Origin of the sequence: Microbacterium sp. 67-17 (genome assembly GCF_001898325.1) — a bacterium.
Lineage (GTDB): Bacteria > Actinomycetota > Actinomycetes > Actinomycetales > Microbacteriaceae > Microbacterium > Microbacterium schleiferi.
In genome coordinates, this window is the sequence record NZ_MKTR01000006.1 from 13,610 (window position 1) to 128,645 (window position 115,036).

107 protein-coding genes and 1 pseudogene (1 of these 108 only partly in view) are annotated in these 115,036 nt (G+C 66.4%); 72 read left to right on the plus strand and 36 right to left on the minus strand.

The genetic code is table 11. The features are described 5' to 3' along the window. Nucleotides 1–342: 342 nt before the first annotated feature. Entirely contained in the window at nt 343–4,425 is a 4,083-nt protein-coding gene (locus BGO47_RS01945) for a hypothetical protein (RefSeq protein ID WP_292707988.1), read from the plus strand. Nucleotides 4,426–4,641: 216 nt separating this feature from the next. On the opposite strand, the gene BGO47_RS01950 is transcribed toward BGO47_RS01945, so the two are convergent. Further along, a complete protein-coding gene (locus BGO47_RS01950) occupies nt 4,642–5,259 on the minus strand; it encodes a dihydrofolate reductase family protein (protein ID WP_292707991.1) in 618 nt (205 codons plus the stop codon). Nucleotides 5,260–5,467: 208 nt separating this feature from the next. On the opposite strand from BGO47_RS01950, the gene BGO47_RS01955 reads away from it, so the two are divergent. The 4 genes from BGO47_RS01955 to BGO47_RS01970 all read left to right on the plus strand — a co-directional run bounded on the left by BGO47_RS01955 (nt 5,468) and on the right by BGO47_RS01970 (nt 7,792). Continuing rightward, the gene (locus BGO47_RS01955) at nt 5,468–6,373 is read left to right on the plus strand and encodes a hypothetical protein (RefSeq protein ID WP_292707993.1); all 906 of its coding nucleotides are present in this window, start codon (nt 5,468–5,470) and stop codon (nt 6,371–6,373) included. Between the two features lie 278 nt (nt 6,374–6,651). After that, complete coding sequence (locus BGO47_RS01960; protein WP_292707996.1) at nt 6,652–7,224, plus strand: YdeI/OmpD-associated family protein; 573 nt, start codon at nt 6,652–6,654, stop codon at nt 7,222–7,224. 68 nt (nt 7,225–7,292) lie between these two features. Then, nucleotides 7,293–7,556: a ribbon-helix-helix protein, CopG family gene (locus BGO47_RS01965; protein WP_292707999.1), complete on the plus strand. Its 264-nt coding sequence runs from the start codon at nt 7,293–7,295 to the stop codon at nt 7,554–7,556. Then, the gene (locus tag BGO47_RS01970; protein WP_292708002.1) at nt 7,553–7,792 is read left to right on the plus strand and encodes a toxin; all 240 of its coding nucleotides are present in this window, start codon (nt 7,553–7,555) and stop codon (nt 7,790–7,792) included. Before BGO47_RS01965 ends, BGO47_RS01970 begins: the two co-directional genes overlap by 4 nt. Before the next feature lie 2 nt (nt 7,793–7,794). Here BGO47_RS01970 and BGO47_RS01975 read toward each other — a convergent pair whose 3' ends face one another. Next, nucleotides 7,795–8,481, minus strand: a complete 687-nt coding sequence (locus BGO47_RS01975) for a nuclear transport factor 2 family protein (protein WP_292708004.1) — start codon at nt 8,479–8,481, stop codon at nt 7,795–7,797. A gap of 145 nt (nt 8,482–8,626) precedes the next feature. On the opposite strand from BGO47_RS01975, the gene adhE reads away from it, so the two are divergent. After that, nucleotides 8,627–11,326, plus strand: a complete 2,700-nt coding sequence (gene adhE / locus BGO47_RS01980; protein WP_292708007.1) for a bifunctional acetaldehyde-CoA/alcohol dehydrogenase — start codon at nt 8,627–8,629, stop codon at nt 11,324–11,326. A gap of 84 nt (nt 11,327–11,410) precedes the next feature. Here adhE and BGO47_RS01985 read toward each other — a convergent pair whose 3' ends face one another. From BGO47_RS01985 to BGO47_RS01995, 3 genes are all read right to left on the minus strand, one after another. Further along, nucleotides 11,411–12,922: an arylsulfotransferase family protein gene (locus BGO47_RS01985; RefSeq protein WP_292708010.1), complete on the minus strand. Its 1,512-nt coding sequence runs from the start codon at nt 12,920–12,922 to the stop codon at nt 11,411–11,413. 75 nt (nt 12,923–12,997) lie between these two features. Continuing rightward, the gene (locus tag BGO47_RS01990; protein WP_292708013.1) at nt 12,998–13,669 is read right to left on the minus strand and encodes a GAP family protein; all 672 of its coding nucleotides are present in this window, start codon (nt 13,667–13,669) and stop codon (nt 12,998–13,000) included. A 38-nt stretch (nt 13,670–13,707) separates the two neighbouring features. Beyond that, nucleotides 13,708–14,616, minus strand: a complete 909-nt coding sequence (locus tag BGO47_RS01995; RefSeq protein ID WP_292708016.1) for a universal stress protein — start codon at nt 14,614–14,616, stop codon at nt 13,708–13,710. A gap of 115 nt (nt 14,617–14,731) precedes the next feature. Between BGO47_RS01995 and BGO47_RS02000 the strand changes: the two genes are divergently transcribed. Both BGO47_RS02000 and BGO47_RS02005 read left to right on the plus strand, forming a co-directional pair. Then, nucleotides 14,732–16,342: a GAF domain-containing sensor histidine kinase gene (locus BGO47_RS02000; protein WP_292708019.1), complete on the plus strand. Its 1,611-nt coding sequence runs from the start codon at nt 14,732–14,734 to the stop codon at nt 16,340–16,342. Next, nucleotides 16,339–16,968: a response regulator transcription factor gene (locus BGO47_RS02005; protein ID WP_292708022.1), complete on the plus strand. Its 630-nt coding sequence runs from the start codon at nt 16,339–16,341 to the stop codon at nt 16,966–16,968. The genes BGO47_RS02000 and BGO47_RS02005 overlap by 4 nt, the downstream gene beginning before the upstream one ends. 333 nt (nt 16,969–17,301) lie before the next feature. Here BGO47_RS02005 and BGO47_RS02010 read toward each other — a convergent pair whose 3' ends face one another. Then, nucleotides 17,302–18,915 carry an acyl-CoA dehydrogenase family protein gene (locus tag BGO47_RS02010; RefSeq protein ID WP_292708025.1) on the minus strand — a complete coding sequence of 538 codons (1,614 nt, stop codon included), beginning with the start codon at nt 18,913–18,915 and terminating at the stop codon, nt 17,302–17,304. Between the two features lie 103 nt (nt 18,916–19,018). Between BGO47_RS02010 and BGO47_RS02015 the strand changes: the two genes are divergently transcribed. From BGO47_RS02015 to BGO47_RS02030, 4 genes are read left to right on the plus strand one after another with little or no spacing between them, the layout of a single operon-like run. After that, nucleotides 19,019–19,798 (plus strand): glycosyltransferase family A protein, encoded by a 780-nt coding sequence (locus BGO47_RS02015; RefSeq protein WP_292708028.1) that lies wholly within the window; start codon nt 19,019–19,021, stop codon nt 19,796–19,798. An 11-nt stretch (nt 19,799–19,809) separates the two neighbouring features. Further along, nucleotides 19,810–20,295, plus strand: coding sequence for an A24 family peptidase (locus BGO47_RS02020; RefSeq protein ID WP_292708031.1), 486 nt, complete (start codon nt 19,810–19,812; stop codon nt 20,293–20,295). 43 nt (nt 20,296–20,338) lie between these two features. After that, nucleotides 20,339–21,574 carry a YihY/virulence factor BrkB family protein gene (locus tag BGO47_RS02025; RefSeq protein ID WP_292708032.1) on the plus strand — a complete coding sequence of 412 codons (1,236 nt, stop codon included), beginning with the start codon at nt 20,339–20,341 and terminating at the stop codon, nt 21,572–21,574. A 16-nt stretch (nt 21,575–21,590) separates the two neighbouring features. Beyond that, entirely contained in the window at nt 21,591–22,223 is a 633-nt protein-coding gene (locus BGO47_RS02030) for a CYTH domain-containing protein (RefSeq protein WP_292708035.1), read from the plus strand. Between the two features lie 15 nt (nt 22,224–22,238). On the opposite strand, the gene lpdA is transcribed toward BGO47_RS02030, so the two are convergent. Further along, complete coding sequence (gene lpdA / locus BGO47_RS02035) at nt 22,239–23,639, minus strand: dihydrolipoyl dehydrogenase (RefSeq protein ID WP_292708037.1); 1,401 nt, start codon at nt 23,637–23,639, stop codon at nt 22,239–22,241. A 155-nt stretch (nt 23,640–23,794) separates the two neighbouring features. On the opposite strand from lpdA, the gene BGO47_RS02040 reads away from it, so the two are divergent. The 3 genes from BGO47_RS02040 (at nt 23,795) to BGO47_RS02050 (ending at nt 25,602) form a co-directional block, all read left to right on the plus strand. After that, nucleotides 23,795–24,271 (plus strand): FHA domain-containing protein, encoded by a 477-nt coding sequence (locus BGO47_RS02040; RefSeq protein WP_292708340.1) that lies wholly within the window; start codon nt 23,795–23,797, stop codon nt 24,269–24,271. Further along, nucleotides 24,271–24,963 (plus strand): MerR family transcriptional regulator, encoded by a 693-nt coding sequence (locus BGO47_RS02045; RefSeq protein ID WP_292708039.1) that lies wholly within the window; start codon nt 24,271–24,273, stop codon nt 24,961–24,963. The genes BGO47_RS02040 and BGO47_RS02045 overlap by 1 nt, the downstream gene beginning before the upstream one ends. A 93-nt stretch (nt 24,964–25,056) precedes the next feature. Further along, entirely contained in the window at nt 25,057–25,602 is a 546-nt protein-coding gene (locus BGO47_RS02050; RefSeq protein ID WP_292708342.1) for a MerR family transcriptional regulator, read from the plus strand. A 158-nt stretch (nt 25,603–25,760) separates the two neighbouring features. On the opposite strand, the gene BGO47_RS02055 is transcribed toward BGO47_RS02050, so the two are convergent. Beyond that, nucleotides 25,761–26,570 (minus strand): ParA family protein, encoded by an 810-nt coding sequence (locus tag BGO47_RS02055; protein ID WP_228178571.1) that lies wholly within the window; start codon nt 26,568–26,570, stop codon nt 25,761–25,763. A gap of 71 nt (nt 26,571–26,641) precedes the next feature. On the opposite strand from BGO47_RS02055, the gene BGO47_RS02060 reads away from it, so the two are divergent. From BGO47_RS02060 to BGO47_RS02070, 3 genes are read left to right on the plus strand one after another with little or no spacing between them, the layout of a single operon-like run. Next, nucleotides 26,642–30,049: a pyruvate carboxylase gene (locus BGO47_RS02060; protein ID WP_292708046.1), complete on the plus strand. Its 3,408-nt coding sequence runs from the start codon at nt 26,642–26,644 to the stop codon at nt 30,047–30,049. A 46-nt stretch (nt 30,050–30,095) separates the two neighbouring features. Next, nucleotides 30,096–31,523, plus strand: coding sequence for a MinD/ParA family protein (locus BGO47_RS02065; RefSeq protein WP_292708048.1), 1,428 nt, complete (start codon nt 30,096–30,098; stop codon nt 31,521–31,523). A gap of 7 nt (nt 31,524–31,530) precedes the next feature. Then, nucleotides 31,531–32,022: a peptide deformylase gene (locus BGO47_RS02070; RefSeq protein WP_292708050.1), complete on the plus strand. Its 492-nt coding sequence runs from the start codon at nt 31,531–31,533 to the stop codon at nt 32,020–32,022. 22 nt (nt 32,023–32,044) lie between these two features. Here BGO47_RS02070 and BGO47_RS02075 read toward each other — a convergent pair whose 3' ends face one another. Next, nucleotides 32,045–33,871, minus strand: a complete 1,827-nt coding sequence (locus BGO47_RS02075; RefSeq protein WP_292708052.1) for an AMP-dependent synthetase/ligase — start codon at nt 33,869–33,871, stop codon at nt 32,045–32,047. A gap of 199 nt (nt 33,872–34,070) precedes the next feature. Here BGO47_RS02075 and BGO47_RS02080 point away from each other — a divergent pair, with 199 nt between their 5' ends. Further along, complete coding sequence (locus tag BGO47_RS02080) at nt 34,071–34,784, plus strand: lysophospholipid acyltransferase family protein (protein WP_292708344.1); 714 nt, start codon at nt 34,071–34,073, stop codon at nt 34,782–34,784. Nucleotides 34,785–34,788: 4 nt separating this feature from the next. Further along, on the plus strand, nt 34,789–36,126 hold the full coding sequence (locus tag BGO47_RS02085; RefSeq protein WP_292708055.1) for a class II 3-deoxy-7-phosphoheptulonate synthase: 1,338 nt from the start codon (nt 34,789–34,791) through the stop codon (nt 36,124–36,126). A 79-nt stretch (nt 36,127–36,205) separates the two neighbouring features. On the opposite strand, the gene pknB is transcribed toward BGO47_RS02085, so the two are convergent. Continuing rightward, complete coding sequence (gene pknB / locus BGO47_RS02090) at nt 36,206–38,140, minus strand: Stk1 family PASTA domain-containing Ser/Thr kinase (RefSeq protein ID WP_292708057.1); 1,935 nt, start codon at nt 38,138–38,140, stop codon at nt 36,206–36,208. A gap of 117 nt (nt 38,141–38,257) precedes the next feature. On the opposite strand from pknB, the gene BGO47_RS02095 reads away from it, so the two are divergent. Next, nucleotides 38,258–38,614 carry an Rv2175c family DNA-binding protein gene (locus BGO47_RS02095; protein ID WP_292708059.1) on the plus strand — a complete coding sequence of 119 codons (357 nt, stop codon included), beginning with the start codon at nt 38,258–38,260 and terminating at the stop codon, nt 38,612–38,614. Between the two features lie 22 nt (nt 38,615–38,636). Here BGO47_RS02095 and BGO47_RS02100 read toward each other — a convergent pair whose 3' ends face one another. Then, nucleotides 38,637–39,731, minus strand: coding sequence for a polyprenyl synthetase family protein (locus BGO47_RS02100; RefSeq protein ID WP_292708062.1), 1,095 nt, complete (start codon nt 39,729–39,731; stop codon nt 38,637–38,639). A gap of 66 nt (nt 39,732–39,797) precedes the next feature. Between BGO47_RS02100 and BGO47_RS02105 the strand changes: the two genes are divergently transcribed. From BGO47_RS02105 to BGO47_RS02150, 10 genes are all read left to right on the plus strand, one after another. Beyond that, nucleotides 39,798–40,163: a DUF3040 domain-containing protein gene (locus BGO47_RS02105; RefSeq protein ID WP_292708065.1), complete on the plus strand. Its 366-nt coding sequence runs from the start codon at nt 39,798–39,800 to the stop codon at nt 40,161–40,163. Between the two features lie 284 nt (nt 40,164–40,447). Then, nucleotides 40,448–40,879: a division/cell wall cluster transcriptional repressor MraZ gene (gene mraZ, locus BGO47_RS02110; RefSeq protein WP_292708068.1), complete on the plus strand. Its 432-nt coding sequence runs from the start codon at nt 40,448–40,450 to the stop codon at nt 40,877–40,879. 99 nt (nt 40,880–40,978) lie between these two features. Further along, nucleotides 40,979–41,932 (plus strand): 16S rRNA (cytosine(1402)-N(4))-methyltransferase RsmH, encoded by a 954-nt coding sequence (gene rsmH / locus BGO47_RS02115; RefSeq protein WP_292708346.1) that lies wholly within the window; start codon nt 40,979–40,981, stop codon nt 41,930–41,932. Next, nucleotides 41,929–42,516 (plus strand): hypothetical protein, encoded by a 588-nt coding sequence (locus tag BGO47_RS02120; protein WP_292708070.1) that lies wholly within the window; start codon nt 41,929–41,931, stop codon nt 42,514–42,516. The genes rsmH and BGO47_RS02120 overlap by 4 nt, the downstream gene beginning before the upstream one ends. Continuing rightward, nucleotides 42,513–44,297, plus strand: a complete 1,785-nt coding sequence (locus BGO47_RS02125; RefSeq protein ID WP_292708072.1) for a penicillin-binding protein 2 — start codon at nt 42,513–42,515, stop codon at nt 44,295–44,297. The genes BGO47_RS02120 and BGO47_RS02125 overlap by 4 nt, the downstream gene beginning before the upstream one ends. A gap of 23 nt (nt 44,298–44,320) precedes the next feature. Then, nucleotides 44,321–45,733 (plus strand): UDP-N-acetylmuramoyl-tripeptide--D-alanyl-D-alanine ligase, encoded by a 1,413-nt coding sequence (gene murF / locus BGO47_RS02130; protein WP_292708074.1) that lies wholly within the window; start codon nt 44,321–44,323, stop codon nt 45,731–45,733. Further along, on the plus strand, nt 45,730–46,839 hold the full coding sequence (gene mraY, locus BGO47_RS02135; RefSeq protein WP_292708077.1) for a phospho-N-acetylmuramoyl-pentapeptide-transferase: 1,110 nt from the start codon (nt 45,730–45,732) through the stop codon (nt 46,837–46,839). The genes murF and mraY overlap by 4 nt, the downstream gene beginning before the upstream one ends. Continuing rightward, on the plus strand, nt 46,836–48,386 hold the full coding sequence (gene murD / locus BGO47_RS02140) for a UDP-N-acetylmuramoyl-L-alanine--D-glutamate ligase (protein WP_292708080.1): 1,551 nt from the start codon (nt 46,836–46,838) through the stop codon (nt 48,384–48,386). The genes mraY and murD overlap by 4 nt, the downstream gene beginning before the upstream one ends. Beyond that, on the plus strand, nt 48,343–49,575 hold the full coding sequence (gene ftsW, locus BGO47_RS02145) for a putative lipid II flippase FtsW (RefSeq protein ID WP_292708083.1): 1,233 nt from the start codon (nt 48,343–48,345) through the stop codon (nt 49,573–49,575). The genes murD and ftsW overlap by 44 nt, the downstream gene beginning before the upstream one ends. Nucleotides 49,576–49,621: 46 nt before the next feature. Next, the gene (locus tag BGO47_RS02150) at nt 49,622–50,692 is read left to right on the plus strand and encodes a UDP-N-acetylglucosamine--N-acetylmuramyl-(pentapeptide) pyrophosphoryl-undecaprenol N-acetylglucosamine transferase (protein WP_292708087.1); all 1,071 of its coding nucleotides are present in this window, start codon (nt 49,622–49,624) and stop codon (nt 50,690–50,692) included. A 24-nt stretch (nt 50,693–50,716) separates the two neighbouring features. Here the strand turns inward: BGO47_RS02150 and BGO47_RS02155 are convergent, their stop codons facing one another. The 4 genes from BGO47_RS02155 to BGO47_RS02170 are packed head-to-tail and all read right to left on the minus strand — an operon-like array spanning nt 50,717 to nt 53,804. After that, on the minus strand, nt 50,717–51,094 hold the full coding sequence (locus BGO47_RS02155) for a GntR family transcriptional regulator (protein WP_292708090.1): 378 nt from the start codon (nt 51,092–51,094) through the stop codon (nt 50,717–50,719). Beyond that, nucleotides 51,091–52,053, minus strand: coding sequence for a hypothetical protein (locus BGO47_RS02160; RefSeq protein WP_292708093.1), 963 nt, complete (start codon nt 52,051–52,053; stop codon nt 51,091–51,093). The genes BGO47_RS02155 and BGO47_RS02160 overlap by 4 nt, the downstream gene beginning before the upstream one ends. A gap of 42 nt (nt 52,054–52,095) precedes the next feature. Further along, a complete protein-coding gene (locus tag BGO47_RS02165; protein ID WP_292708096.1) occupies nt 52,096–53,439 on the minus strand; it encodes a hypothetical protein in 1,344 nt (447 codons plus the stop codon). Continuing rightward, nucleotides 53,436–53,804: a helix-turn-helix transcriptional regulator gene (locus BGO47_RS02170; RefSeq protein WP_292708100.1), complete on the minus strand. Its 369-nt coding sequence runs from the start codon at nt 53,802–53,804 to the stop codon at nt 53,436–53,438. The genes BGO47_RS02165 and BGO47_RS02170 overlap by 4 nt, the downstream gene beginning before the upstream one ends. Before the next feature lie 105 nt (nt 53,805–53,909). Between BGO47_RS02170 and murC the strand changes: the two genes are divergently transcribed. The 9 genes and pseudogenes from murC to BGO47_RS02215 all read left to right on the plus strand — a co-directional run bounded on the left by murC (nt 53,910) and on the right by BGO47_RS02215 (nt 61,752). Further along, nucleotides 53,910–55,316 carry a UDP-N-acetylmuramate--L-alanine ligase gene (murC, locus tag BGO47_RS02175; RefSeq protein ID WP_292708103.1) on the plus strand — a complete coding sequence of 469 codons (1,407 nt, stop codon included), beginning with the start codon at nt 53,910–53,912 and terminating at the stop codon, nt 55,314–55,316. A 176-nt stretch (nt 55,317–55,492) separates the two neighbouring features. Next, nucleotides 55,493–56,461 carry an FtsQ-type POTRA domain-containing protein gene (locus BGO47_RS02180; protein WP_292708105.1) on the plus strand — a complete coding sequence of 323 codons (969 nt, stop codon included), beginning with the start codon at nt 55,493–55,495 and terminating at the stop codon, nt 56,459–56,461. Between the two features lie 180 nt (nt 56,462–56,641). Then, on the plus strand, nt 56,642–57,775 hold the full coding sequence (gene ftsZ / locus BGO47_RS02185; RefSeq protein WP_292708107.1) for a cell division protein FtsZ: 1,134 nt from the start codon (nt 56,642–56,644) through the stop codon (nt 57,773–57,775). 58 nt (nt 57,776–57,833) lie between these two features. Then, nucleotides 57,834–58,508, plus strand: coding sequence for a YggS family pyridoxal phosphate-dependent enzyme (locus tag BGO47_RS02190; protein ID WP_292708348.1), 675 nt, complete (start codon nt 57,834–57,836; stop codon nt 58,506–58,508). Nucleotides 58,509–58,539: 31 nt separating this feature from the next. After that, nucleotides 58,540–59,004, plus strand: a complete 465-nt coding sequence (sepF, locus tag BGO47_RS02195) for a cell division protein SepF (RefSeq protein ID WP_292708109.1) — start codon at nt 58,540–58,542, stop codon at nt 59,002–59,004. Nucleotides 59,005–59,007: 3 nt separating this feature from the next. Beyond that, nucleotides 59,008–59,307 carry a YggT family protein gene (locus BGO47_RS02200; RefSeq protein ID WP_292708111.1) on the plus strand — a complete coding sequence of 100 codons (300 nt, stop codon included), beginning with the start codon at nt 59,008–59,010 and terminating at the stop codon, nt 59,305–59,307. A 97-nt stretch (nt 59,308–59,404) separates the two neighbouring features. After that, nucleotides 59,405–59,992, plus strand: coding sequence for a DivIVA domain-containing protein (locus tag BGO47_RS02205; RefSeq protein WP_292708114.1), 588 nt, complete (start codon nt 59,405–59,407; stop codon nt 59,990–59,992). A gap of 8 nt (nt 59,993–60,000) precedes the next feature. Then, nucleotides 60,001–60,519 (plus strand): annotated as a pseudogene (lspA, locus tag BGO47_RS02210) (signal peptidase II); the annotation flags it as partial. A gap of 303 nt (nt 60,520–60,822) precedes the next feature. Further along, nucleotides 60,823–61,752 (plus strand): RluA family pseudouridine synthase, encoded by a 930-nt coding sequence (locus tag BGO47_RS02215; protein WP_292708350.1) that lies wholly within the window; start codon nt 60,823–60,825, stop codon nt 61,750–61,752. A 21-nt stretch (nt 61,753–61,773) separates the two neighbouring features. Here BGO47_RS02215 and BGO47_RS02220 read toward each other — a convergent pair whose 3' ends face one another. Together BGO47_RS02220 and BGO47_RS02225 are read right to left on the minus strand one after the other, a co-directional pair. Then, entirely contained in the window at nt 61,774–62,367 is a 594-nt protein-coding gene (locus tag BGO47_RS02220) for a vitamin K epoxide reductase family protein (protein WP_292708117.1), read from the minus strand. A 55-nt stretch (nt 62,368–62,422) separates the two neighbouring features. Further along, on the minus strand, nt 62,423–62,920 hold the full coding sequence (locus BGO47_RS02225) for an NUDIX domain-containing protein (protein WP_292708120.1): 498 nt from the start codon (nt 62,918–62,920) through the stop codon (nt 62,423–62,425). A gap of 67 nt (nt 62,921–62,987) precedes the next feature. Here BGO47_RS02225 and dnaE point away from each other — a divergent pair, with 67 nt between their 5' ends. The 8 genes from dnaE (at nt 62,988) to BGO47_RS02265 (ending at nt 73,351) form a co-directional block, all read left to right on the plus strand. Further along, nucleotides 62,988–66,506 (plus strand): DNA polymerase III subunit alpha, encoded by a 3,519-nt coding sequence (gene dnaE, locus BGO47_RS02230; RefSeq protein WP_292708123.1) that lies wholly within the window; start codon nt 62,988–62,990, stop codon nt 66,504–66,506. Between the two features lie 65 nt (nt 66,507–66,571). Beyond that, nucleotides 66,572–67,873: a histidinol dehydrogenase gene (gene hisD / locus BGO47_RS02235; RefSeq protein WP_292708126.1), complete on the plus strand. Its 1,302-nt coding sequence runs from the start codon at nt 66,572–66,574 to the stop codon at nt 67,871–67,873. Nucleotides 67,874–67,885: 12 nt separating this feature from the next. Further along, complete coding sequence (gene nrdR / locus BGO47_RS02240) at nt 67,886–68,359, plus strand: transcriptional regulator NrdR (RefSeq protein WP_292708129.1); 474 nt, start codon at nt 67,886–67,888, stop codon at nt 68,357–68,359. Nucleotides 68,360–68,361: 2 nt separating this feature from the next. Further along, nucleotides 68,362–69,390 carry a quinone-dependent dihydroorotate dehydrogenase gene (locus tag BGO47_RS02245; protein ID WP_292708132.1) on the plus strand — a complete coding sequence of 343 codons (1,029 nt, stop codon included), beginning with the start codon at nt 68,362–68,364 and terminating at the stop codon, nt 69,388–69,390. 153 nt (nt 69,391–69,543) lie between these two features. Next, entirely contained in the window at nt 69,544–70,524 is a 981-nt protein-coding gene (locus BGO47_RS02250) for a TauD/TfdA family dioxygenase (RefSeq protein WP_292708135.1), read from the plus strand. Between the two features lie 81 nt (nt 70,525–70,605). Then, entirely contained in the window at nt 70,606–71,625 is a 1,020-nt protein-coding gene (locus BGO47_RS02255; RefSeq protein ID WP_292708138.1) for a sugar-transfer associated ATP-grasp domain-containing protein, read from the plus strand. Next, nucleotides 71,622–72,323 (plus strand): alanine racemase C-terminal domain-containing protein, encoded by a 702-nt coding sequence (locus tag BGO47_RS02260; RefSeq protein WP_292708140.1) that lies wholly within the window; start codon nt 71,622–71,624, stop codon nt 72,321–72,323. Before BGO47_RS02255 ends, BGO47_RS02260 begins: the two co-directional genes overlap by 4 nt. Further along, complete coding sequence (locus BGO47_RS02265) at nt 72,320–73,351, plus strand: alanine racemase (RefSeq protein WP_292708143.1); 1,032 nt, start codon at nt 72,320–72,322, stop codon at nt 73,349–73,351. The genes BGO47_RS02260 and BGO47_RS02265 overlap by 4 nt, the downstream gene beginning before the upstream one ends. 157 nt (nt 73,352–73,508) lie before the next feature. Here BGO47_RS02265 and BGO47_RS02270 read toward each other — a convergent pair whose 3' ends face one another. After that, nucleotides 73,509–74,072: a DUF3043 domain-containing protein gene (locus BGO47_RS02270; protein WP_292708146.1), complete on the minus strand. Its 564-nt coding sequence runs from the start codon at nt 74,070–74,072 to the stop codon at nt 73,509–73,511. A gap of 46 nt (nt 74,073–74,118) precedes the next feature. On the opposite strand from BGO47_RS02270, the gene BGO47_RS02275 reads away from it, so the two are divergent. The 5 genes from BGO47_RS02275 (at nt 74,119) to BGO47_RS02295 (ending at nt 79,200) form a co-directional block, all read left to right on the plus strand. Further along, entirely contained in the window at nt 74,119–75,513 is a 1,395-nt protein-coding gene (locus BGO47_RS02275) for a dipeptidase (RefSeq protein WP_292708149.1), read from the plus strand. An 85-nt stretch (nt 75,514–75,598) separates the two neighbouring features. After that, a complete protein-coding gene (gene erpA, locus BGO47_RS02280; protein ID WP_228178613.1) occupies nt 75,599–75,964 on the plus strand; it encodes an iron-sulfur cluster insertion protein ErpA in 366 nt (121 codons plus the stop codon). A 138-nt stretch (nt 75,965–76,102) separates the two neighbouring features. Next, on the plus strand, nt 76,103–77,014 hold the full coding sequence (gene coxB / locus BGO47_RS02285; protein ID WP_228178614.1) for a cytochrome c oxidase subunit II: 912 nt from the start codon (nt 76,103–76,105) through the stop codon (nt 77,012–77,014). Then, a complete protein-coding gene (gene ctaD, locus BGO47_RS02290) occupies nt 77,014–78,780 on the plus strand; it encodes a cytochrome c oxidase subunit I (protein ID WP_292708157.1) in 1,767 nt (588 codons plus the stop codon). Before coxB ends, ctaD begins: the two co-directional genes overlap by 1 nt. Nucleotides 78,781–78,783: 3 nt before the next feature. Further along, the gene (locus BGO47_RS02295; RefSeq protein WP_228178616.1) at nt 78,784–79,200 is read left to right on the plus strand and encodes a cytochrome c oxidase subunit 4; all 417 of its coding nucleotides are present in this window, start codon (nt 78,784–78,786) and stop codon (nt 79,198–79,200) included. A 67-nt stretch (nt 79,201–79,267) separates the two neighbouring features. Here the strand turns inward: BGO47_RS02295 and BGO47_RS02300 are convergent, their stop codons facing one another. From BGO47_RS02300 to BGO47_RS02325, 6 genes are all read right to left on the minus strand, one after another. After that, nucleotides 79,268–80,182 (minus strand): DMT family transporter, encoded by a 915-nt coding sequence (locus BGO47_RS02300; RefSeq protein ID WP_228178617.1) that lies wholly within the window; start codon nt 80,180–80,182, stop codon nt 79,268–79,270. Between the two features lie 57 nt (nt 80,183–80,239). Further along, nucleotides 80,240–80,644, minus strand: a complete 405-nt coding sequence (locus BGO47_RS02305) for a rhodanese-like domain-containing protein (RefSeq protein ID WP_228178618.1) — start codon at nt 80,642–80,644, stop codon at nt 80,240–80,242. A 163-nt stretch (nt 80,645–80,807) separates the two neighbouring features. Beyond that, entirely contained in the window at nt 80,808–82,682 is a 1,875-nt protein-coding gene (locus tag BGO47_RS02310; protein ID WP_292708162.1) for a cytochrome bc complex cytochrome b subunit, read from the minus strand. Beyond that, nucleotides 82,679–83,758 (minus strand): Rieske 2Fe-2S domain-containing protein, encoded by a 1,080-nt coding sequence (locus BGO47_RS02315; RefSeq protein ID WP_228178620.1) that lies wholly within the window; start codon nt 83,756–83,758, stop codon nt 82,679–82,681. Before BGO47_RS02315 ends, BGO47_RS02310 begins: the two co-directional genes overlap by 4 nt. Before the next feature lie 41 nt (nt 83,759–83,799). After that, nucleotides 83,800–84,603: a cytochrome c gene (locus BGO47_RS02320; RefSeq protein WP_292708164.1), complete on the minus strand. Its 804-nt coding sequence runs from the start codon at nt 84,601–84,603 to the stop codon at nt 83,800–83,802. A gap of 24 nt (nt 84,604–84,627) precedes the next feature. Further along, the gene (locus tag BGO47_RS02325) at nt 84,628–85,272 is read right to left on the minus strand and encodes a heme-copper oxidase subunit III (RefSeq protein WP_228178622.1); all 645 of its coding nucleotides are present in this window, start codon (nt 85,270–85,272) and stop codon (nt 84,628–84,630) included. A gap of 103 nt (nt 85,273–85,375) precedes the next feature. Here BGO47_RS02325 and trpD point away from each other — a divergent pair, with 103 nt between their 5' ends. From trpD to BGO47_RS02345, 4 genes are all read left to right on the plus strand, one after another. Continuing rightward, nucleotides 85,376–86,437 (plus strand): anthranilate phosphoribosyltransferase, encoded by a 1,062-nt coding sequence (gene trpD / locus BGO47_RS02330; protein WP_292708166.1) that lies wholly within the window; start codon nt 85,376–85,378, stop codon nt 86,435–86,437. Nucleotides 86,438–86,576: 139 nt separating this feature from the next. Further along, entirely contained in the window at nt 86,577–87,071 is a 495-nt protein-coding gene (locus BGO47_RS02335; RefSeq protein WP_292708168.1) for an aromatic ring-opening dioxygenase LigA, read from the plus strand. Nucleotides 87,072–87,233: 162 nt separating this feature from the next. Beyond that, the gene (locus BGO47_RS02340; RefSeq protein WP_292708352.1) at nt 87,234–88,226 is read left to right on the plus strand and encodes a PHP domain-containing protein; all 993 of its coding nucleotides are present in this window, start codon (nt 87,234–87,236) and stop codon (nt 88,224–88,226) included. A 246-nt stretch (nt 88,227–88,472) separates the two neighbouring features. Beyond that, nucleotides 88,473–89,768, plus strand: coding sequence for an MFS transporter (locus tag BGO47_RS02345; RefSeq protein ID WP_292708170.1), 1,296 nt, complete (start codon nt 88,473–88,475; stop codon nt 89,766–89,768). On the opposite strand, the gene BGO47_RS02350 is transcribed toward BGO47_RS02345, so the two are convergent. The 3 genes from BGO47_RS02350 to BGO47_RS02360 are packed head-to-tail and all read right to left on the minus strand — an operon-like array spanning nt 89,740 to nt 92,064. Next, a complete protein-coding gene (locus tag BGO47_RS02350) occupies nt 89,740–90,666 on the minus strand; it encodes a 5'-3' exonuclease (RefSeq protein ID WP_292708172.1) in 927 nt (308 codons plus the stop codon). The genes BGO47_RS02345 and BGO47_RS02350 overlap by 29 nt on opposite strands. A gap of 52 nt (nt 90,667–90,718) precedes the next feature. After that, nucleotides 90,719–91,525 carry a hypothetical protein gene (locus tag BGO47_RS02355; protein ID WP_292708174.1) on the minus strand — a complete coding sequence of 269 codons (807 nt, stop codon included), beginning with the start codon at nt 91,523–91,525 and terminating at the stop codon, nt 90,719–90,721. Then, nucleotides 91,516–92,064 carry a hypothetical protein gene (locus BGO47_RS02360; protein ID WP_292708176.1) on the minus strand — a complete coding sequence of 183 codons (549 nt, stop codon included), beginning with the start codon at nt 92,062–92,064 and terminating at the stop codon, nt 91,516–91,518. Before BGO47_RS02360 ends, BGO47_RS02355 begins: the two co-directional genes overlap by 10 nt. A 135-nt stretch (nt 92,065–92,199) precedes the next feature. Here BGO47_RS02360 and BGO47_RS02365 point away from each other — a divergent pair, with 135 nt between their 5' ends. After that, nucleotides 92,200–92,877, plus strand: coding sequence for a response regulator transcription factor (locus BGO47_RS02365; protein WP_292708178.1), 678 nt, complete (start codon nt 92,200–92,202; stop codon nt 92,875–92,877). Continuing rightward, the gene (locus BGO47_RS02370) at nt 92,874–93,860 is read left to right on the plus strand and encodes a HAMP domain-containing sensor histidine kinase (RefSeq protein WP_292708180.1); all 987 of its coding nucleotides are present in this window, start codon (nt 92,874–92,876) and stop codon (nt 93,858–93,860) included. The genes BGO47_RS02365 and BGO47_RS02370 overlap by 4 nt, the downstream gene beginning before the upstream one ends. On the opposite strand, the gene BGO47_RS02375 is transcribed toward BGO47_RS02370, so the two are convergent. The 3 genes from BGO47_RS02375 to BGO47_RS02385 are packed head-to-tail and all read right to left on the minus strand — an operon-like array spanning nt 93,832 to nt 96,676. Next, entirely contained in the window at nt 93,832–94,644 is an 813-nt protein-coding gene (locus BGO47_RS02375; protein ID WP_292708182.1) for an FAD:protein FMN transferase, read from the minus strand. The two genes, BGO47_RS02370 and BGO47_RS02375, sit on opposite strands and share 29 nt — an antisense overlap. After that, nucleotides 94,641–95,180 carry an FMN-binding protein gene (locus BGO47_RS02380; RefSeq protein ID WP_292708184.1) on the minus strand — a complete coding sequence of 180 codons (540 nt, stop codon included), beginning with the start codon at nt 95,178–95,180 and terminating at the stop codon, nt 94,641–94,643. The genes BGO47_RS02375 and BGO47_RS02380 overlap by 4 nt, the downstream gene beginning before the upstream one ends. A 23-nt stretch (nt 95,181–95,203) precedes the next feature. Then, on the minus strand, nt 95,204–96,676 hold the full coding sequence (locus BGO47_RS02385) for a ferredoxin reductase family protein (RefSeq protein WP_292708186.1): 1,473 nt from the start codon (nt 96,674–96,676) through the stop codon (nt 95,204–95,206). A 75-nt stretch (nt 96,677–96,751) separates the two neighbouring features. Between BGO47_RS02385 and BGO47_RS02390 the strand changes: the two genes are divergently transcribed. Next, a complete protein-coding gene (locus BGO47_RS02390) occupies nt 96,752–97,186 on the plus strand; it encodes a YchJ family metal-binding protein (RefSeq protein WP_292708187.1) in 435 nt (144 codons plus the stop codon). Between the two features lie 31 nt (nt 97,187–97,217). On the opposite strand, the gene BGO47_RS02395 is transcribed toward BGO47_RS02390, so the two are convergent. The 3 genes from BGO47_RS02395 to BGO47_RS02405 all read right to left on the minus strand — a co-directional run bounded on the left by BGO47_RS02395 (nt 97,218) and on the right by BGO47_RS02405 (nt 100,881). Beyond that, nucleotides 97,218–97,793: a carbonic anhydrase gene (locus tag BGO47_RS02395; RefSeq protein WP_292708188.1), complete on the minus strand. Its 576-nt coding sequence runs from the start codon at nt 97,791–97,793 to the stop codon at nt 97,218–97,220. A gap of 101 nt (nt 97,794–97,894) precedes the next feature. After that, nucleotides 97,895–99,712, minus strand: a complete 1,818-nt coding sequence (locus BGO47_RS02400; RefSeq protein ID WP_292708190.1) for a pyruvate kinase — start codon at nt 99,710–99,712, stop codon at nt 97,895–97,897. Nucleotides 99,713–99,795: 83 nt separating this feature from the next. After that, on the minus strand, nt 99,796–100,881 hold the full coding sequence (locus tag BGO47_RS02405) for an AAA family ATPase (protein WP_292708192.1): 1,086 nt from the start codon (nt 100,879–100,881) through the stop codon (nt 99,796–99,798). 117 nt (nt 100,882–100,998) lie between these two features. Here BGO47_RS02405 and BGO47_RS02410 point away from each other — a divergent pair, with 117 nt between their 5' ends. From BGO47_RS02410 to BGO47_RS02425, 4 genes are all read left to right on the plus strand, one after another. After that, nucleotides 100,999–101,370 (plus strand): hypothetical protein, encoded by a 372-nt coding sequence (locus BGO47_RS02410; protein ID WP_292708193.1) that lies wholly within the window; start codon nt 100,999–101,001, stop codon nt 101,368–101,370. A 41-nt stretch (nt 101,371–101,411) separates the two neighbouring features. Further along, nucleotides 101,412–102,461, plus strand: a complete 1,050-nt coding sequence (locus tag BGO47_RS02415) for a zinc-dependent alcohol dehydrogenase family protein (protein WP_292708195.1) — start codon at nt 101,412–101,414, stop codon at nt 102,459–102,461. 78 nt (nt 102,462–102,539) lie between these two features. Then, nucleotides 102,540–103,460, plus strand: coding sequence for a helix-turn-helix transcriptional regulator (locus tag BGO47_RS02420; protein WP_292708197.1), 921 nt, complete (start codon nt 102,540–102,542; stop codon nt 103,458–103,460). 235 nt (nt 103,461–103,695) lie between these two features. After that, nucleotides 103,696–104,193, plus strand: coding sequence for a DUF427 domain-containing protein (locus tag BGO47_RS02425; protein ID WP_292708198.1), 498 nt, complete (start codon nt 103,696–103,698; stop codon nt 104,191–104,193). 41 nt (nt 104,194–104,234) lie between these two features. On the opposite strand, the gene BGO47_RS02430 is transcribed toward BGO47_RS02425, so the two are convergent. After that, nucleotides 104,235–104,882: an LON peptidase substrate-binding domain-containing protein gene (locus tag BGO47_RS02430; protein WP_292708199.1), complete on the minus strand. Its 648-nt coding sequence runs from the start codon at nt 104,880–104,882 to the stop codon at nt 104,235–104,237. 53 nt (nt 104,883–104,935) lie between these two features. On the opposite strand from BGO47_RS02430, the gene BGO47_RS02435 reads away from it, so the two are divergent. Then, nucleotides 104,936–106,072 (plus strand): VanZ family protein, encoded by a 1,137-nt coding sequence (locus tag BGO47_RS02435; RefSeq protein ID WP_292708200.1) that lies wholly within the window; start codon nt 104,936–104,938, stop codon nt 106,070–106,072. Here BGO47_RS02435 and BGO47_RS02440 read toward each other — a convergent pair. Then, nucleotides 106,014–106,469, minus strand: coding sequence for a DUF3054 domain-containing protein (locus tag BGO47_RS02440; RefSeq protein ID WP_292708202.1), 456 nt, complete (start codon nt 106,467–106,469; stop codon nt 106,014–106,016). The genes BGO47_RS02435 and BGO47_RS02440 overlap by 59 nt on opposite strands. 48 nt (nt 106,470–106,517) lie before the next feature. Between BGO47_RS02440 and BGO47_RS02445 the strand changes: the two genes are divergently transcribed. Next, the gene (locus BGO47_RS02445) at nt 106,518–107,435 is read left to right on the plus strand and encodes a rhodanese-related sulfurtransferase (protein ID WP_292708204.1); all 918 of its coding nucleotides are present in this window, start codon (nt 106,518–106,520) and stop codon (nt 107,433–107,435) included. A gap of 14 nt (nt 107,436–107,449) precedes the next feature. On the opposite strand, the gene BGO47_RS02450 is transcribed toward BGO47_RS02445, so the two are convergent. Continuing rightward, entirely contained in the window at nt 107,450–108,463 is a 1,014-nt protein-coding gene (locus BGO47_RS02450; protein ID WP_292708206.1) for a LacI family DNA-binding transcriptional regulator, read from the minus strand. A 184-nt stretch (nt 108,464–108,647) separates the two neighbouring features. Between BGO47_RS02450 and BGO47_RS02455 the strand changes: the two genes are divergently transcribed. The 6 genes from BGO47_RS02455 to BGO47_RS02480 all read left to right on the plus strand — a co-directional run. Continuing rightward, nucleotides 108,648–109,895 carry an extracellular solute-binding protein gene (locus tag BGO47_RS02455; protein ID WP_292708208.1) on the plus strand — a complete coding sequence of 416 codons (1,248 nt, stop codon included), beginning with the start codon at nt 108,648–108,650 and terminating at the stop codon, nt 109,893–109,895. A 3-nt stretch (nt 109,896–109,898) separates the two neighbouring features. Further along, nucleotides 109,899–111,026, plus strand: a complete 1,128-nt coding sequence (locus BGO47_RS02460; RefSeq protein WP_292708210.1) for a sugar ABC transporter permease — start codon at nt 109,899–109,901, stop codon at nt 111,024–111,026. Nucleotides 111,027–111,070: 44 nt separating this feature from the next. Continuing rightward, nucleotides 111,071–111,940: a carbohydrate ABC transporter permease gene (locus BGO47_RS02465; protein ID WP_292708354.1), complete on the plus strand. Its 870-nt coding sequence runs from the start codon at nt 111,071–111,073 to the stop codon at nt 111,938–111,940. Beyond that, nucleotides 111,937–113,892, plus strand: a complete 1,956-nt coding sequence (locus BGO47_RS02470) for a glycogen debranching N-terminal domain-containing protein (protein ID WP_292708212.1) — start codon at nt 111,937–111,939, stop codon at nt 113,890–113,892. Before BGO47_RS02465 ends, BGO47_RS02470 begins: the two co-directional genes overlap by 4 nt. Before the next feature lie 89 nt (nt 113,893–113,981). Further along, nucleotides 113,982–114,185 (plus strand): cold-shock protein, encoded by a 204-nt coding sequence (locus tag BGO47_RS02475; protein ID WP_292708214.1) that lies wholly within the window; start codon nt 113,982–113,984, stop codon nt 114,183–114,185. 271 nt (nt 114,186–114,456) lie between these two features. Further along, nucleotides 114,457–115,036: the 5' portion of an acyl-CoA desaturase gene (locus BGO47_RS02480; RefSeq protein WP_331791148.1), read on the plus strand. It continues 515 nt past the right edge of the window; 580 of the gene's 1,095 nt are visible here — the first part of the coding sequence; its start codon is at nt 114,457–114,459; its stop codon lies off the right edge, out of view.

Sequence of the window (115,036 nt, forward strand, 5' to 3'; positions counted from 1 at the left end):
GAGTGAACTAATCGGGGAGCGCGTTTACAAGCCCGCGGAGTAGCTCTACAAGCTGCCTATCTGGTGGGAGGAGGATTTCCCTCCCGTTTCGTTTCGCGTAGCGCTCACGCAATAGTGCTTGTTCGAACTCCACGAGTAGCATGCGAGGCGTCTTCGCGTCGGTCATGTTCACAACGCTATCTAGCGTCCATCCGAGGCCTCATCGTTGCCGCCCGCACCTCGATGGAAGGCGTGTATCACAACTGCAACGGCACCAACGGTGGTCGACCACCTGGCAGAGACTCGAGCGAGTCCTTGTGTTGCGCTATGTCGAGGGGGACTGCTGTGCCGTAGCTTGATGCCGTGCTTGCCGTAGATCGTTTTGTTTCGCCTCGTGGATACGCATACCCGGAGGACTTCGCTCCGGAGAACGACGCCGGATATGCGATCCCACTCGCCGACCTTGCAGGACGTCGCGCAAGCCTTGTGCTCGGCGAACCAGGGGCAGGAAAGACCACGGCCCTTCGGAATCTTGCCGACGTGCTCACACGGGGCACGGACGCTGTGCGCCTCCTGGACCTGCGAGACTGCTACTCGGAAGCGTCCCTCGAGTCCGCGTTCGACCGCGTCGAGGAGACGAACACCGAGGAGGGCCGGTCGCGCATTCTCTTGCTCGATAGCGTCGACGAGACTCGGGTTCTGATCAGAACCTTTGTAAGGTTTCTTGAGCGCCGGCTCGGCGCGCTCATGCAAAACGGTTGGCGCATCATCGCTGCCTGTCGAACCGCCGAGTCGGTCCGAGCGCTAGACGAACTCTTTGAGGAGCTAGACCCGGGAGCGGTCCATGTGCTCCTCCCGCTGCAGCGTGCCAACGTTGTCTCGATCGCCGATTCGCTCGGGGTGGACAGCGAAGAATTCCTGCGCGAGGTCGGCCGGCATCGCCTCCAGTCTCTGGCGGCAACGCCCTTGACGCTCAGTCTGCTGTTCACGATCTTCCGAGCGGACGGTCGGTTTCCCGACTCAAGGGGACGCGTGTTCGAGAGAGCGATTTCCCTGATGTCCGGCGAGGACGCGGTTGACCGGTATACGCCAATCCCGCACGAAGAAGCCTTCCCCATCCGGCAACGCGCCGCCGTTGAGCGACTCGCCGCCTTTTCAACGTTCAGCGAGGTCGGATCCTTCGCCTTATTCAATGTTGGGGAGCCATCGGTCGGATTACAAACGGAACGCCTGCTTGGCACAGAGCGTGTCGAGGGAACCCGGCTTGAACTCACGAACCATGATCTGCAGAGTGCGCTGCGCACTTCCCTCTTTGCAACAACGGGCTTCAACGAGAGACAGTTCTCCCATCGTCAGCTGAAGGACTTTCTCGCGGCAAACCATATCCATCGAGCGGGACTGTCTCATTCGGCGCTGAGATCAGTCCTTACTGTCGCGGAAACCATGGCCATTCCACCGCAGATGGCAGATGTTGCGACTTGGCTGGTGGCGCAGCAGCCTGATGACTTCAAGTGGCTGCTGGATGCGGATCCGCTGACTCTGGTTAGGAACCGCATCACGGATGACTTACCTCACCTCGCGCGTGACATGGTGGGCCGTCTCCTGGAGCGTGCCGAAGAGGTCGACCGAGCACTCGCTTGGAGGGACGAGCTGTCCGGTCTTCGTTACCCAGAGATGGCAGCGGACTTCGAGCAGTACCTGGCAGGCCCAGAAACGACGCAGGTTGTCGCGCTACGCATACTGCGAGACTCGTATGTGCCTGGACTCGAGAAGACCCTTCTGGCGCTTCTAGAAGATTGCAGCACCGCACTTCGAGTGCGGGAGCGAGTCGCTGAGGTAGTGCGAACGCACCGGGTCGCTGTTGTCCTCAGTCGCGTCAATTTGCGGGACCCGGAGCTCTTCGCTGGAGACGACCACCAGGAACTGCGAGGTTCGCTTCTGGCTGCACTTTGGCCAGACTTCATCACCCCAAAAGAGTTGGTCGGCGCACTGGTCGAACCGCGCGAGCACTTTGTGGGGTCCTACTACCTGTTTCTCTCGCAACTCTCACAGAACGTGAGCCTAGATCTGGCAAGCGTCTTGCTTGATTGGTGGGCCTCATCCTTAGACCGCAGGTCGGAGACCGACGATGGATTCGACGACGAATTCAACGCGCTTGGGGGGACGATCGATGCGGCAGTCACGTGCGCGCTGTCTGCAGAGGATCTTCCGGCAGACGCTATGGTCGCCGTGGCGCGGGTCGTCGCGTACCGGCTCGGCCGCGGTCGCGACAGGCTTCCATTCTCGAGGTCGGAAGTCGTCCCGACCGCGCTGCGGGATCTGGTAACGAGACTCGTCGCGCTTGAAGAAGGGGATCTTCCCCTCTGGTTCGTTGTTCTGAGTGCGCGCGACGCTGATAACGAGCCACTCGTATCCAGCTCTGATCTGCCATGGCTGAAGGAGCGCGCAATGGAAGCCCCAGCTCAGGAACTGGATGCATGGATGAACCTCCTCGACCGGCTGCTGGACCCAACGAACGATCTAGACATGGCATGGGCGTGGGGCCAGCAGGAGACTCCGTTATGGGCGCGGCTGCGCCGCTACTTCGACCCCATTGACCTCGGTTCGGACGTAGCCACACACGCTCGAGCGATCTGGGAGATGAATCACAGGAGCGCACCGGATGTACACTCGCGAGCGATGTCGCCCGAAGAGTACGTCTCGACGGTCCGACGAATAATGCTCGACGTCCAAAATGAACCGACCAGGTTCTGGCTATTGGCGCGTTGGCTCGATGTAGACCTCGAATTGAGCCGGTACGTGCACGACCCGGGTCCCGACCTGCTGTCAACCGAGAACATCGCACTGTTCAGCGACCGAGAGCGGACTCTTATCCTCGACCTCGCCCGAGACTACATTGGCGCGCTCACTACTCCCGAACGACCGTTCCCAATGCGGCTGAAACGCAACACAATCTACTTCGGTATCCAAGCTGCGTATCGGGCGCTACATACGCTTTACCTTCATCGCTCGACAGATCTGAAATCTGTCTCCGAGGTCCAATGGGACATTGCGAATATTGCCTTGCTCGAAGCACAGCTGGGCCCCGGTGAAGCCGACGCGAGACGGGTCCGTCGAGGACTGCTCACTTTGTCTGATTCAACCTCGCCAGGCAATCTTGCGCGCGCCATCGATGCGTTCCTTGCTCGGATCGCACGTGGGACATCTCACGCTGGAACGATAGCCGACCTCGACGGGTTCGTCCGCCCAGCTCAATTCATGGCGCTTCGTAGAGCGATCCGAGCTGGAGGCAGCGATCGATCTTCGCTGATCGACCTCTACCTACACGTCGATACCGACGGTGCCACAGCGTGGGTTCGCAAGATTGTCCTTGATAGCCCGGACGAACAAGAAATCGCAGCAACTCTGAGTGCACTGACAGCATTCGATGCTGAGTTGGGTTACGACCTGCTCGAAGCTTTCTGTACGAATCGACCGGAACTTGCGAGCCCGATCTTGCTCAAGATTGCGCAGCACGAGCGGTTTGCCAGCGAGCGCATTCGCCAGGTCGACCCGGCAAAGAGAGTTGCCATCTACGTTCGGTTGGCCACGCTCTTCCCGCCCGAGACAGAGTCGTTTGAGCCCGGAGTGCACGCCGTGACGCCACGGGAGGATCTCGCCCGATGGAGATCTGAGCTCCTTCGCAGCGTCGCCGCGGGCGGAACACGAGAGGGGCTCCTCGCACTTCTTGCTGCCAATGAACGTATCTCGACCGTTGAGCTCGATTATGCGCTCGTTGCGGCACGGGAAGCGTTTCGAGTGAACGGCTGGAGCCCGCTGTCCATCGAGGAGTACTCGACTCTCATCGGAAAAGGACCCGCGAGGCTTGCTCGAACCAGCGATGACGTACTGCAGATTGTCTTGGATGCTCTCGATGAAGTGCAAGGCTGGTTGCGTGGGGAAACTCCTCAAGCATTCGCACTCTGGAACACGGGGGTGGGCTTCAGTAACCCGAAGGACGAGAACCAGATCAGCGACTGGTATTGCCACTCTCTCCGTTTGCTGCTGGGCAGTGGTCTGATCATCAATCGTGAGGTCGAGGTGTCCAACGCCGCAGGCAGGGGGGTGGGAAGCCGCCAGGATCTGCGAGTTGAGGTACGCGATTTGAACACTGGCGAACATTTGGTCGTGGTTGTCGAGGTGAAGGGTATTTGGAACCGGGGCGTTCGCAGCAACCTCGTGACACAGCTCGCTGGTGAATACCTGACCTCCGGCGCGCAGACACACGGCATCTACCTAGTCGTCGACTTTGACTCGAACCAGATGACGAACGAGAAGAACATCAGCCAGTCCGATCGAAACCGGCGCGGGCTCAGAGCCCACCTCGAATCACAAGCCGCGGCCCTGCCCGACGGTCTCAGAGTCCGAGCGGTCGTCCACGACGCCAGCCTCCCCGTACGCCGGTAGACGGCGCAACCGTTGAGCCCAGCTACCGTGAGCGTGTCGCTTTCTGGGACCGTCGCGAGCGTCTCACTCCGTTGTTTCCGCACCGGTTGCTGATGGCGGGCACGCGATCGATGTAGAGGATTGAGTCGACGAGCCCCGGTCGGGGTGGGGCATCTCGTCGCAATCGGACGCCCTCGCCAGCGATGGGCACTATCGTCGAGCCAATCTGCAGTCCATTCATGGTGCCGACGGGTCCGCGTCCGCAAATGGATCCGGGGTATGCTGAACCGCATAGCGGTGCATCGTCACGCCGCCTGTGTAGCTCGCCTGCTCAAGCAGCTTCAGCCGCACCGGCGCACTCACCTCATCGAACAGCGGGCGTCCCGACCCGAGGATGACCGGATGCGTGAAGAGCAGCACCTCATCGAGCAGCCCGGCCGCGAGTAGCTGCGTCGCGACATCCGCCCCGCCCACACCAATGTCACCGCTCGAGCTGGCGCGCATCTCACCGAGGCGCTCGATGGCGTCGTCCCCGCCGAACACCGTCGTGTTGTACGGCGCCTCGGTGCGTGAGCGCGAGACGAGGATCTTCGGCTTGTCGGTCCAGATGTGGCCGTAGTCGCGGTACACCTGCGGGAACTCGGTGTTCTCGCGCGCGGCGGGCCAGAAGTTCTCCATCGTCTCGAAGACCTTGCGGCCCTGCACCATCATCGTGAGCGCCTTGGCGCGCGCGTTGAACTCCTCGTGCAGTTCGTCGCCGATGCTCATCCAGTCGCCGCCGCCCTGCTCGTCGTGCGCGTGCTCGATGAACAGATCGAGCGAGACGTTCATCCAATACACAAAGCGTGCGGGCATGCATCCTCCTCGTCGCGGCGGTGCGCACAGTCCATCACGCGGGGCGGTGTCGGTGCGAGGGGGTAGTTTTCGAGGATGGTCGCCCACAACGACAAGCCCGTGCTGCACGTCGACTCCGTCGAGGAGTGGGAGCGGTGGCTGGATGCCGACCCCAGCCCGTCTCTTCGCTGTCCAAACCGCGTGGCACGCCGGCCATAAGCTCGGCTCCATGACCCCACTGGAGCATGAGGACATTCTGGCTTCGCTACAACAGACCCTGGGAACGGAGTCTCTGTTTCGGACTCTCAGCAACTTCGACGCCGTGGCATCGTTGGGAACTGGCACGATCATTTTCGATTCGGACAGGAACGCGGATGACGAGCTATCCCGAGACTTGCAGGCGGTAGCGCTCGCCAGGACGCTCGGTTTGCAGAGCATTGATCGGGCTCGCAAGCGGTTCCCGGAGGTCGAGGGCGTGGGGGATCCTGGCCGAACCGCCTACGTCCGCGCCTACTTGGACGCGATGGCGCACATCAATCAATGCAGGGCCGCGCTCAAGACAAACCCAGACGCGGAGCTCACGCTCGGAATGTACGCTGGCTCGGTCGCAATGGAGCGTCTGGTGCACACCATGTTCTCAGCACACCTGCTATATCAGTTGCGGCTACGAATCGAGGCCGATGCGGTTGCAAGGTTGGCGCTTGAGCAAATCGCCTGGTCGGTTGCCGTTGCTGGATGCAACTCGCGCGACGAGATTGATCTGAAGCAGCCTCAGAGATCTATCTCTGCGCTCAAGCGGCTTGTGGAGAATCCCCACCCTGGTCGGCTCTACAGCTATCTCAGCGGTGCCGCCCATGCCGGCATAGCGCGCCATCATACGATTTTCGATGTCGACGACAAGGGCCGCGGAGTGATTCGGCATGGCGTGACGGACTGGGCTGGCTCCGCTCAGATCATGATGATGCTCGCCGATTTGTGGGTCATAGCCTACGAGTCGGTGCAACGAAGCCATCTGTCGCGCACCGTCTCAACCGTGAGTGAGGCACCCTTTGGGGCCGACCCGCAGCGTCCTTTCCTAGCGGAGATAGAACGCGTCACCGATATGGTCAGAAATTTGGAGGCGGGCGGAGACTGACCCCGGTCAAAGCGGTCGCCGTCTTGAGTCAGCAGCGATCGGCCGAGTAGTCGACAACACCCGCGCCCGAGGCCGAGGTGCTCAGCTTGCCCGGCCTTCCAGCCGCTACGCCAAGCCGATCACTAGTCCAAAGCCCGGGGTGTGGTTGCAGTGTGACGGTCGGGGCTTGAGATGGCCCTCAAAGCCAGGAGGGCCTTGGCCATGTATCCTCCTCGTCGCGGCGGTGCGCCCAGTCCACCACGCCGGACGGTGTCAGTGCGAGGGGGTAGCTTTCGAGCATGGTCGCCCACAACGACAAGCCCGCGCTGCAGGTCGACACCGTCGAAGAGTGGGAGCAGTGGCTGGATGCCGATCCCAGCCCCGACGGCGTGCGACTGCGCCTGCGCAAGACGGCCACGCGCAAGCCGGGCATCACCTACGCCGAGGCGCTCGATGTCGCGCTGTGCTTCGGCTGGATCGACGGGCAGAAGCAGTCATTGGATGCCGACTACTTTCTCCAGGCCTTCACTCCGCGCCGGCCGCGCAGCCTCTGGTCGAAGGTCAACATCGCGCATGTCACGCGCCTGATCGACGAAGGACGGATGCGGCCCGCGGGCCAGCTCGAGATCGACCGCGCGAAAGCCGACGGTCGGTGGGATGCGGCCTACCGGCAGAGTGATGGCGATATCCCGGCCGAGTTGCAGGCGGTGCTGGATGCCGACCCGAAGCTCGCCGCCGCCTTTGCCGCTCAGTCAGCGCAGATCCGCTTCGCGATGTCGTTCCGCGTCGGCAACCTCAAGCGTCCCGAGTCTCGCGCCGCCCGCGTCGCCGAGTACGTCCGGATGCTCGAACAGGGGGAGACGCTCCACTGACTCAGAAAATCCGGACTCACACCGGGATTTCCGTCACCAAGCTGGGTTTTTCGTATTACGATACGTCCATGAGTAGCGGTGAGACCATCAACGGCGCACCCGTCACTGAGGAGCAGATCGCAGCTTGGGCGGCGGAGGCCGACGCGGGTTACGACGTGGACGCGCTCAAGCGCCGGGGCCGCGGACGTCCCGGTCGCGGATCGGAACCCGCGCAGGTGGTCGCTCTCCGGCTCACTACCGATGAGCTCGCCGCGCTCGACGCTCGCGCCGCCCGCGAGAACAAGTCGCGATCGGAACTGATCCGCGAAGCGATCGCCGCATACGCCGCGTGAAGATTCACGGTGCTGCGCTCAGGCACGGGATCGAACCCGACGATATCCGCCAAGCGGCTTCCTGGCCGCTGTGGGTCGAGGACCTCGACGACGACTCTCCTGCTCGCCAATTGCGGCTCGGCTTCGATACGCAGGGGAGACTGCTCGAGACCGTGGTTCTCGTCTTCGACAGCGGCAATGAACTCGTCATCCATGCGATGAAGGCTCGGCCGCAGATGCTCGACCTGCTGCCCTGAGCTCAGTGCTCGCCGTCGTGGGCGTCGTTGAAGGCATCCCGAATCGGGAAGGTGTCGTAGACGATGTGCAGTCGCTCGATCATGCCGTGCTGGTCGAGTTCGGCGACGTCGACGACCGTGAAGGGCGCGGGTTGCCCGGTCGAGAGGATCCAGCCGAAGTCGAACCAGAAGCTCACCACCGTGCGGCCCTCGGTCGATCCGGTCGTGGTGGTCCGCAGCGTCAGCCGTGAACTGGCGGTGTCGGCGAACAGCACGGGGTAGAACTCCGCCGCGGGCATCGTGCCATACAGGGGAGACTCGACCATCCCGCCGGGCGCAAAGAGGGCAACCACGCGATCGGCATCGGCGGCTTCGAGACTGGCGAGATACTCGTGGACCAGTCGGTCGACATCCGTCTGTGACGTCGATTCGGACGTGGATGCCTCGCGCCGCGTGCCCGCGATAGACCAGCCCGCAAGAAAGGCGACGGCGATGAGCCCGATCCCCAGGATGACCCATCCGATGATGCTGGTGCGCGAGACGAATGCGCTGCCGTCAAAGGGGACGAATGCGTCGCCGCTGAGCGGTTGATACGCGAACCAGCCGAACGTGGCGGGCTGAAGCTGCCCCACGGCCAACACGATGGCGCCGACCGCGATCACGACGGCAGCGATCACCCATGTCACGAGCCATTTGGTCTTTGACTGCATGGCTCGACACTACCGACCGGGGGATGCCCGAAGCTTGCGCCCGCAAGACGGGGACCATAGTCCCTGTATGTGGTCTGACCACAGTGTCAGGATGTGCGTAGGGCAAAGGTGCGGACACCGGGTCCGCGCAGCTGAGGAGGATCCCATGTCCACCACCATTGACGCACTCGTCGGGCGGGCCCAAGAAGCCCTCGCCGAGTACGCGTCGTTCACGCAAGAGCAGATCGACCACATCGTGCGCAAAGCGTCGGTGGCGGCCCTCCACCACCACGGAGAACTCGCCGTGCTCGCCGTCGAAGAGACCGGTCGTGGCCTGTTCGAAGACAAGGCCGTGAAGAACATGTTCGCGTGTGAGCACGTCACGCACTCGATCATCAAGCAGCGCACCGTCGGCGTCATCTCTCACGACGAGATCACCGGCATCACCGAGATCGCCGACCCGGTCGGTGTCGTCGCGGGCATCACGCCGGTGACCAACCCGACCTCCACCGCGATCTTCAAGTCCCTCATCGCGCTGAAGACCCGCAACCCCATCGTCTTCGCCTTCCACCCGTCAGCTCAGAACTGTTCGGTCGCGGCGGCCAAGATCGTTCGGGATGCCGCAGTCGCGGCCGGTGCTCCGAAGAACTGCATCCAGTGGATCGCCGAGCCCTCACTCGAGGCGTCCGGCGAGCTCATGAACCACCCCGGTGTCGCGCTGATCCTCGCGACCGGTGGCAACGCGATGGTTCGTGCCGCCTACTCCTGCGGCAAGCCCGCCCTGGGTGTCGGCGCCGGAAACGTCCCCGCCTTCATTGAACGCTCCGCCAAGGTCGGCCGCGCCGTCAACGACGTCGTGCTGTCCAAGGCATTCGACAACGGCATGGTGTGTGCGTCCGAGCAGGCCGTCATCCTCGACGAGCCGATCGCGACCGAGGCGCTTGCGGAGTTCACCCGCCTGCACGCCTACATGGTCAACGCCGACGAGAAGCGCAAGCTCGAAGAGTTCATCTTCGGCGTCCACGCCAACGCCAAGAACTGCGGCGAGGCCAAGCTCAACGCCAAGGTCGTCGGCCAGTCTCCGGTGTGGATCGCCGAACAGGCCGGCTTCACGGTGCCCGAAGACACCTCGGTGATCCTTGCCGAGTGCGCCGTCGTCGGACCCGAGGAGCCGCTGACCCGCGAAAAGCTGGCCCCCGTGCTGGCGGTGCTCCGCGCCAAGAACGCCGAAGAAGGCATCTCTCTTTCTGAGCAGATGGTCAACTTCGACGGCCTCGGCCACTCCGGCGCGATCCACAGCAACGACCAGAGCGTCATCGACGAGTTCGCCAAGCGCGTCCGTGCCGTCCGCATCATCGAGAACGCCCCCTCGGCCCTCGGTGGCATCGGCGACATCTACAACTCGTTCATGCCGTCCCTGACCCTCGGTTGCGGTTCCTACGGACGCAACTCCGTCTCCAACAACGTCTCGGCGGTGAACCTCGTGAACGTCAAGCGTGTCGGTCGTCGCAACAACAACCTGCAGTGGTTCAAGGTTCCGGCCAAGACCTACTTCGAGCCGAACGCGATCCGCTACCTCATCGACATGAAGAACGTCGAGCGGGTCACGATCGTCACCGACCCGACGATGACCAACCTCGGTTTCGTCGACAAGGTCATCGATGTGCTGAACCGTCGCCGCAACCGCGTGCACCTGCAGATCATCGACCGCGTCCAGCCCGAGCCGAAGCTCTCGAGCGTCGTCGCGGGAGCCGCCGAGATGCGGGAGTTCAACCCCGACACGATCATCGCGCTCGGTGGCGGTTCCCCGATGGATGCCGCCAAGGTCATGTGGCTGCTCTACGAGAACCCCGACGTGCAGTTCTCTGACATGCGCGAGAAGTTCTTCGACGTTCGCAAGCGCGCGTTCAAGTTCCCCGACCTCGGCAAGAAGGCCCAGCTCGTCTGCGTCCCGACCACCTCGGGCACCGGTTCCGAGATGACGCCGTTCGCCGTGATCACGGATGACGAGACGGGCATGAAGTACCCGCTCGCCGACTACGCGCTGACCCCGTCGGTTGCGATCATCGACCCGGTCCTGACGTCGGCTCTGCCGGCCAAGGTCGTGGCGGATGCCGGATTCGACGCCCTCACCCACGCCACCGAGGCGTACGTGTCGGTCTACGCGAACGACTACACCGACGGCCTGGCGCTGCACGCCATCAAGCTGATCTTCGAGAACATCGAACGCAGCGCGAAGGCACGTCCCGGCAGCACGGACCCCGCCGACATCCAGGCGCGCGAGAAGATGCACAACGCGGCATCCATCGCCGGTATGGCTTTCGGTAACGCGTTCCTCGGGATCGTGCACGCGATGGCTCACGTCACCGGATCGAAGTTCCACCTGATCCACGGACGCACCAACGCGATCTACCTGCCCCACGTCATCCGTTACAACGGACGCATCCCCACGAAGCTGACCAGCTGGCCCAAGTACGAGCGCTACATCGCTCCCGAACGGTTCCAGCAGATCGCTCAGCACCTGGGCCTGAAGGCCGCGACCCCCGAAGAGGGCGTCGAGTCCTACGCCCGGGCCGTGGAGAAGCTGCGTGACCTCGTCGGCATCGAGCGCTCCTTCCAGGCGCAGGGTGTCGCAGAAGAGGCCTTCATCGGCCGCCTCGACGAGCTCGCGATGGCCGCCTACGAAGACCAGTGCGCACCGGCCAACCCCCGGATGCCCATGCTTGCCGACATGAAAACACTCATGGAGGCGGCGTACTACGGAACCTCGTTCGACGAGGTCCGTGCCCACCGCGGAGAGGTTGCGGTTGCGGGAGAAACTCCGGCAGAGGCCCCCGCAGCCCCGCTCGCCAAGCGCGGCGCGTAGTACGCAACACACCGAAGCCCCGCCGGGTCGCGTTTCCCGGCGGGGCTTCGGCGTGCCCTGGGCCAAACGCCAGTGGTGGCGGCCTCAGCCCATCGGCTCGGGCGCGGCGATCTGGGCGGCGCCGCCGCCGATGACGTCGCCCGCGGCATCCATCGCACGTACCCCGACGTAGGCGCCGAGCGTCGTACCCCCGGGAATCGGGAGCTCTGTTTCGAACCCGTCTCGCGCCGCGCGGGTGATCTCGACAGCGGATGCCTCGTCCGGCCCTGTCACGAGTTGCCACGACGCGACCCCCGTTGCGCCATTCCACGAGGCGAACACGCTCGCCGACGGACCGTCTTCGACCTGCTGCGCATCCGGGGGAGTGGCGGGCGTCGCCGACCAGGGCATCACGTAGGCCCGGTAGCTCGTCCCGGCGGTGAAGGTTGCCTCGTACAGCAGGGTGCCGTCGCGATCGAACTCCGAGTAGAACGGCCGCGACCCCCACCCGACCACGAGGTTGCCACCGGCAAGCTCCTGCAGGTTTCCCTGGGTTGCCGCCAACCGCTCCTGCTCGGGCGCGTACTGCGTCACCAGCGATGCCGTCATCGCTTCCTCATCGACGTCCAGCCGCAGCCCGCGAGACCACCCGGCGTCATCCTCGGACTGATTGTCGAACAGCGTGATCGTGCCATCGGCGCGGCGCTGCGCGTCATGCTGCCACGCGAAGCGGGCATCCTCATCGACCGTGAAGTCGCTGCCCTGCCCACCCAGGCGCCAGTCGACGGATGCCGTCGAGCGGTCCAGCCGGTAGACCGTGCTCGTGTTCCGCGCCGACACGAGGAAACCGTCGTCACCGTCCTGCGACACGGCGTTCAGGTGGATGTAGTCGTACGGCTCGGCGCGGGTGCCCTGCCCCTCGTCAAGCGCCTGCCTGGACTCCGTGACCGGAACCTCATCGAGCGATGACCACCCGAACACGACCTCGCCGGTCGCGATATCGACTTCCTGCACGTGACCTTCGAGCACATAGCCATCAGAGGGGCCGCCGATCTCGGTCAGATCCGCGGGGGCTGTCACGTACGCGAGAAGCAGCATCGTGCCCTGGTCGGTGATCGTCGTCTCGTGCATGTCGGCGTCGCCTGCTCCGATCGGCTCCCCGGTCGAGACGCGCGTGATCTCCGTGTACGTGTCATCGAGGATGACGACCTCGCCGCGCCCATGGAACCCCGACTGGCCCACCCAGTACGTCAGCACCGGCTCGCCCTGGTACTCCTGCACACGCAGGTCGAACGCCGCGTCGTCACCGGTGTTGGCAACCCACACGGGCTCGCCCTCGCCATCCACGATCAGCGCGCCCTGCATCGCCGAACCGCGATCACGGTCTTTGGGACCGAGGAACGCATACATGCCGTCGCGGCCGAGCGTCGCGCCGGTCTCGGATGTCGTGACCGCAACGACCGGAGGGGTGAGATCGGGCCGGCTCACGAATGTCCAGGGCTCGGCTGCCGCGACCTCGTCCTCGCCGGTCTCGTCGGCGCTCGTCTGTGCAGCACAGCCGCCGAGGGCGAGCATGGTCGCGAGGCCTGCAACGACGAACGATCTGCGACGCACCATGCGGGGAGTGTGTCACGGAATCAAGCCGTGGCGTCCCCGGCTGAGAAGGTTCTCACGCAGCCGAGGGAACCCGCCTCAGAGCAGATTGGCGATGCCGATAATCACCAGGAGCGCACCGATCAGCGCCACCGAAAGGTTGAGAACGAGGGATGAGTTTGCCACCAGCCAGTCGCTGAAGCGCTCAAGCCGTGGCCGCACCGAGTGGCTGCCGATGACGTAGGCCAAGACCAGAGCAGCGACAGTCGAGATGGCAACGGCCGTGAAGATCAGCACCGTGAGGCTGCTGCCGGCAATGCTCAGCGATGCGGAGCCGATGGCAAGGCCCGCGGCCAGCGCGATGGCAAGGTTCTTGGGCCTGACGTTCATCGCGAGTCCGAACGCGAACGCCCGGCGCGGCCCGATATGGTCCATCGCCTTCGTCCACGAGGGCGGGCTGGTCGGCGCAGGGCGCCGCCGGGCGGCTATCGTGCGCCAGATGCCCACGACAACCAGAAGCACTCCGAGCGTCAGCTCGACGATGTGCGCCCAGGGGGGCATCCGATCGGTCGTCGACGGGGGAATGAGGCGCGCCCCGAGCGAGAACAGCGTGACAAGCACGAGCACTCCCGCCGACCACCCTGCGAGATAGCCGACACCGGCAGGGATGGGGTTGGGAGAGAGCAGAAGCAGCACGACCGCGAGGATCGGGAAGACACTCAACGCCGCCGCAATGCCCAGGGGCACGATGTACCACAGCACCGAATCCACGCTTCGACTCTAGAGCCGCGCGAGGCGTGCTCGTGTCGTCAGGGAACGATGAGCACCGGCGCGTTGAGGTTCATGAGCACGTCGTGCACCACGGTCGAGATGTTCGGGGGCTCTTCGCTCTGCCCGCGCCCGATCACGAGCATGGCGGCGTCGGTGGATGCCGTCAGCAGCGCCGGCGCGATGTTGTCGGCGACGACCCGGGAACTCAGGTCCAGGTGCGGGATGTCGATGAGGGCGTGCGCGCTGGCGCGAGCGACCACATCCCGAGCAGCCGACGCACGGTACTCCCCGTTACTCGACGACTCCTCGTGAGGAACCGGAGGCCGCGCGTGGATGAGGACCAACTGCTGATCGGTGCGCGCAGCTTCGCGAGCCGCCTGCATCAGTGCGGCATCCGAGGCCGGCGACCCGCTGACCCCGACCACGACACCGTGCCGACCCTCGAACGGCAGATTCGGGACGACGAGAACCGCCGAGCGCGCGGCAGCGACGACATAGACGGATGCCGCGCCGAACGCGCGCCCCCGCAGAAACCCCGTGCGGTGCGAGCCGACGACGAGAAGGTCGTGCGGGCGAGCAGCGCCCGACAGCACGCTGGGCGCGCGGCCGTGCACGAGTTCGGTTTGCACGTGGGCGACACCCGCGTCCACCGCGCGGCGACGCGACGCATCCAGCACATGGATGCCGCGGCGCTGCGCATCAGCCATATAGTCGGCGCCCGCGACGCCCCATGTGTCGTCGACGACATGGACGAGCAGCAGCTCGGTGCCGTGATCGGCCGCGTAGGCAATCGCCCACGCCAGCGCGCCGGTGCTCGGACCAGACCCGTCGACCCCGACGACCAGCCGATCGTAGGGCGATACCCGCCAGATCGCGTCGTCAGCCGGAGCGCTCAACGAGCTTCCATCCGACAGGCCCACGCGCGAGTCGTGGAGTGTGTTTCGCATCCGTCTGCCCCTCCTGTCTCTCCCAGCATCCGGCGCCCGGAGATTCCCGCACAGGGTCGAAGGTCCCGCGATAGGATCCTCGCGAGAGAGCCGAGGGACGAGAACGGGGCACCGGGTGGCTGATATCGAGGCACGGCTTCGCAGTCTTCTGACGGCGAACGCTGCTGTCGTGAGCCAGCTGGAGCTGTCGGGGGTGTTGCGTCGCATCGTCGAATCGGCCGTCGAACTGGTCGGCGCGAAGTACGGCGCACTCGGCGTGATCGGCCCCGACGGGATGCTCGAGGAGTTCATCCATGTGGGGTTGACTGCCGAGACCGCTGAGGCGATCGGCCCCCCGCCGCGCGGCCGTGGCGTACTCGGAGCCCTCATTCACGATCCTCACGCGATCCGACTGGAGCACATCGGTCACGACCCCCGCTCGGTCGGCTTCCCGCGAAACCACCCGAGAATGGACAGCTTTGTCGGGGTGCCCATCCGCATCCGTGGGGAGGTGTTCGGAAACCTCTATCTCACCGAGCACCCCGACGGCGCGTTCACCGAAGAAGACACCGAACTGCTCGAGGCGCTCGCCGCCACCGCGGGTATCGCGATCGACAACGCGCGCCTGTACGAAGACTCGGTGCGTCGCGAACGGTGGGCCGCCGCTGCAGCCGAGATGAGCGCCGCCATGTTCTCGGACGAGACCGGCAGACCGCTGCAGCTTCTGGCAGACAAGGTCCTGCAACTCACGGATGCCGCAACCGTCGTGGTGATCTCGTCGATCAGCGACACCATGATGTGCGTCGAGGTCGCTCGCGGCGAGCACGCCGATGAACTCACCGGATCCGTTCATGCGCAAGCGGGCACCCTCTCGGGACGCGTCTTCGACAGCTGGCAGCCGCTGCAGGCCAGCGGTGACACCGTCGAGCTCGGCGACGAACTCGTGGCGTGGGGTCCGACGGTGGTCGTGCCGATGCTCGGCGCAGACGGCGTTCCCATGGTGCTCACCGTCGGGCGGCCCGTCGGCGCTCCCCGGTTCACAGACAAGGATGTCGACCTTGCCGCAGACCTCGCGGCCCAAGCCACGATCGCGCTCGAGCTCGCGCGCGGCAGGTCCGACCGGCAGGCGCTTGCCCTCATGGACGAGCGCGGCCGTATCGCCCGCGACCTGCACGATCACGTCATCCAGCGCTTGTTCGGCGCAGGGCTCTCGCTGCAGGCCGTCGCCGGCAGGGTCGGCGACGCGGCGGCGCGCACCGAGCTGCTCGAGCAGGTCGACGCCCTGGATGCCGCGATCACCGAGATCCGCACCGTCATCTTCGCCCTGCGCCAACCCCGCGCGTCATCCGGATCGGTCAGGCACCGCATTGTGGACGTCATCAGCGAAGTCGCGCCGTCGTTCTCGGAGTCTCCGCGGCTCGTCTTCCAGGGACCGCTGGATCTGCGCACACCGCCGGATGTCGCCGAGGATGTCGTCGCGGTCGTTCGCGAAGGGGTCAGCAACGTCGCCCGTCACGCTCAGGCGACGGAGACGTCGGTGCGCGTCGGGATCGCCGATGAGATGTTGGTCGTCGAAATCCTCGATGACGGCGTCGGCGTGCCGGAATCGCCGACACGCCGCAGCGGGGTCGGTAACCTTGAGGATCGCGCCGCGCGCTGGAACGGAGAGTTCGCTCTCACCGGACGCGATGGCGGCGGCACCCGCCTGCGGTGGGCGGTGCCTTTGGCCCAGGGAGAGACCACATGATCCGTGTCTTCGTGCTCGATGACCACGAAATCGTCCGTCGAGGGGTCGTTGACCTCATCGACGCCGAGCGCGACATGGAAGTGATCGGCGAGGCATCCACCGCCCGCCAGGCTCTCGGGCGCATCGCGGCCACCATGCCCGATGTCGCAGTCCTCGACATGCGGCTTCCCGATGGCAGCGGTATCGACGTGTGCCGCGAGATCCGCTCCCAGCATCCGAGCGTCACGTGCCTCATCCTTACCGCCTACGACGATGACGAAGCCGCCTACTCGGCGGTGCTGGCCGGCGCTGCCGGCTACGTCCTGAAAGACATCAAGGCCAACGGTCTTCTTGACGGCATCCGTGCTGTCGCCGCGGGCAAGAACCTGCTCTCATCGGCTGCCGCCACGCGCGTGCGTGAACAGGCACGCGAGACCCGGTCGAGCACACCCGGCGTCGACCTGACCGACCGCGAACGTCAGGTGCTCGAGCTGATCGCCGAGGGTCTCACCAACCGTCAGATCGGGGAGCGCCTCGACCTCATGGAAAAGACGGTCAAAAACTACGTGACCGGTCTACTGCGCAAGCTCGGCATGGAGCGGCGTACTCAGGCCGCCGTCTACGCCACCTCGCTGCGGACCCAGTAACCGCAGTTCGTGCGCTGAAACAATGAGGCCGTCGCGGCGCCCGGTGACGAGTCGGGCGCCGCGACGGCATACGTGAGGGAGGCTCGCAGATCGACGGCGGGCCCGCTGCACCAGGTTTGGGTTATCCGCCGGATACCTTTCCTCACGTGCGTCGCCGAACATCGTCCAGCGACGAAACCTGTCATCCTCGGCGGGGCTTCGGACGACTTTTGTGGTCTGACATCAGAGTGCCGTACCGAACACCTCCGTCCATAGGGTCTTTGGTCCCGCTCCCACGAGGGACCCATCACAATCCCGCGACGGGATGCCGAGCCCTCTCAGGCCCGACAGACCTCAGGCGCGAGCAGCGATGGCTGCCGCGTCAGTGCCGGGCGGCAGGATGCCGTACAGGTGCCCATCGCCGCCGAGTCGGGAACCGATGAACGCGTCGGTGACCGGCGCGGGCGCTGTGCGCACGAGCAACGATCCCTGGAGCGCCAGGGCGAGTGCCGTCACCAGTTCCCGAGCGCGCGCCTCGCGAGCGTCGTCGCGGACGAGGTCACTGATGAGCTCGCGCGTCTTTCGTACGTGCGCGTCCAGGCGCCTGTCCGCACCGCCTGACCGCGCGAGCTCGGCGTCGAGGGCCTCGAAGCTCTGCGGATCGCGCGAGAGCGCGCGCAGCACATCGAGCGCGATGACGTTGCCCGAGCCTTCCCAGATCGCCATGACGGGCTGTTCGCGGTACCGCATCCCGAGCGGGAATGCCTCGGTGTACCCGTTGCCGCCGAGGCATTCCATGGCCTCGTACGCGTGACCGGGGCCACGCTTGCAGATCCAGTACTTCGCCACGGCGGTGGCCAGGCGACGGAACGCTACCTCCTCGGCGCCGGCGTCGTCGTCGTACGCGCGGGCCAGCCGCAGCGAGGTCGCGGTTGCAGCCTCGGTTTCGAGCTGCAGATCCGCGATCACCTGCGTCATCAGGGGCTGATCGATCAGGCGCGCTCCGAAGGCGGCACGATGCCGCACATGCCAGGCAGCTTCGGCGGTCGCCTGCCGCATGCCTGCGGTCGACCCCAGCACGCTGTCGAGCCGCGTGCGCGTCACCATCTCGATGATCGTGCGCACCCCGCGACCTTCGTCGCCGACCAGGTGCGCCCATGCGCCCTCGTACTCGACTTCGCTCGAGGCGTTCGCGTGGTTTCCCACCTTCTCTTTCAAACGACGGATGCGGATCTCATTGCGCGACCCGTCGGGCAGCAGCCGGGGCAGAAGGAAGCACGACAGGCCGCCCGGAGCTTGCGCGAGCACGAGGAAGGCATCCGACATCGGAGCTGAGCAGAACCACTTGTGTCCGGTGAGGTCGTACTCGTCGCCGCCGATCGGCCTCGCGACCGTCGTGCCCGCGCGCACGTCCGAACCGCCCTGCTTCTCGGTCATCGCCATCCCGAACAGCGCGCTGCGCTTGCCCGGCACGAGGTCGGGTTCATAGTCGGTGCTCAGCAGCCGCGGCATCCACTCGCGCGCGAGTTCGTCGTGCTGTGCGATCACCGGCACCGCCGCATGGGTCATCGAGATGGGGCATGCGTGGCCCGGCTCCACCTGCGCGTAGAGAATGAAGGCGGCGGCCCGCGCGACGGATGCCCCGGGTCCCGGCCGTCGGAACGCGCCAGTGTGGGCGCCGTCGGCCACCGCTGCGCCGATGATGCGGTGATAGGCCGGGTCGTACTCGACCTCGTCGAGCTGGCGGCCGTAGCGATCGTGGGTGTGTAGCACCGGCTCGAAACGGTTGGCGCGCACCGCGTCGCGCTGGAAGGCGGCGGAACCGACCCGGCGTCCGATCGCGTGTAGACGGTCCGCGGCACCCGCACCGCCGTAGGCCTCGACGCCGTCACGCAGGGCGATGTTCGCTTCGTAATCGTCGAGCCCGGTGCGCTCGGGCGCCTGGTTCGTGACCTCGTGCGTTTTCATCCGACTCCCTCGTCCGTAGCTCCACGGTAAGCCCGCGGGCGCGCGAGTGGTTCCCGGATGCGGCGCTCCCGGCATCCGGGAACCCCGCCGATAGGGTGAGGGGGTGACATCGGCTCTGCGCATCTCGGTCGTGATCCCGTGTCGCAATGATGCCGCCTTCCTGCGCGAATGCCTGCTTGCGCTGCAGAACCAGGAGCGCCCGGCTGACCGCATCATCGTGGTCGACAACGGCAGCACCGACGAGTCAGCCGCCGTCGCCCGGGATGCCGGGGTCGAGCTGATCGACGAGCCGCTCGTGGGAATCTGGCCCGCCGCAGCTCGCGGGTACGACGCGGCGCTTCATGGGAGCGATATCATCGCGCGCCTGGATGCCGATTCGCGGCCGCATCCGGATTGGCTGGCCCGCATCGAATCGGCGTTCACGAGCGACGAAGCGCTGGGCGTCCTCACCGGCGGCGCCGAGTTCTACGGCGCAGGCAGGATCATCAGCTATCTCGGCGAGCACTGGTACATCGGCGGCGGCAGGGTCTGGGTGAACCTGTGGCTCGGGATCCCGCTGGTGTTCGGCTCGAACTTCGCGATGCGCGCCGCGATCTGGAAACGGGCCCGCACGGTGGTCCACCGCGAGAACTCGCGTATCCACGACGACCTTGATCTCACGATCCACCTGCGCGAGAGCGACGGGGTGCGCTGGGACCGATCGCTGACGATGCCCGTCTCTGCCCGGCCCTTGACCTCGGTACGTGGCCTCGCACGCCGTGTCGGGCGCGTCGTCCCGACATTCGCCGCCAGCTGGCCGGCGGGCGCTCCCTGGCGCCGCCGCGAAGCCGGCTATCCACAGGAAGACGAGGACGGCGAAAACCGAGGGGTCGCGGTCACCTAGGCTCAGGCCCCATGTCGCCGATCTCGACCACGCTCACGGTCGCAGCCTTCGCGGCGTTCGCGGTGATCGGAGCGGCCCTCGCGATCATCGACATCCGCAGCCACCGTCTCCCGAATCGTCTCGTCGCGCTCGCCGGCGCCTCGGGTCTGGTGCTGCTGGCCGGTGCTGCGGTGACCGGCGGCGGCATCGACGCGCTCCTGCGGTCGCTGCTTGCGGCGCTGGCTCTCTTCGCCGCGTACCTCGCGCTCCGAATGTTCTCGGCCGGGGGCGTCGGCGGCGGTGATATCAAGCTCGCGGCCGTGATCGGGCTGTACCTGGGATGGCTGGGGTGGGGGAGTGTGCTGGTAGGGACACTGGCCGGGTTCGTGCTCGGTGGTCTGTGCGCGGCCGCGATGCTCCTCATTCGGCGTGCGAAGCGCCGCACCGCCATCCCGTTCGGACCGTGGATGATCGCTGGCGCCTGGGTGGCCATCACGCTGACCGTGTCAAGCCCCTGACCCGTCACGGCTCGACGGCGAGCTTCGCGGCTAGCCTGGATTCATGCCGGCCGCCCTGAAAACGTTCGTCGCCGCGGTTACGAGATGGGCGCTGTCGTTGCGCATCGTCCGCACCATGTTGCTCTACGGAGAGCGGCGGGGACCCGTCCTGGCTGACAGCGTCACCTACCGGGCGCTGTTCTCGATCTTCGCGGCCGCGCTCATCGGTTTCTGGTTCGCGGGCAGGTGGCTTGCCGACAATCCGGAGGCGTGGGATGCGCTTGTCGAGGCTGTCGACACCGTGATCCCTGGCCTCATCGGCGAAGGCGGGGTGATCAGCCTTGACACGCTCGAGTCCGGACTCACGATCGCCGGCGTCGTTGGATTTGTCGGACTCGTGCTCGCATCCCTGGGCGCTATCGGGACGTTGCGTGCGGCGCTGCACGTCCTCGGTGGGACGGTCTTCGACGACGGCTTCTTCCTGTGGGTTCAGCTCAGGAACCTCGCGATGGCCCTCGGGGTCGGACTTGCTCTGGTCGTGACCGCGGCAGTGACCTACTTCGGTACCGCCGGGGTGTCGATCGTCGCCGGGTGGCTGGGATTTTCCCCGGGAGCCGTGCTGGTGGGCGTGCTGACGCGCGCCGTCGTCATCGTCGCTGTCTTCATCCTGGATGCGGCATTGATCGCCGCGATCTTCCTCGTGCTCGGCGGCATCCGTCCGCCGGCGCGCGCGCTCTGGGCGGGCTCGCTCCTCGGCGCTCTGGGGCTCACCGTGCTGCAACAGCTTTCGGGCCTGTTCGTGCAGGGGGCCTCGAGCAATCCACTGCTCAGCGCGTCGGTGTCCCTGATCGCGCTGCTGCTGTGGCTGAACTTCTCGGCACAGGTCATCCTCATCGCCTGTACGTACATTGTCGTGGCGGCCGAGGAGTCGCAGGGAGTGGTGCCGACGGCGCCTCCGGTTACCTTCGCGCAACGCCGCCTCCGCCGCGCGCAAGCCGGATCTCGGGCTGCGACCGCCGAGCTTCTGGAGGCACGCGCCGCCGCCATCGCCGAGGCAGAGGACCTCGGGGATTATGCTCGGGGCATGGCCATTGCACGACTTCACGGAGGCCCGCTCGACGGGCAGGTCCTGCCCCTGGAATCCCCGGATGCAGACACGATGATTGTTCCTTACGGCGAGGGTCAGGTCGTGTACGAGCGACGCGGTGCTCTTGAGCACACGGGCGATCACGACGGACCGACGGAGGGTGAGTTCTTCTTCGTCGAGTCCACCGAAGACATCGCGCCCTCCGACGACTGAACCAGCACTCGCATCGATGGAGCCATCGCAGTCCCTCGAGGTTGAGATCACGTTCGATGTGGACGCCGACATCGACGTCCCCGACTGGACTCAGGTTCCGCTGGTCGTCAGTGTCGCCGAGCCGGAAGTCCGAGAACTTGATGCCGTCTACTACGACACCGCGGACTATATCCTCGGCAGAGCTGGCTACGCGCTCCGGCGCCGAGAAGGTGGGCCGGATGCGGGCTGGCACCTGAAAGGGCCTCGCCAGGGCCCCGGCCGGATGGAGACGGGCTGGCCGCTCGACATCGGTGGTGACGCGGCATCCGTGCCCGGCGTGCCCCCGCAGGTCGCCGCGCACATCGCCGATCTGACCACGCATGCACTGGTCGTGATCGCCCGCATTCGCAACACGCGCACCGCGTATGCGTTGCTGGATGCCGACGGTGGCATCCTCGCCGAGATGGTCGACGACCGGGTGCGCACGCGGGATGAGCAGCGGGGGATCGAACAGGCGTGGCGCGAGTGGGAGATCGAACTCGGACCAGCAGCTCCCGGCGATGCCGACGCACGCACCTCGTTCTTCGACGCGGTCACTGTCGCTGCATACGCCGCGGGCGCGCGCGAGGCCTCGAGTGACTCGAAGCTCGCACGCGCCCTGGGCGTGTGAGGCCTGACCCGCGGGTCAGATGTTGATCATGTGGCCGGCCAGGCCGTGGAAGGCCTCCTGCACGGCCTCCGACAGCGTCGGGTGCGTGTGGACGTTCCGCGCCGCCTCGAGAGCGGTGAGATCCCACTTCTGAGCCAAGGTGAGCTCGGGCAGAAGCTCCGAGACATCCGGGCCGATCATGTGGGCGCCGAGCAGTTCGAGGTGCTCGCCGTCGGCGATGACCTTCACGAAGCCGACAGCTTCGCCCAGGCCGTTCGCCTTGCCGTTGGCGCTGAAGGGGAACTTCGCGACCTTCACGTCGTAGCCGGCATCCCGCGCCTGCGCTTCGGTGAGGCCGAAGCTCGCGACCTGCGGCGAGCAGAAGGTGGCGCGCGGCATCATCCGGTAGTCACCGAGCGGCATGGTCTCGGCCTTGCCGATCGTCTCGGCGGCGACAACGCCCTGGGCCTCAGCGACGTGGGCCAGCTGCAGCTTGGCCGTGACGTCCCCGATCGCGTAGATGTGCGGCACGCTGGTGCGCATGTAGTCGTCGATGTCGATCGCGCCGCGCTCGGTGAGCTTCACACCGGTCTTCTCGAGCCCGAAGCCCTCGACCCGCGGTGCGAATCCGATCGACATGAGTACCTTGTCGGCGTCGATAGACCCCTGAGCGCCGTCGTTGTTGCCGGTGTAGGCAACCGTGACCCGGTCACCGTGGTCGGTGACGCTCTCGACCTTGGTCGAGGTCAGGATCTCGATGCCGTACTTCTTGTACTGACGTGCGATCTCCTTCGAGACCTCGACATCCTCGTTGGGAAGTGCGCGGTCGAGGAACTCGATGATCGTGACCTTGACGCCGTAGTTCGACAGCACGTACGCGAACTCCATGCCGATGGCGCCGGCCCCGACGATCACGATTGAGGTCGGTAGCTCACGCGTCAGGATCTGCTCTTCGTACGTCACGACGTTCTCGCTCAGGCTCACGCCCGGGAGCAGGCGTACCGTGGAACCGGTAGCGATGATCGCGTTGTCGAAGGTGACGGTCTCGGTGCCGCCCTCGGAGGTCTTGACCTCGATCGTGTGGTCGTCAATGAACGAGCCACGGCCGTCGTACTCCGTGATCTTGTTCTTCTTCATCAGGTAGTGGATGCCCTTGACGTGGCCTGACGCCACCTCACGGCTGCGGTCCCAGGCGACACCGAAGTCGAAGTGTACGTCGCCGGAAATGCCGAACAGATCGGCCTTCGCGTGGAACGTGTGGGCGAGATCGGCGTTGCGCAGCAGCGCCTTCGAGGGGATGCATCCCACGTTCAGACACACCCCACCCCAGTACTTCTCTTCGATAACCGCTGTGGACAGGCCCAGCTGAGCGCTGCGAACGGCCGCGACATAGCCGCCGGGGCCGGCACCAAGGATGACGACGTCGTAGTGAGGCATGATCCCAGCCTATCCCTCGGAACCACCCCGATGGCGCCGCCGTCCGCGGGTGAGAGTGAGGGCGATCCACTCGACATCCGCCCACCAAATCCGACTATCCTGGGGAGCCTGAGGAGGCACCCGTGGAACACAATGCGCCCGCTGAACCCGACGAGATCCGTCGTGCCTCCGGCGACCCCGGAGCTGCGGTTCCGGGTGGTCGAGGGACGGATACGACGGCTTCGTTCGGACACGATTCCGACCTGTCTTTCGTGCCGTTCGGCAGTGAACTGACCGAGATCGAGCTCGAGGCTATCGACGCGCTGCCCTCGGGATCGGCGCTCATGATCGTCCGATCGGGCCCCACCGCCGGTGCCCGCTACCTGCTGGATGCCGACGTGACGACCATCGGCCGCCACCCCGAGGCGGATATTTTCTTCGATGACGTAACGGTCTCGCGACGTCACGCCGAGATCACCCGCTCCGGTACGACCTTCGAGCTGGTCGATCAGCGCTCGCTTAACGGCACATACGTCAACGGCGAGCGCGTGGATCGTGCTGTCTTGACGAACGGCTCGGAAGCGCGCGTGGGCAAGTTCCGGTTGAACTTCTTCGTCTCGCCGGCCGACCTCGAGCCCCCGGCGGATCAGTGATGGCGGGCGTTCCCGCCCGTGATCGCGCCTCGTCCCCGGGGCTTTTGAGCATCGGTCAAGTTCTCGCGCGCCTTTCTCCCGAGTTTCCCGGGCTGAGTTCGAGCAAGCTGCGTTTCCTCGAGGTGCAGGGAATCGTCACTCCGACCCGCACCGAGTCGGGATACCGCAAGTTCGCTCCCGCGGATGTCGAGCGGCTGCGGCTTGCTCTCACGCTGCAGCGCGATCACTATCTGCCGCTGCACGTCATCCGGGCGTACCTCGATGATGTGGATGCCGGTCGTGACCCCATCACCCCGATCCCCGCGCCGCCGACCTCCATCGTTGCTGCCCCGCGGCGTTACCGGCGCGACGAGTTGCTCTCTGCCGCCGGAGCAGCGCCGCAACTCCTCAATGACGCGATCAGCACCGGCATCATCACCGCCGCGGAGCACTACGCCGAGCAGACAGTGGCTCTGCTTCGGTGCCTCGTGGCCCTCGATCGTCACGGCATCGAGCCGCGTCACATCCGTACTCTCCGCCAGAGCGCCGAGCGTGACGCAGCCCTCGTCGAATCTGCGGTTGCGCCCCTTGCACGCCGAACCGACGCGACCTCGCGAGGCAGAGCCGAGGAACTCGCGCCCGAACTCGCGCGTCGCCTGGAAGAAGTACGCTCGATTTTCCTGCGCTCAGCCCTCGAGCGATTCCTCTCGTAGTGCGACACGCCGAGACGCGACGGCCGGATGTCGTTGCCCGAGCCTCTCGGCTGATCTAGCGTTGACATGTCCGATCGAACTGGGGAGGTTGCCATGACGGCACGCGAGGCGGAATCGACGCCCAGCCTGACGGCAGACCTCTTGTTCACCGACGGCCTTCCGGCCCTCGATGACGAGGTGGGCTACCGCGGAGCCGTCGCTGCGCGAGCTGCGGGAATCACGTATCGGCAGCTGGACTACTGGGCTCGCACGGAACTCGTCGAGCCGACAGTGCGGGGAGCATCCGGTTCCGGGTCGCAGCGTCTCTACGGCTTCCGCGACATCCTCGTGCTCAAGCTCGTCAAGCGCCTGCTCGACACCGGCATATCGCTGCAGCAGATCCGCACCGCCGTCGAGCAGCTGCGCGCGGCCGGCATCCGTGATCTTGCCGGCACCACGCTTATGAGCGATGGCGCCTCGGTCTACCTGTGCACGTCGAACGATGAGGTCATCGACCTTGTCAGCCGCGGCCAGGGCGTGTTCGGCATCGCCGTCGGCAAGGTGTGGCGTGAGGTCGAGTCGACGCTCGTCGAGTTCGACCCGCAGGCACCGGATGTCGTCGACGAGCTTTCTGCCCGGCGCGCCGCACGCTCAGCCTGAGCGACCGTTCGCCGACGTCCCGGCCTTTGCCGCTGCATCCGCTCTGCCATTCGCGAGACTGCAACGTGCCCGCGAGACTGCGCGCTTCGGACGCACTCTGGCGGGAACGTTGCAGTTTCGTTGAGAGCGGTCTCCGCCGGAGCAGTGCTTCGGTGTGATCAGGAAGCGGCGGCGTCGGGGGAGGGAATCCGACCCGTGCGCATGACGCGGTCCAGGATGGCGTCGAAATCCGCTGCAAGCTCTTGCGCCGAGTCGCCGGGCCAGATGTGGAGCGGCTTTGCCGCACCCTGAGCCTGCTGCAGCGACGTGCGCTCGGGAAGCTGGGGCGAGAGCACAAGCGGGCCGAACATCTCACGCAGTTCCTTGATGCGGAACTGGTGCTCGATCGATTGCGGGCGTACCCGGTTCACGACGATGCCGAGCGGCTGAAGACGGGGGGAGAGGCCGCGGCGGATCTCCTCGATCGCGCGCAGTGCCCGGTCGGCTGCCGCAACCGAGAACAGACCCGGTTCGGTGATGACGATCACGCGGTCGCTCGCCGCCCACGCCGTGCGCGTGAGCGCATTCAGCGAGGGTGCGCAGTCGATGAGGACGAGGTCGTAATCGGCCTCGATCGTCGCGAGCGCCTCCTCGAGCTTCCACACGTCGCGCACACTCGGGTGCGGGCCGTCGAAGTTGATCGCCGAGGGCGACCCGATCATGACGTCGATCGTGCCGGGGTGGACCTTCGCCCAGCCGCTGGCGGTGATCGCCTGACGGACGACCTTCTCTTTCGGGTTGGCGAGAACGTCGGCGACGTTGAGCTTGCCGGCTACCTGGATGTCCATGCCCGTGGAGACATCCGACTGCGGGTCGAGATCCACCACGAGGGTGCGGACACCGCGGGCGAAGGCGGCGGAGGCAAGCCCCAGCGTGACAGTGGTCTTGCCGACACCACCCTTGAGCGAGCTCACCGACAGTACGTGCACGAGGCTCTACGTTACCGTCCCCTAGGCTGGGTGCACACTCAGGCAAGCCCCGTCACAAACAGCGAGGTGTGATGTTTCGCAAGATCCTGGTAGCAAACCGCGGCGAGATTGCGATCCGAGCATTCCGAGCAGCGTTCGAACTCGGAGCCCGCACCGTGGCGGTCTATCCGTACGAGGATCGCTATTCGCTGCACCGGCTCAAGGCCGATGAGGCTTACCAGATCGGTGAGCCGGGGCATCCGGTGCGCGCCTACCTGGATGTCGACGAGATCATCCGTGTCGCCCGAGAGAGCGGCGCCGACGCGATCTATCCCGGCTACGGTTTTCTCTCCGAAAACCCGGAGCTCGCCGAGAAAGCAGCGGCCGCCGGCATCACCTTCATCGGGCCTACCGCCGCCGTCCTCGAGATGGCCGGCAACAAGGTCACCGCGAAGCAGCATGCTGTGAGCGCCGGGGTGCCGGTGCTGCGGTCGACGGATGCCTCAGACGACGTCGATGCGCTCGTGGCGCAGTCGGCCGAGATCGGCTTCCCGATCTTCGTGAAGGCCGTCGCCGGCGGGGGTGGGCGCGGGATGCGTCGCGTCGAGACACCGGAGGAGCTGCCGCCAGCTCTTGCCGAGGCAATGCGTGAGGCTGGCAGCGCGTTCGGTGACTCGCGGGTGTTCCTCGAGCAGGCAGTGCAGCGCCCGCGGCACGTCGAGGTGCAGATCCTCGCCGACAGTGCGGGTCACACGGTCCATCTGTTCGAGCGCGACTGCTCGGTGCAGCGGCGCCACCAGAAGGTGATCGAGATCGCGCCGGCGCCGAACCTCGACCCGACGATCCGCGACGACCTGCACCGTTACGCCGTCGCCTTTGCCGAATCGATCGGTTACGAGAACGCGGGCACCGTCGAGTTCCTCCTCGAAACCGCGGGCCCCCGCACCGGCGAGGTCGTCTTCATCGAGATGAACCCCCGCATCCAGGTGGAGCACACCGTCACCGAAGAGGTGACGGATGTCGATCTCGTGCAGTCGCAGATGCTCATCGCCTCGGGGGTGAGCCTGGAGGAACTGGGACTGCGCCAGGAGAACATCCGGCTTCGGGGCGCCGCACTGCAGTGCCGCATCACGACCGAGGATCCGACGCAGGGCTTCCGCCCGGACACCGGCAAGATCACGACCTACCGGTCGCCGGGCGGTGCCGGCATCCGTCTTGACGGTGGCACGACCGCGGCAGGGTCCCAGATCAGCCCGCACTTCGACTCGATGCTCGCCAAGCTCACCTGCCGCGGACGTGACTTCGGCGCGGCGGTGCTGCGGGCCCGGCGTGCCCTCGCCGAGTTCCGCATCCGGGGCGTCTCGACCAACATCCCGTTCCTGCAGGCTGTGCTCGAAGACCCGGCGTTTCTGGTCGGAGACCTCTCGACGGCGTTCATCGATGAGCGGCCCGAGCTGCTACGCGGGCGCGAGTCCAAGGACCGCGGCTCGAAGATGCTGAACTGGCTCGTTGACGTCACCGTCAACAGTCCCAACGGCGAAAACCCGGTGACCGTCACCCCCGCGCTCAAGCTCCCCGCGGTCGACCTGACCCAGGAGCCGCCCGCCGGCTCGCGCCAGCGACTGCTCGAGCTGGGCCCCGAGCGGTTTGCCCGCGCGCTGCGCGAACAAACGCCGCTCGCCGTCACCGAGACGACCTTCCGCGATGCCCACCAGTCGCTGCTTGCCACGCGGGTGCGCACGAAGGACCTCGTCGCCGTAGCGCCCTACGTCGCCCGCCTCACGCCCGGGCTGTTCTCGGTCGAAGCGTGGGGCGGCGCCACCTACGACGTGGCGCTGCGCTTTCTCGGCGAGGACCCGTGGGAACGCCTGGATCGCCTTCGCGAGGCCCTGCCGAACGTCGCGATCCAGATGCTGCTGCGCGGGCGCAACACGGTGGGCTACACGCCGTACCCGACCGAGGTCACCGACGCCTTCGTCGCCGAGGCAGCCGCCAGCGGTGTCGACATCTTCCGTATCTTCGACGCGCTCAACGACGTCTCGCAGATGCGTCCCGCGATCGACAGTGTGCTGGCCACCGGCACGGCTGTCGCTGAAGTCGCCATGTGTTACACCGGCGATCTGCTGAGCCCCACCGAGGACCTCTACACCCTCGACTACTACCTGCGGCTCGCCGATCAGATCGTCGCCTCCGGTGCTCATATCCTCGCGATCAAAGACATGGCCGGGCTGTTGCGGCCTGCTGCGGCATCCCGGCTCGTCACGGCGCTGCGCGACCGCTTCGACCTGCCCGTCCATGTCCACACGCACGACACCGCCGGTGGGCAGCTCGCGACGCTGCTGGCGGCATCGGCTGCAGGTGCGGATGCCGTCGATGCCGCAGCCGCACCGATGGCGGGAACCACGAGCCAGCCGTCCCTGTCGGCGCTCGTGGCTGCCCTTGCCAACACCGACCGGGACACCGGAATCGACCTGGCGGCGGCATCCGATCTGGAACCGTACTGGGAGGCCGTGCGGCACCTGTACCGCCCGTTCGAGTCCGGTCTTCCGGGCCCGACCGGCCGGGTCTATCGGCACGAGATCCCTGGCGGGCAGCTCTCGAACCTGCGCCAGCAGGCGATCGCGCTGGGACTTGCCGAGGACTTCGAACTCATCGAAGACCTGTACGCAGCAGCCAACGACATCCTGGGGCGCGTTCCCAAGGTGACCCCGTCGTCGAAGGTGGTCGGCGATCTGGCGCTTCACCTCGCCGCCGTCAAGGCCGACCCCGCCGACTTCGCGGCGAACCCCGAACGCTACGACATCCCGGACTCGGTCGTCGGCTTCATGGCCGGTGAACTTGGGGATCTTCCGGGTGGCTGGCCCGAGCCGTTCCGCTCGAAGGTGCTGCAGGGGCGTGAGCACCACGTCGGATCGGCGTCGCTGGGCGCCGAGGATGCCGAGAAGCTCGCCGGGTCATCCACCGAGCGCCGCACGACACTCAATCGGCTGCTGTTCCCGGCGCCGACCAAGGAGTTCGAGCGCATTCGCGACACGTTCGGCGATCTCAGCGTGCTCGACACCGTCGACTATCTCTACGGGCTCGAGCACGGGGCAGAACACGTCGTCGAGATCGAGCGCGGCGTGCAGCTGTTCGTGGGGCTGGAAGCGATCGGTGAGGCCGACGAGAAGGGCATGCGAACGGTCATGACCACGCTCAACGGCCAGCTTCGCCCCGTCTTCGTGCGCGACCGCAGCATCGCGGTCGAGGCCCGTCAGGCCGAGAAAGCCGACACCTCGAAGCCCGGCCAGGTTGCTGCACCGTTCGCGGGTGTCGTGACCCTGAAGATCGCCGAGGGCGACCGGGTTTCCGCGGGTCAGCCGGTGGCGTCGATCGAGGCGATGAAGATGGAGGCAGCCATCACTTCGCCGGTCGACGGCGTCGTCGAACGCGTCGTGATCGGGTCGCCGCAGCAGGTCGACGCTGGGGATCTTTTGCTCGTCGTGCGACCCGCCGGATAGCCTGAGGGGTGGCGCATCGCCGCCACAACGACGGCAGGGAGAGCACGTGGCAGATCGATCGGACCCGGAACGGGCGGAGACCGAAGAGCACGGCATCCTCGACGAGGAGCGCGTCGACACCTCCGGAATCTTCCTCGGCGGGTCGACCGCGCAGGTCGATGTGACCCTTCCGGTGCCCGCAGATGACGACGACGCCATCGACGAGGACTTCGACGAGACGGCGGGGCAGGGGCGCATCGCGGCAGCCCTCGGCACCGCCGTCCACACCGACACAGCGGAAGCCGAGATCATCGACGACGTCGAGGAAACCGCGGCGGAGCAGACCGATACCGACACCCACGACGCAGGTATCGAGGATGCCGTGGAGGACGCACTGGAGGACGCCGTGGCAGCCCACGAATCCGAGCCCGCAGCCCCCACCAACCGGATCGCCGTTCCCGTGGCTCAGCCCGTTCGCGCGGTGGAGCAGTCGCCGGTGGCCTTCGATGTGACGCTCGCCTCGAAGCGGCTGGGCGAACTGGAGGTCAGTCGGGAGGGGGCAGATGTGCTCACCGCCGACCGGCTTCTGGATCCGCACCACGTCGCGAAGGTCGAACCCGAAGGATTCTGGCAGAGCGTGTTGTACCGGGCATCGGGCTCTTTGATCAACGTCGGCGACAGCAAGAAGGCCCGTGAGCGCAAGGAACTGACTCGGCGCATCGCTGCGCCGCTGCCGGGCGGCGCACGCTTCGTGCCCGTCCTCAGCCGCAAGGGCGGAGTCGGCAAGACCACCGTGACGACGCTTCTCGGGATGGCGCTCGCTGATGCACGCGACGACCGCGTCGTGGCTGTGGATGCGAACCCCGACCGCGGCACGCTCGCTGAGCGCATCGCCCGCACCAGCGGCAAGACGATCCGCGATCTGGTGCGCATCAAGGACGAGGTCGTCGGTTACAACGACCTTTCGACGATCGTCGCGCGCGACGAGACGCGCCTTGACGTCCTCGCCTCGGATGCCGACCCGCGCGTCTCGGAGGCTTTCGGTGACGACGACTACCGCGCCGCTGCCGAGGTGGCCGCGCACTACTACTCGGTCGTGCTCACCGACACCGGAACCGGCATCGTCCACTCCGTGATGTCAGCAACCCTCGAACGTGCCGACTCGCTGGTGGTGGTTGCAGGTCTCAGCATCGACGAGGCGCGCCTGGCGTCCGAGACTCTGACATGGCTCGAGACCAACGGTTACGGCGATCGCGTGCGTAACGCCGTCGTCGTGCTCAACACGACGCGACCCGGTTCGCCGCTCGTGCGGGCCGACGAGGTCGAGGCCCACTTCCGCACGCGCGTTCGCTCCGTCATCCGCATGCCGTACGACTCCCACATCGCGTCGGGAGCCGCGATCGGCTTCCACGAGATCCACCCGGCGACCCGGGAAGCTGCCCGTCAGCTGGCCGCAGCGGTCGTTGAGTCGCTGCGCGTTCCGGCGACGGTCTGAGGCTCGTATGGCAGTTCGTCCCATCCGGGTGTTCGGTGACCCCGTTCTGAAGTCCCCGAGCGCCCCGATCGAGCAGATCGACGAGGGCACCAAGGCTCTGGTCGTCGACCTGCTCGACACTGTCGCCCTGCCGGGGCGCGCGGGTGTGGCCGCCCCCCAGATCGGCGTGGGCGTGCGGGCGTTCAGCTACAACGTGGACGGCGAGATCGGGTATGTCCTGAATCCCGTGCTCGTCTCGGTGTCGGGGGAGCCCGAGTTCGTGGGTGAGGGATGCCTTTCGGTGCCGGGCCTGTGGCACGACACGCTGCGCTATCCGCACGCTGTCGTTCACGGCATCGATCTCGATGGCAATCCCGTGGTGCTCAAGGGTGAGGGACTCATGGCTCAGGCGCTGCAGCACGAGACCGATCACCTCGACGGGACGCTCTACCTCGACCGGCTGGACCCCGCGCGTCGCAAGCAAGCGATGCGCGAGGTCCGCGAGTCGGACTGGTTCTAGTCCCGCCAGAGGGTGGTGTCGGTCAGGACAGCGACAGGTTCGAGGTCGAGACCGGCACCGAGTACAGCTCCTCGATGTGGTCGCCGAAGTCGGCCATGATCACATTGCGCTTGATGCTCATCTTCGGAGTAAGGTGACCGCTTGCCTCGGTCCACTCCGTGGGCAGGATGACGAACTTGCGGATCGACTCGGCGCGGGAGACGAACGCGTTGGCGCGGTCGATGGCCTTCTGCACCTCGGCGCGGACCGCGTCGTTGGTTGCCGCTTCCTCGAGAGAGATGTCGCCCGGGAGTCCGTTGTTGGACAGCCACGTCGGCAGCATCTCGGGGTCGAGGGTCACCAGGGCCGAGATGAACGGCTTCTGGTCGCCGACCACGACCACCTGCCCGACGATCGGGTTCGCCCGAATCGGATCTTCCAGCGCTGCCGGAGCCACATTCTTGCCGCCTGCCGTGACGATGATCTCCTTCTTGCGGCCGGTGATTCGCAGGAAGCCGTCCTTGTCGAAGGCCCCGATGTCACCGGTCTTGAACCACTCGCCGTCGAATGCAGCAGCTGTCGCCTCGGGGTTGCGCCAGTACTCCTGGAAGACGTTGATGCCCCGCACCTCGATCTCGCCGTCGTCAGCGGTTCGCACGCCCACACCGGGGAGCACCGGACCGACAGTTCCGATCCGGGACTTTCCGGGTAGGTTCACCGTCGCGGGGGCCGTGGTCTCGGTCAAGCCGTAGCCCTCGAGGATGTCGACGCCGAGGCTGTGGAAGAAGTGGCCGAGGCGCTCACCCAGCGGCGCGGAACCCGACACCGCGTACTCGACGCGGCCGCCCATCGCTTCACGGAGCTTGGAGTAGACGAGCTTGTCGAAGAGGCGGAACTTCAGGCCCATCATGAACGGGACCTTGCGTCCTTCCTGCACGTACTTGGAGTGCTCGATCGCGGTGTGCGCTGCGGAGCGGAAGATCTTTCCCTTACCGCCTGCCTCGGCCTTCTGCTCCGCGGAGTTGTAGACCTTCTCGAACACGCGAGGCACCGCCAGCAGGTAGCTGGGCTTGAACGATCCGAGCGCCGGAAGCAGCTGCTTCGTGTCGGGCTGGTGGCCGGTCTTGACGCCCGCGTGGACATTCAGCATGGAGATGAACCGCGCGAAAATGTGCGCCGTCGTGATGAACAGGAGTGTGGACGCGCCAGGCTTGGCGACGACCTCCTTCAGCGCCTCAGCCGAGTTGCGAGAAAGCTCGACGAAGTTGCTGTGGGTCAGCACACAGCCCTTGGGGCGTCCGGTCGAGCCCGACGTGTAGATCAGCGTCGCGATGTCGGCGCCCACGGCAAGCGACCGGCGTCGCTCGATCTCGTCATCCGTGACGGTCTTGCCCTGCTCGACGAGAGCGTCGAGGTCGCCCTTGTGCATCGCCCACGTCGATCGCACGGTGGGCAGCTCAGCGAGCGCCTCCTGCAGACGGGCCTCGTGGTCGGCGGACTCGCAGATGCAGGCAACGGCGCCCGAATCCGAGAGGTTCCACGCGATCTGCGTCGGGGAGCTGGTCTCGTAGATCGGGACCATGACGGCGCCCGCGAAGAAGATCGCGAAGTCCACCAGGGTCCACTCGTACGTCGTGCGGGCGATGAAGCCCACCTTGTCGCCGGGCTCGATGCCACCGGCAACCAGACCTTTCGCGAGTGCGACCACCTGGTTCAGGAAGTCGGATGCGGTGATGTCTCGCCATCCGCTGCCGTCGGGAACGGCGAACAGCGCCAATTGCGGCGTCTTCTTCACCCGCTCCACGAGCAGATCGGTGACGTTGGCCTGCGGATCGGGGGCCACGACCGCGGGGGTATCGAACTGAACCACGGCAACTCCTTCGGTACCGGTGAAAAGCGGATCGGTTGACCGCCAATGCTACCGGATGAGACTCGATCTCAGGTCGGATGACACCACGTTCCACCCCGGATCCTGCCGGTTCATTCCCGGGTCACCATGGTCTCGGGACGAGAGTAGGGCGTGACTAGACTTCAGTGGCGTCGGCGACGGGGAAAGGAGCGTGCGAGCGGTGTTCTACTGGCTCATGAAGTACGTGGTCATCGGCCCCATCGTCAAGGCGATCTTCCGCCCCTGGATCGTGGGTCGTCGCAACATCCCCAAGACAGGGGCCGCGATCCTCGCGAGCAACCACCTCTCATTCGCGGACTCGATCTTCCTTCCGCTGATGATCGACCGGCCCGTCACCTTTCTCGCCAAGAGTGACTACTTCACCGGCAAGGGCATCAAAGGCTGGGCGACCCGGGTCTTCTTCAAAGCAACCGGACAGTTGCCGATCGACCGCTCCGGCGGGAAGGCATCCGAGGCATCCCTCAATACGGGACTTCAGGTCCTCGGCAGGGGAGACCTTCTCGGAATCTATCCGGAGGGCACCCGCAGCCCCGACGGGCAGCTCTATAGGGGACGGACCGGAATCGCCCGGATGGCGCTCGAAGCGCGCGTACCGGTCGTACCGTGCGTCATGGTCGACACTGACACGATGATGCCGATCGGCCAGCGGGTCCCGAACGTCGTCCGCGTCGGCGTCGTCATCGGTGAGCCCCTCGATTTCTCCCGCTTCCACGGGATGGAGGGGGATCGCTACATCCTCCGTTCCATCACCGACGAGATCATGGTTGCGTTGCAGCGTCTGGGGGAGCAGAAGTACGACGATGTGTACGCATCGACGGTCAAGGACCGTGCTTTGCCGACGCGGTCTGAGCAGGTTCTCGCCCCGATAGACTGAGCGGATGCTCCTCAAGACCGACCCGCTCGACCACTGGCGCACGCTCCCCATCAAGCAGCAGCCGTCGTGGTATGCGCCGGAGGCCGCTGCCGAGGTGTCGGCTGAACTCGCGACGCTTCCGCCGCTGGTCTTCGCCGGCGAGGTCGACATCCTTCGCGAGAAGCTCGGCCGTGCCGCCGCGGGTCAGGCATTCCTGCTGCAAGGCGGTGACTGCGCCGAGACCTTCGCCGGTGCGACCGCCGAACAGATCCGCAATCGCATCAAGACCGTGCTGCAGATGGCAGTCGTCCTGACCTATGGCGCATCGATGCCGGTCGTCAAGATGGGACGCATGGCCGGGCAGTTCGCAAAGCCCCGCTCGTCCGACACCGAGACTCGCGGTGAGGTGACACTTCCCGCGTACCGCGGTGACATCGTCAACGGCTACGACTTCACCGAGGCGTCGCGGCGAGCAGACCCCGCACGGATGCTGAAGGCGTACCACACGTCGGCATCGACGCTGAACCTCATTCGCGCGTTCACGCAGGGTGGGTTCGCCGACCTTCGCGAGGTGCACAGCTGGAACAAGGGCTTCGCGCAGAACCCCGCGAACCAGCGCTACGAACGCCTGGCAACCGAGATCGACCGCGCCATCAAGTTCATGGAAGCTGCCGGCGCCGACTTCGACGAGCTGCGACGCGTCGAGTTCTACACCGGCCACGAGGGCCTGCTCATGGACTACGAGCGCCCCATGACCCGGATCGACTCCCGCACCGGAACGCCGTACAACACATCGAGCCACTTCCTGTGGATCGGGGAGCGTACCCGCGAGCTCGACGGCGCGCACGTCGATTACTTCTCGCGCATCCGCAACCCCATCGGGGTCAAGCTCGGCCCCACCACGACGCCCGAGACCGCGCTGGCACTGATCGACAAGCTCGATCCGGAGCGCGAGCCCGGTCGCTTGACCTTCATCACTCGCATGGGTGCCGGCAAGATCCGCGATGCTCTTCCGCCGCTGCTGGAGGCCATCAAGGCATCCGGTGCGACACCCCTGTGGGTCACCGATCCCATGCACGGCAACGGCATCACGTCGCAGACGGGCTACAAGACCCGCCGCTTCGATGACGTGGTCGACGAGGTGCGCGGCTTCTTCGAGGCTCACCGTGCCGTCGGGACGCACCCGGGAGGCATCCATGTCGAACTGACCGGGGATGATGTCACCGAGTGCCTCGGTGGCTCCGAGATGATCGACGAAGCGGGCCTTGCCACGCGCTACGAGTCACTGTGCGACCCGCGACTGAACCACATGCAGTCGCTCGAGTTGGCCTTCCTCGTGGCCGAGGAACTCGAGAAGCGCTAAGGAACGCGAGAAGCGCCAAAGCGCGCTCGGACGTCCCTGCGGCGTCAGTAGCTCCTAGGGAGGTCAGGGGAGCGTGACCCTAGAGCGACGCCGCGATCCGGATCGACACCTCAGTGCCCTTCGGGGCCTGTTTGTCGGACTTCGGTGACTGTGACTCGACCTTTGTGAACGCGTCGGGGAACTCATCCCACCGCTCGTCGTACGACACCGTGAATCCCGCGGCCTCGATCGCCCGCTTGGCGGCATCCCGCGTCATGCCGACCACGTCGGGGATGGGGAAGACCGGTCGACCCTTCGAGACGATGAGTGTGACGGTGTCGCTGGGTCGCCATGATCCACCGTCGGGGTGGGGCGCAATGCCGATGACGCGTCCCTCCTGGATCGTCTCGCTGTACTCTTCCTGCGAGTCGGCGGCCACCGACAGGCCGACGTCTGAGAGCGCCGCCGTTGCCTCGGTGATGCTCATGCCGCTCACGTCGGGAACGGGGCCCAGCGAGATGGTCAGCGTGACGGTATCGCCCTCGAAGACGGTGCATCCGTTCGTGCAGTCCTGCGGGTCTCCGCCCAGGCGTGGGGTGACAGAAAGCGCGACAACCGTCCCAGCCGTGGCGTCGGTGAACACCTCGGCGTCTGGTTCGGTGATGATCAGCTGATAGCCGGACAGCATGGTGCGGGCATCCGAGGCGGGCTGGCCCACGACCGAGGGAAGGTCATGCCGAGCTGGTCCGAGCGACACGATCACTCGCACTGTCGACTCCTTGTCGACGCGGTCGCCGGCCGGGGGATCGGTACGGATGACCATACCCTCGTCGACCTCGAGACTGTTCTCGCCTGCCTGCTCGGGAACGAGGTTCTGGGCTTGTATCGCCGCAGCCGCGGCCTCGTAGTCCAGTCCCGCGACGGCGGGCACGGAAACCTGGGATCCGGGCCCCGACCCGAACCACCACCCGATTCCCGCGGCGAGGGCAGCCACAAGGATGACGACGGTGACGATCCAGGCTGTGCGCGCACCCTGACGGTTCGCGGATCGCCGCAGGCGTGCCGCGTTGTCGACCTCGGCATGCACAGTCGTCGCACCGGTGGTAGCGGGAAGGACCTTGGTCAGCTCGCTGGGATCGTCGCGATCGATCATCCCGGAGGTTGCTGCCGTGACGACCTGCGGTGAGATGCCGAGGCTGCGCTCGATCTCCCGTAGCCGCTGCAGCATCTCCATCGCGTCGGCGGGGCGATCGTCGGGCTTCTTCTCGGTCGACCACAGCACCAACTCGTCGAGTTGCTCGGGAACTCCCGGGTTCTTCACGCTCGGCCGAGGAACCGAATCGGTCGCATGCTGGAACGCGATCTGCATCGGTTGTTCACCGCGATACGGCTGCTCGCCCGTGAGCATCTCGTAGAGCATGATCCCGAGGCTGTAGATGTCGCTGCGGGCATCCGCGGTTCCCCGGGTCACCAGCTCAGGGGCAAGGTAGGCGATCGTGCCCATCAACTGCGCGCCGGTCGCGGTGTTCGCGCTCGTCGCGCGCGCCAGACCGAAGTCCCCGATCTTGATGCGGCCGTCTTCTGCCAGCAGGACGTTCTCGGGCTTGACGTCGCGATGGATGATGGCGGCACGGTGCGCCGCGGCAAGACCGGAGAGCACGGCATCCATGATCGAAATCGTCTGCGGCACTGTCAGCCGCTTCTCCTCCCGCAGCAGCTCGCGCAGCGTGATGCCCGGCAGGTACTCCATCACGAGATACGCGATCTCACCATCGCTGCCCTGATCGAACACGTTCACGACGTGCGGGTCTGCGAGCCGCGCGGCGGCCCGGGCTTCTTGGATGAACCGGCTCTGGAAGACGGTGTCATCGCTCAAGTGCCCGTGCATGACCTTGAGCGCGACGCGGCGCTCAAGGCGCAGGTCGGTCGCGACGTAGACAGTAGCCATGCCGCCACGAGCGATCCGGGCGCGCACCCGGTATCGGCCGTCGACGAGACGGCCGATCAGCGGATCGGTTTGCGCGCTGGTGCTCACGCACCGAGTCTACGGAGCCCGAGCCGCCCGGCCTGGGAGCGGCTCACAGAAGCGGATGAGCAGTATCGGGCGCCGATCGGTCGGCGCAGCGGTCGGGACGCGGCTCGTGGTGAGATCATGGCTGTCGTGACCACCCCATCTCCTGCAATCGAAACCGCCTGGCTCACGATGCCCGACCTCGTCGAGGTTCTCGGCGAACCGCTCGGCCGCGTGCGTCGGCTTCTGGACGAGTCGCAACTGATCGGATCCAAGCGCCATGGCGCCTTCGCGGTGCCCGCCGTGTTCATCATGGACGGCCATCCGCTGCCGTCGCTGCGCGGCACGATCATCGTGCTCCACGACGCCGGGTTCAGCGACGACGAAGCGATCGACTGGATGCTCGCGCCCGAGGAATCGATCGGCGTGGCACCCATCGAGGCGCTGCGGGCAGGACGCAAGAGCGAGGTGCGGCGGGTAGCCCAGACGCTCGCCTAGGCGTCAGGCCGAGGCTCCGCGCTCAGGTCGTGCGCACCGTCGCTGCGCGGGCAAGCTCCCGTAGCTCGCTCACGGAGCGGTTACCCAGCGGTGCGCCCGACAATGCGCGTTCGGCCGTACGGGTGTAGTCGAGGATGAGGTCTTCGACCCGCTCCAGCGCTCCGGTTTCTCGGATCGTCTGCTGCATCGCCGCGATCTGGTCGGGTTCGAGAGCCGGATCGCCGAGCATCTCATCGAACAGACGCCGCGATCCGGGTGCGAGCCCTTCGCGCGTGTAGGCGACCAGGACGGTCCGCTTGCCCTCGCGCAGGTCATCACCGGATGGTTTGCCTGTCGATTCGGCGTCGCCGAAGACACCCAGGACGTCATCGCGCAGTTGGAAGGCCATCCCGACCGGGTGCCCGAACGCGACGAGGGCGGCCTGCTGTGCTGCGTCAGCTCCGGCTATCGCCGCGCCGATCACCAGGGGCTGCTGGATGCTGTACCTCGCTGACTTCAGCGATGCGACTCGCAGCGCGCGTTCGGCGTGGCGATCGTCGGCATCCGTCACGTACGCCGACTCCTCTGCGACGTCCAGGAACTGCCCGATCGTCACCTCGCGTCGCATCAGCGCGAACTCCCGGCGACCGGCAGCTGCGGCTGTCGGAGTTGCCAGGGCAAGGCCCTCCTCGAGGAGGTCGTCGCTCCACGCGACCAGAAGGTCGCCGAGCAAGATCGCGCCCGAACGGCCGAATCGAACAGGATCGCCGACCCAGCCGCGCTCGCGGTGGGCGGCTTCGAGCGCGCGGTGGGATGCCGGGCGGCCACGTCGCGTGTCGGAGTTGTCGACGATGTCGTCGTGCACGAGAGCCGCTGCGTGGAAAACCTCCAGCGCCGCCGCGACGGCCAGCACGTCTTCGGTCGGTTCCAGGTCGGAGCCAGAGTGCTCCCGAACCGCACGCCATCCGGCAAAGCAGAACCGCGCGCGCAGCCGCTTTCCGCCGCGAAGGGACTCGGCGGCAGCGCCGTAGAGGAGGACCGCCTCATCACCGAAGAGCTCAGCCTCGGCCTCCCGTGCTGCCAAGAAGTCCTCGACTCGCTGAGAAACTGCCGCGACGGGATCACTACCTACTGACACGGGCCTAGCCTAGTAATCGACGGCGCGCGTAGAATCGTGCCACCGATCCAGCCCGAGGGGGATCTCATGCCACTCTCCGAACAGGAGCAGCGTCTGCTCGACGAGATGGAGCGCCATCTCATGCGCAACGACGCCGATGTCGTTTCGGCGTCCAGCGGCGGTGGTCTCTCGTATCGCAATGTCGTGTACGGCACGATCCTCGTCCTCGCGGGCATCGGTGCCCTCATCGTCGGTGTCGCAATGCAGCTGATTGTCGTCGGTGTTCTCGGATTCCTTGCGATGATCGCCGGCGTCATCGTCGCCGTCACGCCCGCCAAGCGCGTGGGCCCAGAGCCCGAGCGCGCTGACCAGCGTCCCGCCACGACCCGCACGAGCGCCAGCTTCATGGACCGCATGAACGAGCGATGGGACCGCCGCCAGGAAGGCCGTTGATCGGCTGGCGCTGAGCCCTCCACTGCGCTCCACCGCCTGACTCCACACCGCTCCACCGCCCTCTGACGGGCCATCGAACGCCGACCTGCGGGTCGGCGTTTCGTCGTTAACCGCGCAGTTTCGGCATCCGCGCGGCCCCGCCGTCCGAGGCCCGACTCAGCCTCCTTTCGCGCGCCCGGACGCGCTCGGGGAGCGTCATGGCGTGAATGTGGTGACAAAGTGGAGGGAAGTGGAGTAAAGTGGCGTGCAACCTGGAGGGGCCGGACGAAGGGGGGTGACGCGGGATGTTGCTGGGGACTCACACTCCGAAGCTCGACGACAAAGGACGCGTCATCTTGCCGTCCAAGTTCCGCGACGATCTCGGCGCCGGCATCGTCGTGACACGCGGCCAGGAACGCTGCCTCTACGTCTTCTCGGCCGAAGAGTTCGAGCGCGTGCACGAGCGCATCCGCGAAGCACCCTTGACGAACAAGCAAGCGCGCGACTTTCTGCGCATGTTCCTCTCGGGCGCGAGCGCTGAGACCCCCGACAGCCAGAACCGCATCACCATCCCGCCTCCGCTGCGCGCCTACGCCGGTCTCGAGCGCGAGCTCGTCGTCACGGGTGTGGGAGCTCACGCCGAGATCTGGGATGCCCAGGCTTGGAACGACTACCTCGAAGGAAACGAAGCCGCCTACTCGGAAATGGAGCAGGAGGTGATCCCTGGCCTGTTCTGACCCTCGGTTGTGATGCCCATCTGCGGGGCCCTGACGCACTTCCCCGGCGCCAGGTCTTCAGCGGATGGGGATCAGAGCCCAGTGGTCCGGCCCGACATCATGGACCTGCGCGACATCCACACCCCCGTCCTGCTCGAGCGCTGCATCGAGTTGCTCGCTCCCGCGCTCGGCGGCCAGAGCCCGGTCGTGGTCGATGCCACCCTCGGCATGGGCGGCCACACCGAGGCGCTCCTGGAGCGCTTCCCCGCGCTCACGGTGATCGGGCTCGACCGCGACACCGACGCCCTGCGCATTGCCTCGGAGCGGCTCGCGCGGTTCGGTGACCGGCTGCGTCCGGTGCACACCGTGTACGACGGAATCGCCGGCGCGATCGAACGCTCCGGCTTCACCCGCGTGGACGGCATCCTGTTCGACCTCGGTGTCTCGTCGCTGCAGCTGGATGTCGCGGACCGCGGATTCGCCTACGCCCAGGACGCGCCGCTGGACATGCGGATGGACCAGTCCGGGGGAGTGACAGCCGCAACCGTGCTCGCGACTTACGGCGAAGGCGACCTGCGCCGGATCTTCGAGCGGTACGGCGAAGAGAAACTCGCTGGGCGTTACGCCCGCGCCATCATCCACGCGCGCGGCGAGCAGCCCATCGAGCGGTCGGGTCAGCTCGTCGACATCCTGCAGAACGCGACTCCCGCGGCGCTGAAGAACGCCGGTCACCCCGCCAAGCGTGTGTTCCAGGCGCTGCGCATCGAGGTGAATGCGGAGCTAGCGGCGCTCGAGACCGCGCTGCCCGCCGCACTGGACGCGCTGGCGGTCGGTGGGCGCCTCGTTGTCATGTCGTATCAGTCCCTCGAGGATCGCCTGGTCAAGCGCGTGCTCGCCCAGGCGGTGCGCTCGACCGCGCCCGCGGGACTGCCCGTGGAGCTCCCCGAACATGCCCCGCAGTTCCGGCTCATCGTCAAGGGCGCCGAGATGGCCTCGGACGACGAGAAGCTTCGTAACCCCCGTGCCACCCCAGTGCGCCTGCGCGCGGCCGAACGAGTGAAGGATGCCGCATGAGCGCGGATCTGCTGGCAGCCCTCGATGAGTTCGCCCCCAGTACGCGGCCGACCGATACCCGTGCGCCGCGCCTTCGCCCGGTCGAGCAGGCCACAGCGCGACGCCGTCCGCGTCTTGCTTACGGCATCGTCGCGGTCCTCGGAGCTGCGGCGATCGTCGCCGCGCAAATGGTCGTGTCGATTCTGACCACGCAGGATACCTACGCGATCTCGACCCTGACGGCGCAGCAGCGACAGCTCACCTGGGACCGGCAGATCCTTTACGACGAAGTGGCAGGTCTCAGCTCGCCGCAGTACCTCGCGGCAAACGCGTCGGCCCTCGGTATGGTCATCAGCGAAGCGCCCACCTTCCTCCGTCTGTCAGACGGAGCCCTGGTCGGAGCCTCGCAAGCCGCGGGCTGGCAGTCATCCATCGACGCTGTTGGAAGGGGAGCAGTGGCAAACGCCCTCATCACCCAGACGCCGCTGGTGACCGACCCCGCCGCGACCATCGAGGGGACTCCTGTCGAGGTCACGGATGAGACCGGGCAGTCGGTCATTCCGCCAGCACTCACCGACGGCCTACCGACCCCCACGACGCGATGACCGGACGCAGCACCCGCAGCCCTCGGCGTCGCACCGTCGTCGCCATGTTCGTCGTTCTGGCAGTCATCGGCGCGTTCGTCATCCGTCTTGTCGACATCCAGGTCGTCAACGCCAACGATCACATCGAGCAGTCTCTCGAGCTCGGGCTGTCGGGTTCGCAGAAGACCTACGGAACCCGCGGCACCATCGTCGACGAGAACGGTGCGACCCTGGCCGGCAGCATCGTGCTCTACGACGCACAGCTGGACCCGAAGCTCGTGGGGGCCATTGACCGCGAGATCGACGGTGAGCAGGTGAAGGTTCCGTGGGAGACGATCTCGGCTGAGATCGGCGCCGTGACGGGCCAGACTGCGGAAGAGATCCAGGCAATCGTCGCCGCGGCACTCGCTGAGAATCCGGAGAGCCGGTACGCGATGCTCACGCGCGGTCTCACGACAGCGCAGTACCGGGAACTCGCGGACATGAAGATCCCGTACCTCGCGTTTGTGGCGCATCCTGCTCGCACGTACCCCGATGGCGCGGTCGCGGGTAACCTGGTCGGCTTCGTCGGGTCGGACGGCACACCGCTGGCGGGACTCGAGGTCTCCCAGGACGGATGTCTCGCCTCGACCGACGGCGAGGTCAGCTATCAGCGCGGCGGCGACGGTGTCATCATCCCGGGGACGATGACCGAGAAGCCCGCCGTCGACGGCGGGACGCTGCAGCTGACGATCAACCGTGATCTCAACTGGTACCTGCAGCAGCTGATCGCCGAGCAGACGCAGAACACGGGGGCCAAGGCTGGTTCGATCTTCGTCGTCGAGGTCAAGACGGGGGCGATCCGTGCAGCAGCCGAGTACCCGACCGTCGATCCGAACGCTCCGACTGCCGTTGACGAATCCGATCGAGCGAGCCGCATCTTCCGCAACACCTTCGAACCCGGCTCCACGTTCAAGGCGCTCTCGGCGGCGATGCTCGTCGATTCCGGTACCGCCAACCCGTTCTCGGTCGTTCACGTGCCCTTCCGGCAGACCTTCGACAACGGTGCGAGCGTGAGAGACGATCTGCAGCACCCCGACTACGACTACACCCTCAATGGTGTGCTCGTGAACTCCTCGAACGTCGGTATCTCCACGTTCGCCGGAATGATGAGCGACCAGGCTCGCTACGACTACCTCACGAAGTTCGGAATCGGTCAGGGGACGGACGTCGACTTCCTCGGCGAGGCGAACGGCCTCGTTCGTGACCCGAGTCAGTGGGACAACCAGACGAAGTACAACACCTCCTACGGTCAGGGCCTGACGACGACCGTGCCCGAGCTCGCGAACGCGTATCAGGCGATCGCGAACGGTGGGCTGAAGCTGCCGTTGCGACTGGTCGAGTCCTGCACGGCTGCCGACGGCACGGTCACGGCCCCCGACAATGGCGAGCCGACGCAGGTGATCAGTCCTGAGGCGGCCCGCCAGGTCACCGACATGCTCGAGAACGTCGCCACGAAAGGCTCGGTCTCCGAGAAGGTCGGCATCGCCGGATACCGGCTCGCGCTCAAGACCGGAACGGCAGAGAAGGTCGATCCCGGCGCCGGGACCTACAAGGTCGGTTCCTACTTCACGACGATTGCGGGTTTTGCGCCGGCCGACGATCCCCAGTACGTCGTCGTGGTGACGCTCGACGAGCCGACCACGGTAAAGTCGTCTAGTGCCAACGCTCCGGCGTTCCGTGAGGCGATGACCCAGGTGCTCAAGACCTACCGGATCATGCCTTCGAACTCCGCCTCACCCGATCTTCCGACCTTCGGCTGATCCCGACGGCACGCATCCCGCGCATGATCAGTCTGACTCTGTCCCGAATCGCCGATGTCCTCGGCGGAAACCTCGTCCTTCGCGGCGCCGACTCCGCTGACACGGTGGTTTCGGGCACCGTCGACACCGACTCTCGGCTCATCGGACCCGGCGACATCTTCGTCGCCAAACCCGGCGAGCACGCTGACGGTCACGACTTCGTTCCCGCCGCGATCGAGCGGGGAGCGGTGCTCGCTATCGTCGAGCGTCCGCTGGATGCCGCGATCACGCAGATTGTCGTGCCCGGCGCGGTCCACGCTCTGGCAGATCTCGCCCGGTTCGTCGTCGGCGAGGTACGCGATCGCGGCGCTCTGCAGATTGTCGGAATCACCGGATCGAACGGCAAGACGACGACGAAGAACATGGTGGCGCGCATCCTCGAGGCCGAGGACGAAACCGTCGCGCCACAGGCATCCTTCAACAACGAGGTCGGCGCTCCCCTGACGATGCTGCGCATCACTGAGCGCACCCGCTACCTCGTCAGCGAGTTCGGGGCGAGCGCCCCGGGAGAGATCGCGCGTCTTGCCGGCCTCGTGCACCCCGACATCGGGGTCGTCCTCATGGTCGGTATGGCGCACGCCGGCGGGTTCGGCGGTATCGAGTCGACCTTCGTCGAGAAGTCGCAGTTGATCCACGCCGTCCGGCCCGGGGGCGTCGCGATTCTGAACGCCGATGATCCGCGCGTTGCCGCAATGGCTGGGATCGCCGCCGAGCGCGGCGCGAGCGTGCGCTGGTTCGGGCGCTCCTCGGCAGCGGAGGTCCGTGCCGAGGACGTGGAGGTCACGCCCGAAGGGACGCGATTGCGTGCTGTCGTCGACGGTGAGGAGTTCCCCGTCGTGCTCCGCGTGCTCGGCGAGCACCACGTCATGAACGCGCTGGCCGCGATCGCTACCGCGACAAGCCTCGGCATCAGTGCCGAAGCCTGCATCGAGCGGCTCGAAGCGATGGAGTTGGCAGAGCGGTGGCGGATGCAGCCGATGGGCTCGGACCGCGTACGCATCATCAACGACGCCTACAACGCAAGCCCCGACTCGATGGCCGCAGCGCTTCGCACTCTCGCGCAGATCACAGGACCGGACCAGCGCACCGTCGCGGTGCTCGGCGCCATGAGTGAACTCGGTGAGTACGCGGGGGAGGAGCACGACCGGGTCGGCCTGCTCGCGGTGCGGCTACGCATCCAACGGATCGTCGTCATCGGCTCCGCCGCACGACGGCTCTACCTCTCAGCCATCAGCGAGGGGTCGTGGGATGGTGAGGCGGTCTTCTTCGAGACAGCCGACGAAGCGTACGACTACCTGATGACCGAGCTGCGTGACGGCGACCGGGTGCTGGTGAAATCCTCCAATTCCGCGGGCCTGCGGCACCTCGGCGACCGTCTGGGAGAATCCTTCTCGTGAGATCCCTGTTGATGGCGTCGGCGATCGCCCTGTCGTTCTCGCTCTTTCTCACACCGGTGTTCCTGCGCCTGTTCCGCCGGTGGGGCTGGGGTCAGGTCATCCGCACCCCCGAGGCCGGCAACAACCCTCAGCACGGTTTCAAGCGGGGCACCCCCACGATGGGTGGCGTCATCTTCGTGGGCGGGACCACGATTGCGTACCTGATCGGCACGTACGCGGGCGGAAACCCGCCGACGATCTCGGGCTTCCTCGTGCTCTGGATGATGGTCGGCTTCGCCCTGGTCGGCTTCATCGACGACTACATGAAGTTGCGTAGCCAGCGAAGCCTCGGCCTCTCGGGGTGGCGCAAGATCGTCGGTCAGGTCGTCGTCATCGTGCCGTGGGCGATCGTGGCTCTGCAGTTTCCGGATGCCCAGGGTCAGACTCCCGCCACGGCGTACGTTTCGGTCTTCCGTGACATCTCCGTGCTGAACTTCCTGGCGTTGCCGGTTGCGATCGGCATCCTGCTCTACATCGGCTGGATCAGCTTCATCGGCGTCGCCTGGTCCAACAGCACGAACGTCACCGACGGCCTCGACGGACTTGCCACCGGTGTCGGTGTGTTCACGGTCGGCGCCATGAGCCTTACGACGTTCTGGCAGTTCCAGCAGCGTTGCGTCGGCGAGGACCTCGTCGCCGCCTACCAGCAGGCGTGCTACCAGACGAGGGATCCGCTCGACCTCACGATCATCGCGGCGACCTTCGCTGCGTCGCTCGTCGGATTCCTGTGGTGGAACGCGCCCAAGGCCCAGGTCTTCATGGGCGATGTCGGATCCATGGCGATCGGTGGCGTCATCGCTGCGGTCTCGATCCTCTCTCACACCGAGATCCTCACCGTCCTCACCGCCGGGGCGTTCATCATCGGACCGGGGTCGGTCATCTTGCAGCGGGTGTACTTCAAACTCACCCGCGGCAAGCGCCTCTTCCTCATGAGCCCCTTCCACCACCATCTCGAGATGCGCGGGTGGTCGGAGACCAACATCGTCATCCGGATGTGGATCATCGCCGCGGGCCTGGCCGTCACCGGTGTGGGCTTCTTCTATGTCGAATGGCTCGCGCGCACATGACCGGAGAATCCTCCCGCCTCGATGGGCTGACCAGCTGGCACGCCGACTGGCGCGGTCTGCGGGTTGCCGTCCTCGGTTTGTCTGTCACCGGCTTCTCGGTAGCCGATACCCTTGCGGAGCTCGGCGCTGACGTCCTCGTTCTCACCGAATCGGCTGACCCCGCGTACGAGCGCCTGCTGCCTGTGATCGGGGTCCGGTCATGGATCGGGTCGCTCAGCACGCCTCCCGCCGAGCTCGTGGACTTTGTTCCCGAGGTCGTCATCGCCTCGCCCGGCTTCAGCCCGACGCATCCGCTCGTGCCCTGGACGCTCGAGAGCGGCATCCCGCTGTGGGGCGACATCGAGCTCGCGTGGCGTGTGCGTGACAAGGTCGTCCGCCCCGGCGGCGCTCCCGCCGACTGGGTGCTGATCACCGGTACCAACGGAAAGACCACAACCACCGGCCTTGCCGCCACGATGATGGTGGCCGGGGGACTCCGGGCAGTTCCGTGCGGGAACATCGGCACGCCGATCCTGGATGCCGTCCGCGATCCGTCGGGCTTCGATGTGCTGGTCGTGGAGCTCTCCAGCCACCAGCTCTGGTATCTCAGCCTGCAGTCCTCGCCGGACCCGGTGTCGCCCCACGCGGCAGTGTGCCTGAACCTCGCCGATGATCACCTCGAGTGGCACGGGTCCTTCGAGGCGTACCGCGACGCAAAGGCGCAGGTGTACGACCACACCCGCGTCGCCTGCATCTACAACAAGGCCGATCTCGCGACACGCGAGATGGTCGAACAAGCCGACGTCATCGAGGGAGCGCGCGCCATCGGTTTCGACCTGGGCGTTCCTGGCCCGAGCGACCTCGGCGTCGTCGACGGGATCGTCGTCGACCGCGCGTTCCTGGCCGAGCGGCGCACCAGCGCCCTCGAACTCACGACGATCGACGAGCTGCGGGAACTCGGCCTCGCTGCGCCCCACGTCGTTGCCAACATCCTCGCCGCAAGCGCGCTTGCCCGCTCGCTCGACGTACCGCCGGAGGCGATCGCCAACGCCCTTCGTGAGTTCCGCCTCGACCCCCATCGGATGGAGATCGTCGCGACCGCCGCCGGTGTCACGTGGGTGGATGACTCGAAGGCGACGAACCCGCACGCCGCGGCATCCTCGCTTGCCGCCTACCCCGGTGCCGTGTGGATCGTCGGGGGCCTTCTGAAGGGTGTCGACATCACCACGCTCGTCTCGACCCGGGGTCGCCTGGCAAAGGCGGCGATCGTGATCGGTGACCAGCGTGATGCCGTTCGGACGGCGTTCGAGCGACACGCGCCCGACGTTCCGCTGCACGAGGTCATTGCCGATGAGACTGGGGACGTCATGGCGCAGGTCGTGGACCTGGCGATCGGACTCGTGGCCGAGGGGGATGTCGTCCTCCTCGCACCGGCTGCGGCATCCTTCGACCAGTTCGCCTCCTACGCAGACCGCGGTGAGAAGTTCGCTGCGGCGGTAAGGCACCGAGTGGGAAGGGGCGAGCATGGCGACACCGACGCCGATCCGTCCGCTTCCGCCGGAGCCTGACGAGCCGACACCTAAGCGCGGGCTCGCCGCCCGCGTCTCCCTCGGGTCGCTCTTTCGCCCGGTCGCCGGTGAGTTCCTGCTCATCTCGTCCAGCGCCGTTCTGCTGACGATCTTCGGCCTCGTGATGGTGCTCTCGGCCACCAGCGCGACGGCGACTGCCGCAGGTCAGGCACCGTACGACGCCGTCATCAAGCAGGCGGTGTTCGCCGCGATCGGCCTGCCGCTCATGTTCATCGCGAGTCGGCTGCCGGTGAGCTTCTGGAAGCGGATCGCGTGGCCGGCCCTCATCGTCACGACCGCCTTCCAACTCCTCGTGTTCACGCCCCTTGGCGTTGAGGACGGCGGAAACCGCAACTGGATCCTTATCGCTGGGATTCAGGCGCAACCCTCGGAGTTCCTGAAGCTCGCGCTGGCGCTGTGGCTCGGGTTCATCCTGTTCCGGAAGCGCACGCTGCTGGGGGACTGGCGGCACGTGTTCATTCCGGTGGTCCCGGTAGCCGCCGCCGTGATCGCGACGGTCCTGGCGGGCCACGATCTCGGGACAGCGATGGTGCTGTTCCTCCTCTCGCTCGGCGCACTGTTCTTCTCGGGCGTGAAGCTGCGGGTTTTCGTCATCCCGCTGCTGCTGGCAGTCGTCGCAGTCGCGGCGCTGGCTGTGACGAGCCCGAACCGCATGGAGCGCATCCTCAGCGTCTTCAACACCGACTGCACAGCCGATTACCTCAGCACCTGCTACCAGCCGCTGCACGGTATCTGGGGGCTCGCGGGCGGGGGCATCTTCGGCCTGGGCCTTGGGAACTCGAAAGAGAAGTACGAGTGGCTGCCGGCGGCATCCAGCGACTACATCTTCGCCATCGTCGGTGAAGAACTCGGCCTCATCGGCGCGATCGTCGTGCTCGGGCTGTTCGCGATCTACGCGATCGGCGCCTTCCACATCGTCCGCAAGACCGACGACACCTTCGTGCGGATCGTTGCCGGCGCCATCACGGTGTGGATCGTCGGTCAGGCGCTGATCAACATCGGCGTCGTGCTGCGGCTGTTCCCGCCGCTCGGCGTTCCCTTACCGTTCATGTCGCAGGGCGGCACGTCGTTGGTGTCGGTGCTCATTGCCACGGGTGTGCTGCTTGCCTTCGCCCGGACGATTCCGGTGACGGCGCGCCCGGCGCCCCGGGCCGCAGCTCGCCGCTGAGGTCCGCTGCCCGCGGCCCTGCGTTGAGGCGAGATAGGGTCGGACGGTGACGACCTACCTGCTGGCCGGTGGCGGGACCGCCGGGCACGTGAACCCTTTGCTGGCCGTTGCCGACGGTCTCCGCGCGCGCGATGCTGATGCCGACGTGCGTGTCCTCGGAACCGCAGAGGGGCTGGAATCTCGGCTGGTGCCGCAGCGGGGCTACGAGCTGCTGATCGTCGACAAGGTCCCGTTCCCGCGGCGTCCCGATCGTGCCGCAGCCGCGTTTCCGGGCCGGTTCCGGCGTGCGGTCGCTCAGGTGCGGCAGCACATTGCGGAGCACGCGGTAGACGTCATCGTCGGGTTCGGCGGTTACGCATCGGCCCCCGCGTACGTCGCTGCCCGGGGCGCCGGCATCCCGTTCGTCGTCCATGAGGCCAATGCGCGGCCCGGTTTGGCGAACAGACTCGGCGCGCGGCGGGCCGCCGGTGTCGGCGTGGCCTTCGAAGGAACGCCCCTCCCGCGCGCACGCCTGGTCGGGATGCCCCTGCGCCGCGAGATCGAGGATCTCGATCGGTCTGCCCTGCGCGCAGAGGGTGCCGCGCACTTCGGACTCGACCCCGGCCGTCCGACGCTCCTGGTCTTCGGCGGCTCCCTCGGAGCGCTGCGGCTGAACACGGCCTTCGCGGGTGCGTGGCGTGAGGTGCTGGATGCCGGCTGGCAGTTGCTCCACGTCACCGGTGAACGCTCTGACCTCGAGGATCCGGGGGAGCCCGGCTACGCCCTGCGCCGCTACGTCGACCGGATGGACCTTGCCTTCGCTGCGTGCGACTTCATCGTGTCGCGCTCGGGCGCTGCCACGGTGAGTGAAATCAGCGCTCTGGGTATCCCTGCCGTCTACGTGCCGTACGCCGTCGGTAACGGTGAGCAGGCGCTGAACGCCGCCTCGGCGGTCGCGCACGGGGCTGCAATCCTGATCCCGGATGCCGAATTCACCCCGGATGCCGTCCCGGGCCGCATCCTGCCCCTGCTGACGGATGCCGACGAGCGGTCGCGGATGGCCGAGAACGCGGCGGAGATCGGCATCCGCACCGGCACCGAGAACCTCATCGCGATGATCGACGAGGCCCTCGCCTGACTATCGCCGCGCACGGTTGCTGCCTCAGACGGGGAGCTCGTCGGGTTCGGTAGTCTTCAGCGCCGCGATGACAGCTGCGAGGGCCTGGTCGGTGTCCACGCGCAGGCCGCGAACCTGCTCGGCGAACGCGGCGGCAGCGCGCTGAACCTGGCCGAGCGCGGCGTTCTCATCAACGGACACGAACGTGCCGTGGCGGCCGCGCGTCTCGATGAGGCCAGTGGTCTCGAGCTCCCGATACGCCCGCGCCACGGTGCCCGGTGCAAGGCCCAGGTCACCTGCGAGCCGACGCACCGTCGGGAGCCGCGACCCCGGCGGCAGCTCGCCGCTCGCTATCGCCGCAACGTACTGTGTGCGCAGCTGTTCGAACGGCGGTGTGGGTGAGGTGGGGTCGATGATGATCATGCGCCATCTCCCTGGGCGAGCGCGACGGACAGGCCCGTCGAGCGCTGATCCTGCGGTCGGAGTGCGGCGGGGTAACGCGATGCCGCCATCTTGCCGAGGCCGAAGGAGTAGGTCACCTGAGCCGCGCAGATCAGGAGCGGAGTCCAGGTACTCATGAGCGTCGACAGCTCGGGTGGTCTGACGGCTATCGGCGTCAGGGTGAGCGTTGCCGCAGCCATCCCGAGGGGCAGTGCCGCGGCCATCGTTGCCGCGCTCCGGAGAGTCCACAGCGTATCGGCGCGGAACAGGTCATTCCACGCCAGCTGAAGGTCATCGCTGGCAAGCTGCGGCTTTGCCAGGACGATCCGCTCCATGACTCGCGTCACGACGAACACGCTCACGGCGAAGACGAGAAAACCGCCGCACCACAGCACAGTGTCGGTCGCGATGCGGTCCGGCGCTGCGATCCGCCACGCGAGCACCGCTGCCACTGTCGCCGCTGCAGCAATCAGAGCGACGGGGGCCAGCACGCGGCGCCAGGGCTGCAGATAGTCCCGTGTCGCGAGTTGCCGCGAGTGTGCGACACGGGGGATGTCCGTCCTCGGTTGCCGCAGCTGCTCGCGCACGGTCTCGATCACCGAGGAGACTGTCAGTACCCCGATCATGATCGAGAGCGTGATCAGCCACAGGAACAGTGGTGAACCACCCCACGAGGCGCCCCAGAGCACAAAAGGGCTCCACACCAAGAGCGCGATCAGGACGCCCCACATCGATGCGCGGCCACGGCGGCTGAGCCGCTCGCGCACCCGCGCGTGGTTCTCCTCAGTGCCGAACGGGAGCTTGGAGGACTGGGCGTATCTCGCTGCTTGCCCTGCACTCAGCTCGGGTCGCCGACTGATGATGAGGTAGACGATCGGGATGAGGGTGAGCGCGCACAGGATCGCCACGCTGAACCAGATCATGTCGAACTCGAAAGGCATGTCTCTTTTGTATCAACATTGTCACAATGTGTCGATACATTTTCATGACAGGTTCAGGCGAGCTCGACCTGCATTCGCGGCGGCGTCGGTGCCCTCACGCATGAACACCACCACGATCGCGACGATCGGCGTCAGGATCCCGAGAACAGCGGCAAGGATTTGCCCGATGATCGGTAACGACACCGCAACGATGAGGCTGATGGCTACGGCGAGAGATCGGTTTCGCCACGTCGAGGCCCACACGAGCCAGACGATCGCTGCCGCCGGAAGAAGCCAGACCACGGCGCCGATCGGGCGAGGGTTGCCAGACGGAAGCATTGTTCCCCATCCGGTCACGACGAGCACAAGGGTGAGTGCACCCAGCGTCGCAGCCCCCCACACTGCCCGCTGCTGCCTCGCGGTCCGCCGCGGAGCGCGAAGGGCGAGAGCGAGGACGACGAGGATGCCGCACCCGGCCGCGGCGCGCATGCCGACGATCATCGCCTCGGTGCTGTCAAGGGTCGTGTACAGCGACCCCGACACCGCGAAGGCGATCGCCAGGAGCGACGTGACGCTGGCGGCAACAGCGAGCGCCCGCGCTGCGCGGCGCCGTCCGCCGACGTCCGCGTCGCGCTCGCCCGTCGAGGCCGGCGCACTGGTGGGCTCGCGGTGGTCGGGCCAGGCGAGCGCGACGATCACGACCGCGGCCCCGGAGAGGAGGAGTGTCGTGATCGGTGACATGAGCATGACGGCCACGAGGGGAAGCGACAACGCAGCACCCATCATGCTCGTGACGACGATCAGTACCCGCATCCCACGGCGACGCGGGAGCCGGTCGCTGACCGCGACGACCACCGCACAGGCGGCTGCTGCCGATCCGATCGCAAGGAAGGCGGGAAACAGCGCCGCGAAGAGAGAGCGTGGGTCGCCGGCGTCGGCCTCATCAAACCCGACGCTCCAGGACGCGAAGGCGAGTGCGGCGCCGGTCGCTGCGATCATCGCGATGCCGAGCGCGAACAGCGTGCGTGTCGGATCGAGATGGAGGCGGTGCCGCGCGCAGGCGAGAGCGACTGTCCACCACAAAGCCGGAACCAGGCCGACCTGAACTGCGAGGTTCGCTGTGAGCAGCGAGGGGACCGCGTAGGTGAACCCGAACTGGCTTGCCGTTGCGACGAGCGCCGACAAGACCAGGGCAGCAACGCCGGCAACGCGCGCGGTGGTTGCGTCGAGGCGGGTGCCCAGGCCCGCCAGCGCTGCCGCCACGCGCTCACCGCGCGATGGCGCGCGCAGACCGGCCGCGTCGGCGGCATCCATCGCGGTGCCCACGAACGCTGCCGCGTTCTCGGCGCGCCACCAGCGCGGGTACCAGCGCACGAGGCGCTCGAAGCGGTCTGTGTCGAGTCTCATGCCAGAGCGCTCCGCGGATGAGCGGGGCGCGCTCTCGCGCCTCCGCCCGCTGGAGCGTCGAGCGCCCTGCGTGCGGCGGCGACCCGCTGCTCGAGCTGGGCGGTCTCGCTCTCGAGACGAGCCCGACCCTGGGGTGTGAGGCGAAAGTAGCGGCGAGCCCGGCCATCCACGATCTCTTCCCCCGATTCCGCCACGGCGCCGCTGGCAGTCAGTCGATCGAGGGTCGCATAGAGGGTCGCTGTCTTGAGTGAGGCCGTACCCTGCGAAGCCTCGGACACACCTCGAAGGATGCCGTAGCCGTGCTGCGGACCGCTCGCGAGCGCCGTCAGGATCCAGAAGGCAGTGTCAGGTCGGGAGGTGCTCATGTCAGCGAGCATATTCTCGATGGAGGAATATGCCAAGTACCGCGACCGAGCCGCACAGCGCGCCGAGGGAGATCCACAGCGGGTCCGACCTAGGATTGTCGGGTCATGATCAGACCCGACCTCAGCCTCCCGATTCCCGAGTCCATCGAGGCAGCGCATTTCATCGGTATCGGCGGCTCGGGGATGTCGGGTCTTGCGGGAATGTTCCTGGATCGCGGCATCCGGGTCTCGGGCTCGGACCGCGCCGACAGTGCGGCGCTCCAGGCCCTCGCTGCCCGCGGAGCCCGCGTCCACGTCGGCCACGATGCCGCGCACCTGCAGGATGCCGACACCGTCATCCACACCGGGGCAATCTGGCCTGAGAACCCTGAGTTCGTCACGGCGAAGGAACGCGGGCTGCCCGTCATCCATCGCTCGCAGGCGCTCTACTGGCTGATCGGCCGCCGGCCGCTGGTCTCTGTCGCGGGTGCGCACGGTAAGACCACCTCGACAGGGATGATCGTCACGGCGTTGCGTGCGCTGGGTGCCGATCCGAGCTTCGTCAACGGGGGAGTCATCGCCGATCTCGGCGTCTCCAGCGGCACCGGTGCTGACGATCTGTTCGTCATCGAAGCCGATGAGTCCGACGGCACGTTCCTGCTCTACGACACCGCGATCGCGCTCATCACGAACATCGACCCCGACCACCTGGATCACTGGGGGAGTCGGGAGGCCTTCGATGCCGCGTTCGCGAGCTTTGCGAACAAGGCGCGCGAAGCCGTTGTGCTCTCATCGGATGATGAGGGTGCGCGTCGCATCCTTCCCCACCTCACCCACCCGCGGGTCGTCACCTTCGGTAAGGCCGAGGATGCCGACGTGCGCGTGCACGTTATCCGTACCGACGGACCGGTGTCGTTCGAGCTGACCCATGACGGGCAGACGGTCTCGGGCGCGCTGGCGATTCCCGGAGAGCACAACGCGGTAAACGCGGCGGGAGCCGTGGCTGCGCTCCTGACCCTCGGGCATGACTTCTCCGCCGCCGTGAAGGCCGTCGAGAGCTTCGGCGGAACGGTGCGCCGCTTCGAACTCCACGGGATCGAGCGCGGCGTGAGCGTCTACGACGACTACGCCCATCATCCGACCGAGGTCGCTGCGGCCCTCGCTGCAGCCCGCACTGTCGTCGGTGATGGACGCATCATTGCGCTGCACCAGCCCCACACCTATTCGCGAACGCAACAGATGGCCGCGGAGTTCGCCGAGGTGCTCGAGACCTACGCGGATCACACCGTGGTGCTCGATGTGTACGGCGCGCGAGAGGACCCGATCCCGGGAGTGACCGGCGAACTCGTGTCGAGTCGGTTCACGGATGCCGATCGCGTCCATTTCGAACCGGATTGGGCTACTGCGGCTGCCTACACGGCCTCGGTAGCGCGGGATGGGGACTACATCATCACGCTCGGCTGCGGCAACGTCTACCTCATCATTCCCGATGTGCTCGCCGCGCTCGGCCGGCAGGGCGCACCGGCGGAGTAGCCGTGCGCCGGCCGACCCCGCTCCCGCCCTCCGGGCCCCCATCGGGCGCTGACGACAATGCCTCCTCGCCCCCGCAATCCGGCACGCGGGGGAGGCGCCGCAACTCGCTCGATGCAGATGTACCTGCCGGCGCTGAGCTTGCGGGTGAACCGGTATCCGTTCCTGTCGAGAGCGCTGTGACGGAGCCGATCGACCTCCGGGGAGTCGCCGGTCCCGCACCGATCTGGCCCCCTGCATCGGATGCCGACACCGGCATCCTGGCCTCGGGCGCAGCATCCGTCTCGCCCGGTCTGCCTGCAGGGGGTGCCGGAGATGGAGCGCCCGGAGCTGCCGAGCCGCTCCCCGGAGAGTCGGACGCGACGGAAGCGGCCGGGCCCGAAGCGGTTGGTATGCGCGACGTGTGGCGGGCTGCGCGCGCTCGGCGGCGTGCACTCAAGTCCGAGGTGCGGCGATTCACCGTCCGCGCTCGTCGGCGACGTGCCATCTGGCTGGGCTCCATCGCTGCTGTCGTGCTTGTCGCCCTGGGCAGTGTCGCCGCGGCGTACAGCCCCCTCTTCGCCGTCGAGACGATCACGGTAGCGGGGGCTCAGCAACTGGATGCCGCGGCAGTGTCCGACGCGCTCTCGTCGCAGCTCGGTACCCCCTTGCCGCTCGTGGACGAGAGTGCCATCAAGGCGGCGCTGGTCGCGTTCCCGCTCGTCGAGTCCTACACTGTCGAAGCTCGGCCGCCGCATGATCTGGTCGTGCGGGTCGTTGAACGCACCCCGATCGGGGTGATCGCGTCGCCCGCCGGGTACACCCTCGTGGATGCCGCAGGCGTCGCGCTCTCGACCACACAGACCCCGGCGCCCGGACGGCCTATGCTGCAGGTCACGGGTGGAACGGCATCCGAGGCCTTCGCAGCAGTCGGCCACGTGCTGCGATCGCTGCCCGACACGATCATGTCTCAGGTGACGGAGGCCTCGGCAACGACACCGAACGACGTGACGCTCACCCTCGGCGGAACCGGCACCCAGATCGTCTGGGGCAACACTGACGAATCCTCGAACAAGGCGGTCGCGCTGGCCGCGGCGATGACGTCGCGCCCGCCCGACACGGTGTCGCGCTACGACGTCTCGTCGCCGTCAGCGGTCGTCATCCAGTGATCTGCTGATCTCGCTGGCCCGAGCGGGCGCACGAACGAACGGGATGTGCGACACGCCCCCGCAAGCGCGCGGAATCGGGCGAGTCGACGCTTAGCTTCGTGTCTAGGAAATACATACCCAGCAATACTTTATACCTCCAGTTGAGGTTGAAGGTTGCAGGACACGAGCACAGGAGTCGGCATGAGCCAGAACCAGAACTACCTTGCAGTCATCAAGGTGGTCGGCGTCGGTGGCGGAGGCGTCAACGCCGTGAACCGGATGATCGAGCTCGGCCTGCGCGGGGTCGAGTTCATCGCCGTCAACACTGACGCTCAGGCACTGCTGATGAGCGATGCCGACGTCAAACTCGACGTCGGACGTGAACTCACCCGAGGGCTGGGAGCCGGCGCCGACCCCGAGGTGGGTCGCCGTGCCGCCGAGGACCACACCGAAGAGATCGAGGAGGCGCTCCGCGGCGCCGACATGGTCTTCGTCACCGCCGGTGAAGGTGGCGGAACCGGCACGGGCGGTGCGCCTGTCGTCGCCAAGATCGCGAAGTCGATCGGCGCGCTCACGATCGGTGTCGTCACCAAGCCCTTCTCGTTCGAGGGCCGCCGCCGCCAGAGCCAGGCCGAGTCGGGCGTGTCGCGGCTGAAGGAAGAGGTCGACACCCTCATCGTGGTGCCCAACGACCGTCTGCTCGAGATCAGCGACCGTGGCATCTCGATGATCGAAGCTTTCGCCACCGCTGACCAGGTGCTGCTGGCCGGTGTCCAGGGCATCACCGACCTCATCACGACACCTGGGCTCATCAACCTGGACTTCGCCGACGTCAAATCGGTCATGCAGGGCGCGGGCTCGGCCCTCATGGGAATCGGCTCGGCGCGCGGTGCAGACCGCGCGATCAAGGCCGCAGAGCTTGCCGTCGAGTCGCCGCTGCTCGAGGCATCCATCGAGGGTGCGCACGGCGTGCTGCTGTCGATCCAGGGCGGCTCCAATCTCGGCATCTTCGAGATCAACGACGCCGCCCAGCTCGTCAAAGAAGCTGCCCACCCCGAGGCCAACATCATCTTCGGTACCGTGATCGATGACACACTCGGCGACGAGGTGCGCGTCACGGTGATCGCCGCCGGGTTCGACGGTGGCGAGCCGCTGACGCGGCCGGATGCCACGCCGGTGATCCGTCGGGAGCCCGTCGAGCAGCAGGTCGCCGCAAGCTCCGAAGACGAGCCGCAGCGTCCCGAGCAGCTGGCTCCGGTGCCCTCGATCTCGGATGCAGCCTACGATTCGGCGTTCGGGGACGACGACCTCGACATCCCCGACTTCCTGAAGTGACCGCATCCGCGCCAGCGAGGGTGCGTGACTCGGGGCGACAGTCGTGAGCGGGCCGGAGGTGCCGCTCGCGGATCGTCTGGCGTCGATCGATGACCGTATCGCGACTGCCGCACGAGCTGCGGGACGCTCTGCCGAAGACATCACCCGCATCGTGGTGACGAAGTTCCATCCGGCAGCGCTGGTTGACGACCTCTACGGGCTCGGCGTACGGGACGTCGGTGAGAACCGCGTCCAGGAAGTCCTGGAGAAGGTCGCCGAGGTCGGAGATCTGCCCGACCTGCGATGGCATTTCGTCGGACAACTGCAAACGAACAAGGCACGAGCGGTTCGACGCGCGGTGTCGGTGATCCATTCGCTCGACCGAGCGAAGCTCGCTGACGCGCTGGGTGTCGAGGGTGAGCCGCCCCTCGACGTGCTGATCCAGGTGAACCTCACCGCTGACCCCGGCCGCGGGGGAGTCGCTCCAGAAAATCTCTCGGCGCTCGCGGAGCACGCAGCGGGTTGCGCGGGACTGCGCGTCCGAGGCGTCATGGCGGTTGCTCCGCTGGATGAGGAACCCGCCGCGGCGTTCGAACGGCTTGCCGGCCACGCGCACCTCGTGCGTCGTGTCTTCCCGCACGCCACCTGGATTTCGGCCGGGATGACCGGCGATTTCGAAGCGGCCATCCATGCCGGCGCGACACACCTGCGCATCGGCACGGCAATCACGGGTCCGCGCCCTGTGCGCGGTTAACCTCGGAGCAGACGAGCAAACGGAGGATGCGATGTCGAACCCCTTGAAGAAGACCATGGTCTACCTGGGCCTCGCCGATGAGGAAGAGGTCTACGACGAAACGCCGGCAGCCGCGCCGACGCGCAAGTCTGCTGCGGCATCCGTCGAGAAGGCCGCTCCAGTCACGCCGATCCACCGTCCGGCGGTTGTTCGTCAGCCGGCAGTGGGCGCTCTCAACGAGATCGTCACGGTGCACCCCAAGCAGTATCGCGACGCGCAGGTCATCGCCGAGAGCTTCCGTGAGGGCGTTCCCGTGATCATCAACCTCTCGCAGATGTCAGACGCCGACGCACGCCGTCTCATCGACTTCGCGAGCGGCCTGTCGCTCGGTCTGTATGGCCGCATCGAGCGCGTGACGAGCAAGGTCTTCCTGCTCTCGCCCGAGAACGTTGCGGTGTCAGGTGAGGGTGCCGTCGCGCAGGCGGACCCGGAGGCGGTTCCTTTCCCGCAGACTTGATACGTGAACGTCATCCAGATCGTCGCCGGAATCCTCAACGCGGCAGTCCTGATCTACATTCTCGTGCTGCTGGCTCGACTCATTTTCGAGTGGATCCCCGTCTTCGACCGTGAGTGGCGTCCCCGTGGCGCGATGCTGGTCGTCGCCGAAGGTGTGTACACGGCGACGGATCCTCCGATCCGTTTCCTCCGTCGTTTCATTCCCCCGTTGCGCATCGGAAGCGTCGCCATCGACTTCGCGTTCGCCCTCACGATGCTCTCGTGCTTCATCCTGCTGTCGGTGACACGCGCCTTCGCAGGATGAATCCACCCACGACTATGCTTTGCTGTTATCAACCGTCCACAACCGCGTGCCGGAACGCACGATCGGCCAGTGGTCGGGCGAACGAAAGAGGGAAGAAATGCCACTGACTCCGGATGACGTCGTCACCAAGCAGTTCCAGCACGTCCGGTTCAAGGAAGGGTTCGACCCCGACGAGGTCGATGACTTCCTCGACGAGATCGTGGTCGAGTGGCGCAAGGCCCTGGCCGAGAACGAAGAGCTCAAGGCTCGCATCGCCGAGCTCGAGTCGGGCGCTTCCGCTGCCCCCTCCGCACCGGTAGAGGCCCCGGTCGAAGAGGCCGCTCCCGCGCCCGCCCCCGCAGCTCCTGCGGGCACCCCGCTTCCCACCGTGGCAAGCGCCGGCCTGCTCGAACTTGCCCAGCGTCTGCACGACGAGCACGTCGCCGAAGGCCAGGCGCGCCACGACCAGCTGATCGCCGATGCACAGGCCCAGGCGGCCTCGATCATCTCCGAGGCCGAGACTCGCGGTCGCGACGAGATCGCTCGCCTGGAGACCAAGAAGGCCGAACTGGATGCCCGCATCGGCGAGCTGCGCCAGTTCGAACGCGACTATCGTTCGCAGCTGCGCGGCTTCATCGAGGGCCACCTGAAGGACCTCGACTCCTCCTCGACCGACAGTGCGTCGGTCGCGAACATCACGAACTGAGGACGCTCTTGGCGTCCCGGCCACCCCTGTGTCACGCGGCGGCCGGCATCACGATTGCGCTGCTCGCAATCCTGGTGCTGGCCGTCGACCAGTTCACCAAGTACCTCGCGCTGACCAATCTCCCGCTGCAGCAATCCGTTCCCGTGCTGGGGGAGTTCCTCCAGTTCTATCTCGTCAAAAACCCGGGTGCTGCCTTCTCGCTCGGCGAGGGGTACACCTGGATCTTCACGATTGCCCTCGCGGTGGTCGCCGGAGTGATCGTATGGCTCGCCATCACGCGCGTGCAGTCACGCCTGTGGGCGATCGTGCTGGGACTGCTGCTCGGCGGTGTGCTGGGAAACCTCACCGACCGCCTCTTCCGAGAGCCCGGATTCCCCGTGGGGCACGTCGTAGACTTCATCAACACACCGTGGATGTGGTTCTGGATGAGCCCCGCCATCTACAACGTGGCCGACATCTTCATCGTGTCGATGATGATCGGCGTGGCCCTGCTCGTGATCGTAGGAGTACAGATGGACGGCAAGCGACACCATCACCATGAAACGAATCCCGCCGAGGAGGAAACCATCCTCGGCGCCGCCGGAGACGAATTCCCTCCCGGTGGCGGAGTTGCCGGGGGGTTCGACTCCGAGTTCCCCGTCGCCGACCCGTACGCGGGCGTGCCCCGCGACGAGATCGGGCTCCCGCCGCTCACGGAGGCCGAGCAGGAGGCTGTGGCACGGGAGGCCGACCGGATCGCCGACGAGGAATCCCGCCGCGACTCGTGAGCCGCTTCGCGTGGCGAGCAGTTGCTGTCCCGGACCCTCGGCGCGCTCGAGACGGCGGCTGACGTGCCGGCGCGGATGTTGCCGGTGCCTGACGGCCTCGATGGAGCCCGTGTCGATGCGGGAGTGGCCAAGATGCTGGGATTCTCGCGCTCCTTCGCCGCCGAGGTCGCCGAGGCCGGGGGAGTCAGCGAAAGCGGAAGGATCCTCGGGAAGTCCGACCGCCTGACGGCAGGAACGGTTCTCGAGGTCGAGTGGACCGATCGTCGTGAGCCCGAAGTCATCCCCGTCGTCGTGCCCGGTTTCGGCATCGTGTACGACGATGACGACATCGTGGTCGTCGACAAGCCCGCGGGTGTGGCCGCACACCCGTCGGTGGGCTGGGAAGGCCCCACGGTCCTTGGCGCACTCGCAGCTGCGGGATTCCAGATCGCGACCAGTGGTGCACCCGAGCGGCAAGGGGTCGTTCACCGCCTGGATGTCGGCACCAGCGGGCTCATGGTCGTCGCCAAATCAGAGCACGCCTATGGCGTCTTGAAGGCGGCCTTCAAGGACCGCACTGTCGAGAAGATCTATCATGCGGTGGTTCAGGGGCACCCCGATCCGCTCGCGGGCACGATCGATGCGCCGATCGGGCGTCATCCCTCGCACTCCTGGAAGTTCGCGGTCACCCCCGACGGCAAGCCCTCGATCACCCACTACGAGACCATCGAGGCATTTCCGGGCGCCTCACTGCTGGAGATCCACCTGGAGACCGGGCGTACCCACCAGATCCGTGTGCATATGGCAGCACACCGGCATCCGTGTGTCGGTGATCCCCTCTACGGCGCCGACCCCACGATGTCTGAGCGACTGGGCCTCACGCGCCAGTGGCTGCATGCGCACACGCTCGCCTTCGCCCACCCGTCAACCCGCGAGTGGGTCTCGTTCGATTCGCCGTATGCTCCCGATCTGGCTCATGCGCTGGCAATCCTCCGCGGCGAGGATCTCGCGTGAGCGAACTCAGGTCCTGAGGGCTCAGAAGCTGCCGAGCAGATCGAGCCGAAGCTGGGCCGTGATGGCGATGAGCGCGTAGTCGAGCACGGTGGCAAGCAACGCCCACGAGAAGATCACGCTTCCCACGCGCCGCGCCCCGACCGCTTCACTCCATACGCCGTCGCGCAGCATCCAGCCTGTCGTGAACCAGAAGAGTGGAATCGTGACCAGCCAGATGATCATGCACCAGGGGCAGAGCGAGCCGTAGACGAAGATGCTCTGGAACGCGAAGTAGTGCACGAGAACGAAGGCCCCGGCCACGAAGATGCCGTACGTCCGCCAGTACCAGCGACGAAGACCGGATGGTGATGCCAGGCCGCTGACGCCGGCGTAGACGGGTCCGAGGAACAGCACCATGCCCGCTATCGAGTTGCTGAATCCGAGGAGGTTGCCGCCGGGGGAGAGCAGGTTGGGTCCGCAGGTGACGAGCACGCCCCACTGACACGAGATGATCGCATCCGCGCCGGTGAGCTGGCCGATGTACTCCAGGTACAGGAGGAACGCGACGATGGCGCCGAGGATCCCGCCGACGATCCAGAAGACGGCGAGGGCGACGGTGGGTCGGTGCAGGGCCACCTGCCCATTCTCGGCACGGTCCAGGGCGGCGCGTAAGTGGTCGGGCCGGACTTATTCAGGCGGAGGACGACTGCTCGTCGCTGCCCCCGGATACGAACCGCGCCTCGCCGCGCTCGGGGATCGCCGCATCGATGCGGGCCCGCATGTCGGCATCCACGTCGCCCAGCGCATCGAGCGGGTACCAGTCGACCTCTGTCATCTCGCCATCGACAGGAACCGGGTCGCCCGAGATCCACGTGCACCGGAAGGTCAGGTCGAGGTAGTCGCTCTGGTCACCGTTGGCGTACGTGATTCGCGGGATCTGATGCACCCACGAGAGGCGATCGGCACGGATGACGACACCTGCCTCTTCGGCAGCCTCTCGCACCGCGGCGTCGGCCGGCTCCTCGCCGGGATCGACGATGCCAGTGATCGGGGTGAGGGCGTGGTTGTCGGAGCGTCGACCGAGGAGGACCTCGTCATCGCGGATGATGACAGCGGTAACGCCCACGAGCGGGAGCGGGCGAGTTCCGACGAATTGGCGCAGTTCGAGGATGAAGTCGGGAGTTGGCACACGGTAACCGTAGCCGTCTCGGCGGGCCGGCTGAGCCGGCGTCCGAGCCCGAACGTAGACTCTCGGCATGGCGTCCGACTCCTTCGTCCACCTGCACGTGCACAGCGAGTATTCGATGCTCGACGGAGCCGCCCGCATCGGGGCGATGGTGCAGGAGGCTGCAGCTCAAGGGTCGCCGGCGATCGCCGTCACCGACCATGGAAACACGTTCGCGGCGTTCGAGTTCTATAAGGCGGCGAAGGATGCCGGCATCAAGCCGATCATCGGCATCGAGGCCTATGTGACCCCGGGTACGCACCGGTCCGAGAAGTCACGGGTGCGGTGGGGGTCTCCCGAACAGAGCGACGATGATGTGTCCGGATCGGGCGCATACACGCACATGACGCTGCTGTCGGAGACGACGGCGGGGATGCACAATCTCTTCCGGCTCTCGTCGAAGGCGTCGATGGAGGGGTACTACTTCAAGCCCCGCATGGACCGCGAGCTTCTGGAGACCTACTCGAAGGGTCTGATCGCGACCACCGGATGCCCCTCCGGCGAAGTGCAGACCCGGTTGCGCCTCGGACAGTACGACGCGGCGCGCGCGGCCGCTGCGGAGTTCCAAGACATCTTCGGTAAAGAGAACTACTTTGCCGAGATCATGGATCACGGCCTCGATATCGAGCGCCGGGTCATGACCGATCTGCTGCGGATCGCGAAAGACCTCGACATCCCGCTTCTCGCGACCAACGACTCCCACTACACCCACCAGCACGATTCGAACAGTCACGCGGCCCTGCTCTGCGTTCAGTCCGGGTCGACACTGGATGACCCGAAGCGGTTCAAGTTCGACGGCGACGGCTACTACATCCGTACCCCAGCCGAGATGCGCCAGATCTTCCGTCAGCATCCCGACGCGTGCGACAACACGCTGCTGATCGCCGAGCGCTGCGAGGTCGAGTTCAACACCAGCGCCAACTACATGCCCCGCTTTCCCGTGCCCGACGGCGAGACCGAGGAGAGCTGGTTCGTCAAAGAGGTCGAGGCGGGGCTCGAGGAGCGCTACCCGGCAGGAATCCCCGACGAGGTTCGCAAGCAGGCCGAGTACGAGGTCGGCGTCATCGTGCAGATGGGGTTCCCCGGCTACTTCCTCGTCGTCGCCGACTTCATCAACTGGGCAAAGCGCAACGGCATCCGCGTCGGTCCGGGCCGTGGGTCGGGAGCCGGTTCCATGGCTGCCTACGCCATGCGCATCACCGATCTTGATCCGCTGCAGCACGGCCTGATCTTCGAGCGGTTCCTCAACCCCGACCGCGTTTCGATGCCCGACTTCGACGTCGACTTCGACGACCGTCGCCGCGGCGAGGTGATCCAGTACGTCACCGAGAAGTACGGCGACGACCGGGTGGCACAGATCGTGACGTACGGCACGATCAAGGCCAAGCAGGCGCTGAAGGATGCCGGCCGTGTGCTGGGCTTCCCGTTCAGCATGGGGGAGCGCCTGACCAAGGCGATGCCTCCGGCGGTCATGGGCAAGGACGTCCCCCTGACCGACATGTTCAACAAGGATCACCCCCGCTACAAGGAGGCGGGGGAGTTCCGCACGCTCATCGAGACCGACCCGGAAGCCAAGACGGTCTTCGATACGGCGGTGGGTCTTGAGAATCTGAAGCGCCAATGGGGTGTGCACGCCGCCGGCGTCATCATGTCCAGCGAACCGCTGATCGACATCATTCCGATCATGCGCCGCGAGCAGGACGGCCAGATCGTCACCCAGTTCGACTACCCGTCGTGTGAGTCGCTCGGCCTGATCAAGATGGACTTCCTGGGGCTTCGCAACCTCACGATCATCAACGACGCGCTCGACAACATCGAAGCCAACCGCGGCGAGCCGCTCATCCTCGAGGAGCTCGACCTCGACGACCGAGCATCGTACGAGTTGCTCGCTCGGGGAGACACCCTCGGAGTCTTCCAGCTCGACGGCGGCCCCATGCGATCGCTGCTTCGCCTGATGAAGCCCGACAACTTCGAGGACATCTCGGCGGTCCTCGCGCTCTACCGCCCGGGCCCCATGGGCGTGAACTCGCACATCAATTACGCGCTGCGGAAGAACAAGCAGCAAGAGATCGAGCCGATCCACAAAGAGCTCGAAGAACCCCTCGCCGACATCCTCGACACGACCTACGGCCTCATCGTCTATCAGGAGCAGGTCATGGCCGTCGCCCAGCGCGTCGCCGGCTACACACTCGGTCAGGCTGACCTCCTTCGCCGCGCGATGGGAAAAAAGAAGAAGTCCGAGCTCGACAAGCAGCAGGAGGTCTTCTTCGGCGGCATGACCGAGCGCGGATTCTCGGATGCCGCCCAGCAGACACTGTGGAAGGTTCTCGAGTCGTTCGCCGATTACGCGTTCAACAAGGCTCATACCGCCGCCTACGGGCTCGTGTCGTATTGGACCGCGTACCTCAAGGCCCACTACCCCGCGGAGTACATGGCGGCGCTGCTCACGAGCGTCGGCGACTCGAAAGACAAGATGGCCGTCTACCTCAACGAGTGTCGACGGATGGGTATCCGGGTGCTGCCGCCGGACGTGAACGAGTCGATCCGCTACTTCGCGGCAGTCGGCGACGACATTCGTTTCGGGCTCGGTGCCGTGCGCAATGTCGGTGCGAATGTCGTCGAAGCGATTGTGCAGGCGCGCGCGGATGAGCCTTTCGTGTCGTTCCACGACTTCCTCGCTCGCGTGCCGGTGTCGGTCGCGAACAAGCGAACGGTGGAGTCACTGATCAAGGCCGGCGCGTTCGACACCCTCGGTGCGACCCGCCGCGCACTCCTGGAGATCCACGAGGACGCGACCGAGCAGGCTGTGCTTGACAAGCGCCGCGAGGCCAACGGCGAGGTCGGGTTCGATTTCGATTCGCTGTGGGGGGAGGACGAGCCGCAGCAGGTCAACAAGGTTCCCGAGCGTCCGGAGTGGACCAAGAAAGACAAGCTGGCGTTCGAACGCGAAATGCTGGGGCTCTACGTCTCGGACCATCCACTTGCGGGCCTCGAGGTACCGCTTGCCAAGCATGCGTCGATCAACATCCATGACCTTCTGGCCTCCGAAGACCTGGCGGATGGCGATCAGGTGACCATCGCGGGCTTGGTAACGAGCGTGCAGCACCGCGTCGCCAAATCCAGCGGCAATCCCTACGGCATGATCACGGTCGAGGACTTCGACGGTGAGATCACCGTCATGTTCATGGGAAAGACCTACGCGGAGTTCCAGCCGATGCTGCAGGCTGACTCGATCCTCGTTGTTCGAGGACGCGTGTCGCGGCGCGACGACGGCATGAACCTCCACGCGCAGGCCGCGTTCTCACCCGACCTCGGCTCCGTCGACGCATCCGGACCGCTCGTGCTCATGATCCCGGAGCAGCGTGCAACCGAAGCAGTCATCGGCGATCTTGCCGATTGCCTGCGCCGCCATCGTGGCGAGACAGAGGTCACGATCAAGCTTCACAAGGGCGGCGTGGCGAAGGTTTTCGAGGTGCCGCACCCGGTGACCGTCACCGCGGACCTGTACGGCGAACTCAAGGGCCTGCTCGGGCCGCAGTGCCTCGGGTAGCCTCGGTGCCGCCGCTGCACCGCGCCCCGGCGATCCACACCCCGCGCGGGCGATAGCGTAGATGGATGCTTCGCACCCTCGATCTGCGCGGGCAATCCCTGACGCCCGCAGAGCTGCTCGCCGCCGTTCCCCGCGCGACCGCCGCCCGTTCCGAGGCGCTCGCCACCGCCGCGCGCCTTGTCGATGACGTCGCCGCTCGCGGCGAAACGGCGCTGCGCGAGCAGGCCGAACAGTTCGACGGGGTGACCGGTCACGACATCCGCGTGCCCGCCGCGCACCTCGATGAGGCGCTCGATGCTCTCGATCCTGCGGTTCGGGAGGCCCTCGAGCGCGCTATCGATCGTGTGCGGGCGGCCTCTGCCGTGCAGGTTCCGCCGCCGACCACCACGACGCTTGCCCCGGGAGCCTTCGTGCACCAGCGGTGGCAGCCCGTGCGCCGCGTCGGGGTCTATGTGCCCGGCGGCAAGGCCGTGTACCCCTCGAGCGTCGTGATGAACGTCGTGCCGGCTCAGGCAGCCGGTGTCGAACAGATCGCCCTCGCATCCCCGCCCCAGCGGGCGGAGGGTGGGCGAGTCCACCCCGTGATTCTCGCCGCCGCGAAACTCCTCGGGGTCACCGAGGTCTACGCGATGGGAGGCGCTGGTGCGATCGGCGCTTTCGCATACGGGGCAGCAAGCCTGAGCCTGGATCCGGTGGATGTCGTGACAGGGCCGGGGAATAATTTCGTCGCTGCCGCAAAGCGCGCGGTGGCCGGTCGCGTGGGCACCGACTCGGAGGCAGGTGCCACCGAGATCCTCATCGTCGCCGACGACACGGCGGACCCTCGGCTGGTGGCAGCTGACCTCATCAGTCAGGCCGAGCACGACGAGCAGGCGTCCGCGGTTCTTGTCACGGCGTCGGCGGAGCTTGCCGATGCTGTGCAGACCGCGGTGGCCGCGCTGGCTGCACAGACTCTCCACGCCGCGCGCATCGAGGTGGCGCTCACGGGCCCGCAGTCCGCGATCGTGCTCGTCGACGACCTCGACGCCGCGGTCGACTTCTCCAACGCGTACGCTCCTGAACACCTCGAGCTGCACCTCGCCGATCCCGTGCCGCACCGGTTCGTGCACGCCGGGGCCGTCTTCGTCGGCCCGTATTCGCCGGTGAGCCTGGGCGACTACCTCGCGGGGAGCAATCACGTGCTCCCCACGGGCGGACAGGCGCGGTACGCTGCGGGGCTCTCTGCCTCGACGTTCCTGCGACCGCAGCAGGTCATCGAGTACGACCGGGATGCCCTGGCGGAGGTTTCCGACGCGATCGTGGCGCTTGCGACCGCCGAGGTACTCCCCGCGCACGGCGAAGCCGTCCGCGCGCGCTTCACCGCGTAGTCTGGGGCTGCTATGCACTGCCCCTTCTGCCGTCATTCCGACTCACGCGTGATCGATTCCCGCACCAGCGACGACGGTCTCAGCATCCGTCGTCGCCGCCAGTGTCCAGAATGCGGTGGTCGATTCTCGACCATCGAGACGGCGAGCCTCAACGTCATCAAGCGGTCGGGTGTGATCGAACCGTTCAGCCGGGAAAAGGTCATGTCGGGTGTGCGCAAGGCGTGCCAGGGGCGCCCGGTGACCGAGGGTGATCTTGCCGTCCTGGCGCAGACGGTCGAAGAGGCGGTCCGGCAGACTGGTTCGTCGCAGGTCGACACCAACGAGATCGGCCTGGCAATCCTCGGTCCACTCCGGGAACTCGACCAGATCGCTTATCTCCGGTTCGCGAGCGTATACCAGGCATTCGATACGTTGGAGGATTTTGAATCGGCGATCGCACAGTTGCGCGCGGATCATCATCGCCTGGCATCCGATCTCGAGGAGTAAGCATGTACCCGTGGCTGTTTCGCACGTTCCTCTCGAAGATGGACCCCGAGGCAGCGCACCATTCGGCGATGCTCGTCATCCGGCTGCTCGGTTTCCCGCCGTTCTCGTGGGCGGCCAGAGCCCTCACGAAGCCTGATCCGTCGCTGCGCGTGCAGACGCTCGGATTGACCTTCGACGCACCGTTCGGCGTGGCAGCCGGGTTCGACAAGGATGCCGTGGGCGTCGACGGTCTGCACGCCCTCGGATTCGGCCATGTCGAAGTCGGAACGTTGACCGCGATCCCGCAAACGGGAAACCCGAAGCCGCGCCTGTTCCGCCTCATTCCCGATCGGGCCGTCATCAACCGTATGGGTTTCAACAATCGCGGCTCGTACGCGGCCGCCGCTCGGCTCGAGCGTGCCCGTCGTCGGCGTCACCGCACGGTTCTGGGTGTCAACATCGGCAAGAGTCGCATCGTGGATGTCGAGAACGCCGTCGTCGACTACGTCACGAGCACGCGCCTGCTCGCGCCTGTCGCCGACTACCTCGTCGTCAACGTGTCGTCGCCGAACACCCCGGGGCTGCGGAGCCTGCAGGCCGTGGAGTCGCTGCGACCCCTGCTGAGCGCCGTGAAGGACGCTGCCGAAGAGACCCCGTTGCTCGTGAAGATCGCGCCCGATCTCTCAGACGACGACATCCGCGACATCACGGGCCTCGCTCTCGAGCTGGGCTTGCAGGGGATCGTCGCGACGAACACGACGATCGCGCGCGACGGGCTGGGTTTGGTCACTGACGAGGCGGTCATCGCGGCCGCAGGCGCCGGCGGGCTCTCGGGCAAGCCGCTGGCTCCCCGGGCCCTGGAGGTGCTGCGGCTCGTTCGTTCGCTCGTGCCCGACACGTTCTGCGTCATCTCCGCCGGCGGGGTCGAGACCGCTGCCGATGTGCGCGAGAGACTGGATGCCGGCGCAACCCTGGTGCAGGGATACACCGGCTTTCTGTACCGGGGGCCGCTCTGGGCGCGACAGATCAATCGCGGTCTTGTGCGCGCATGAGGCCAGTCGTCCACCACGCCGAAAAGACTTAGGAAACCCTAACTTGATCCGGGATCCGAGGACCCTCCTCGGATATACTCCCGACAGCACAACACCGGCATTCGCGTCGTCGAGTGCTTCAGCGCGGCAGTCGCGCCATGGGAAGGAACCTCTGTGATCGAACGTCACATCAAGCCCGAAGTCGCCGCCATCTTCATCGATGTAGCCCGTGGCCGTCGGGGAATCTACTCCGATGACGCAGCCTTCGAGGAACTGCTCGCCGATGCCAAGGCGGCTTTCGAGGCAGCCGACCCCGAGACCGTCGAGATCATCCGCCAGTTCGCGCGGGCCGAGGTTCCGGACGGGGGAGTGCTCTTCCACGGACTCACCGTCGATCAGGACGACATGGGTGAGAGCCCGCGCGACCCGGTGGCCTTCGAGGGCAAGGATCGTGACCCTGTGACGGAGGCCGCGCTGTTGGCCTTCGCGTCGGTGGCCGGCGAGGTCTTCTCGTTCGCGCGGCAGCACCGCGGTGCGCTGATTCAGAACGTCACGCCGATCCCCGGCCACGAGTACGACGCCGTGGGCACGGGGAGCCGGAGCTTGCTCGACTGGCACTCCGAGGATGCCTTCGATGACGCGCACCCGCAGTTTGTCGGCCTTTTCTGCGTCCGAGGGGACGAGCGGGTGCAGACGGCGCTGGCGCCGGTTGACCGCATTGACCTGTCGGCCGAAGATGAGGCGGTCCTGCGTCAGCCGCGCTTCATGCACGGCATCGACAAGGCATCCGGCGGAACGGGTCGCCCCGAAGACGGCGTCCAGGGCGCAGCGCTGTACGGCGAGGATGGCAAGCGTTTCGTGCGCATCGACATGGACTGCGCCGCCGCCGTCGCCGGCGATGACGAGGCTGCCGCCGCGCTGAAGGCGTTCCACGACGGCGCTGACAAGGAGGGGATCTACGTGACCCTCGGTGCCGGCGACGTCCTGCTGTTCGACAACCGCCGCGTCATGCACGCTCGCACGCCCTTCGAGCCCCGCTATGACGGCACCGACCGCTGGTTGCAGCGGGTCATCATCACCGATGATCTCGGCCGTTCGGCCGACCGCCGCATCCACCACCACCGTGTGGTCGAAAACGAGCTGGTAAGCGCCTGACATTCGTTGATCGCACGCGGCCGGCGCCCCCGAGGGTGCCGGCCGACGTGTGAGAGCAGCACCCTTCGGAAAGAGAGATCGATGGCATCGCGAGGACTCGGTTCGCGCTTCGGATACATGGTGGCCCGGTTGAAGGTCATCGACCTCCCCTCGGTCATCGAGCGGGCCCGGGAAGTATCAACGCAGTTCCACAAGTGGACCCCGGCGGTGGTCGTTGACATGTTCTGGCAGGCGACCTTCCACCAGGTCGGCTTTCAGGACTACGTGGACTATGACTTTGCGATCTTGAACCGGCGCGAGCGGCGCACGATGATGACGCATCCGCACTCGAACAAGTACTCGTACACGTTCGACGACCCCGAGTACCGCGGGATCTTCTATGACAAGTGGGAGTTCGACCGCGTCTTCTCGGAGTTTCTCGGTCGTGACTGGATGATGGTCACCGACGACAACGTCGACGAACTGCGCGCTTTCGGTGAGGCACACCCGGTGCTCATCACCAAGAAGCAAGCCGGCCGCTCGGGGGCAGCCATCAACCGGTACTACGCCACCGAGATCGATGACTGGGCAGACTTCCACGCGCAGCTGCGCGAGCGCGGTGAACTGCTGATCGAAGAGAACATCGTGCAGCATCCGGACGTCGCCGCCGTCTGTGCAGGTACGGTCAACTCGACCCGTGTTGCCGCCTTCTTCGACGGCCAAAAGACCCACATCCTGGCAATCGCGCAGAAGTTCGGTCGCGGTCAGGTGGCAGACCAGATGGATTTCGGCGGCTTCTACACGATGCTCAATCCCGAGACAGGAGCTTCGCTCGGCGACGGCTACGACTCGCACGGACACGTCCACAAGCTCCACCCCGATTCGGGCTACCCGATCGCCGATTTCCAGCTGCCGATGTTCGATGAGGTCATCGCCTTCGTCGACAAGGTGGCGCGTCACGTCCCGCAGGTGAAGTACGTCGGCTGGGACATCGCCGTGACACCCGACGGGCCCGTGCTCATCGAGGGCAACTGGGCCACGGGCGTCTACGAGAACAAGCCGAGCGTGCTCGGCATCCGCACCGGACACCGCCCGCGGTACCAGAAGGCGATGGGCTTTTGATCAGTCCGACCGGGCCGCGCGTTCGGCTGAGCCGCTCGGCGCTCGTCGCCGGCGTCGGCCAGGCGATCGAGGCCCGGGGAGCGGATGCCGTCGCCGACCTTCGCCGCGACGCCTACGGCCACGGGGTGTTGTTCGTTGCTGAGACTCTCGCGCAGGTCGGCATCCGTGCCGCGGTGCTCGATCCCGAATCCGTCGAGGTAGCGCAGGGCGTCGGGATCGCCGCGGCCCCGGACGCCCCCACGCTGAACCCCGGCGCGATCTTCGGCTTCCCCGAGGCGCACAGTGAGGCCGGAGACACGCCGCGGCCGGTGATGAGCCTCGTCGGCTCTGTGCTCTCGATCAAGGCGCTCCGCGCCGGCGAGGGAGTCTCGTACAACTACACCCACATCGCCTCGCAGGACACGCGCATCGCGTTGGTTTCGGGCGGGTTCGGCCAGGGGGTGGCCCGCTCGCTTGGCAACCATGCCTCCGTCGAGATCCGCGGCGCGCTGTACCCCGTCGTCGGCCGCGTCGCGATGGATGTCTGCGTCGTCGACATCGGTGGGGCCGACCTCGCGCGTGGTGACGAGGTCATCTACTTCGGCGGTGAGGGCCCGGCTGGACCGGCGCTGACCACGTGGGAGGCGGCATCCGGACTGACAGCTGCCGAGCTCGTCTGTGCGTTGGGTCTGCGGCTACCGCGCGAGGTGGTCGCGTGAGCGCGCGCATGGTCATCGACCTCGGTCGGATCCTTGCCGATATCGACGTGCTGCGGGAGCGCATCGCGCCGGCCGATTACATGCTCGTCGTCAAGAACGACGCGTACGGTCACGGCGTCGATCGTGTCGTCGCGGCTGCGGCAGCTCACGGCGTCCGCTGGTTCGGCGCCTTCGATGTGCCGATGGGCGTGAGGGCACGCGCCGCGGCAGGCCCGGAAGCGCGGGTGTTCTCGTGGGTCACGATCACCCCGCCCGAGATCGCTGTCGCGCTGGATGCCGCCATCGAGCTCGGTGTCGGCGATGCGTCCTACCTCGAAGACATCGCGGCAGTTTCTGCGGGGCGAGCCACTCCCGTGCACATCAAGATCGACACCGGGCTTCACCGCAACGGCGTCAGGCCGGAAGACTGGCCCGCATTCGTGGCGCGAGCCGCCGAACTCGAGGCAAGCGGTGACATCCGGGTCGTGGGAATCTGGAGCCACATCGCTGAAACCAGCGACGAAGACGACGACCGGTCCCGTGCCGCCTTCATCGACGCCATCAGAATCGCCGAGGACGCAGGCCTGAGCCCGCAGGTGCGGCATCTGGCCGCCAGTGCTGCGGCTTTCGCGCGGCCGGAGTTCCGGTTCGACCTTGTCCGCTTCGGAGCGTTCAGCTACGGCATCCGTTCGACCGGCGGCCCCGAGCTCGACGGTATCGCGCCAGCGGCTACGCTAATCGCCACCGTGAGCGCCGTCGGAGACTCCGCCCTCGAGGTCTCCTACGGGTACCTCGACGGTCTTCCGTCGACGCTCTCGGGCCGGATGTCGGTGGGTACAGCCGCAGGTCCGCGCCTTGTCCGCGAGATCGGCCCGGTATCGATGCTGATCGACCCATGGCCGGGTGCCGCCATCGGCGACGAGGTCTACCTCTTCGGCCCCGGGACGCGCGGCGAGTCAAGTGTGACGACCCTCGCCGAGGCGATCGGTACCGTCGGCGAAGAGATCATCGTCCGCGTCTCACCGCTCGTCCCGCGCATCTACGTCTAACCAGTGTCGCGCGGTGAGCGCAGCGGAGCGGGGGTGCGGGATGCCGAGCTGGCATCGGGTCTGGCGGGAGGCCGCGCAGCGGCCGGGGGCATGTCTCGGCATCCCGCACCCCCGCGCAGCGGAGCGCAGTAAGGGGGCGCTGTAAGCGCCGCGCAGCTCAGCTCGGGTACTGACCCCGGCGGACCTGGGCCTTGGGCAGGCGCATGAAGCGCATCTGGACGCTGCGCATCGACGCGTACCAGCCGAGCCCCTTTTCGACCTTGCTCTCGCCGAACTTGTCGCGCACGGCGCGCTTCACGCGGATCGACGTGATGATCATGTCGCCGATCACGAAGAAGATGAACACCCACAGAGCGACGAACGCCCAGTACTGGATGAACTGGAGCGGGATGAAGGTCGCGACGATGACGACGACCATCGCCGGCATCACAGCCTCGCCGAGGTGCCAGCCGGCGTCGACGAAGTCGCGCGCGAACTTGCGCTGCGGCCCCTGATCGCGCGCGGGGAGGTACTTCTGCTCGCCGTTGGCCATGCCGATGCGGGCGCGCTCCCGGGCCGACGCGAGCTCAGCCTTGCGCTGCGCCTTCGCTTCCTTCGTGTCGGGAACGAGCGGACGCTTGCGTGCAGCCTCCTGTTCGGCGCGGCTCGGAGTCGCCTTTCCCTTGCCGACGGTCGACGTCGACGCGTCCTTCGGTGCCTCGGGGGCGGGGGTCTTGGCCACGGTGATCCTCGCTGTCGCGTTACGGGTTGTCCTTAAGATTACCCGCATGAGTGATATCGCCTCCCGTTCCGATGCTGTCCGCGACTCCGCCGAGACCGGCATTCCCCGTGCACTGGCGGATCTGGGCGATCTGGTGCGGATTCCCTCGATCGCCTGGCCGTCGATGGATCAGCAGCAGCTCGTGCGCAGCGCAGAGGCCGTTGCAGCCCTGGTCGAAGGCACGGGAGTGTTCGATTCGGTGACCATCAAGCGGGCTGCGATTCCTGGAACCGAAGAGTTCGGACAGCCAGCCGTGCTCGCAACGCGTGCCGCGCGCAACGGTCGCCCGACGGTGCTGCTGTACGCCCACCACGACGTCCAGCCGATCGGCGACGAGGCCCTGTGGGAGACCCCGCCGTTCCAGCCCACAGTTCGGGAGGGGCGGCTCTACGGGCGTGGTGCTGCCGACGACAAGGCCGGCATCATGGCGCACATCGGTGCGATCCGTGCCCTGGTCGAGGCGCTGGGTCCCGACTTCGATCTCGGACTCGCGCTGTTCATCGAGGGCGAAGAAGAGTATGGCTCCCGCTCTTTCGCGCAGTTCCTGAGTGATAACGCGGATGCCCTGCGTGCCGATGTGATCGTGGTCGCGGACTCCGGCAACTGGGACGACCGGACCCCCGGGCTCACGGTCTCGCTGCGCGGCAATGCCCGCTTCTCGATGCGGGTGCGCACGCTCGAGCATGCGTCCCACTCGGGCATGTTCGGGGGAGCAGTGCCCGATGCCATGATGGCGACCATCACGCTGCTCGCGACGCTGTGGGACGCGGATGGATCGGTCGCGGTCGCGGGACTGACCTCGCGAGAGGCCGAGACCCCCGAGTACACCGAAACCACGCTGCGTTCGGAGACGGGCCTGCTCGATGGGGTGAGCCCGATCGGCGACGGCTCGATCATCGGGAGGATCTGGAACAAGCCGTCGGTCACCGTGATCGGTATTGATGCGACGGACGTGGCCTCGGCATCCAACACCCTCGCACCCGAGGTGACAGTCGTCATCAGCGCCCGCGTCGCGCCGGGACAGTCGGCAGCGGATGCGTACGCGGCGATGGCGGCCCACCTGCGTGCCCACTCACCGTTCGGGGCTCGGCTGGAGTTCTTCGATGTCGACCTCGGCAACCCGTTCCTCGTCGACACGACAGGATGGGCGGTCCAGGATGCCCGCGAGGCACTCACCGAGGGGTACGGCGTCGATCCGGTCGATATCGGGGTGGGCGGATCGATCCCGTTCATCGCGGACCTGGTCCGCGAGTTCCCGGGCGCGCAGATCCTGGTCACGGGTGTGGAGGATCCGCACTCCCGGGCGCACAGTCCCAACGAGTCACTCCACCTCGAGACCTTCCGGCATGCGCTGATCTCCGAGGCGCTGCTGCTGGAGAAGCTGGACGCGCGCACGCTCTGACCCGCCCGCATTTCCGCCGTCCTCGCCGAGAGCGGGCGTAGAATTTCAGCATCCGCCCCGACGGCTTCAGCCGATAAGGAGAGTCATGACCGACACCGCACTGACCACGGACCAGACCGCCCGCGAGCACGGCGTCGCGCTCACCGACGCCGCCGCCGCAAAAGTCAAGAACCTGCTCGACCAGGAGGGCCGCGATGACCTCCGTCTCCGCGTGGCTGTCCAGCCCGGCGGATGCAGCGGACTCATCTACCAGCTGTACTTCGACGAGCGGTATCTCGACGGAGACAAGACCGTCGACTTCGAGGGCGTGGAAGTCATCGTCGACGACATGAGCGTCCCGTACCTGGACGGCGCAACCATCGACTTCAAGGACACGATCTCGGAGCAGGGCTTCACGATCGACAACCCGAACGCGCAGGGCAGCTGCGCGTGCGGTGACAGCTTCCACTGACCCAGAAGCTTCAGCCTGCGAGAAGGCCGACCTTCAGTATCCCGAAAGTGCGTGGATGCTGAGTGGTTGGCCTCAAGCAGGTGTGAGCTTGCCCTAGACTGACCACAGTCACACTTCGCAACGTGGAAAGGTGCGCCTGTGCCATCCAAACGCCGACTCCGCTGGGTTCTTCTTCCGGTTGGTGCCGCCGCGGCCCTGGTGCTCGCAGGATGTACGCCGACGGAGCTGAACGGATTCCTTCCCGGCTTCGTCGAAGACGGAACTCCTGCGACCAACCACACCGAGATGATCTCGGGACTGTGGGTCAACTCGTGGATCGTGCTGCTGGCTGTCGGCGTCATCACGTGGGCGCTCATGGGGTGGGCCGCGATCGCCTACCGTCGCCGTAAGGGCCAGACCGGCCTGCCCGTGCAGCTGCGGTACAACATGCCGATCGAGATCTTCTACACGATCGTGCCGTTCATCCTCGTGATCGGTTTCTTCGCCTTCACGGCGCGGGACCAGGCGATCATCGAGACGCAGTACGAAGACCCGGACGTGTCGATCACCGCGATCGGCAAGCAGTGGGCGTGGGACTTCCAGTACAACGGTGACGAGGAAGACAACTCCGACGCCGTCTGGACGATGGGTATTCAGGCCCAGCCCGACAAGGCCGGCAACATCGACCAGGAGGCGCTGCCGACGCTGTACCTGCCGGTCGACCAGACCGTGCAGATCAAACTGCAGTCGCGGGATGTCATCCACTCGTTCTGGGTCGTCGACTTCCTCTACAAGAAGGACATGTACATCGGGAAGGACAACTACTGGTCCTTCACTCCGACCCGTGAGGGCACCTACGCAGGCCGCTGTGCGGAACTGTGCGGTGAGTACCACTCGATGATGCTCTTCACCGTCCAGGTCGTGAGCGCCGACGAGTACGAGGACTACCTCGCAAGTCTCGAGGCAAAGGGTCAGACCGGCGACATCAACGACGCATACGACCGCCTGCAGAACACGCCGAACGATCCCACGGATCCCTCGGTCCAGCAGTCAGATGAGGGGAACGAGTGATGGCCACCACGCTGCCGCTTCAGGACGCGGACTCGTCGCGCCCGCGCACTCTCCCGGCACGGCAGGCGGCGCTGATGTCGTCGTCGCGTGTCGAGCAGAAGGGCAACATCGTCGTCAAGTGGATCACCTCCACTGACCACAAGACGATCGGGTACATGTACCTGATCGCTTCGTTCCTGTTCTTCCTGCTCGGCGGTGTGATGGCGCTCATCATCCGTGCGGAGCTGTTCGAACCCGGCATGCAGGTGCTGCCCACGAAGGAGCAGTACAACCAGTTGTTCACGATGCACGGCACGATCATGCTGCTGATGTTCGCGACTCCGCTGTTCGCCGGGTTTGCGAACGCCATTCTTCCCCTGCAGCTCGGTGCCCCCGACGTCGCGTTCCCCCGCCTGAACGCCTTCGCGTTCTGGCTCTTCCTGTTCGGCTCGATCATCGCGATCTCCGGCTTCCTCACCCCGCAGGGTGCGGCCGCGTTCGGGTGGTTCGCCTACCAACCGCTGGCGAACGCGAGCTTCTCACCGGGGGTCGGCGGCAATCTCTGGATGCTCGGCCTCGGCATGAGCGGTTTCGGCACGATCCTCGGAGCCGTCAACTTCATCACGACCGTGATCACGATGCGCGCCCCCGGCATGACGATGTGGCGGATGCCGATCTTCAGCTGGAACACGCTGGTGACCAGCATCCTGATCCTCATGGCCTTCCCGGTGCTGGCTGCGGCGATCCTCGCCGCGGCGGCAGACCGCGTGCTCGGTGCACAGATCTACAACCCCGAGAACGGTGGCGTGCTGCTGTGGCAGCACCTGTTCTGGTTCTTCGGTCACCCTGAGGTCTACATCATCGCACTGCCGTTCTTCGGCATCGTGACCGAGATCTTCGCGGTGTTCAGCCGCAAGCCGGTCTTCGGCTACAAGACGCTGGTCTACGCGACGATCTCGATCGCCGCACTCTCGGTGGCGGTGTGGGCACACCACATGTACGTCACCGGCGGAGTGCTGCTGCCGTTCTTCGCCCTGATGACCATGCTCATCGCCGTCCCGACGGGCGTGAAGATCTTCAACTGGATCGGAACGATGTGGCGAGGGTCGGTGACCTTCGAGACACCGATGACCTTCGCGCTCGGCTTCCTCGTCTCGTTCGTCTTCGGTGGGCTGACCGGTGTCATCCTCGCGTCGCCGCCGCTGGACTTCGCACTGTCTGACTCGTACTTCGTGGTCGCGCACTTCCACTACGTGATCTTCGGAACCGTCGTGTTCGCGATGTTCGCGGGCTTCTACTTCTGGTGGCCCAAGTGGACCGGTCGGATGCTCAACGAGCGCCTCGGTTACGTTCACTTCTGGTTGCTGTTCATCGGTTTCCACATGACGTTCCTCGTCCAGCACTGGTTGGGCGTCGAGGGCATGGTCCGCCGATACGCCGACTACGCGGAAGCCGACGGATTCACCTGGCAGAACCAGCTCTCTACCGTCGGGTCGATGATTCTCGCTGTCTCGATGATTCCGTTCCTCTTGAACGTGTGGATCACCGCTCGCAAGGCGCCAAAGGTCACGGTCAACGATCCGTGGGGCTATGGTGGTTCGCTCGAGTGGGCTACGTCGTGCCCGCCGCCGCGACACAACTTCACATCGATCCCGCGCATCCGTAGCGAGCGTCCGGCATTCGACCTGAACCACCCCGAGGCTGCGCCGATGACGGTCGGTGTCGGCCCGGCCAAGGATGCTCCACACACACCGGTTGTCGATCTTGCCGATGGGAAGGTGAAGTAGTCCATGCGCACCAATGTGTCGCTGTGGTGGATCCTCACGGGCTTCTTCGCTCTCGTTGCGATCGCGTACACCGTCTGGAGCGTCATCTGGTATGGCAACCTCGAGTGGGTTGGCACCGTCGCCCTGTTCTTCACCGCTCTGATGGGTGCACTCATCGGGTTCTACACCGGCGCCGTTCACCGCGCGCAGGGTGGTGAACTGCCGGAGGACGTTCTCACAGCGGACATCGACGACGGTGACCCCGAGATCGGTGAGTTCAGTCCCTGGTCCTGGTGGCCCCTCGTCCTCGCATCTTCGGCCGCTGTCGCCATCATCGGGCTCGCGGTCGGCGCGTGGATGGTGCCCATCGGCCTCGGTATCTTCGTCGTCGCGATCATCGGCTGGGTCTACGAGTACTACCGCGGCTACTTCGCCCGCTAGGTTCCCGCTTCGCCGGCTAGGCCCTGCGTCCGTCCCCTCGCTGCGCGCTCTCCGTTGAGAGCCCTGATTAGCGGGAGCGTTGGACGAGGAGCACGCCGCCGATCACGATGAACGCGCCGATGAGCTCGTTCAGCGTGAACCGTTCGCCGAGCACGATGATGCCGAGCGCCACTCCGACCACCGGAATCACATACGTGACGGTCGACGCACCGACGGCGCCCCACTCGGTGACAACGCGCGTGTTCCAGACGTAGACGATCCCGGTTCCCAGACATCCGAGGGCGACGAGCGCGAGGACCGGGGCCGGGGCCCAGGCTACCGGCGAGAGACCGATGACGGGGAGCAGAGCCAGGGCGAGCACCCCTGCCACCGCCATCTGTGTCGACGCGATCGTCACGCTGTCGTGGGTGTGGGTCCCCGTGATGAAGCGCCGCATCCAGCCGAGAGCGATGCCGTACGAGGCGGTGGCACCCAGACAAGCGAGCTGCGCGGGAAGAGATGCGGCGAACTCTGCGGAGGAGACGACATCCCACACGCCCATGACGATCGCGACACCGATAGCTCCGATGATCACCCCGACCAGGCGTCGTGCCGTCATCCGTTCGCTGGGGAGCACGACGACGGCCACCAGTGTCGTCCACAGTGGCGTTGTCGCGTTCAGGATGGCCGACAGCCCGGATGGCAGGCTCTGAGCAGCCCAGGCGAAGAGCAGAAACGGCAGAAGGCAGAAGAAGACCGCCACGACGATCATGTGCACCCACAGGCGGCCTTCGCGCGGCCACCGTCGACGCGTGAGTGCCATGATCGTGGCGAGCGTGACAGAGCCCAGGATGATGCGTCCCAGAGCCACCTGAGCAGGGTCGAAGGAGTCAACCGCAACCTTCATGAAGAGGAAACTCGCTCCCCACACCAGCGACAGCGCCGCGAACATGAGGACCACGGTGCTGGAGCGCGCTGGCGCGAGAGTCGGCGACGAGGACACGACGGTCACGCTACTCGCCGGGGCGGCCAGGGCACTGGCGGGAATCGGACCCCTCGTTCACCGGCGCACGACCATCACGAGCGGGTCGAACTCGCGGGGGAGCGGACCGTCATCGTTCTCGGTCGGCTGGCCTTCCCGTGCCCAGTATTCGAACCCCCCGATCATCTCCTTGACCGCGTAGCCGAGCTTTGCGAACTCGAGCGCTCCCTTGACGCCGGCGTTGCAGCCCGGGCTCCAGCAGTACACGACGACAGTGGCGTCCGGGGCAATCTCGCGCGGGGCGCGCTCCGCGATCTCGCGGTAGGGCATATGGATCGCGCCGGTGATGCGTCCCTGGCGCCAGGCGTCGACGCCGCGCACATCGACGAGCACGATGTCTTCTCCGGCCTTCTGAGCGGCGTACACGTCCGACGGATCGGTCTCGTGGGCGAGGCGGGTGGCGAAGAAGTCTGCGCTGCTCATGATGCCGACACTAGAGGCAAGTCATGACATTGAGAGCGCCGCAGGCACCCTCCTGCGGCCACGTTTCGGCCGGATCCTGCCATTGCCCGCTGCAGTGAGATGCGGGCAACGGCGCGGGCCCGACATCCGTGGATGCCGGGCCCGCGCACTGGTTGATTCGGGACTACTTCGTGTCGCCGCTGGGGTGAACGTCGTCGTCAGGATCGACATCCGTGTTCGACGTGCCCTTATCGGCAGCCGTGTTCTCCACGACCTCGTCAGTGACGATCACGTTCGTCGGGCGAACAGCCGTCTCGGACTGCTTGCCGTCGGTGATCGGGTGGTGCGGAGCATCCGGAACCCCGGCGCGCTCGTGCATCGCCTGGATCTCGGCATCCTCCTGCTCGGCGATGTGGTCGAGCTCGTGGTGCTGGTGCGAGAGCGCCTCGTCGACCTCGGCCTGCGTGACAGGAGCGAGGCGGTCTTCGAAGAACCAGCGCGACAGCGAGGCACGGAAGTTCTGGTGCCACGGAATCTGCCCACCCGAGTTCGGACGAACGACCAGCGGCTCGTAGATCTCGAAGTCCACGAGCTTCCAGCGCTCGTACTCGTCGACGGGCTGGTGAACCTCGATGTACTCACCACCGGGGAGGCGGACGATGCGGCCCGACTCGTAGCCGTGAAGGGCGATCTCGCGGTCCTTCTTCTGGAGCGCGATAGCGATGCGCTTCGTGACGAAGTAGGCGATGACCGGACCCACGAACAGCAGAGCCTGCAGCGTGTGGATGACACCCTCCATCGTCACCCAGAAGTGGGTGGCGATGATGTCGGAGGATGCCGCTGCCCACAGCACCGCGTAGAAGGTGACGCCGGCGGCGCCGATGGCGGTGCGGGTCGGGGCGTTGCGCGGACGCTGCGCGATGTGGTGCTCGCGCTTGTCGCCGGTGATCCACGCCTCGATGAAGGGGTAGAACGCGACCAGGGCGATGAAGAGCACCAGCACCGTGATCGGCAGGATGATGTTCCACGACCAGGTGTGATCCCAGAAGACCGTCTCGAGGTGCGGCGGCACGAGACGTAGCGCACCGTCGGCGAATCCGATGTACCAGTCAGGCTGGGTACCCGCAGACACCGGCGAGGGGTCATAGGGACCGTAGTTCCAGACCGGGTTGATCGTGAAGAGGGATGCGATCAGCACGATCACACCGAAGACGATGAAGAAGAATCCACCCATCTTCGAGGCGTACACCGGGAGCATCGGGTAGCCCACGACGTTGTCGTTCGACCGGCCGGGGCCGGCGAACTGCGTGTGCTTGTTGATGATCATGAGGATCAGGTGTGCCGCGAGCAGCGCGACCAGGATCGCCGGCAGCAGCAGGATGTGCAGTGTGTACAGGCGTCCGACGATCTGCATGCCGGGGAACTCGCCGCCGAACAGCAGGAACGAGGTCCAGGTGCCGATCAGCGGGATGCCCTTGATCATGCCGTCGATGATTCGGAGGCCATTGCCCGAGAGCAGGTCGTCGGGGAGCGAGTAGCCGGTGAAGCCCTCACCCATCGCGAGGACGAACAGCACGAAGCCGATCAGCCAGTTCAGTTCACGCGGCTTGCGGAACGCGCCGGTGAAGAACACTCGCAGCATGTGCACACCGATACCGGCGATGAACACGAGCGCTGCCCAGTGGTGGATCTGGCGCACCAGCAGACCGCCGCGGATGTCGAACGAGATCCGCAGGGTCGAGTCCAGCGCCGCCGACATCTCCACGCCACGCATCGGGATGTAGGCGCCCGTGTAGTGGGTGGGAACCATCGAGGCCTGGAAGAAGAACGTCAGGAACGTTCCCGAGAGCAGGACGACGACGAAGCTCCACAGCGCGATCTCACCGAGCATGAACGACCAGTGGTCGGGGAAGATCTTGCGACCGAGCTCTTTGACCAGTCCCGAGAGGCTGGTGCGCTCGTCGAGGTAGTTGGCGGTGGCGCCGACGAATCGGCCGCCGAGCGGCTTTTCTCTGGTGGTACCGACGGCCGTCTCGTCAGTAGCGGTGGCGGTGCTCAATGGCGCTCCCAGAAGCTCGGGCCGACGGGTTCGGTGAAGTCGCTCTGCGCGACGAGGTAACCCTCGTCATCCACCTCAATGGGCAGCTGCGGCAGCGGACGTGCTGCGGGCCCGAAGATGACCTTCGCGCCGTCCGAGACGTCGAACTGCGACTGGTGGCAGGGGCAGAGCAGGTGGTGTGTCTGCTGCTCGTAGAGAGCCACGGGGCAGCCGACGTGGGTGCAGACCTTGGAGTAAGCGACGATGCCGTCGTACGACCAGGTCGCCCGCTCAGGTGTTTCGGTGATCTGCTCGGGCAGCATGCGCACCAGCAGCACGATCGCCTTGGCCTTCTCTTCGAGGTAGCCCTCTTCGTGGCTGAGTTCGGCGAGCGGCTCGGGGATCACGTGCACCGCCGAGCCGAGAGTGACCTCGGATGCCTTGATCGGCGTGCCCTCGGGGTCCTTGGCCAGACGCATGCCGGGCTTCCACATGGTGTGGCTGAGGAGGTACACCGGGTTGCCCGCGTTGGGGCGCTCGGGAGTGTTCTCGGGGGCAAGACCACGGAAGAGGGTGATCGCCGGAAGGATCGAGGCGATCAGGGCCGCGAAGAGGCCGCCGCGGATGACGGTGCGTCGTCCGAATCCTGACTCCTCGTTGGCGGCTTCGAAGACGGCTACGGCGCCGGCACGCGTCGCGTCGGTGCCACGAGTGGGGTGGCGGGCCTCGGTGTGCTCCTTGTCGGACATCACCGCCTTGGACCAGTGGATCGCGGCGACACCAATAGCCAGCAGCGCGAGGGCGATGCCGAGGCCGATGAAGAGGTTGTTGTCGCGGATCGCCGGGATCTCGCCGCTCTCGATCGGGAAGATCATGTAGGCGGCAACTGCCCACAGCGACCCGGCTACCGAGATGTAGAAGAGCGTGTAGATCGTGCGGACGGCGCGCTTCATCGCCGCCGGGTCCTTGTCGGTCATCCGCTCACGGTGCGGCGGAAGCTCGGGGTTACGCACGGGGTCGGTGACGGCGACGGCCGTTCCCGACGAGGGCTGGTACGACGCCCTGTCGAGGCCGTGCGGGTCGTCCTCGTGTGCCATGGTGCTCCTCTAGCGTCTTGCTACGTATTCGGTATGCGGGGTCAGTTGGATTTCGCCGTGATCCACACGGTGATGCCGATCAGGGTGCTGATCCCGAAGATCCAGATGAACAGACCCTCAGCGACCGGTCCGAGCGACCCGAGCTTGAATCCACCGGGGGACTCGGTCTGCTGGATGTACAGCAGCGACGAGATGATGTCTCGCTTGTCCTCGTCGGTCAGGTACATGTCGTTGAACACCGGCATGTTCTGGGGGCCGGTGACCATCGCGGCGTAAATGTGCAGAGCGCTGACCTCGGTCAGGGCGGGAGCGTACTTGCCCTCGGTCAGGGCGCCACCGGCGCCGGCGACGTTGTGACACATTGCGCAGTTGATGCGGAACAGCTCAGCTCCGCGTGCGACGTCGCCTTCACCGTCGAGGATCTCGGGGTCCGGGAAGTCGGGACCGGGAGCGACGGACTGCACGTAGTTGGCCATCGCGAGGATCTGCTCGTCGGTGAACTGCACCGGCTTCTGGGGGGCCTGGGGACCCTGCATCTGCAGCGGCATCCGGCCCGTGCCGACCTGGAAGTCGACGGCGACGGCGCCGACACCATAGAGCGAGGGGCCGTTCTCGGTGCCCTGCAGGTCAAGGCCGTGGCAGGTGGCGCAGTTGGCCTGGAACAGCTTCTTGCCGTCCTCGATCGTCAGGCTGGTCGCCGTGGCGGTGTCGGGTTCGGTGGCTGCCATCGCACCGGAGGCGCCCGCGTAGACGCCGCCGGTGATGAGCAGTCCGATGCCGATCAGTGCGGTCGCTGCCCAGGGGCTCCGGCGGCCGGTCGAGCGGCGCTTGGTCTGTCGTGCCATGAGGGTGATTCAGCTCCGCTCGGGTTACTTGAGGAAGTAGATGACGAAGAACAGGGCGATCCAGACCACGTCGACGAAGTGCCAGTAGTACGACACGACGATCGACGAGGTCATCTCCTTGCGGCCGAAGTTCTTGACCGCAAAGGCGCGTCCGATCACGAGGAGGAAGGCGATGAGGCCACCGGTCACGTGCAGGGCGTGGAAGCCGGTCGTCAGGTAGAACGCCGAGGCGTACGCGTTCGCCTGGATTGGCATCCCTTCGGCGACGAGCTGGGCGTACTCCCACACCTGGCCCGACACGAAGATGGCGCCGAGAGCAAAGGTCAGCCAGAACCACTCGACCATGCCCCAGCGGTCGCGGAACCGGTTGGTCTTGACCGTGTACGGCTGGAAACGCTCAGCGGCGAACACACCCATCTGACAGGTGACGGATGAGAGCACCAGGATCGTGGTGTTGACCGCAGCGAACGGGACGTTCAACAGCTGGGTCTCTTGGGCCCACAGGTCGGGGGAGGTGCTTCGCAGTGTGAAATAGATCGCGAAAAGGCCGGCGAAGAACATGACTTCGCTGCCGAGCCACACGATGGTTCCAACTGCGACCGGGTCGGGTCGCTTGACCGACCGCATGGCCTGGGAGTACGTCGCTGAGCTGGTGGTCACATTCTTCATTATGGCTGAAGATTTGCCTGGGGTTTCGCATGAGCCACCACTGATGTGAGGTGGTTTGCGACTTAGGTGCACCTCAGTTGCCCGCCCCGCTACGCTCGGAGCCATGACCCAGCAGTCGTCATGGTCCTCGATCATCAGCGCCCTCCTCGAGGGTAAGGACCTCAGCGTGTCGGAGTCGACGTGGGCAATGCGCCAGATCATGGCTGGGGAGGCGACTGCCTCGCAGTTGGCCGGATTCCTCATCGCCCTCCGTGCGAAGGGCGAGACCGTCGATGAGATCGTGGGTTTCCGCGACGCAATCCTCGAGGCTGCGCTCCCGCTTCCCGTGGATCCTCACGTCCTGGACATCGTCGGAACCGGTGGAGACCGTCATCGCACCGTCAATGTGTCTACGACAGCATCGATCGTCGCCGCTGCCGCCGGCATCCCGGTCGTCAAGCACGGGAACAAGGCGGCGAGTTCTGCATCCGGGTCTTCCGACGTCCTCTCGGCGCTCGGCATTGATCTTCGCCTCTCGCCGGATGCCGTCGCCGAGGTCCTCGACCGCGCCGGCATCACCTTCGCCTTCGCTGCCGCATTCCACCCCGGATTCCGGCACGCCGGGCCCACGCGCGCCGAGCTCGGGGTTCCGACCGTCTTCAATTTCCTCGGCCCGCTGTGCAACCCCGCCCGTGCCGAGGCGAACGCGGTGGGCGTCGCGCAGCTGGACCGCGTTCCTCTGATCACCGGCGTGTTCCGCACACGCGGCGCAACAGCGCTGGTGTTCCGCGGCGACGACGGGCTCGATGAACTGACCACCACCGGACACAGCCGGATCTGGGAAGTGTCGCGCGGCGACATCCACGAGCACGATCTCGATCCGCGGGATCTCGGCATCCCGCTTGCGATGCTCGACGATCTTCGCGGTGGCGCGCCCGAGCACAACGCCGAGATCGTCCGGCGTGTGCTGGCGGGCGAGACGGGGCCGGTGCGTGACATCGTGCTGCTGAACGCGGCAGCGGGGATCGTGGCGTTCCGGCTGTCGCAGGATGCCGCGCAGGCGCAGGTGCCCATTGTTGAGCGCCTGCGGGAGGCGCAAGTGGACGCCGCTGCGGCTATCGACTCGGGTGCTGCTGCGGCAAAGCTGGACGCGTGGGCCGAGGCGACCGCTGCGCTCGCGCCCTGACCTGGGTCATTCACCGAATTTCTCGTCGGGGGACCTACGTCACTTTCCGTAGGCTGGCCGGCTTCGTACCGTGGATGTCGACGGTGAGAGACACCGTCGAATCCCCCCGACGATGCATGTCCCTGAAGGAGAAATCGCCATGTCCGCCACCGACACAGCCAGCGCCACCGACACCGTTCAGGCGCCCGCCCGCAACCTCGGTCTCGTGAAGGTGGTGGGGATCCTCGGCATCGTCGGCGGCGCCCTGCTCATCATCGTGGGCATCGTCGTGTGGGCTACCGTCTCGAGCCAGCTGCGCGCCGAGAACATCACCATCCCCGAGGACGCGATCGCCTTCCAGGGCCAGACCGTCGCCGGCCCCTTCACCGCCTACGTGCAGGCCGACATCATTCAGCACCACGCCCTCGAGGCATCCGGCGGTGCCACCTACGCCGAGCTCGACCGCGAGGACCCGGTGCGCGCGACAATGATGAACGCATCGTTCCTGCGGGCATCCCTGTTCACCTCGGTGGTCAGCTTTGGTGTCTCCGCTTTCGCGATGGGGATCGGTGTGCTCTCGATCCTGTTCGGCTGGGCTCTCCACCGCCTCGCCAGTGCCCCCGTCGTCGTCAAGCGCGCGGGAGTCACACCCTGACGCGCTGACGTCCCGCCGACCCTCCTCGCGGAGGTAGGACTTCTCCCGGGCGTAGGTCGATCGCAACTGCAATCGACCTACGCCCGGGATTTTGCCTACCTGCAGAAGGCGATGCGCGCGTCGGTGGGGCGTGTCAGGCTGGGCGACATGAGCGAGCCGGAGCTGCAGCCGTACGACGCGCTGATCGAGATCGCGCTGCTGCTGGAGCGCGAGCGGGCGATCCGCTACAAGGCGAGGGCGTTTCGTACTGCCGCGGCAGCGATCGAGGGGCTGGATGCCGCGCAGCTGGCCGATACGGCGGGGTTGCGGCGCCGGAAGGGGATCGGTGAGTCGACCCTGGCGGTGATCGTTCAGGCCCGGGAGGGGCGCGTGCCGGACTACCTCGCGGAACTGCGGGAGCGGGCCGGCATCCGACCGTCTGCGCTTGGCGCGCTGCTGCGCGGCGACCTTCACAGCCATTCGGACTGGTCGGACGGCACGACGCCGATCGCGGCGATGGTGAAGGCTGCGCGCGAACTCGGACGGGAGTATCTCGCGCTCACCGACCACTCGCCGCGGCTGCGCGTGGCAAACGGCCTGTCGGCGCAGCGGCTTCGCGATCAGATCCCGATCGTGGAGAGCTTTCGCGACGACCGGTTCACCCTGCTCACGGGCATCGAGGTCGACATCCTCGAAGACGGCGGGCTCGATCAGCAGGATGAACTGCTGCGCTCGCTGGAGATCGTCGTGGCATCCGTTCACTCGAAGCTGCGGATGGAGCGCGGCCCCATGACGGCGAGGATGCTGCGCGCCGTGCGAAGCGGCAGGATCGATGTGCTCGGTCACGTCACAGGGCGACTCGTCTCCGGTCAGCGGGGGACGAGGCCCCCATCTGATTTCGACGCGGATCGGGTGTTCGAGGCCTGCGCGGAAGCCAGTGTCGCTGTCGAGATCAACTCGCGGCCGGAACGCGAGGACCCGCCCGATGAACTGATCGCGCTCGCCCTCACGAAGGGATGTCTGTTCTCGATCGACTCCGACGCGCACGCGCCGGGTCATCTGTCGCTGCTGGACTACGGTGCCGAGCGGGCAGAGCGTGTCGGGGTTCCGGCTGACCGCATCGTCACGACGTGGCCGCTGGCGCGCCTTCGGGAATGGACCGCGACGCGGCGGTGAGCGAGGGCGACGTCAGTTGCAGGTGCAGAGCTGGTCTTTGGGAACACCGGCGAGGGCCTGCTCAACGTGCATGCCGCAGCCGGTCCAGGTGATCTTGCCGCACGAGGAGCAACGAATCTGAGAGCACATGGGGATATCCTTCCGGGTTCTGGTCGGTGATGTTCGATGACTACGATACCCCTGGGGGTATAAGGAGCGCAACCTGAGCGCGGCAGGCAGGCGGTGACGCAACCCTAGACTCGACGGGTGGCTTCCGACCGACGCATCAATCCTGGTGCCGCCGGAAGCGCCGCCGGGCTGGTCATCGCCGGCATCCTCGTCGCCGCGCTGAGTCTTCGCGGACCCATCGTCTCACCGACACCTGTGCTGCGGCAGATCGAGACCGATCTCGGCATTGGAGCGGCCACCGCGGGTCTGCTCACAACTGCGCCCGTCCTGATGTTCGCGTTGCTCACGCCGGTGGCGGCTCTCGTCATCCGTCGCGCCGGAGCAGAGCTCGCGCTCATGATCACCCTCACGGGCGTTCTGCTGGGCACCTTCCTGCGCGCCGTTCCGGGCTTCGGGTGGATGCTCGCCGGGATGATCGTGATCGGCGCATCCATCACGATCGGAAACGTGGTCATCCCGGTCATCATTCGCCGTGATGTCGCGCCGGAGCGGGTGGCCCTGGTCACCGCCGGCTACGTCGCGATGCTCAACGCCGGATCGCTGCTGACCTCGCTGCTGACGGTGCCGATCGCCTCGGTGATCGGGTGGAACCTCGCCCTGGTCGCGTGGTCGGTGATCACGATCGCCGGGATGCTGCTATGGGGCCTGCATCTGCGCCGGGCCGCCGCGCGCGGGGAGCTGTGGGGCGAGCGGTTCTCGGGTGCGCAGCGCCCGGGGGCGGCATCCGTCGCCGATCGCGAGGCCGACACCCTCACCGGCCCGGTGCCCGTGCCGCTCGGGAGACGGGCGACGCGCGGCGATTCGATGTTTCGGAACCCGGTGCCGTGGATGCTTCTGCTCGCGTTCGCAGGGCAGGCCGCCGTGTACTACGGGTTCGCCACCTGGTTGCCCACACTCATCGCCGACGATCTCGGGGTCACCGCAGCAGCAGCGGGAGGCTTGACGGCGTTCTTCCACGGTGTTGCCGTGGTGGGGGCGTTCATTGTTCCGCTGCTCGCCCGGTTCACACCGCGGATCGTGCCTGCGATTGCCATTGGCGCGTCGTGGATCTTGCTGACGCTCGGCATGATCATCGCGCCCGAGTGGGCAGCGCTTTGGCTGAGCTTCGGGGCCATCGGACACGCTGGCGGGTTCGTGGTGATCTTCAGCACGATCGTCGCGATCGCTCGCTCCGACGCAGAGGCTGCCGGGATGTCGGCGCTCGTGCAGGGCGGCGGCTACGCGGCCGCGGCCCTCGCCGCCCCAGCCATGGGTGCGCTGCACGAGGCGACAGGCGGGTGGGATGCCGTGCTGCTGGCATCCCTTGTCGTCGTGCTCGCCTACTGCGTGCTGCTGGTCGCGGCTGTCATCGTGTCGTGGCGAGCGCCTCGATGACCCGTGAAACCGACGCTCCGAGCGACCACGTTTCAGCGAGGGTGACCGCGGCCACGCGCTGATCGTTCTCGAGCGGACGCAGTTGCGTGTCAGGCTGGGGAAGATCGAGCGTGCGCACCACCTCGACGACGGTGGGAGCCACCTCCAGGTAGTCGAGCCCCGCGGCGATCTTCGCTCGAACACCAGCCGACATTCCCTCGCCTCGCTCGGCGGCGGCGATGATGCCGGCAAGGTCGCCGTGCGCGGCCAGGAGCGTAGCCGCCGTCTTCTCGCCGATGCCGGCAACTCCGGGTAGCCCGTCGGAGCTGTCGCCGCGAAGGGTCGCGAAGTCGGCATATTGGCTTGGCAGTACGCCGTACTTGGTGACGACAGTGCGGTCGGTGACCAGCTCGAGGTTGCTCATGCCGCGGGCGGTGTAGATGACACGGATGCTGCGCTCGTCGTCGACGAGCTGGAAGAGGTCGCGGTCACCCGTGACGATGTCGACGGGCATCGTTGCCACCGTGGCGAGGGTGCCGATGACATCGTCGGCCTCGTGTTCGGCGGCGCCGATGATCGTGATCCCGAGGGCGGCGAGTGCCTCGCGGATCAGCGGCACTTGCACCTCGAGGGGATCCGGGACCTCCTCGACATCCGGGGCTCCCGCGACGACCTCGACGACCCGGTGGGTTTTGTACGACGGGATGAGGTCGACGCGCCATTGCGGACGCCAGTCGTCGTCCCAGCAGGCCACGAGATGCGTCGGCTCGTAGGTGGTGACGAGTTTCGCGATCATGTCGAGGAATCCGCGCACCGCGTTGACCGGCATCCCACTCGGAGCCTTGACGGTGTCCGGTACGCCGTAGAACGCGCGGAAGTACAGCGACGCGGAGTCGAGCAGCATCAAACGTTCGGTCACGCGCCCATCCTGGCATGCGCCCCCGACGATGGCGTGGCGGTGCGGACGGCCCTCAGCAGCCGGGGCCGCTGGGGTTCTCGGCGCAGGTGCGATCGACCAGGGCCGTGCGAACCTCGAGAACCTCGAGCGTGTAGGGCGGTGCCGGGGCGTTGACGTAGCCGGGAACCGGGCGCCATCCGCTGCCGAAGTCGACATCCGCCGAGTACTGCAACGTGAGGGAGACGGTGTACGTGCCGCGCTCGCGGTAGACATGACTCGTTGACGTCGGGCTGAACTGGGGGAGTCCGAGGGAAGCCCAGGTCGCACCGCCAGTCGTCGTGCGCGTGTTCGAACCGTCGCCGTAGTCGAACACGTAGCCGGCCGGTCGGAACCTGACTGTCACGTCCCATCCGAGCAGCGGCCCCGTAAGGGTGTGCGTGGATGCTGCAGCGATGATGTTGGTGGGCGTCCCCACGACCCCGAAACCTGCGGGCTCGCCACCGAGGCTCGGACGCGCCGGGACGAAGCTCGCGAGATCGTCGATCGTCACATCCGGATACGTGACGACGGAGTAGTTGCCTCGGCATCCGACGATGGGGCACTCCTCAGTGGCCGGGGCTGCGTTACCGGTCGAGCCGGTACCGGAGTTGCCGTTGGAGCCGCCGCGGCCCGGGGAGCTGCCCGCGCCGCCGGTTCCGGATCCTCCGCCGGAGCCCGGCTGGTTCGCGGAGCCGCCGACGTCGACCTGGCTCCCGTTGTTGGAGACGCTGCAATTACCCGACCATGCGGAGTTGCTCGCGCATCCGGATCCTCCGACTGTGGTCGGTGCTAGAGAGGCCGCGCTCAACGCGGCGAGCACCACCAGGCTGGCTAGCCGCATTGTTCGCTATTCGATCCATCGACGACTGACAGCAGCGCACCCGTCGGCGAGTCGGCGGACGTTGTCGCCACAATCATTACCGACTGAGTGTCTGGACGATCCGTACTCACGACTGAGTTGCCGTCGCGATCAGTCAGTGCGACATCTGCGACGCGAAGGCACGCAATGCCATCGATCGTGCCAGCACCTGCATCCCAGGAGGTCGGGCTGAAACCTGTGACTTCGCTCATTCCCGACACAGTCCAGCCGTTCGCATGCATTCCGCTGAGCGATTCCCGCTCGGCTGCATTCGCATCGCCGGTGGTCCAGCGGTAGACCTCCTCGAAGGTCGAGGGGTCGCTGAGGTCGACCTGGTTGAGGGCGTCCACATATGCGCGGTACGTGGCCTCTGCGGCAGCGAAGGCTTCCTCCTCGGAGGCGAACCCTGTGGGCGTCGGGGTCGGGGTGGGAGCCGTCGGCCCGCACCCGGAGAGCGCACCGACACCGAGCATCGCGGCGATCACGATCGACGCGGCTCGAAACGGACGGCGGCGGGTCATGTCGACCACGGTAGCCCGCGGCATCCGTCTCGGCTGCACTATCCACAGTTCGAACAACGGACCCGGAGGTGGGGAGGATCCCTGCGCTCCAGCTCGCGGATAGGTCTGCGCGCTAGCGTTGGCCCGGGAGGCATCATGCCGTACGACAGCGGAACGCACGCCGACGTGCTGTACGTCGAAGACGATCAGGACGTCGCCCAGATGACGATCGAGGTCCTCTCGGAGTTCCATGCCGTCGTCCATGCGGCAGACGTTGCATCGGCGAGGGCCCGCGCCCTGCAGCAGCGATTCGATGTGATGGTCATCGACAGGCGGCTTCCCGGCGGCGATGGAATCGACCTGGTGCGCGCGATCCGCACCGCTCGCATCACGACGCCCATCCTGCTGCTGACGGCCCTCGGCGCCGTGGATGACCGCGTCGAGGGACTGGATGCCGGCGCCAATGACTACCTCGTGAAACCGTTCGACTACGGCGAGTTGCTTGCTCGCATCCGGGCTCTCGTGCGCGGCTACCGCGCAGAACAGCACCGACGCACGCTCGGCGAGTGGGTCTTCGTTCCCGAGTCCCAGGCGCTCTACGGGCCCTCTGGAGCACGGGTCGCGCTCACGACGACCGAGACCGCGCTGCTGGATGTGCTCAGCGCCAGCCCCGAGCATGTGTTCAGTCGAGAAGAGATCCTGGGTGCGGTGTTTCACGAGGGCGACACCCCGGGCTCGGTCGATACGTACGTCCACTACATCCGACGTAAATCGGTTCCCGAGATGATCGAGACGGTGCGCGCTCGCGGCTACCGGGTCGGGCAACCGTCATGACGAGTCCGGAAGCTGCCGACCGGCGCCGCGTGCAGCGGGCTGCTTTCTCTGTCGGGGTGTGGGTTGCCGCGGCGTCGGCGATCGTCATCGCGCTCGGGGTGTCGGTCTTGGTCGCCGTCATCCTGCTGCGCGCGCGTGTCGAGAATGACGAGCACGGAACAGGTTTCCCCGGTGACCATCGCGGGTCGGGGGATGATCTCGTGGTCGACGTCGACCGGGTGCTGCCGTGGGTGATCGGGCTCGGCATCCTGGGCGTGGTGGTGCTGTCGCTGATCGCATGGTTCGCCGCTCGCCGTGCGGTACGGCCGCTCGGCGAGGCGCTGCGACTGCAGCGGAACTTCGTCGCTGACGCCAGTCACGAACTGCGCACGCCGCTGACGACCCTGACCAGTCGCATCCAGATCGCCCAGCGTCGCCTGGAACGCGGGGGAGACGTCGCCGAGGCTCTCGACCAGCTGCGCTCCGACGCTGACGCAATGAACGACATGCTCACCGATCTGTTGATGGCTGCCGAAGGCAAAGCGGATACGACGGCTCTTGCGCCGGTCGGTGAGGCGATGGATGCCGCGGTCTCCCGCCTCCAGCCACTCGCCGACGAAAGCGGGGTGACGCTGGAGGTCTTCTCCACCGACCGGGCGGTGCGGATGCCGCTTCCGACGCTCACCCGCATCCTGATGGCCGTCGTCGACAATGCGATCCAGCACAGTCCCGGGGGCGCCGCGGTGACGATCGCGGCGGCAGCGACCCGTGACGATGTGGAGATCCGCGTCAGCGATCAGGGCAGCGGAATCGACCCGGCCGACGCGGAGCGCATCTTCGAAAGGTTCGCCCGCGGATCAGAGACGGGCAGGCGGCGCGGGTCCGGACTCGGGCTCGCGCTGGTGCGAGACGTGCTGACCCGCTACGCGGGCCGGATCGAGGTCGAATCGACCTCATCCGGGGGCACGACGTTCCTTATCGCGCTGCCGAGTCCGCGTGTGTGACGACCGATACCTCGGTCGCGCCCATCCATCGCCGCACGCGTCCGTCATCGGATACCGTCATGCCCGACCGGGAGTCAGCCGCTGACACCCACGAGAGGTCGTCGCCGGCGACAATCGCGACGGTTGCCCACAGGTCGGCTTCGGCCAGGGAGTCGGCGACGACTGTCGCGCTGCGAACGCCGGTCGCCGGCTCGCCGGAGCGCGGGTCCAGGATGTGCGCACCTCGCTCAGCGGTTCCCGAGGTCGCTACCGCGCCGTCGACGACATCCATGATCGCGAGAACCTCACCGGCGCGGTGCGGGTCGGCGATGCCGACGCGCCACACCCAGTCGCTTCCCGGCGCCGTCCCCACCTGCATGTCACCGCCCGCGTTGATGCCGATCGCTGTCGCGCCGGTCGCGGCCAGAAGCGGCAGAAGATGCATCCGTGCCGCGCGTTCGACCGCCCAGCCCTTGACGTAGCCAGTGGGGTCGAACCAGCCACGCCAGGTAGCCGAGAACCGGCCGCCGGAGCGCTGCTCGGCGTCAAGACATGCGGCGGCGACCTCGGCAACGAGCGGATGCGCCTCGTCGAGCGTGATCTTCCCGCGGTGTAGACGGCTGATCTCCGAGTCCTCGCGATAGGTCGAGAAGATTCGGTCGGCTTCGCGGAGCTCGTCGAAGGCGCAAGCCACGGATGCCGCGGTCTCGGCATCCTGAACGAAAGCCGTGGTGCCATAGGCGTGTACCGAGACGACAGTTCCCATGATCGTCTCGACCCAGACGCGAGGCTCGCTCGAGCTCATTGCTGCGCCTGATCCAGCGCGCTCTGAAGTGATTGCGTGTACCCCTGGCTGGTGTAGGTGGCGCCCGACACCATGCGGATCGATGCACTCTGAGCGCTTGTCGTCTCGGAGATCAGGACGGGCAGTGCGCGCGCATTGATCTGCTGATCCTCGCGGTTGCTGCTCGGATACTGCGGCACCTGCACGTCGGTGATCGCACCACCACTGACGGTGATCTGAACCTGGACGTTTCCGTATCGGGTGCGCACCGCATCCCCGGTGTAGGTGCCGTCGGCGAGGCCGCTCGTGGTCTGTGCAGTGGACGTCGATGGAGATGGAGATGGGGATGCCGAGGGCGTGGTAGTCCCGGCTGTATCCGGAGCGCCCGCCGAACTCGACGGCGTCGACGCGGGTGCCGGGGCGGTCGTCGTGCTGCTCGTCGTGCCCGCCGTGTCGTCGGCGGCAACCGGCATGACCGCCTCGAGCGAGGTGCGGTAGCTGAACAGGAGGACGACGCCGCTCAGGGTGGCGAGAAGTCCGTAAACGATGCGCTTCATCGGAGGCTCCGTGGTGTGAAGGGTCAGACGGTGAATGACTCGGAATGGATGCGGCTGCGGTGAACGCCCGCGGCACGCAGGTCGTGCTCGAGGGCCTTCATCCAGGGCGCGGGTCCGCAGAGGAACACGTCGTAGTCCTCGAGGTCGGGCGCGAGATGGCGCAGCGCATCGGAGGCGGTCCAGGCGGCGTGCGAGGCCGGCAGCCACGAGGACGCTGTGCGGGCCCGGGGACCCGGAAGCGGGATGTGTCGCAGACCTCGGTTCGCGACAAGGGCGCCGATGGCATCCTTGCGGAGCGCGGCCTCGGGTGAGTGGTCGCGGGTGACCAGAATGGCCTGGCCCGGTGCGTAACCCTCGGCTTGAAGCAGGGCGACCAACGGTGCTACCCCGGCGCCGGCACCGATCATCAGAAGCTTCGAGCCGGTGCGGGCATCTCCTGTCATCGTGCCGTACGGTCCCTCGATAAGGACAGGGGTGCCGGGAGCGAGCCGTGCCAGGCGGGCGGTGCCGTCACCGACGATGCGGGCAGAGATCGTCAGGCTGCGGCCATCGGGGGCTGCGGCCAACGAGAACGGATTCGCCCGTGAGGCTCCGGGGCCATCCAGGAAACGCCAGATGAAGAACTGGCCTGCGCGGGCTCCCAGGCGATCCAGACGGTGCCCGGTCATGGTGACCGCAACGCCGCCCACGCCGTCGGGACGAACGTCGGCGACGCGCACCCGGTGTCGCAGCGAGCGTGCGAGGGGCACCAGGATGCGAAACACGACGATAGCTGCGGCGCTGATCGCCCACAGTCCCCACCAATAGGCGGTGGCGACGGGCGAGAAGAGGAAGTCGGCGCCGGTCCACAGCTGGTGGGGCAGCGCGAGCCCGACGCCGAGGTACGCGTACAGGTGCAGCAGGTGCCATGACTCGTAGCGCAGCTTCGCTCGTGCGCGGCGCATCGAGGTGACGGCGACGAGGATGATGAGAATCGTGCCGGCGGTGGCCAGCAGCATCCCGGGGTAGTCCCACACGAACTCCCAGAGCTGGACGAACACGTTCACATCCGCGGCAGCGGCGTAGCCCAGAACCAGAAGTGCGATGTGGGCGAGCATCAGTGAGAACGACCAGAACCCGACGAGTCGGTGCATCCGGGTCAGCCCGTCGCGTCCGAACCCCCGCTCGAACAGGGGGATACGCGCAAGAAGGATCACCTGGTAGAGCAGGAGGTTTGAGGCGATCAGGCCCGTCAAGCGGCCCAGGCTGTTCAGCGCGGCGGCATCGAGGCCCCACAGGTCCTGGATGCCGCCGCCGGCCACCCAGAGGGCGAGAACGAACAGGCTTGTCAGCCAGATCACGCTCGTCGCGGCGAGATTCCACGCCCGGCGGGTCGAGCGAGCACGGCTCCTCCCGGGTACGGCGGCGCTCGCCACGGCCGGAGCACGATGCTGCGGACGCCGCGGGACGGGAGGCGGTGCCGTGACGGTGGTGCGAGACGGTGTCGCTGTGGTCATGAGGCAAGCGTGGCGGCGGGTCTCTGAGACTGCTCTAAGGAAAGCCACCGTGCTCGCGGTTCATAGAATCCTCACATGAGTTTCGGATCTGCTGCGCAGCCCGGCATCCGTCGACCGGCCGACCAGGATCCGTGTGTTTGCGGCAGCGGAAACACGTACGGCCGGTGCTGCGGACCGCTCCACCGAGGGGAGGCGGCCCCGAGCCCGGAACGGCTGATGCGCTCGCGGTACTGCGCGTTCGCGCTCGGCAACGCGCGCTACCTCGCCGATACCTGGCACCCGCGCACCAGACCCGAGCGGATTGACCTCGACCCTGACGTGCGCTGGGTGGGGCTGCGCGTCATCGACGCTCCCGCGGCCGGGGGCGAGACCACCGGCATCGTCGAGTTCCGGGCGCGCTGGCGCCACGGCGCAGAGGCCGGGGAGCAGCACGAGCGCAGTCGGTTCCGCCTCGCCGCGGGACGCTGGTGGTACCTGGACGCCGAAACGGCCGGTTCCGACATCCTGTGACGGATGCCGAAACCGGCCGCTCGGGGTGCGATCAGGCGGCGGCGCCTGCTGCGGTCGCTGCCGGCACCTCGACGAGGCGACCGGTTCGGACGTCGTACACGTAGCCGTACACGGGGATGCGGGCCGGGACGAGCGGGTGAGCCTTGATGCGCGCCACATCGTCGACGACGGCCTGCGCCTGGTCGCTGATCGTGAGCCAGTCGATGTAGGCGGCCTCGGCGGAGCCGGGGCCGGTGCCGACATCCACGAAGCCCTCGGCGCGTAGCTCGGCGGTCTCGAGGGAGTTCGCAAGCAGGCCGCGGATCACCTCGTCGGTGAAGAACTCCATGCCGCAGTCGGTGTGGTGGATGACGAACCACTCCTTCGTGCCGAGCAGCTTGTACGAGATCACGAGGGATCGGATGGCGTCGTCGGACGCACGACCGCCGGCGTTACGGATGACGTGGGCATCCCCTTCGCTCAGGCCCGCGTACTTCGCTGGGTCGAGACGCGCGTCCATGCACGTGAGGATGGCGAAGCCGCGGGCGGGCGGCAGAGCGAGACCGCCCTTGTCGAACGCGGATGCGTAGGACTCGTTCGCGTCGAGCACCTCGGACAGAACTGACATGACACTCCTCGGGTGGATGGCCTGGCATCACCACGCTAGGTGTCGCAAAGCGCCGCGTGCGCTGTATGACCGTCTGTGACGGGCGGCCGTGCTGCGGCTGCTCAGCCTTCGTGAGACCAGGCGCGCAGCCGTCGCAGCAGCGGGCGCTTTTTCTCGAGGTGGCCGTGCATCCGCCGCAGGATGTCATCGAGCGCTTCGATCGCCTCCTCGATGTGCGGACCCTTGTTGAGCATGACGCACTCAGCCCTTTCCCCCGCGGCGGCATCCGTCACCTCGGCGCGGGTGGGAACACCGCTACCGGCGAGCGAGTCGAGCACCTGCGTTGCCCAGATCACCGGGACGTGCGCGGCTTCGCACAGCCACAGGATCTCTTCCTGCACTTCTGCGAGCCGTTCCCAGCCGGCCTCGACACCGAGATCGCCTCGGGCAATCATGATGCCCACCCGGGGCCGTTGCATGAGCTCGAGGAGAATTTCGGGCAGCGCTCGGAAAGCGCGCACCGTCTCGACCTTCACGACGACGCCCAGGTGCCCGGCGCCCCGCGCGTCAAGCTCGGTGAACAGGCGCGCGACGTCGCCGGGAGAGCGCGCGAACGACAGCTGCACGATGTCGGTGAATCCGGCGACGGCATCAAGTGCGCGCAGGTCCTCGTCGGCGAGCGCCGAGATGGGCAGGTCGGTGTCGGGGAGGTTGATGCCCTTCTCGGCGCGGAGCTTCGTTCCCCGCGGTGAGGCGAGGGTCACCTCGACCTCCGCGACGCGCTGGCCGTCAGCGACACCCACGGCGCGCACGAAGCCCTCGATCTTGCCGTCATCGAAGAGCACGCGATCACCGACGCGGATCACCTCGAGTGCTTCGGGCACCGTGCAGCCGACACGGTGTCGGCCCTCATGCGTGAATCCCGGTTCCTCATCCGGACGAAGTTCGATGATCTCGCCCCGGCGGACCCGCAGCGCTTGATCGACCGGTGGCAGCGGGCCGACCCGGGTCTCGCGGCCATCGACATCCAGCAGCGTCCCGGTCCCGAGATACGCCGTCCGGTCTCCTTCGATCTGTGCCCCGCCGCCGCGCAGCGCGACGACCGTCATGTAGCGCGATCGGCCACGAGTATCGGTGAACTCGACGGTGTCATCGATCCGCAGGCGAGCAAGCCACATGTCATCCGTGATGGGGATTTCCCCAGCGGGCGCAGCCGACCCGTCAGCGCGTGGTGCGACGAGCCAGACCGACGCGGGCTCGGTCACCCGCCCCAGAGCGTCGCGCGTGGGCGACACCTTCACGACCCGCGGTCCAGGTTCGAGAGGACCGGTGCGCAGCTTCGGCCCTGCGAGGTCGGTGGCGATCCGGATGCTCGCGCCGGCGTCTCGGACGTGCCTGGCCATTCGCTCCCACGCCGCGGAGTCGTCGTGTGCGCAGTTGATGCGGGCGACATCCATGCCTGCTCGCGCGAATCGGGTGACCAGTGCGGGATCGTCAGCGGCTTCGCTCGGCAACGTGACCATGATGCGGGTCTGGCGGTCGTCTGCTGTGCCGCCGAGCAGCGCTGCCGCGTGCACGCTCAGGGGAGTGGCCGGGGCGAACCGGGTGTCCGCGTCCGCGGTGGCGTGCTCGTGCGGTGCTGCGTGGCCCAGCGCTGCATCGATCGTGCCGAGTACCGCATCGAGGTTGCGCAGGACGTCGGCTTCCATCCGTCCGAGTGACGAGAGCCCCTCCGCGGTGAGGCGATCCTGCACGTCCCGCAGGTCTCGCGATCGCAGGGCGACATAGCGAACGAGATTGGCGGCGCCGGCCGCATGGACGGGATGCACGCGGGACAGGGGAGCGGATGCCGCTCGCTCGGCATCCTGAGCTGCAGAGCGGAGGGTCAGCAGTTCGGCGCGAAGAGAGTCGAGTCGTTGAGAGCGAGCAGTATCGAGCATCGTCCGACCTCCACCTCTGACGTTAGCTCTCCGCCGTGCGCGGCGTCAGGGGAAGGGACGTGAATATCCGGCCGGGAGGCTGCTCAGGCGAGAGTCACATCGGAGACGGTCACGGTGCGCCCTCCCGCAATCATCGCGCGGGCGCAGGCGACATCCAGACGCGCGATGGCGAGCCCTGGGTGATCGAAGGTGTCAGCCTCCGTCGGTGGCTGGAGGGCCGCCTCGATGGCAGCGTGATCGATGACGACGCCATACTGCTCGGCCAAATGCGTCGCCACCGGCACGACCAGTCCCCGCACCACGTTCTCGTCCCACGGTTGCAGCTCGACGATGACCAGGCGATCCGAGAGAGCGCCATAAAACTGCGCAATCCGCTTCTCATACGGAGCGGTCACCGTGATCACCAGGCGCGCGAGCGGGAATCGCTCTGACTGCCAGATCTCGCGGAGGATGGACACGTCGGGCTCGGTGGTGCCCAGTCGCGCCAGCTCATCGACGTCTTCGACAACGACGACGGTGCGCCGAGTCAGCGCCGACAGTGTGTCGCGCAGCAGCATCGCCGGCTCGCCGTCCACGGTCGTTCCGGGGTCGAAGAAGAGCGTCGGCAGCGGATCCTCGAGGTCGAGCAGAAGGCGCGCGATCTCGGCTGCGAGGCTCGTCTTGCCGCAGCCGCGTCGGCCCACGAGGGCGGGGATCAGTGGCTGATCGCTGAGGAGGTACGCCGCGACATCCAGGGCTTCGCGTCCTCGAAGAAGACCCGCCAGAGGGTCTGTGCGTGTCGCGGGCGCGGCGCCGTCGGACGCCCCGACCTGTTCGGAGTCATCGACGCGGTGGCGACTCGGAGAGCTTTCCTCGGGCAGCAGGTCGGCGACCGCGAGATCTCCCCGGAGGGCAGCGTGCAGCCGCATTGCCAGGGCCGCGGCATCCGGCGAGGCCGTGATCATGTTTCGCACCTCGGCTTCATTGCCGATCGTCTGGCCGGCAGCGAGAAGACGGTGAAGCAGAGCCTCGCCGTCGGAGCCGAACGCCTCGCGGAACTCAGCGGTCCAGTTCTGCGCGAACGCGGATGCCGCGTGCGTGACGGTCGCGTGGTCGGAGCCCCATCGCTTGGCTTCGGCCTTGGCCAGACCGACCAGTCCGCGAATGGAGAGCGTGTCGGTCGCGCGCATCGATCCCTCCCTGCGGCGACGGCCCCGGGTCGTCGCCGCGACGCTTGATAACAGTTGTAGCGCGGTTCTGGCGTTTCCCACTACTGCTCCAGTGGTGCGCCTGCCAGACTCACAGCTATGAGAACCAGAGCATTGAGTGCAGTTGTCGCCGGGGTCTTCGCTGTGTCTATCGCGCTGAGCGGTTGCTCGCAGAACAACGTCATCGCCCCGGTGACGATGGACGCCGGTGACCTGCAGGGGGAGACCGTCGAGCTGATCGTCGGTCAGGTGCTGAACATCAATACCGGTGATTTGCCGGTCGACAGCTACAGCGGCGAGGTTGCCGATCCTGCTGTCGCCGAGTTCGTCCCCGGTCACACCGACGACACCGCGACGTTCAACCCGGGTGTCACCGCGCTGAGCGTCGGGAGCACTGAAGTGGTGCTGTCCAACAGTGACGGCGGCATTCAGGACGTCACCTTCACTGTCGAGGTCACCGAAAAGAAGTGACGGATGCCCCGCGAATCATTCGCGGGGCATAGTCTCGAACCATGCGTGCAACCGTCATTCATGGTGCCCGAGACGTCCGACTGGAAACCGTTGCCGATCCGGTGCTGTCGACCGGTGGCGATGCGCTAGTTCGTGTCGTCGCGGCGTGCGTGTGCGGATCGGACCTGTGGTCGTACCGCGGGATCGCGCCCACCGAAGAGCCGCACCGAATCGGGCATGAGTTCATCGGTGTCGTCGAATCCGTCGGTAACCAGGTTGAGCTGGTGCGACCCGGCGACTTCGTGATCGCGCCCTTCTACGTGTGCGACAACACCTGCCTGAACTGCCGCAACGGCGTGAGCACGTCGTGCCTTACCGGCGGATGGTGGGGGCAGGACGACCGGCTCGGCGGCTTCGCCGACGGCGGTCAGGGCGAGAGGGTTCGCGTGCCCCTGGCCGACGGGACGCTCGTGGTCGTGCCGGGACCGGTTACCGACGACGAGATCCCGGGGTTGCTGTCGCTGGCCGATGTCATGGGTACCGGGCATCACGCCGCGGTGAGCGCCGGAGTGCGACCTGGAGACACGGTAGTCGTTGTCGGTGACGGCGCGGTGGGTCTGTGCGGCGTGATCGCAGCGAAGCGGCTGGGTGCCACCGAGATCATCGCGATGTCTCGCAATCCGCAGCGCCAGGCGCTTGCCTGGGAGTTCGGCGCAACACACGTCGTCGCCGAGCGCGGTGACGAGGGCGTTGCTGCCGTGCGGCAGCTCACTCAGGGCATCGGCGCCGATCGCGTTCTCGAGTGCGTCGGAACGAAGGAGTCGATGGCACAGGCCCTGGCCTCGGCGCGGCCGGGAGGACGGGTCGGGTTCGTCGGCGTGCCGGCAGGCGGCCCGGAGCTGCCTGTTCGCGACATGTTCAACCGGAACGTCGGTGTCGTGGGCGGCGTCGCGCCGGTGCGGGGATACATAGAAGAGCTGCTACCAGACGTGCGGTCAGGGTCGATCACGCCGGGCAAGGTCTTCGATCTCGAGCTTCCGTTGAGTGAGGTCGCTGAAGCGTACGCGGCAATGGACGAGCGCCGCGCCACGAAAGTGCTGTTGCGGCCGTAATCACCGATCTCGCCATCCGGCTCATGTGGGGGACCTTCGTCGGGCGTCTTGTCGGACGTTGTCTGTAACAATGTTCGGATGCAGCTCGAGGCGGCCGACTACGCGGCGATCCTCGACGTCCTCGAGTCGGTCGCCGGCTCACATGACACACGCGACTATGCCGCGCGGGTGAGCGCCGGGCTCTTCCGACTGTTCCCGTGCCAGGGGGCTTCGTGCACCGAGATCGATGTCACGGGACGTCGCGTGGTCTCCGAACCGGCACCCCCGTTTCCGTCGGGCTGGATCGCGCAGTACGGACCCGCGTTCGAGAAGTTCGCGTGGCAGCATCCGCTGTTCGGAACGTTCATCTCCGGTGAACGGGTCGGGCCGACCTCGTGGAGCATCGATGGAGCAGAGAGTTCGTTTGCGCGCACCGAGCTGTACCGCTCTTTCTACGAGCCCAACGGCGTTCGTCGCCAGATCGTCTTGATCTTCCCCACCTCTCACGGCACATCGATCGTCATCTCGATCGACTGCGCTGCCGCACACCCCTGTGGGGGGAGGGAGGCCGCAATGCTCTCGACGATCGCACCGTTGCTCGAGACGAGCTATCGCCTGGTCAGTCGAGCAGAGGGAAACCTTGTCTGGCCCTTCGCGGATGCCCCGGGAGCGGTGAAAGCAGACCTCACACCGCTTGCTCGCCAGGAGCCATTGGCGCCGCTCGGTGAGAGCCCGGAGAAACTCACGATCGATGACGCGCAGCTACGTGCGCATCAGGCGTTGCGATCGGCAGGCTTGACCGCTCGGCAGGCCGAGATCGCTCTCTTGGTCGCGAGCGGTGCAGCGACGTCGCAGATTGCCACCACGCTGCAGATCTCCACAGGAACCGTGCGCAAACACCTCGAAGCGGTGCACGCGACACTGGGTGTGTCCAGCCGCGCCGCTGTTGCTGCGACGGTCATGCGCCTCGTCCATCCCGAGGCGGCAGGCATCCTCGGTCAGCCGCTGCTCTCGCGCTGACGTCGACGGAGTCCCCTGGGACACTGCACCGGCGGATCATCGCTGGCTTGGGATGCCGATATCGATGGCTGAGCCGCCGGTGCAGTTCCTGAGCCTCGCTGCGAGGGACCCACGACGATCCCGGATGCAGCAAAGCTCCCCTCCGCCTTCGACGCTACGAGGGCGATCCGGATCCGGCCATACGACGTTTCGCGTACCTGAAGGTTTTCCGGCTCGGCGACCGTACGCTGGCACTATGCGTCCACCGAGACCAGAACCCGTCGGCGCCGGCCAGGAGTCGGTGTGGGACTACCCGCGTCCACCGCGTCTGGAGCACATCGATCGACGCATCGTCGTCGAGTTCGCCGGGTCTGTGATCGTCGACACGACGGATGTCGTCCGTGTGCTCGAGACGAGCCATCCCCCCGCCTACTATCTCCCGATTGACGCGTTCGCTCCCGGAGTTCTGCGCCGCGGAGAAGGGACATCGTTCTGCGAGTTCAAGGGACAGGCGGCGTACTTCGATGTTGCTCTGCACGGGCGGATCGCGCCGCGCGTCGGGTGGACTTATCCTGAGCCTTCCCGCGGCTTCGAGGATCTTGCCGGGCGCGTAGCGCTCTATCCCGGCCCGATGGATCGCTGCACGGTAGACGGTGAGATCGTCACGCCGCAGCCCGGCAACTTCTACGGCGGGTGGATCACGAGCGACATCCGCGGTCCCTTCAAGGGTGTGCCCGGTTCGGGAGGGTGGTAGCCCGACGGAGGTTCGGCGTCGCCGACTCGGTTGCCGCTCAGTTAGTAGCCGCTGACGTCGATGTCGCCGACATCGTCGGTCTCGGGGCCGGCGGTCAGGAGCACCTCGGCATCGAGCGTCAGATCGATGATGTCGCGCAACAGGCCACCGAGCGTGGTCGCGTGCAGGAGCCGCAACTGATCCATTTGCCCCAGCGGTGTGATGGCGGCGAGCTGCCACGCCGACTCGACCGGGTCCTCAGACAACTCGACGTTCGGATCCCAGCGCACGTCACTGAACCCGGCAGCTCGGGCCAGCACCCGACGAACGATCTGCTCGGCCTGCGCGTGCAGCGGCGTGAGCTCGTCATTCCACTCGAACTCCGGCAGCGGGGTCACGGATGCCGCGGGGTACGGGTCATCCTCGAGCCATCGGTCTACCGCAACCCGGGTTCCACCCACGGCGATGATGTGCACATCGTCGGCGCGCGGGTCCACCTGCAGGATCCGGGCCATCGTGCCGACGGAGAACCGCTGGTCGCCGCCGCCCGCCTCACTACCCCGTTCGATGAGCACCACGCCGAACGACGGCTCGTCGTCGTCGAGGACACGGCCGAGCATCATGAGGTAGCGCTGCTCGAAGATCCGCAGCGCGAGCGGGGTGTGGGGGAACAGCACCGTGCCGAGCGGGAACATCGCGACATCCGCCATGCCCCCAGTCAACCAGCGATTGCGAGCGCCCGGCCCATCGCCGAAGCATCAGTGTGACGCAGTCGCGCCTTCCGGGGCGGGAGAATAGCGGTCGTGCATCGCCTCGCCCCGGCATCGTCGCTGTCATCGTCGGCTTGGTTCTCTCGGTCGCGCTGTTCGTTCCGTTCCTTGCCGCGAGTTTTCGTGTTCGCGGCCGCGTCACGTTTGCGCGGACTCTGCTGTGGATTGCCCTGCTCATCGCGTTTTTGGCCCTCTGGTCCTACACGATCTTTCCCGCGCCCCTTCCCACCGACTACTACCGGTGCACGACGCCGAATCTCGACATCCTGTACGACCTGAAAGACATCATCCGCATCCAGGAGGCAGGTTCGAGCCTCATCGCCAACGCTGCGCTCCAGGTCGCACTGCTGAACGTCCTGTTCTTCCTCCCGATCGGCTTCTTGCTGCGCGTCATGTTCGGATGGGGTGTCGTGCGTGCGATGCTGGCCGGGTTCGCGCTCTCGCTGGCCGTCGAGGTGACACAGCTCACCGGCCTGTGGGGCATCTATCCGTGCTCTTACCGCCTGTTCTCGGTTGCGGATCTTCTTCACAACACGCTCGGTGCGGTTCTCGGTTCGCTGCTGGCTCTGCTGATCGTCCGCCGTGGGTCGCGAGTTTCGGCATCCGCCGCGCCCGCATCAGATCGAGCGTCGGGTCCCGTGACTGCCGGGCGACGGATGCTGGCAGCCTGCGCCGATCTCGTGCTCTACGTCACCGTCGCCATCGGTGTCGGAGCCGTCGTCGGGGTGCTCGCATTGTCGATGGGGCGGCAGACCGATCCGTGGGAGACGGCGCTCGGGATCGTCGTCTCGTCAGCGCTGTACCTCGCCCCGATTCTCGTGACGGGAGCGACCTGGGGTGAGCGTGCCGTTCTCATCCGGGTAGAAGGCGGATGGCGGCCGATGCTCGTGTCGCGCCTGGTGCGAGCGGTTGGCGGACTCGGCGGCGTGATCATCGCCCTGAACGTGATTCCCGAGTTCGGTGGGTGGGTCGCTCTCGGACTGATCGGGGTGCAGATCATCTTCGTGTGGCTCGCGCCGACGACGCGCAGCCTCGGGGCAGCGCTGGCGGGAATGAGGGTGCGCGTCAGCCCTACTCCGCGTGGTCTGGAGTCACCTCAGGCGGAGCCGAGCGCGACGCGCGACGCCTGATGATCGCCGCGATGGCGCGCCACCCGACGAGGAAGACCGCCAGCACGATCGAGGCCACGATCACGAACGCGGTCTGCACACCCTGGCCGCTGATGGCGCGCAGGAGCATGCCCCCGATCACCGTATAGAGCCAGACGGCGACCCCAGCGTTCAGGACTGCCAGCGGAAAGCGCCAGAGCCGCATCGTGAGCCAGCCGACAAGAAGCGCAACGAGGAAGGGCCAGGTGGTCTGCGCGAGGCCGAGACCGTCGGGGCCGATGACCTCTTCGCCGTGGCTCGCACGCCCGATCGCCGCAAAGATGATCACGAGCACGACGTCGGTCGCGAGGGCGATCGCGACGGTGCGGGGCGCGGGCAGCACGGGGGAGGGGCGGTCGGGTTCCGGGGCTGTGCTCATGCCTCCAGTCTGCCTGGCTGTGCACTGTTGGCGAGCTAACCTTGTGCGGTGGCACTCTCGAAGATTCTTCTCTTCTACCGGTTCACGCCGATCACCGACCCGAACGCGGTGCGGCTGTGGCAGCGGGACCTGTGCGAGTTGCTCGGGCTTCGCGGACGCATCCTGATCTCGAAGGACGGGATCAATGCCACTGTCGGTGGTGAACTCGACGCCATGAAGACGTACTGGCGCAAGACCCGCGAGCACCCCGGCTTCGGCGACATCGACTTCAAATGGTCGGAGGGGAGCGGGCTCGACGCCACTGGGCAGAGCCTGGACTTTCCGCGTCTGTCGGTGAAGGTGCGCGACGAGATCGTGAGCTTCGGTGCCCCCGATGAGTTGCGCGTCGACACGGCGGGCGTCGTCGGTGGTGGCACCCACCTGTCTCCGGGTGCCGTGCACAAGCTCGTCCAGGAACGCGGCGACGACGTCGTCTTCTTCGACGGTCGCAACGCGTTTGAGGCAGAGATCGGGCGCTTCAAGAACGCCGTCGTACCGGATGTCGCCACGACGCGCGACTTCGTCGCGGAACTGGACTCGGGCAGGTACGACCACCTCAAAGACAAGCCCGTCGTGACGTACTGCACGGGTGGCATCCGCTGCGAAGTGCTCTCCAGCCTCATGGTCTCGCGCGGGTTCTCAGAGGTGTACCAGATGGATGGCGGAATCGTGCGCTACGGCGAGAGCTTCGGGAATACGGGGCTCTGGGAGGGTGCGCTCTACGTTTTCGACGGGCGGGAGTCAGTCACGTTCGGGACGGACGCCGCGACGATCGGAGCATGCACGGTCTGCGGTGCGGCGACCTCGCGCATGGTCAACTGTGGCGATGCGGACTGTCGGGTGCGCGTTGTGCAGTGTGAGGGATGCGCGGATGCGGCATCCGCCCGGTGCACCCGCCACGGCGCTGCGTCGCTGGTCTCGGGCTGATTCGCTCGCCCCGGCTATCCGCCCGCGGCGGCGCCTCGCACGACGAGCGAAGGCTCGATGAGCATGTGACGCTCGAACGCGGGAGGCAGTTCCATGACAACGGAGCCGCCGTCGCCCATCAGCAGCTGCAGCGTGGCATCCGCGACGTGCTCGGGGCGCTGTTCGACGCTGCTGATCTCCAGCGCTTCGGCAGCTGGAGTGTTGTCGAAGCCGTAGACCACGAGGTCGGGGCGCCCGGAATCGATGGCCGCAAGGTGGGCGCCGATGGCAAGGGTGTCGCTCGCGCATACCAACGCTGAAAGGTCGGGGTGGCGCTCCAGCGCGTCCGACGCGGCTGTTCGGGCAGCAGTGACCCGATCTTCGGCCACGATCCGGGGCCCGCGAGCGTCGCCCAGCGACTCGAGCCAGCCCCGTTCGCGGTCGTCACCGGTGCCTGAGCCCGATGGCCATCCGAGAAACCCGATCTGCCGGCCTGCGCGGTGCTGCGCGTGCGCGGTTGCCTGACGAGTCCCCGCGGCGCCGTCGACGTCGACCCACCGGTGCGGTGCAGTATCGTCGTCGTCGGCCCAGGGTCGGCCGAACGCCACGAAGGGTACGTCCCTGTCCGAGAGCCACGCGGTTCGCGGGTCGTCGTGGAATGTGCCGCTGAGCACGATTGCGTCGATCTCACCGCCATCGAGCAGCTCGCTCATCCGCGAGATCTCGTCAGGCGCTGAACGCGCGGCATACAGCAGGATGCGCATTCCTCGTTCGTCGGCGCGTTCAGTGAGGGCATGCACGAAGCGGTCGAGCACGACTCCCGAGATGCCCCCGACGTAGGGGTCGAGGTGGATGCCGATTGTCGAGCTTCGGCGTGTTCGCAATGAGCGCGCTGCCGCGTGCGGACGATACCCGAGCTGGGTGATCGCGTCTTCGACGCGCTCGCGCGTCGACTCGCGAACGATCGCGGGCGTGTTGATGACGTTCGACACGGTTTGTCGGGAGACGCCGGCGACACGCGCGACGTCTTCGACGGTCGGGGCTTTCATCGCACCTCCTCGGCGATCTGAATCGTACCCGCGCCGCGCGCGGCCTTGACACGGCGGCGACGGTGTTCCTAACGTAGGGCGTAAGCAGAAGTTTGATCGTTCAAATTTCCCGAGCGAGACGATTCTGCCGAACCCTTTGCGTCACATCCGGCACGGAAGCCGGTTCATCGAAGGAGACACGCACATGGCACGACACCACATCCGAACGGCGGTCGGCGCAGGAGCGCTCGGCGTCGTTGCGGCTCTCACCCTCTCGGCCTGCGGGTCGGGATTCTCCGACGGCGGCGGAACCGCCGACGGTGAACTGACCAGCTCGGAGGACGGGATCACAGTTCTCATCGGTTCCTCTGGAGACGCCGAGACCACCGCTGTCGAAGAGGCTGTCGCAGCGTGGTCGGCGGACTCGGGGATCGAGGCATCCGTGCAGGTGGCCAACGACCTCGCCCAGCAGCTCTCACAGGGTTTTGCGGCGGGCACACCCGCTGACCTCTTTTACCTGTCGACCGACGCGATCGCGGGTTTCGCCGCGAACGGATCCCTCCAGGCCTACGGTGACATGTTGGCCAACAAGGATGACTTCTACCCGTCGCTCGTCGAGAACTTCACCGTGGACGACACGTTCTACTGCGCACCCAAAGACTTCTCGACACTCGCGCTGATCATCAACACGGCGATGTGGGAAGAAGCGGGTCTCACGGATGCCGACATCCCGACTACGTGGGAAGAACTCGACGCGGTCGCAGCGCAGCTGACCACCGCAGATCATGTCGGTCTCGCCTTCGGCGCCGAGTATCAGCGCATCGGCACCTTCATGGCCCAGGCAGGCGGCGGACTCGTCGAAGACGGCCAGGCGGTCGCCGACAGTCCTGAGAACGTCGAAGCCCTCGACTACGTGAAGGGCCACCTGGATGACGGCACGTTCGCGTACGCCGCCGACATCGGCACCGGATGGGGCGGCGAGGCGTTCGGCACCCAGAAGGCCGCCATGGTCATCGAGGGCAACTGGATCACCGGCGCCATGTCGAACGACTACCCGGATGTCGACTATGTCGTCGCTCAGCTTCCCGCCGGCCCGGGCGGTCAGGGCACGTTGCAGTTCACGAACTGCTGGGGAATGGCCGCAGACAGCCCGAACCAGCAAGCAGCACTGAGCCTCGTGGAGTACCTCACCAGCACCGAACAGCAGCTCGCGTTCTCAGCGGCGTTCGGCCCGATGCCCTCGATCCAGTCGGCCGCAGATCAGTGGCGCAGCGACAACCCCGAACTGGTTGCCTTCCTCGATGGGGCTGACTATGCCCAGTTCCCGCCGAACCAGCAGGGAGCCAGTGACGTGATCGCGGACTTCAATGCGCAGCTCGAGGGGCTCTCATCGGGCGACTCGCAGACGATCCTCGATTCGGTGCAGTCCAACCTCGAGGCGACGCTCGGCTGATCCATGAGCGTCACCGCACCCCCGGCTCGCCGCGCCGGATCCTCCGGAAAGGGGATTCGGCGCGGCGAGGCCGCGGCCGGCTGGCTCTTCACCGCTCCGGCCCTCATCATCCTCGGCGTGTTCCTGCTCGTTCCCGTGCTCATGGCCCTGTGGGTGTCGTTCTCGGACTGGAGCGGTCGAGGGAGTCCGCTGTCGTCCGATGTCTCCTTTGTGGGGCTGGACAACTACGCGGCAGTGACCACAGGGGGAGGGCTTGCAGAACGCGACTTCGGCATTTCTCTGCGAAACAATGCCTGGTACGTCCTGCTGGTCGTGCCCCTGCAGACGGCGCTCTCACTCGTGCTTGCTCTACTCGTGAACCGGGCGATTCTGAGGGGCCGTGGATTCTTCCGCACGGCCTTCTACTTCCCCTCCGTCACGAGTTCGGTCGCGATCACGGTCCTCTGGCTCTTCCTGTTCTCGACATCCGGGGTGGTCAACGACGTCCTGTCGTGGATCGGCATCAACGGGCCCAACTGGTTCAACGACCCGAGCGGGGTCATTCATAACGCACTCGCCTCTTTCGGCATCCAGAGCGGCCCGGAGACGTTGACGGCAAATTCGTTCCTCGGACTGTCCTTCTGGGACTGGCTCGCGGGCCCATCTGTCGCGATGAGCGCCTTCATCTTCATGGCGATCTTCACGACGAGCGGCACGTTCATGCTGCTCTTTCTCGCGGGACTGCAAAACGTCAGTCCCGACATCCAGGAGGCCGCCATGATCGACGGCGCCAACGCGTGGCAGCGATTCTGGTACGTCACGCTGCCGCAGCTTCGTCCCGTCGTGTTCACCGTCGTCACGCTCGGTCTCATCGGGTGCTGGCAGGTGTTCGATCAGATCTACACCGGGACGCAGGGCGCCCCCGGCAAGACGACACTCACCCCCGCGTTCCTGAGCTACCAGTCAGCGTTCATCTCCCAGCAGTGGGGCGAGGGCGCGGCGATCGCGTTCATCCTCTTCGTCATCATCGTCGCTTTCACTGTTCTGCAGCGGTGGGTGTTGCGGGAGCGCAAGGTCTCGCGCCGGCGCATCCGCCAGTACCAGGTCAATCCCGCGATCGTGGCTTCGAGCTCGGCGGAGGCGGGACGATGAGCGCTGCAACGCCGGCCCGTGCGGCATCCGTGTCGTCTCCCACGATGGCCGCGACGGTGCGTCCCCCTGGGCGACGACGCCTCCGGGGTCGGGTTCTGACGTGGCAGATCGCGCTGTATGCCGTGCTCGTCGTGCTCGCGATCATCTACATCTATCCGTTCCTGGTGCAGGTCGCCACGTCGTTCAAGACGGATGCGGGTGCCGCCGCAGATCCGGTCGGCCTCATCCCTGCCCCCTTCACGTGGGCCGCTTACCAGCGACTTTTCCTCGAGTCGGCGTTCCCGCTGTGGTTCGCCAACTCGGTGGTCGTCACCATCAGCGTGACCCTCGGGCGCGTGTTCTTCGACTCGCTGGCCGGGTACGCGCTCGCGCGATTGCGGTTCCGGGGGAGAGGCGTCGTGTTCGCCCTCCTCATCGGGGTGATGGCGGTGCCGGCCGTCGTGCTGCTCATCCCCAAGTTCCTCGTGATCAACCAGCTAGGCATCTACGACTCGTACACGGGCATGATCCTGCCGCTGCTGGTTGATGCCGCCGGGGTCTTCATCATGAAGAACTTCTTCGAGTCGATCCCGGTGGCCGTCGAAGAGCAAGCGCGTGTGGACGGTGCCGGGACGTTCCGGATCTTCTGGTCAGTCGTGCTGCCCATGGCTCGCCCCGCGCTGATCACGATCATCATCCTGTCGTTCCAAGGCTCGTGGAATGAGCTGAGCCACTTCATCGTCTCGACGCAGTCGCCCGAACTCACGACCCTCACCAAGGGCGTCGCATCGCTGGCCAGCGGGCAGCTCAGCCAAGGCTCGCAGTACCCGATCAAGCTCGCAGCAGCGGCCATCATGACGGTGCCCGTCGCGGTGATCTTCTTCATCTTCCAACGCCGCATCATGAACACCAGTGAAGGAGCCGTCAAGGAATGACCGACGCCCCCCATCCGCCCCGCCAACCGCTGCTCAGTGACGCCGTCATCGTCCTCCGCGCCCCGACGCAAGTCTGGGGTGGTCGCGATGGCGACATCGGAGACGCTGCGATCGACGGCGTGTTCCACGGTGACGTACGCGTCATTCGCTCGCTGACCCTCACCTGCGACGAATCGACGCTGGAGACGATCTCCACGGTCCCGCACGGCGCCGACCATGTCGTCTTCGGGCTGCTCGCACGCGGGGTCGACGATCCGATGCCAGACCCCAAGGTGCGAATTCTGCGTGATCGTCGAGTCGGCGATGGATCCGTGGCCGAGACGTTCACGGTGCACTCCCATGTCGCCCACGCGATCCGTGTGACTCTTCGGGTCGAGATCCATCCCGAGTTCTCATCGCTTCACGACGTGAAGGCCGGAGCGCCCGTGGCGCAGGCTTTCACGATCGAAGAGGTGTCAGCCGAACGGATGCGGGTCACCGCGGGCTCGGGAACGGTGACGGTGGAGGCGCCTGACGCGGCAGTGGATGCGCTGGACGGAGTCATCCGGGTGACCTGGTCGATCGAGCTCGAGCCGGGTGCGATCGTCGAGCGAGGTATCCGGGTCGAGATCACAGATCCAACCCTCGTCGTGCGCGGCGCGGTATCGGCGGCGCCGTGGGACGCGCCCACCGTTGCGGCCGACGTCGCCGACCCTCGCCTGCAGAGGTGGGTGGCAGCGGCGCTCAGCGATCTCGACGCGCTGCGGATGTCGCTTCCCGCGTCTCCCGATGACGAGTTCTTCGCGGCCGGCGCACCCTGGTTTTTCACCCTGTTCGGTCGGGACTCGCTGTGGGCGGCCAGGTTCGCCCTGCCCGTTGCCCCCCAGATCGCCGCGTCGACGCTGCGCGTGCTGGCAGGGGTGCAAGGAGATAGGCACGATCCTGCGACGGCCCAGGAACCGGGGAAGATCCCGCATGAGCTCCGCTCCGCCGGAATGCAGCTGCCGGCCGAGGGTGTCGCCTTACCCCCGCTCTACTACGGCAGCGTCGATTCGACGCCGCTCTGGGTGTGCCTGCTCGTGGATGCGTGGCGGTCGGGAATGCCCGAGACACAGGTGCGGGACCTGATCCCTGCGCTGCGGGCAGCGCTGCGCTGGATGGTCGAGGAAGGCGACTCGGACGGGGACGGTTTCCTCGACTACATCGACCGTTCCGGCCACGGCCTTGCCAACCAGGGCTGGAAGGACTCCGGTGACTCGATCCAATGGCGCGACGGGCGGCTGGCCGAAGGCCCCATCGCCCTGTGCGAGGTACAGGGTTACGCCTACGAAGCCGCGCTCGGCGGGGCGGATCTGCTCGAGAGCCTCGATGGTGCGCAGTCCGATGACGCGGGAGAGCCGGCAGCGCTGCGGCGGTGGGCGCAGGCGCTTCGGGAGCGTTTCGCCGAAGCGTACTGGGTTGAGACTGTCGAAGGCCGGTACCCGGCGATCGCCCTGGATCGACACAAGAACCCGGTCGACACGCTGACGAGCAACATCGGACATCTGCTGGGCACCGGCATCCTTGATCAGCGCGACGAAATGGTGGTCGCCGACCTGTTGCGGGGCGACACGCTGTCCAGCGGCTACGGCATCCGCACGATGTCCACCGACGCTGCCGGGTACTGGCCGCTGTCGTACCACGGTGGCAGTGTGTGGGCGCACGACACCGCGATAGCGGCCTGGGGGATGGCGCGAGCGGGGTTGAGAGAGGACGCACTCGCGGTCGCGCAGCAGCTCATCGACGCTGCAGAGGGATTCGACTATCGAGTACCGGAGCTCTACGCGGGAGACTCCCGGGCACAGTCTCCGGTTCCGACACCGTACCCCGCGGCCTGCCGGCCACAGGCCTGGTCGGCCGCTGCGGCGATCGTCTGCGCAGGCATCCTTTCGTGGAACAGTTCGTCACGAGATCACAACATCCTTACGGCTTAGGCGTCCCGTGCCGTAGTGTGAGTCCCGCGCCGGCTTCCGGCGTGCGGGTCGCGCACTGTGACCCGGAGGTATAAGAAGGAAAAGACGATATGGCCACCGGCACCGTCAAATGGTTCAACTCCGAGAAGGGCTTTGGCTTCATCGCCCCCGATGATGGCTCTGCCGATGTGTTCGCGCACTTCAGCGCGATCGCCGGCAATGGCTACCGCAGCCTCGAGGAAGCCCAGAAGGTCGAGTTCGACACCGAGCAGGGCCCCAAGGGTCTGCAGGCGGCGAACATCCGCGCACTCTGACACAATCCTCGCGAACGCGCCTCTCCGAAGCCGGAGTCGGCGCGTTCGTTGTTTTCGCGGAGGATCCGTCGCAGCAGCGACGTGCTCCAGCCTGACGATGTGCCGTGAACACGCGAGTATTCGGATGCCGACATATCGCCCTCCGTAGTGTTGGGCATAGCGAACGGCAACTGCCCTTGGCATCCATCCCGCGGCGCGCACGACGTGCGGCGCACGAATGAAGTCAGGTGCCGTTGTGCCGTCATCCTCTGTATCTTCTCGCCCTCCCGTCGTGACCGACTCAGCCCGACTCGGGCCGGTTCGCCAGACCTACGCCGGGACCGCTGAGTTCCCCCCGGTAGCGCGTGCGTACACACAGGTATCGCAGGTCGTTCGTGAACTCGGGCTGTTGCAGCGCACGCCGTGGTTCTATGCCGCGGTCGGCGCGGCGATTGCCCTCGGCTTCGGCGGTGCCATCACGGGATTCATCCTTCTGGGCGACAGCTGGCTGCAACTGCTGATGGCTGCTGCGTTCGGCATCCTGTTCACTCAGGTCGCCTTCCTCGCGCACGAGGCCGCGCACCGCCAGATCCTCGCGAGCGGCCCGGCCAACGACCGGCTGGCCCGCGTCCTCGGCGGGATCGTCGGCATGAGCTACTCGTGGTGGGACTCCAAACACTCGCGCCACCACGCGAACCCGAACCGCGTCGGCAAAGACCCCGACATCGAGGTCGACACGATTTCGTTCCTCGAGACGGATGCCGCAGCATCGCGCGGCATCGTGCGCATGATCACCCGCAAGCAGGGGTGGCTCTTCTTCCCCCTGCTGACCCTCGAGGGCATGAACCTCTACGCACTGAGCTTTCGACACC

Coding starts and splice junctions, on each gene's coding strand:
- BGO47_RS02385 (WP_292708186.1), bottom strand. CDS start 96,676: ATGACCACAGCGACACCGTCTCGCACCACCGTCACGGCACCGCCTCCC.
- lpdA (WP_292708037.1), bottom strand. CDS start 23,639: ATGCCTCACTACGACGTCGTCATCCTTGGTGCCGGCCCCGGCGGCTAT.
- nrdR (WP_292708129.1), top strand. CDS start 67,886: ATGCACTGCCCCTTCTGCCGTCATTCCGACTCACGCGTGATCGATTCC.
- ftsW (WP_292708083.1), top strand. CDS start 48,343: ATGGCGACACCGACGCCGATCCGTCCGCTTCCGCCGGAGCCTGACGAG.
- BGO47_RS02245 (WP_292708132.1), top strand. CDS start 68,362: ATGTACCCGTGGCTGTTTCGCACGTTCCTCTCGAAGATGGACCCCGAG.
- BGO47_RS01985 (WP_292708010.1), bottom strand. CDS start 12,922: ATGGTGCGTCGCAGATCGTTCGTCGTTGCAGGCCTCGCGACCATGCTC.
- BGO47_RS01975 (WP_292708004.1), bottom strand. CDS start 8,481: ATGCAGTCAAAGACCAAATGGCTCGTGACATGGGTGATCGCTGCCGTC.
- BGO47_RS02360 (WP_292708176.1), bottom strand. CDS start 92,064: ATGACCCGCCGCCGTCCGTTTCGAGCCGCGTCGATCGTGATCGCCGCG.
- BGO47_RS02355 (WP_292708174.1), bottom strand. CDS start 91,525: ATGCGGCTAGCCAGCCTGGTGGTGCTCGCCGCGTTGAGCGCGGCCTCT.
- BGO47_RS02050 (WP_292708342.1), top strand. CDS start 25,057: ATGACGGCACGCGAGGCGGAATCGACGCCCAGCCTGACGGCAGACCTC.
- murD (WP_292708080.1), top strand. CDS start 46,836: ATGACCGGAGAATCCTCCCGCCTCGATGGGCTGACCAGCTGGCACGCC.
- BGO47_RS02170 (WP_292708100.1), bottom strand. CDS start 53,804: ATGAGCACCTCCCGACCTGACACTGCCTTCTGGATCCTGACGGCGCTC.
- rsmH (WP_292708346.1), top strand. CDS start 40,979: ATGGACCTGCGCGACATCCACACCCCCGTCCTGCTCGAGCGCTGCATC.
- BGO47_RS02380 (WP_292708184.1), bottom strand. CDS start 95,180: ATGAAGCGCATCGTTTACGGACTTCTCGCCACCCTGAGCGGCGTCGTC.
- BGO47_RS02205 (WP_292708114.1), top strand. CDS start 59,405: ATGCCACTGACTCCGGATGACGTCGTCACCAAGCAGTTCCAGCACGTC.
- murC (WP_292708103.1), top strand. CDS start 53,910: ATGATCAGACCCGACCTCAGCCTCCCGATTCCCGAGTCCATCGAGGCA.
- mraZ (WP_292708068.1), top strand. CDS start 40,448: ATGTTGCTGGGGACTCACACTCCGAAGCTCGACGACAAAGGACGCGTC.
- BGO47_RS02370 (WP_292708180.1), top strand. CDS start 92,874: ATGACGAGTCCGGAAGCTGCCGACCGGCGCCGCGTGCAGCGGGCTGCT.
- BGO47_RS01960 (WP_292707996.1), top strand. CDS start 6,652: ATGGTCGCCCACAACGACAAGCCCGCGCTGCAGGTCGACACCGTCGAA.
- BGO47_RS02425 (WP_292708198.1), top strand. CDS start 103,696: ATGCGTCCACCGAGACCAGAACCCGTCGGCGCCGGCCAGGAGTCGGTG.
- ctaD (WP_292708157.1), top strand. CDS start 77,014: ATGGCCACCACGCTGCCGCTTCAGGACGCGGACTCGTCGCGCCCGCGC.
- BGO47_RS02460 (WP_292708210.1), top strand. CDS start 109,899: ATGAGCGTCACCGCACCCCCGGCTCGCCGCGCCGGATCCTCCGGAAAG.
- BGO47_RS02095 (WP_292708059.1), top strand. CDS start 38,258: ATGGCTGTCGTGACCACCCCATCTCCTGCAATCGAAACCGCCTGGCTC.
- BGO47_RS02060 (WP_292708046.1), top strand. CDS start 26,642: ATGTTTCGCAAGATCCTGGTAGCAAACCGCGGCGAGATTGCGATCCGA.
- BGO47_RS02335 (WP_292708168.1), top strand. CDS start 86,577: ATGTCCGCCACCGACACAGCCAGCGCCACCGACACCGTTCAGGCGCCC.
- BGO47_RS02305 (WP_228178618.1), bottom strand. CDS start 80,644: ATGAGCAGCGCAGACTTCTTCGCCACCCGCCTCGCCCACGAGACCGAT.
- dnaE (WP_292708123.1), top strand. CDS start 62,988: ATGGCGTCCGACTCCTTCGTCCACCTGCACGTGCACAGCGAGTATTCG.
- BGO47_RS02125 (WP_292708072.1), top strand. CDS start 42,513: ATGACCGGACGCAGCACCCGCAGCCCTCGGCGTCGCACCGTCGTCGCC.
- BGO47_RS02160 (WP_292708093.1), bottom strand. CDS start 52,053: ATGCCTTTCGAGTTCGACATGATCTGGTTCAGCGTGGCGATCCTGTGC.
- BGO47_RS02470 (WP_292708212.1), top strand. CDS start 111,937: ATGACCGACGCCCCCCATCCGCCCCGCCAACCGCTGCTCAGTGACGCC.
- BGO47_RS01995 (WP_292708016.1), bottom strand. CDS start 14,616: ATGCGAAACACACTCCACGACTCGCGCGTGGGCCTGTCGGATGGAAGC.
- BGO47_RS02325 (WP_228178622.1), bottom strand. CDS start 85,272: ATGAAGAATGTGACCACCAGCTCAGCGACGTACTCCCAGGCCATGCGG.
- BGO47_RS02400 (WP_292708190.1), bottom strand. CDS start 99,712: ATGCTCGATACTGCTCGCTCTCAACGACTCGACTCTCTTCGCGCCGAA.
- sepF (WP_292708109.1), top strand. CDS start 58,540: ATGTCGAACCCCTTGAAGAAGACCATGGTCTACCTGGGCCTCGCCGAT.
- BGO47_RS02045 (WP_292708039.1), top strand. CDS start 24,271: ATGGCGGGCGTTCCCGCCCGTGATCGCGCCTCGTCCCCGGGGCTTTTG.
- ftsZ (WP_292708107.1), top strand. CDS start 56,642: ATGAGCCAGAACCAGAACTACCTTGCAGTCATCAAGGTGGTCGGCGTC.
- BGO47_RS02440 (WP_292708202.1), bottom strand. CDS start 106,469: ATGAGCACAGCCCCGGAACCCGACCGCCCCTCCCCCGTGCTGCCCGCG.
- BGO47_RS02085 (WP_292708055.1), top strand. CDS start 34,789: ATGCTCCTCAAGACCGACCCGCTCGACCACTGGCGCACGCTCCCCATC.
- BGO47_RS02365 (WP_292708178.1), top strand. CDS start 92,200: ATGCCGTACGACAGCGGAACGCACGCCGACGTGCTGTACGTCGAAGAC.
- BGO47_RS02120 (WP_292708070.1), top strand. CDS start 41,929: ATGAGCGCGGATCTGCTGGCAGCCCTCGATGAGTTCGCCCCCAGTACG.
- BGO47_RS01965 (WP_292707999.1), top strand. CDS start 7,293: ATGAGTAGCGGTGAGACCATCAACGGCGCACCCGTCACTGAGGAGCAG.
- BGO47_RS02010 (WP_292708025.1), bottom strand. CDS start 18,915: ATGAAAACGCACGAGGTCACGAACCAGGCGCCCGAGCGCACCGGGCTC.
- BGO47_RS02295 (WP_228178616.1), top strand. CDS start 78,784: ATGCGCACCAATGTGTCGCTGTGGTGGATCCTCACGGGCTTCTTCGCT.
- BGO47_RS02475 (WP_292708214.1), top strand. CDS start 113,982: ATGGCCACCGGCACCGTCAAATGGTTCAACTCCGAGAAGGGCTTTGGC.
- BGO47_RS02315 (WP_228178620.1), bottom strand. CDS start 83,758: ATGGCACACGAGGACGACCCGCACGGCCTCGACAGGGCGTCGTACCAG.
- BGO47_RS02165 (WP_292708096.1), bottom strand. CDS start 53,439: ATGAGACTCGACACAGACCGCTTCGAGCGCCTCGTGCGCTGGTACCCG.
- hisD (WP_292708126.1), top strand. CDS start 66,572: ATGCTTCGCACCCTCGATCTGCGCGGGCAATCCCTGACGCCCGCAGAG.
- BGO47_RS02415 (WP_292708195.1), top strand. CDS start 101,412: ATGCGTGCAACCGTCATTCATGGTGCCCGAGACGTCCGACTGGAAACC.
- BGO47_RS02020 (WP_292708031.1), top strand. CDS start 19,810: ATGTCGCCGATCTCGACCACGCTCACGGTCGCAGCCTTCGCGGCGTTC.
- BGO47_RS02410 (WP_292708193.1), top strand. CDS start 100,999: ATGAGAACCAGAGCATTGAGTGCAGTTGTCGCCGGGGTCTTCGCTGTG.
- BGO47_RS02275 (WP_292708149.1), top strand. CDS start 74,119: ATGAGTGATATCGCCTCCCGTTCCGATGCTGTCCGCGACTCCGCCGAG.
- BGO47_RS02465 (WP_292708354.1), top strand. CDS start 111,071: ATGGCCGCGACGGTGCGTCCCCCTGGGCGACGACGCCTCCGGGGTCGG.
- erpA (WP_228178613.1), top strand. CDS start 75,599: ATGACCGACACCGCACTGACCACGGACCAGACCGCCCGCGAGCACGGC.
- BGO47_RS02070 (WP_292708050.1), top strand. CDS start 31,531: ATGGCAGTTCGTCCCATCCGGGTGTTCGGTGACCCCGTTCTGAAGTCC.
- BGO47_RS02395 (WP_292708188.1), bottom strand. CDS start 97,793: ATGTCAGTTCTGTCCGAGGTGCTCGACGCGAACGAGTCCTACGCATCC.
- BGO47_RS02255 (WP_292708138.1), top strand. CDS start 70,606: ATGGCATCGCGAGGACTCGGTTCGCGCTTCGGATACATGGTGGCCCGG.
- BGO47_RS02030 (WP_292708035.1), top strand. CDS start 21,591: ATGGAGCCATCGCAGTCCCTCGAGGTTGAGATCACGTTCGATGTGGAC.
- BGO47_RS02420 (WP_292708197.1), top strand. CDS start 102,540: ATGCAGCTCGAGGCGGCCGACTACGCGGCGATCCTCGACGTCCTCGAG.
- trpD (WP_292708166.1), top strand. CDS start 85,376: ATGACCCAGCAGTCGTCATGGTCCTCGATCATCAGCGCCCTCCTCGAG.
- murF (WP_292708074.1), top strand. CDS start 44,321: ATGATCAGTCTGACTCTGTCCCGAATCGCCGATGTCCTCGGCGGAAAC.
- BGO47_RS02005 (WP_292708022.1), top strand. CDS start 16,339: ATGATCCGTGTCTTCGTGCTCGATGACCACGAAATCGTCCGTCGAGGG.
- BGO47_RS02430 (WP_292708199.1), bottom strand. CDS start 104,882: ATGGCGGATGTCGCGATGTTCCCGCTCGGCACGGTGCTGTTCCCCCAC.
- BGO47_RS01950 (WP_292707991.1), bottom strand. CDS start 5,259: ATGCCCGCACGCTTTGTGTATTGGATGAACGTCTCGCTCGATCTGTTC.
- BGO47_RS02390 (WP_292708187.1), top strand. CDS start 96,752: ATGAGTTTCGGATCTGCTGCGCAGCCCGGCATCCGTCGACCGGCCGAC.
- BGO47_RS02455 (WP_292708208.1), top strand. CDS start 108,648: ATGGCACGACACCACATCCGAACGGCGGTCGGCGCAGGAGCGCTCGGC.
- BGO47_RS02105 (WP_292708065.1), top strand. CDS start 39,798: ATGCCACTCTCCGAACAGGAGCAGCGTCTGCTCGACGAGATGGAGCGC.
- BGO47_RS02450 (WP_292708206.1), bottom strand. CDS start 108,463: ATGAAAGCCCCGACCGTCGAAGACGTCGCGCGTGTCGCCGGCGTCTCC.
- BGO47_RS02025 (WP_292708032.1), top strand. CDS start 20,339: ATGCCGGCCGCCCTGAAAACGTTCGTCGCCGCGGTTACGAGATGGGCG.
- BGO47_RS02375 (WP_292708182.1), bottom strand. CDS start 94,644: ATGAGCTCGAGCGAGCCTCGCGTCTGGGTCGAGACGATCATGGGAACT.
- BGO47_RS01955 (WP_292707993.1), top strand. CDS start 5,468: ATGACCCCACTGGAGCATGAGGACATTCTGGCTTCGCTACAACAGACC.
- BGO47_RS02320 (WP_292708164.1), bottom strand. CDS start 84,603: ATGGCACGACAGACCAAGCGCCGCTCGACCGGCCGCCGGAGCCCCTGG.
- BGO47_RS02405 (WP_292708192.1), bottom strand. CDS start 100,881: ATGCGCGCGACCGACACGCTCTCCATTCGCGGACTGGTCGGTCTGGCC.
- BGO47_RS02155 (WP_292708090.1), bottom strand. CDS start 51,094: ATGATCATCATCGACCCCACCTCACCCACACCGCCGTTCGAACAGCTG.
- adhE (WP_292708007.1), top strand. CDS start 8,627: ATGTCCACCACCATTGACGCACTCGTCGGGCGGGCCCAAGAAGCCCTC.